General features: G+C 73.2%; 107 protein-coding genes and 1 tRNA gene (2 of these 108 running past the window's edge). 55 read left to right on the top strand and 53 right to left on the bottom strand.

Annotation, left to right across the window (positions count from 1 at the left end):
• Position 1: a 1-nt sliver of a DUF1295 domain-containing protein gene (locus F4692_RS08080; protein WP_308645216.1), read on the bottom strand. Its footprint begins 782 nt before the window's first position; a 1-nt sliver of its 783-nt coding sequence is all that appears in the window; the start codon is cut by the window's left edge — 1 of its three bases falls inside, at position 1; its stop codon lies off the left edge, out of view.
• A protein-coding gene (locus F4692_RS21550) for an SAM-dependent methyltransferase (RefSeq protein WP_179619178.1) crosses the window boundary here: on the bottom strand, positions 1-1,308 show its 5' portion. 3 nt of this gene lie to the left of the window's left edge; the window shows 1,308 of its 1,311 coding nt (coding positions 1-1,308); its start codon is at positions 1,306-1,308; its stop codon lies off the left edge, out of view. The genes F4692_RS08080 and F4692_RS21550 overlap by 4 nt, the downstream gene beginning before the upstream one ends.
• Positions 1,305-2,663 (bottom strand): SAM-dependent methyltransferase, encoded by a 1,359-nt coding sequence (locus F4692_RS08090; RefSeq protein WP_179619179.1) that lies wholly within the window; start codon positions 2,661-2,663, stop codon positions 1,305-1,307. The genes F4692_RS21550 and F4692_RS08090 overlap by 4 nt, the downstream gene beginning before the upstream one ends.
• A complete protein-coding gene (locus tag F4692_RS21765; protein WP_179619180.1) occupies positions 2,660-4,675 on the bottom strand; it encodes an FAD-dependent oxidoreductase in 2,016 nt (671 codons plus the stop codon). Before F4692_RS21765 ends, F4692_RS08090 begins: the two co-directional genes overlap by 4 nt.
• Entirely contained in the window at positions 4,672-5,415 is a 744-nt protein-coding gene (locus F4692_RS08100) for an anti-sigma factor (protein ID WP_179619181.1), read from the bottom strand. Before F4692_RS08100 ends, F4692_RS21765 begins: the two co-directional genes overlap by 4 nt.
• Positions 5,412-6,017 (bottom strand): ECF RNA polymerase sigma factor SigK, encoded by a 606-nt coding sequence (gene sigK, locus F4692_RS08105; RefSeq protein ID WP_179619182.1) that lies wholly within the window; start codon positions 6,015-6,017, stop codon positions 5,412-5,414. The genes F4692_RS08100 and sigK overlap by 4 nt, the downstream gene beginning before the upstream one ends.
• Positions 6,018-6,051: 34 nt before the next feature.
• Positions 6,052-6,726 carry a fasciclin domain-containing protein gene (locus F4692_RS08110; protein ID WP_179619183.1) on the bottom strand — a complete coding sequence of 225 codons (675 nt, stop codon included), beginning with the start codon at positions 6,724-6,726 and terminating at the stop codon, positions 6,052-6,054.
• A gap of 128 nt (positions 6,727-6,854) precedes the next feature.
• Positions 6,855-8,396 carry a molybdopterin-dependent oxidoreductase gene (locus F4692_RS08115; protein ID WP_179619184.1) on the bottom strand — a complete coding sequence of 514 codons (1,542 nt, stop codon included), beginning with the start codon at positions 8,394-8,396 and terminating at the stop codon, positions 6,855-6,857.
• 56 nt (positions 8,397-8,452) lie between these two features.
• On the opposite strand from F4692_RS08115, the gene F4692_RS08120 reads away from it, so the two are divergent.
• The 4 genes from F4692_RS08120 (at position 8,453) to F4692_RS08135 (ending at position 12,801) form a co-directional block, all read left to right on the top strand.
• Positions 8,453-9,223: an enoyl-CoA hydratase-related protein gene (locus F4692_RS08120; protein ID WP_179619185.1), complete on the top strand. Its 771-nt coding sequence runs from the start codon at positions 8,453-8,455 to the stop codon at positions 9,221-9,223.
• A 9-nt stretch (positions 9,224-9,232) separates the two neighbouring features.
• Positions 9,233-9,667 carry a hypothetical protein gene (locus F4692_RS08125; RefSeq protein WP_179619186.1) on the top strand — a complete coding sequence of 145 codons (435 nt, stop codon included), beginning with the start codon at positions 9,233-9,235 and terminating at the stop codon, positions 9,665-9,667.
• A gap of 102 nt (positions 9,668-9,769) precedes the next feature.
• The gene (locus tag F4692_RS08130) at positions 9,770-11,962 is read left to right on the top strand and encodes a HelD family protein (RefSeq protein ID WP_179619187.1); all 2,193 of its coding nucleotides are present in this window, start codon (positions 9,770-9,772) and stop codon (positions 11,960-11,962) included.
• A 14-nt stretch (positions 11,963-11,976) separates the two neighbouring features.
• The gene (locus F4692_RS08135) at positions 11,977-12,801 is read left to right on the top strand and encodes a hypothetical protein (protein ID WP_179619188.1); all 825 of its coding nucleotides are present in this window, start codon (positions 11,977-11,979) and stop codon (positions 12,799-12,801) included.
• Here F4692_RS08135 and F4692_RS08140 read toward each other — a convergent pair whose 3' ends face one another.
• Positions 12,802-13,767, bottom strand: coding sequence for a DMT family transporter (locus F4692_RS08140; RefSeq protein ID WP_179619189.1), 966 nt, complete (start codon positions 13,765-13,767; stop codon positions 12,802-12,804).
• Positions 13,768-13,841: 74 nt separating this feature from the next.
• On the opposite strand from F4692_RS08140, the gene F4692_RS08145 reads away from it, so the two are divergent.
• The 5 genes from F4692_RS08145 to F4692_RS08165 all read left to right on the top strand — a co-directional run bounded on the left by F4692_RS08145 (position 13,842) and on the right by F4692_RS08165 (position 20,511).
• Positions 13,842-14,921, top strand: a complete 1,080-nt coding sequence (locus F4692_RS08145; RefSeq protein WP_179619190.1) for an NAD-dependent epimerase/dehydratase family protein — start codon at positions 13,842-13,844, stop codon at positions 14,919-14,921.
• Between the two features lie 43 nt (positions 14,922-14,964).
• Entirely contained in the window at positions 14,965-16,866 is a 1,902-nt protein-coding gene (locus F4692_RS08150) for an anthranilate synthase family protein (RefSeq protein ID WP_179619191.1), read from the top strand.
• Between the two features lie 103 nt (positions 16,867-16,969).
• Positions 16,970-18,661, top strand: a complete 1,692-nt coding sequence (locus tag F4692_RS08155) for a sulfatase-like hydrolase/transferase (protein ID WP_179619192.1) — start codon at positions 16,970-16,972, stop codon at positions 18,659-18,661.
• Positions 18,662-18,697: 36 nt separating this feature from the next.
• The gene (locus tag F4692_RS08160; protein WP_179619193.1) at positions 18,698-19,258 is read left to right on the top strand and encodes an anthranilate synthase component II; all 561 of its coding nucleotides are present in this window, start codon (positions 18,698-18,700) and stop codon (positions 19,256-19,258) included.
• Positions 19,255-20,511 carry an anthranilate synthase component I family protein gene (locus F4692_RS08165; RefSeq protein ID WP_179619194.1) on the top strand — a complete coding sequence of 419 codons (1,257 nt, stop codon included), beginning with the start codon at positions 19,255-19,257 and terminating at the stop codon, positions 20,509-20,511. The genes F4692_RS08160 and F4692_RS08165 overlap by 4 nt, the downstream gene beginning before the upstream one ends.
• On the opposite strand, the gene F4692_RS08170 is transcribed toward F4692_RS08165, so the two are convergent.
• From F4692_RS08170 to F4692_RS08190, 5 genes are all read right to left on the bottom strand, one after another.
• Positions 20,494-21,885, bottom strand: coding sequence for a sensor histidine kinase (locus F4692_RS08170; RefSeq protein ID WP_179619195.1), 1,392 nt, complete (start codon positions 21,883-21,885; stop codon positions 20,494-20,496). The two genes, F4692_RS08165 and F4692_RS08170, sit on opposite strands and share 18 nt — an antisense overlap.
• Before the next feature lie 19 nt (positions 21,886-21,904).
• Positions 21,905-22,600, bottom strand: coding sequence for a response regulator transcription factor (locus tag F4692_RS08175; RefSeq protein ID WP_179619196.1), 696 nt, complete (start codon positions 22,598-22,600; stop codon positions 21,905-21,907).
• Between the two features lie 77 nt (positions 22,601-22,677).
• Positions 22,678-23,541 carry a fructosamine kinase family protein gene (locus F4692_RS08180; protein ID WP_179619197.1) on the bottom strand — a complete coding sequence of 288 codons (864 nt, stop codon included), beginning with the start codon at positions 23,539-23,541 and terminating at the stop codon, positions 22,678-22,680.
• Positions 23,541-24,053 (bottom strand): low molecular weight protein-tyrosine-phosphatase, encoded by a 513-nt coding sequence (locus tag F4692_RS08185; RefSeq protein WP_179619198.1) that lies wholly within the window; start codon positions 24,051-24,053, stop codon positions 23,541-23,543. Before F4692_RS08185 ends, F4692_RS08180 begins: the two co-directional genes overlap by 1 nt.
• Positions 24,053-24,442 (bottom strand): phage holin family protein, encoded by a 390-nt coding sequence (locus F4692_RS08190; protein WP_179619199.1) that lies wholly within the window; start codon positions 24,440-24,442, stop codon positions 24,053-24,055. The genes F4692_RS08185 and F4692_RS08190 overlap by 1 nt, the downstream gene beginning before the upstream one ends.
• A gap of 135 nt (positions 24,443-24,577) precedes the next feature.
• Here F4692_RS08190 and F4692_RS08195 point away from each other — a divergent pair, with 135 nt between their 5' ends.
• Both F4692_RS08195 and hisC read left to right on the top strand, forming a co-directional pair.
• Positions 24,578-25,144: a VanZ family protein gene (locus F4692_RS08195; RefSeq protein WP_179619200.1), complete on the top strand. Its 567-nt coding sequence runs from the start codon at positions 24,578-24,580 to the stop codon at positions 25,142-25,144.
• Complete coding sequence (hisC, locus tag F4692_RS08200) at positions 25,141-26,214, top strand: histidinol-phosphate transaminase (protein ID WP_179619201.1); 1,074 nt, start codon at positions 25,141-25,143, stop codon at positions 26,212-26,214. The genes F4692_RS08195 and hisC overlap by 4 nt, the downstream gene beginning before the upstream one ends.
• Before the next feature lie 32 nt (positions 26,215-26,246).
• Here the strand turns inward: hisC and F4692_RS08205 are convergent, their stop codons facing one another.
• From F4692_RS08205 to F4692_RS08215, 3 genes are all read right to left on the bottom strand, one after another.
• Entirely contained in the window at positions 26,247-27,554 is a 1,308-nt protein-coding gene (locus tag F4692_RS08205) for an MFS transporter (protein WP_218858365.1), read from the bottom strand.
• Entirely contained in the window at positions 27,551-28,108 is a 558-nt protein-coding gene (locus F4692_RS08210; RefSeq protein WP_179619202.1) for a winged helix-turn-helix domain-containing protein, read from the bottom strand. The genes F4692_RS08205 and F4692_RS08210 overlap by 4 nt, the downstream gene beginning before the upstream one ends.
• Positions 28,109-28,228: 120 nt before the next feature.
• A complete protein-coding gene (locus F4692_RS08215) occupies positions 28,229-29,014 on the bottom strand; it encodes a metallophosphoesterase (RefSeq protein WP_308645217.1) in 786 nt (261 codons plus the stop codon).
• 43 nt (positions 29,015-29,057) lie between these two features.
• On the opposite strand from F4692_RS08215, the gene F4692_RS08220 reads away from it, so the two are divergent.
• From F4692_RS08220 to F4692_RS08235, 4 genes are all read left to right on the top strand, one after another.
• Positions 29,058-30,047 (top strand): glutathione S-transferase family protein, encoded by a 990-nt coding sequence (locus F4692_RS08220; protein WP_179619204.1) that lies wholly within the window; start codon positions 29,058-29,060, stop codon positions 30,045-30,047.
• Between the two features lie 228 nt (positions 30,048-30,275).
• The gene (pdhA, locus tag F4692_RS08225; protein ID WP_257029785.1) at positions 30,276-31,403 is read left to right on the top strand and encodes a pyruvate dehydrogenase (acetyl-transferring) E1 component subunit alpha; all 1,128 of its coding nucleotides are present in this window, start codon (positions 30,276-30,278) and stop codon (positions 31,401-31,403) included.
• Positions 31,403-32,389 (top strand): alpha-ketoacid dehydrogenase subunit beta, encoded by a 987-nt coding sequence (locus tag F4692_RS08230; protein ID WP_179619206.1) that lies wholly within the window; start codon positions 31,403-31,405, stop codon positions 32,387-32,389. Before pdhA ends, F4692_RS08230 begins: the two co-directional genes overlap by 1 nt.
• A gap of 11 nt (positions 32,390-32,400) precedes the next feature.
• On the top strand, positions 32,401-33,978 hold the full coding sequence (locus F4692_RS08235) for a dihydrolipoamide acetyltransferase family protein (protein WP_179619207.1): 1,578 nt from the start codon (positions 32,401-32,403) through the stop codon (positions 33,976-33,978).
• 102 nt (positions 33,979-34,080) lie between these two features.
• On the opposite strand, the gene F4692_RS08240 is transcribed toward F4692_RS08235, so the two are convergent.
• On the bottom strand, positions 34,081-35,031 hold the full coding sequence (locus F4692_RS08240) for an NAD-dependent epimerase/dehydratase family protein (protein ID WP_179619208.1): 951 nt from the start codon (positions 35,029-35,031) through the stop codon (positions 34,081-34,083).
• Positions 35,032-35,170: 139 nt separating this feature from the next.
• Between F4692_RS08240 and F4692_RS08245 the strand changes: the two genes are divergently transcribed.
• Positions 35,171-36,607: a hypothetical protein gene (locus F4692_RS08245; RefSeq protein WP_179619209.1), complete on the top strand. Its 1,437-nt coding sequence runs from the start codon at positions 35,171-35,173 to the stop codon at positions 36,605-36,607.
• On the top strand, positions 36,600-37,652 hold the full coding sequence (locus F4692_RS08250; protein ID WP_179619210.1) for a hypothetical protein: 1,053 nt from the start codon (positions 36,600-36,602) through the stop codon (positions 37,650-37,652). The genes F4692_RS08245 and F4692_RS08250 overlap by 8 nt, the downstream gene beginning before the upstream one ends.
• A gap of 60 nt (positions 37,653-37,712) precedes the next feature.
• On the opposite strand, the gene F4692_RS08255 is transcribed toward F4692_RS08250, so the two are convergent.
• Both F4692_RS08255 and F4692_RS08260 read right to left on the bottom strand, forming a co-directional pair.
• Entirely contained in the window at positions 37,713-39,224 is a 1,512-nt protein-coding gene (locus tag F4692_RS08255; RefSeq protein ID WP_179619211.1) for a M1 family metallopeptidase, read from the bottom strand.
• Positions 39,221-39,796 carry an RNA polymerase sigma factor gene (locus F4692_RS08260; RefSeq protein ID WP_308645218.1) on the bottom strand — a complete coding sequence of 192 codons (576 nt, stop codon included), beginning with the start codon at positions 39,794-39,796 and terminating at the stop codon, positions 39,221-39,223. Before F4692_RS08260 ends, F4692_RS08255 begins: the two co-directional genes overlap by 4 nt.
• Before the next feature lie 20 nt (positions 39,797-39,816).
• On the opposite strand from F4692_RS08260, the gene F4692_RS08265 reads away from it, so the two are divergent.
• Positions 39,817-41,277: a serine/threonine-protein kinase gene (locus tag F4692_RS08265; RefSeq protein WP_179619212.1), complete on the top strand. Its 1,461-nt coding sequence runs from the start codon at positions 39,817-39,819 to the stop codon at positions 41,275-41,277.
• Between the two features lie 19 nt (positions 41,278-41,296).
• Here F4692_RS08265 and F4692_RS08270 read toward each other — a convergent pair whose 3' ends face one another.
• Both F4692_RS08270 and F4692_RS08275 read right to left on the bottom strand, forming a co-directional pair.
• Positions 41,297-41,929 (bottom strand): hypothetical protein, encoded by a 633-nt coding sequence (locus tag F4692_RS08270; protein WP_179619213.1) that lies wholly within the window; start codon positions 41,927-41,929, stop codon positions 41,297-41,299.
• A 5-nt stretch (positions 41,930-41,934) separates the two neighbouring features.
• Positions 41,935-42,612, bottom strand: coding sequence for a hypothetical protein (locus F4692_RS08275; protein ID WP_179619214.1), 678 nt, complete (start codon positions 42,610-42,612; stop codon positions 41,935-41,937).
• A gap of 101 nt (positions 42,613-42,713) precedes the next feature.
• On the opposite strand from F4692_RS08275, the gene F4692_RS08280 reads away from it, so the two are divergent.
• The gene (locus F4692_RS08280; RefSeq protein ID WP_179619215.1) at positions 42,714-44,237 is read left to right on the top strand and encodes an amidohydrolase; all 1,524 of its coding nucleotides are present in this window, start codon (positions 42,714-42,716) and stop codon (positions 44,235-44,237) included.
• Positions 44,238-44,378: 141 nt separating this feature from the next.
• The gene (locus F4692_RS08285) at positions 44,379-44,684 is read left to right on the top strand and encodes a GNAT family N-acetyltransferase (protein WP_179619216.1); all 306 of its coding nucleotides are present in this window, start codon (positions 44,379-44,381) and stop codon (positions 44,682-44,684) included.
• On the opposite strand, the gene F4692_RS08290 is transcribed toward F4692_RS08285, so the two are convergent.
• On the bottom strand, positions 44,624-45,808 hold the full coding sequence (locus tag F4692_RS08290) for an RsbRD N-terminal domain-containing protein (RefSeq protein ID WP_179619217.1): 1,185 nt from the start codon (positions 45,806-45,808) through the stop codon (positions 44,624-44,626). The genes F4692_RS08285 and F4692_RS08290 overlap by 61 nt on opposite strands.
• Positions 45,809-45,911: 103 nt before the next feature.
• Between F4692_RS08290 and F4692_RS08295 the strand changes: the two genes are divergently transcribed.
• From F4692_RS08295 to F4692_RS08320, 6 genes are all read left to right on the top strand, one after another.
• Positions 45,912-47,030 carry a ferredoxin reductase gene (locus F4692_RS08295; protein WP_179619218.1) on the top strand — a complete coding sequence of 373 codons (1,119 nt, stop codon included), beginning with the start codon at positions 45,912-45,914 and terminating at the stop codon, positions 47,028-47,030.
• Positions 47,031-47,064: 34 nt separating this feature from the next.
• Positions 47,065-48,300 (top strand): fatty acid desaturase family protein, encoded by a 1,236-nt coding sequence (locus tag F4692_RS08300; protein WP_179619219.1) that lies wholly within the window; start codon positions 47,065-47,067, stop codon positions 48,298-48,300.
• A 130-nt stretch (positions 48,301-48,430) separates the two neighbouring features.
• A complete protein-coding gene (locus F4692_RS08305) occupies positions 48,431-50,476 on the top strand; it encodes an MSCRAMM family protein (protein ID WP_179619220.1) in 2,046 nt (681 codons plus the stop codon).
• A gap of 474 nt (positions 50,477-50,950) precedes the next feature.
• Complete coding sequence (locus F4692_RS08310) at positions 50,951-53,323, top strand: MSCRAMM family protein (RefSeq protein WP_179619221.1); 2,373 nt, start codon at positions 50,951-50,953, stop codon at positions 53,321-53,323.
• Between the two features lie 137 nt (positions 53,324-53,460).
• Positions 53,461-53,703 carry a hypothetical protein gene (locus F4692_RS08315; protein ID WP_179619222.1) on the top strand — a complete coding sequence of 81 codons (243 nt, stop codon included), beginning with the start codon at positions 53,461-53,463 and terminating at the stop codon, positions 53,701-53,703.
• 88 nt (positions 53,704-53,791) lie between these two features.
• Positions 53,792-55,291 (top strand): hypothetical protein, encoded by a 1,500-nt coding sequence (locus F4692_RS08320; RefSeq protein WP_179619223.1) that lies wholly within the window; start codon positions 53,792-53,794, stop codon positions 55,289-55,291.
• A 14-nt stretch (positions 55,292-55,305) separates the two neighbouring features.
• On the opposite strand, the gene F4692_RS08325 is transcribed toward F4692_RS08320, so the two are convergent.
• Positions 55,306-56,235 (bottom strand): oxidoreductase, encoded by a 930-nt coding sequence (locus F4692_RS08325; protein ID WP_179619224.1) that lies wholly within the window; start codon positions 56,233-56,235, stop codon positions 55,306-55,308.
• The gene (locus F4692_RS08330; protein WP_179619225.1) at positions 56,232-57,062 is read right to left on the bottom strand and encodes a maleylpyruvate isomerase family mycothiol-dependent enzyme; all 831 of its coding nucleotides are present in this window, start codon (positions 57,060-57,062) and stop codon (positions 56,232-56,234) included. Before F4692_RS08330 ends, F4692_RS08325 begins: the two co-directional genes overlap by 4 nt.
• Before the next feature lie 157 nt (positions 57,063-57,219).
• Between F4692_RS08330 and F4692_RS08335 the strand changes: the two genes are divergently transcribed.
• The 3 genes from F4692_RS08335 (at position 57,220) to F4692_RS08345 (ending at position 60,637) form a co-directional block, all read left to right on the top strand.
• The gene (locus F4692_RS08335) at positions 57,220-58,932 is read left to right on the top strand and encodes a hypothetical protein (protein ID WP_179619226.1); all 1,713 of its coding nucleotides are present in this window, start codon (positions 57,220-57,222) and stop codon (positions 58,930-58,932) included.
• A gap of 120 nt (positions 58,933-59,052) precedes the next feature.
• Positions 59,053-59,265, top strand: coding sequence for a DUF6458 family protein (locus F4692_RS08340; RefSeq protein ID WP_179619227.1), 213 nt, complete (start codon positions 59,053-59,055; stop codon positions 59,263-59,265).
• Between the two features lie 85 nt (positions 59,266-59,350).
• The gene (locus F4692_RS08345; RefSeq protein ID WP_179619228.1) at positions 59,351-60,637 is read left to right on the top strand and encodes a FlgD immunoglobulin-like domain containing protein; all 1,287 of its coding nucleotides are present in this window, start codon (positions 59,351-59,353) and stop codon (positions 60,635-60,637) included.
• Positions 60,638-60,647: 10 nt separating this feature from the next.
• Here the strand turns inward: F4692_RS08345 and F4692_RS08350 are convergent, their stop codons facing one another.
• The 5 genes from F4692_RS08350 to F4692_RS08370 form a co-directional block, all read right to left on the bottom strand.
• Positions 60,648-61,253, bottom strand: coding sequence for a response regulator transcription factor (locus tag F4692_RS08350; RefSeq protein ID WP_179619229.1), 606 nt, complete (start codon positions 61,251-61,253; stop codon positions 60,648-60,650).
• Entirely contained in the window at positions 61,250-62,296 is a 1,047-nt protein-coding gene (locus F4692_RS21105) for a sensor histidine kinase (protein ID WP_179619230.1), read from the bottom strand. The genes F4692_RS08350 and F4692_RS21105 overlap by 4 nt, the downstream gene beginning before the upstream one ends.
• Positions 62,293-63,093: an ABC transporter permease gene (locus tag F4692_RS08360; protein WP_257029735.1), complete on the bottom strand. Its 801-nt coding sequence runs from the start codon at positions 63,091-63,093 to the stop codon at positions 62,293-62,295. Before F4692_RS08360 ends, F4692_RS21105 begins: the two co-directional genes overlap by 4 nt.
• Positions 63,090-63,998, bottom strand: coding sequence for an ABC transporter ATP-binding protein (locus tag F4692_RS08365; protein WP_179619231.1), 909 nt, complete (start codon positions 63,996-63,998; stop codon positions 63,090-63,092). The genes F4692_RS08360 and F4692_RS08365 overlap by 4 nt, the downstream gene beginning before the upstream one ends.
• A gap of 187 nt (positions 63,999-64,185) precedes the next feature.
• Entirely contained in the window at positions 64,186-66,060 is a 1,875-nt protein-coding gene (locus F4692_RS08370; RefSeq protein ID WP_179619232.1) for an acyl-CoA dehydrogenase, read from the bottom strand.
• Positions 66,061-66,338: 278 nt separating this feature from the next.
• Here F4692_RS08370 and F4692_RS08375 point away from each other — a divergent pair, with 278 nt between their 5' ends.
• Entirely contained in the window at positions 66,339-67,241 is a 903-nt protein-coding gene (locus F4692_RS08375) for a sulfite exporter TauE/SafE family protein (RefSeq protein ID WP_179619233.1), read from the top strand.
• 120 nt (positions 67,242-67,361) lie between these two features.
• Positions 67,362-67,820, top strand: a complete 459-nt coding sequence (locus F4692_RS08380) for an RrF2 family transcriptional regulator (protein WP_179619234.1) — start codon at positions 67,362-67,364, stop codon at positions 67,818-67,820.
• Positions 67,821-67,919: 99 nt separating this feature from the next.
• Here F4692_RS08380 and F4692_RS08385 read toward each other — a convergent pair whose 3' ends face one another.
• The 6 genes from F4692_RS08385 to F4692_RS08410 all read right to left on the bottom strand — a co-directional run bounded on the left by F4692_RS08385 (position 67,920) and on the right by F4692_RS08410 (position 72,611).
• The gene (locus F4692_RS08385; protein ID WP_179619235.1) at positions 67,920-68,456 is read right to left on the bottom strand and encodes a hypothetical protein; all 537 of its coding nucleotides are present in this window, start codon (positions 68,454-68,456) and stop codon (positions 67,920-67,922) included.
• Between the two features lie 70 nt (positions 68,457-68,526).
• The gene (locus F4692_RS08390; protein ID WP_179619236.1) at positions 68,527-69,159 is read right to left on the bottom strand and encodes a DUF2461 domain-containing protein; all 633 of its coding nucleotides are present in this window, start codon (positions 69,157-69,159) and stop codon (positions 68,527-68,529) included.
• Positions 69,156-70,241, bottom strand: a complete 1,086-nt coding sequence (locus F4692_RS08395; protein ID WP_179619237.1) for a hypothetical protein — start codon at positions 70,239-70,241, stop codon at positions 69,156-69,158. Before F4692_RS08395 ends, F4692_RS08390 begins: the two co-directional genes overlap by 4 nt.
• A 1-nt stretch (position 70,242) precedes the next feature.
• Entirely contained in the window at positions 70,243-71,481 is a 1,239-nt protein-coding gene (locus F4692_RS08400; RefSeq protein ID WP_179619238.1) for a cysteine peptidase family C39 domain-containing protein, read from the bottom strand.
• A gap of 241 nt (positions 71,482-71,722) precedes the next feature.
• A tRNA-Gly gene (locus tag F4692_RS08405) sits at positions 71,723-71,795 on the bottom strand.
• A 42-nt stretch (positions 71,796-71,837) separates the two neighbouring features.
• Positions 71,838-72,611, bottom strand: a complete 774-nt coding sequence (locus F4692_RS08410) for an SGNH/GDSL hydrolase family protein (protein WP_179619239.1) — start codon at positions 72,609-72,611, stop codon at positions 71,838-71,840.
• A gap of 56 nt (positions 72,612-72,667) precedes the next feature.
• Here F4692_RS08410 and dcd point away from each other — a divergent pair, with 56 nt between their 5' ends.
• The 6 genes from dcd to F4692_RS08440 all read left to right on the top strand — a co-directional run bounded on the left by dcd (position 72,668) and on the right by F4692_RS08440 (position 78,314).
• Positions 72,668-73,243: a dCTP deaminase gene (gene dcd / locus F4692_RS08415; protein ID WP_179619240.1), complete on the top strand. Its 576-nt coding sequence runs from the start codon at positions 72,668-72,670 to the stop codon at positions 73,241-73,243.
• A 128-nt stretch (positions 73,244-73,371) separates the two neighbouring features.
• On the top strand, positions 73,372-74,433 hold the full coding sequence (locus F4692_RS08420) for an iron-siderophore ABC transporter substrate-binding protein (protein WP_179619241.1): 1,062 nt from the start codon (positions 73,372-73,374) through the stop codon (positions 74,431-74,433).
• Positions 74,434-74,448: 15 nt separating this feature from the next.
• Positions 74,449-75,465, top strand: coding sequence for a FecCD family ABC transporter permease (locus F4692_RS08425; protein WP_179619242.1), 1,017 nt, complete (start codon positions 74,449-74,451; stop codon positions 75,463-75,465).
• Position 75,466: 1 nt separating this feature from the next.
• Positions 75,467-76,528, top strand: a complete 1,062-nt coding sequence (locus F4692_RS08430; RefSeq protein WP_179619243.1) for a FecCD family ABC transporter permease — start codon at positions 75,467-75,469, stop codon at positions 76,526-76,528.
• On the top strand, positions 76,525-77,379 hold the full coding sequence (locus F4692_RS08435; RefSeq protein WP_179619244.1) for an ABC transporter ATP-binding protein: 855 nt from the start codon (positions 76,525-76,527) through the stop codon (positions 77,377-77,379). Before F4692_RS08430 ends, F4692_RS08435 begins: the two co-directional genes overlap by 4 nt.
• Complete coding sequence (locus tag F4692_RS08440) at positions 77,376-78,314, top strand: siderophore-interacting protein (RefSeq protein ID WP_257029736.1); 939 nt, start codon at positions 77,376-77,378, stop codon at positions 78,312-78,314. The genes F4692_RS08435 and F4692_RS08440 overlap by 4 nt, the downstream gene beginning before the upstream one ends.
• 159 nt (positions 78,315-78,473) lie before the next feature.
• Here the strand turns inward: F4692_RS08440 and F4692_RS08445 are convergent, their stop codons facing one another.
• The 5 genes from F4692_RS08445 to F4692_RS08465 form a co-directional block, all read right to left on the bottom strand.
• A complete protein-coding gene (locus F4692_RS08445) occupies positions 78,474-79,325 on the bottom strand; it encodes a DUF4097 family beta strand repeat-containing protein (RefSeq protein ID WP_179619245.1) in 852 nt (283 codons plus the stop codon).
• 103 nt (positions 79,326-79,428) lie between these two features.
• Positions 79,429-79,971 (bottom strand): toxin-antitoxin system HicB family antitoxin, encoded by a 543-nt coding sequence (locus F4692_RS08450; protein WP_179619246.1) that lies wholly within the window; start codon positions 79,969-79,971, stop codon positions 79,429-79,431.
• A 221-nt stretch (positions 79,972-80,192) separates the two neighbouring features.
• Complete coding sequence (locus F4692_RS08455) at positions 80,193-83,801, bottom strand: heterodisulfide reductase-related iron-sulfur binding cluster (RefSeq protein ID WP_179619247.1); 3,609 nt, start codon at positions 83,799-83,801, stop codon at positions 80,193-80,195.
• A 127-nt stretch (positions 83,802-83,928) separates the two neighbouring features.
• The gene (locus tag F4692_RS08460; protein WP_179619248.1) at positions 83,929-84,228 is read right to left on the bottom strand and encodes a WXG100 family type VII secretion target; all 300 of its coding nucleotides are present in this window, start codon (positions 84,226-84,228) and stop codon (positions 83,929-83,931) included.
• Entirely contained in the window at positions 84,225-84,545 is a 321-nt protein-coding gene (locus F4692_RS08465; protein ID WP_179619249.1) for a WXG100 family type VII secretion target, read from the bottom strand. The genes F4692_RS08460 and F4692_RS08465 overlap by 4 nt, the downstream gene beginning before the upstream one ends.
• A 138-nt stretch (positions 84,546-84,683) precedes the next feature.
• Between F4692_RS08465 and F4692_RS08470 the strand changes: the two genes are divergently transcribed.
• Genes F4692_RS08470 through F4692_RS08485 form a run of 4 tightly spaced genes read left to right on the top strand, consistent with a single transcriptional unit; the run spans position 84,684 to position 87,969 of the window.
• The gene (locus F4692_RS08470) at positions 84,684-85,007 is read left to right on the top strand and encodes a hypothetical protein (protein ID WP_179619250.1); all 324 of its coding nucleotides are present in this window, start codon (positions 84,684-84,686) and stop codon (positions 85,005-85,007) included.
• 1 nt (position 85,008) lies between these two features.
• Positions 85,009-86,739, top strand: a complete 1,731-nt coding sequence (locus F4692_RS08475) for a putative T7SS-secreted protein (protein ID WP_179619251.1) — start codon at positions 85,009-85,011, stop codon at positions 86,737-86,739.
• Complete coding sequence (locus tag F4692_RS08480; protein WP_179619252.1) at positions 86,739-87,137, top strand: hypothetical protein; 399 nt, start codon at positions 86,739-86,741, stop codon at positions 87,135-87,137. The genes F4692_RS08475 and F4692_RS08480 overlap by 1 nt, the downstream gene beginning before the upstream one ends.
• Positions 87,130-87,969, top strand: a complete 840-nt coding sequence (locus F4692_RS08485) for a hypothetical protein (protein WP_179619253.1) — start codon at positions 87,130-87,132, stop codon at positions 87,967-87,969. The genes F4692_RS08480 and F4692_RS08485 overlap by 8 nt, the downstream gene beginning before the upstream one ends.
• Positions 87,970-88,053: 84 nt before the next feature.
• On the opposite strand, the gene F4692_RS08490 is transcribed toward F4692_RS08485, so the two are convergent.
• The 3 genes from F4692_RS08490 to F4692_RS08500 form a co-directional block, all read right to left on the bottom strand.
• Positions 88,054-88,794 (bottom strand): IclR family transcriptional regulator, encoded by a 741-nt coding sequence (locus tag F4692_RS08490; protein ID WP_374757295.1) that lies wholly within the window; start codon positions 88,792-88,794, stop codon positions 88,054-88,056.
• 32 nt (positions 88,795-88,826) lie between these two features.
• Entirely contained in the window at positions 88,827-89,444 is a 618-nt protein-coding gene (locus F4692_RS08495) for a hypothetical protein (RefSeq protein WP_179619254.1), read from the bottom strand.
• Between the two features lie 73 nt (positions 89,445-89,517).
• On the bottom strand, positions 89,518-89,946 hold the full coding sequence (locus tag F4692_RS08500) for a hypothetical protein (protein WP_179619255.1): 429 nt from the start codon (positions 89,944-89,946) through the stop codon (positions 89,518-89,520).
• Between the two features lie 171 nt (positions 89,947-90,117).
• Between F4692_RS08500 and hutH the strand changes: the two genes are divergently transcribed.
• From hutH to hutU, 3 genes are all read left to right on the top strand, one after another.
• Positions 90,118-91,677 carry a histidine ammonia-lyase gene (gene hutH, locus F4692_RS08505; RefSeq protein ID WP_179619256.1) on the top strand — a complete coding sequence of 520 codons (1,560 nt, stop codon included), beginning with the start codon at positions 90,118-90,120 and terminating at the stop codon, positions 91,675-91,677.
• A gap of 45 nt (positions 91,678-91,722) precedes the next feature.
• A complete protein-coding gene (locus F4692_RS08510; RefSeq protein WP_179619257.1) occupies positions 91,723-92,025 on the top strand; it encodes a hypothetical protein in 303 nt (100 codons plus the stop codon).
• Positions 92,026-92,146: 121 nt separating this feature from the next.
• On the top strand, positions 92,147-93,859 hold the full coding sequence (hutU, locus tag F4692_RS08515) for a urocanate hydratase (protein ID WP_179619258.1): 1,713 nt from the start codon (positions 92,147-92,149) through the stop codon (positions 93,857-93,859).
• Between the two features lie 14 nt (positions 93,860-93,873).
• Here the strand turns inward: hutU and F4692_RS08520 are convergent, their stop codons facing one another.
• Positions 93,874-95,133: a phosphotransferase family protein gene (locus tag F4692_RS08520; protein ID WP_179619259.1), complete on the bottom strand. Its 1,260-nt coding sequence runs from the start codon at positions 95,131-95,133 to the stop codon at positions 93,874-93,876.
• 70 nt (positions 95,134-95,203) lie between these two features.
• Here F4692_RS08520 and F4692_RS08525 point away from each other — a divergent pair, with 70 nt between their 5' ends.
• Positions 95,204-96,229, top strand: coding sequence for a M48 family metallopeptidase (locus tag F4692_RS08525; RefSeq protein WP_179619260.1), 1,026 nt, complete (start codon positions 95,204-95,206; stop codon positions 96,227-96,229).
• Between the two features lie 21 nt (positions 96,230-96,250).
• Here F4692_RS08525 and F4692_RS08530 read toward each other — a convergent pair whose 3' ends face one another.
• The 4 genes from F4692_RS08530 to F4692_RS08545 all read right to left on the bottom strand — a co-directional run bounded on the left by F4692_RS08530 (position 96,251) and on the right by F4692_RS08545 (position 99,930).
• Positions 96,251-97,564 carry an MFS transporter gene (locus F4692_RS08530; RefSeq protein ID WP_218858367.1) on the bottom strand — a complete coding sequence of 438 codons (1,314 nt, stop codon included), beginning with the start codon at positions 97,562-97,564 and terminating at the stop codon, positions 96,251-96,253.
• A gap of 131 nt (positions 97,565-97,695) precedes the next feature.
• Complete coding sequence (locus tag F4692_RS08535; RefSeq protein WP_179619262.1) at positions 97,696-97,839, bottom strand: hypothetical protein; 144 nt, start codon at positions 97,837-97,839, stop codon at positions 97,696-97,698.
• A gap of 142 nt (positions 97,840-97,981) precedes the next feature.
• Positions 97,982-98,851: an HpcH/HpaI aldolase/citrate lyase family protein gene (locus tag F4692_RS08540; RefSeq protein WP_179619263.1), complete on the bottom strand. Its 870-nt coding sequence runs from the start codon at positions 98,849-98,851 to the stop codon at positions 97,982-97,984.
• The gene (locus F4692_RS08545) at positions 98,848-99,930 is read right to left on the bottom strand and encodes an HpcH/HpaI aldolase/citrate lyase family protein (protein WP_179619264.1); all 1,083 of its coding nucleotides are present in this window, start codon (positions 99,928-99,930) and stop codon (positions 98,848-98,850) included. The genes F4692_RS08540 and F4692_RS08545 overlap by 4 nt, the downstream gene beginning before the upstream one ends.
• A gap of 135 nt (positions 99,931-100,065) precedes the next feature.
• On the opposite strand from F4692_RS08545, the gene F4692_RS08550 reads away from it, so the two are divergent.
• Entirely contained in the window at positions 100,066-100,428 is a 363-nt protein-coding gene (locus F4692_RS08550) for an NADH-quinone oxidoreductase subunit A (protein WP_179619265.1), read from the top strand.
• Between the two features lie 19 nt (positions 100,429-100,447).
• Here F4692_RS08550 and F4692_RS08555 read toward each other — a convergent pair whose 3' ends face one another.
• Positions 100,448-101,017, bottom strand: a complete 570-nt coding sequence (locus F4692_RS08555; protein ID WP_179619266.1) for a DnaJ family domain-containing protein — start codon at positions 101,015-101,017, stop codon at positions 100,448-100,450.
• 161 nt (positions 101,018-101,178) lie between these two features.
• Here F4692_RS08555 and F4692_RS08560 point away from each other — a divergent pair, with 161 nt between their 5' ends.
• The 8 genes from F4692_RS08560 to F4692_RS08595 all read left to right on the top strand — a co-directional run bounded on the left by F4692_RS08560 (position 101,179) and on the right by F4692_RS08595 (position 108,522).
• Complete coding sequence (locus F4692_RS08560; protein WP_179619267.1) at positions 101,179-101,808, top strand: M15 family metallopeptidase; 630 nt, start codon at positions 101,179-101,181, stop codon at positions 101,806-101,808.
• Positions 101,805-102,983, top strand: a complete 1,179-nt coding sequence (gene alr, locus F4692_RS08565; RefSeq protein WP_308645219.1) for an alanine racemase — start codon at positions 101,805-101,807, stop codon at positions 102,981-102,983. The genes F4692_RS08560 and alr overlap by 4 nt, the downstream gene beginning before the upstream one ends.
• Positions 102,980-103,930 (top strand): D-alanine--D-alanine ligase family protein, encoded by a 951-nt coding sequence (locus F4692_RS08570; protein ID WP_308645220.1) that lies wholly within the window; start codon positions 102,980-102,982, stop codon positions 103,928-103,930. Before alr ends, F4692_RS08570 begins: the two co-directional genes overlap by 4 nt.
• Positions 103,927-104,958: an acyltransferase family protein gene (locus F4692_RS08575; protein ID WP_218858368.1), complete on the top strand. Its 1,032-nt coding sequence runs from the start codon at positions 103,927-103,929 to the stop codon at positions 104,956-104,958. Before F4692_RS08570 ends, F4692_RS08575 begins: the two co-directional genes overlap by 4 nt.
• Positions 104,955-106,229 carry a sensor histidine kinase gene (locus F4692_RS08580; protein ID WP_179619269.1) on the top strand — a complete coding sequence of 425 codons (1,275 nt, stop codon included), beginning with the start codon at positions 104,955-104,957 and terminating at the stop codon, positions 106,227-106,229. Before F4692_RS08575 ends, F4692_RS08580 begins: the two co-directional genes overlap by 4 nt.
• The gene (locus F4692_RS08585) at positions 106,226-106,888 is read left to right on the top strand and encodes a response regulator (protein WP_179619270.1); all 663 of its coding nucleotides are present in this window, start codon (positions 106,226-106,228) and stop codon (positions 106,886-106,888) included. The genes F4692_RS08580 and F4692_RS08585 overlap by 4 nt, the downstream gene beginning before the upstream one ends.
• A gap of 57 nt (positions 106,889-106,945) precedes the next feature.
• Complete coding sequence (locus F4692_RS08590; protein WP_179619271.1) at positions 106,946-108,178, top strand: 4-alpha-glucanotransferase; 1,233 nt, start codon at positions 106,946-106,948, stop codon at positions 108,176-108,178.
• An 89-nt stretch (positions 108,179-108,267) separates the two neighbouring features.
• On the top strand, positions 108,268-108,522 hold the full coding sequence (locus tag F4692_RS08595; RefSeq protein ID WP_179619272.1) for a PspC domain-containing protein: 255 nt from the start codon (positions 108,268-108,270) through the stop codon (positions 108,520-108,522).
• Between the two features lie 4 nt (positions 108,523-108,526).
• Here F4692_RS08595 and F4692_RS08600 read toward each other — a convergent pair whose 3' ends face one another.
• Positions 108,527-109,462: a hypothetical protein gene (locus F4692_RS08600; protein WP_179619273.1), complete on the bottom strand. Its 936-nt coding sequence runs from the start codon at positions 109,460-109,462 to the stop codon at positions 108,527-108,529.
• A gap of 124 nt (positions 109,463-109,586) precedes the next feature.
• On the opposite strand from F4692_RS08600, the gene F4692_RS08605 reads away from it, so the two are divergent.
• Positions 109,587-110,216: a maleylpyruvate isomerase family mycothiol-dependent enzyme gene (locus F4692_RS08605; RefSeq protein WP_179619274.1), complete on the top strand. Its 630-nt coding sequence runs from the start codon at positions 109,587-109,589 to the stop codon at positions 110,214-110,216.
• Positions 110,217-110,287: 71 nt separating this feature from the next.
• Here the strand turns inward: F4692_RS08605 and F4692_RS08610 are convergent, their stop codons facing one another.
• On the bottom strand, positions 110,288-111,757 hold the full coding sequence (locus F4692_RS08610; RefSeq protein WP_179619275.1) for an MFS transporter: 1,470 nt from the start codon (positions 111,755-111,757) through the stop codon (positions 110,288-110,290).
• Positions 111,754-113,100, bottom strand: coding sequence for a M20/M25/M40 family metallo-hydrolase (locus F4692_RS08615; RefSeq protein ID WP_179619276.1), 1,347 nt, complete (start codon positions 113,098-113,100; stop codon positions 111,754-111,756). The genes F4692_RS08610 and F4692_RS08615 overlap by 4 nt, the downstream gene beginning before the upstream one ends.
• Positions 113,101-113,146 lie beyond the last annotated feature (46 nt).

The following is a 113,146-nucleotide window of genomic DNA, read 5'->3' on the forward strand; positions in this document are numbered from 1 at the left end:
CCACGTACGCACCGCCGGCAGGGTGTGCGCGGCACCCGGGCGTACGGCCAGGATCTGGTCGACCCCCATCCGGCCGTCGCGGAAGGCGAGCGCACCGCCGACGAGGTAGAGCCGCCACACCCGCACGACCTCCTCGCCGACGAGGTCGCGGATGCGGTCGAGGTTGGCCTCGAAGTTCTCCATCCAGCCCGCGACCGTGAGGACGTAGTGCTCGCGCAGGGCGTGGACGTCGCGGACCTCGAGGCCACCGGACTCGATGAGGTCGACGGTCTCGCCGACGGGACGCATCGTCATGTCGGGGGCGATGAACGACTCGATGAACGGCCCACCGCCGGGGTGCTTGCCGCCGCCCGCGCCCTGCCGCGACATCTGCTGGACGAGCACCCGGCCGCCCGGCTTCACCGCGCGGCGGAGGACCTCGACGTAGGTCGCGTAGTTCTTCGCGCCGACGTGCTCGCCCATCTCGAGGGAGCCGACGGCGTCGAAGTGGTCGCGCTCGGGGACCTCGCGGTAGTCCTGGAGCCGGATCTCGACCCGGTCCGCCAGCCCCCGCTCGGCGATCCGGGCGTCGATGAACGCCTTCTGCTCGCGCGAGATCGTCACGCCCGTGACCTGCGCCCCGAAGTGCTCGGCGGCGTGGAGGGACAGCGAGCCCCAGCCGCACCCGACGTCGAGCATCCGCATGCCGGGCTCGAGCCCGAGCTTGGTGCAGACCAGGTCGAGCTTGGCGCGCTGCGCCTCCTCGAGCGGCACGTCGGGCGTGGCGTGGTAGCCGCAGCTGTAGGCCATCTGCGGCTCGAGGACCAGGGAGTAGAACTCGTTGGAGAGGTCGTAGTGGTGGCTGATCGAGGAGCGGTCGCGGGCGAGGCTGTGCAGCCGTCCCGTGACCTGCGCCTGCGACGCGGGCGGGGCCGGGGGTCGACCCAGCGCGCCGAGCCCGGCGGCGGTGCGGATCGCGTCGACCACCGCGCGCGGCGAGAGGCGTACGCCCGACAGCCCGCGCTCGCGGCCGACCTCGAAGGCGTACGTCAGCGCGGACCCGAGGTCCCAGCCGTCCTGCTCGGGGACGTCGAGCTCGCCCGTGACGTAGGCCTGGGCGGCACCGAGCTCGCCCGGGTGCCAGAGGAGCCGTCGCAGCGCGTCGGGGGAGCGGAGCACCACCAGCGGGGCGTCGTCGGGCCCGGCGACCGAGCCGTCCCAGGCCTCGAGCCGGACGGGCAGGTCACCGCCGATGAACGGCCGGACCGCCTCGGCGAGGCGGGTGGCGACGCCGGTCGCGGTGGTCCTCCGCTGGGCGGTGCTGGTCACTGGTCCTCCCGGGTGAACGTGAGCTGTGAGACGTTGATGTAGCCGCTCGCGAACCCGGCCTGCGAGTAGGCGAGGTAGAAGTGCCAGACGCGCAGGAAGACGTCGTCGAAGCCGAGCGCCAGCACGGCGTCGCGCTGGGCGAGGAAGCGGCGGTCCCAGCGGCGCAGCGTCTCCGCGTAGTGGCTGCCCATCTCGAGCTGCCCGGTGAGCCGGAGACCGGTCTCGTCGCGGGTGATCTGGTCGATCACCTCGACGCTCGGCAGGAACCCGCCGGGGAAGATGTACTTGTTGATCCAGGTCTCGCCGTCGCGGGTGGCGAGCATCCGGTCGTGCGGCATGGTGATGGCCTGGATGGCGACCCTGCCGCCGGGCGCGAGCACCTGGTCGATCGTGCGGAAGTAGGTGCCCCAGAACTCGGCGCCCACCGCCTCGATCATCTCGACGGACAGCACCGCGTCGTACGTCCGCCCGTCGGCGCCGAGCGCGCGGTAGTCCATCAGCTCGACGTCGCACCGGTCGGCGAAGCCGGCGGCGGCGATGCGCTGCTCGGCCAGCTCGAGCTGCTCGACCGAGAGCGTGATCGAGCGCACGCGGGCGCCGCGGCGGGCCGCGCGGATGGCGAGCTCGCCCCAGCCGGTGCCGATCTCCAGGACGCTCGTGCCGTCGGTGACGCCGGCCTCGTCGAGGAGTCGCTCGATCTTGCGGCCCTGGGCCTCGGCGAGGTCCGGACCGTGGAGCCGGGGGTCGGGGTCGTCGGCGGGCTCGGGCGGGGTCGCGACCAGGTGGTCGCCGACCGAGCCGGGCCCTGCGCCGACCGGCACCTGCGAGGTGTCGAACAGCGCGGAGGAGTAGCTCAGGGTCTCGTCGAGGAAGAGCTGGAACAGGTCGTTGGACAGGTCGTAGTGGTGCGAGATGTTGGCCTGGCTGTTGGCCTCCGTGCTCCGGTGGTGGCCGGGCAGGCGGGGCGTCACGAAGGCGCGCAGCCGCTGCAGCGGCTCGGGGATGAGCGTGGCCATCCGGGCGGCCGGCACGGTGAGGAAGCCTGCGAGGTCGTCGGCCTCCCACGCCCCCGTCATGTAGGACTCGCCGAAGCCGATCAGTCCGTCGCGGCCCAGGCGGGCGTAGAACTCCTCGGGCCGGTGGAGCGTCATGCTCGGGCCGCCCTGGCCCAGCGTGCGGCCGCCACGGCTCCCGGACGGGCCCTCGTGGACCGTGACCGCGAGCCGGTTGACCGCGGCGTGGAAGAGCCGTCGGGCCACGGCGGCGGACACCGCCGTGCGCGGTCCCCTGCGGACCGGCTCGAGCTCGGGGACGCCCTGGCTCTGCTGGGGCGTCGGGTTCTTCTCGAGAGTCACTGGACACCCTCCTGGGAGTGGGTGGGTCGCGGTCGGACCGGCAGCCGCCGGGCCCACAGCCAGGTGCCGTGGGCGCGGATGAGGGCGCTGCCGCGCAGCGCCGCGCCGAGGGTGCGTCGCAGGGGCACGTCGCTGCGGACGCCGGTCAGGCTGGCGCTGAACGGAGCGGCGGCGCCGTCCTCGTGGCCGCGGAGGGTCACCGCGACGTGGAGGCGGTCGGTCGGGATCGGGACCGCGATGTCGTAGGTCCCGTCGACGCCGTGGAAGGGCGAGACGTACATCGCCTTGTCGGTGCGGGCGCGGCCCTGGGCGTCGGGGTGCACGAGGTAGGCGTGCCGGTCGCCGTAGGTGTTGTGCACCTCGACCACGACGCCCGCATGACGGGCGTCGTCGTCGAAGCACCAGAAGACGCTGATCGGGTTGAAGGCGTAGCCGAGCGACCGGGGCTGGGCGGCCATCAGGATCGTCCCGCCGCCGGCACCGAGGTGCACGTCGTGCTGGGCGAGGAAGTCCTCGACGTTCTCGCGCAGGCTGAGCCCGGGCGAGCCGAGGTGGTCGCGCGACTCGAAGCGGGCGAGTCGGCCGTGGTCGGGGAGGTCGTCGACGTCGACGAGCCACAGGGTCGACGCGTGCTCGAACGTCCGGGAGAACGGGGAGCGCCGCGTGTGCCGGATGCGCGTCTCGAAGCGGCCCGGGCGGGGCAGCTCGCGGGTCGTCCGCGTCCACGGGAGGCCGAGGTGGGTCGCCGCGGCGAGCCCGGAGCGCGCACCGTCCTCGTGGAAGCCCCAGCCGTGGTACGCCCCGGCGAAGGCGATCCGGGCGGTGTTGATCTCCGGCAGGCGGCGCGAGGCGGCGACGGACCCCGGCGTGTAGAGCGGGTGCTCGTACTCCATCCGGTCGATCACCGTCGCGGGGTCGACGAGGTCGTCGCCGCCGAGGGTGACGAGGTAGTGGGTGTCGGTGGGCAGCCGCTGCAGGCGGGTGAGGTCGTACGTCACGGTGACCGCGCCGTTGTCCTCGGCAGGGCGGTGGAAGTTCCACGACGCCCGCGCGTCGACCGCCGTCGGCAGCAGCGAGGCGTCGGTGTGCAGCAGCGCGGGGTTGCTGCTGTAGGGAAGCGCCGAGAGGACCTCGCGCTGCAGGTCGGACGGCTGCTCGAGCATCGCCAGCGCCTGCGCGGGGTGGGTGGCGACCACCACGGAGTCGTACGCCGACGTGGCCCCGCTCCCGTCGGTGACCTCGACGCGGTCGGCGAGCTCGCGGACGGAGGTGACCTTGGTGTCGAGGCGTAGGTCCTGCAGCCCCGCGGCGACCTTGGCGACGTAGGTGCCCGAGCCGCCCGTGACCGTGCGCCACTGCGGGGAGCCGAACACCCCGAGCATCCCGTGGTGCTCGAGGAACGTGAAGAGGTAGCGGGCGGGGTAGTCGAGGGAGGTCGCCGGGTCGCACGACCAGACGGCCGCGACCAGGGGCTCCATGAAGTGGCGGACGAAGCCGGGTGTGAAGCCGCCGTCGCGGAGGAAGTCGCGCAGGGTCTGGTCGTCGGCCTGGGCGGTGGGCTGCTCGACGGTCTGGTCGTCCCCGCCGGCCAGCAGGGCGCGGGCGCGGCGGTGGAAGCGGGGGATCTCCAGCAGCATCCGCCAGTGCCCGCGCGAGGTGAGCGAGGAGCGCTGGGCGAAGAGGCCGCGCGGGCCCAGCGCGCCGGCGTACTCCACGCCCGTGCCCGCGTCGCTCACCGACAGCGACATCTCGGAGGGCTGCGTCGCGACGCCGAGCTCGGCGAACAGGCGCAGGAGCGTGGGGTAGGTCCGCCGGTTGTGGACGATGAAGCCGGTGTCGATCGCCAGCTCGCCGTCGGGCGTGTCCACGCGGTGCGTGTCGGCGTGGCCGCCGAGGCGGGCGTCGGCCTCGTAGAGCGTCACCTGCGCCGTGCGCGAGGCGATCCAGGCAGCCGTCAACCCCGCAACGCCCGAGCCGATGACGGCGACCGTGCGTTGCGGGGTCTGGGTCACGCCGCCTCCGTGAGGTCGAACAACGCGATCGGGTCCGAGGTGGGCTGCTTCGAACCGCCGTCGGGCTCGACCGTGATGCCGACCGCGGCGGCGTCGGCCGCGGAGCCGTCGAGGACCAGGGTCTGGTCGGCCTCGTCGGGCATCAGCCCGGCCGAGGTGAAGGCGCCGTCGGGGGACATGAGCCACAGCTCGTAGTCCTTGCCGTCGGGTGCCGCGACCATGTCCTCGGTGCTGATGACGGCGCGGTCGTGCGACTTCGAGCGGGTGACCGTGGCACGGCCGGCCTCGCCGAGGTCGAGGAAGACCTCCTGGGCGTCGTCGGCCTGCAGCACCTGCTCCGCGGCGGTGAGCCGCTTGACGTCGTCCTCACCGGCCCAGGGCTGGACGATCAGCGCGCCGATCCCGACGAGGACCGCGAGTGCCGCCGCGACCAGAAAGGGCATCCAGGCCCGCCGGCCCGCCCGGTGCTCGTGGGTGGCACGGGGCGCGGGTGCACGGACCTCGGGAGGCAGGGGGCGCACCTGGGAGATGCCGGCGAGGACGGACTCGCGCAGGGCGGCGGGCGGCGCGACGGCGGTGTCCTCGGCCAGCAGGGCTGCGGTCTCGCGCAGCTCGGCGACCTCGGCACGGCAGTCCTCGCACTCGGCCAGGTGCTGCTCGAAACGGGCTCGCTCCAGCTCGTCCACCGCGTCGACGGCGTAGGCGCCAGTGAGCTTGTGCACGTCGCTCGTGTCGCTCATGACGCAACTCCCATCAGGTCTCGCAGGCGGATCAAGCCGTCGCGTATTCGTGTCTTCGCCGTGCCCAACGGGACATCGAGCAGGGTGGCGACCTCGGTGTGCGTGTAGCCACCGAAGTAGGTGAGCTCGACGGCCTGTCGCTGGACGTCGGTCAGGGTGGAGACCGCGTTGCGCACGCGTTGGGCGTCCAGGGAGGCGTGGGCCTCCTCGGAGGTCTGGTCGTGCTCCGTCGGCGCCGACTCGCGGTTCCAGGTCTGGTCGCGGGTGGTCGCCGCCTCGACCGAGCGGACCCGGTCGACGGCCTTGCGGTGGACGATGGTGAGGAGCCACCCGGCCGCGCTGCCGCGCTCGGGGTCGTACCGGGTGCTCGAGCGCCAGGCGTCGAGGTAGGCCTCCTGGGTGACCTCCTCGGCGTGCGCCGGGTTGCGCACGACGCGCAGCGCCAGGCCGTACGCCCGGGCCGAGGTCGCGTCGTAGAAGGCCGCGAAGGCGGCCTCGTCACCCAGGCCGGCCCGGTGGAGCAGGGCCGCCAGGTCAGGGGCATCGCCCGCGGACGGGGCGCCCTGGGGCGCCCCGTCCGGTACGGGCCTCACGTGGTCCACGTCAGCATCTTCTCAGTGAGTCGCCGGGGGCGGATCACATCTGGGGCATCATGACCTGGTCGATGAGGTAGACCGTGGCGTTGGCGGTCTGCACGTTGCCGCACACCACCGTGGCGCCCTCGGCCGTGAAGTCCTCGCCCGAGCCCTCGACGGTGATCATGTCGCCGGCCAGGGTCTCGTGCTCACCCGCGACGGCGTCCGGGCCGAGACGACCCTCGACCACGTGGTGCGTCAGCACGGTGGTGAGCGCCTCCTTGTCCTTCAGCAGGGCGTTGAGGTCCTTCTTCGGGATGGCGGCGAAGGCGTCGTTGATCGGCGCGAAGACGGTGATCTCCGGGGCGGAGTTCAGGGTGTCCACGAGGCCGGCCTCGCCGACCGCGGTCACCAGGGTGGAGAGCAGCGGGTTGTTCGACGCGGCGGTGGCGACCGGGTCGTCGGCCATGCCCTCGACGGAGCCCTCACCGGAGGTGGGGACCTGCGAGCACGCGGCACCGAACGGCGCGTCGGCCGCGGGGGAGGCGTCGTCGGAGGGCGACTCGGACTCCATCGGCGACTCGGACTCCATGGGGGCCTCGGAGGTCTCGGAGGTGGTGGCGTCCGAGGCGGTGCTGTCCGTGTCGCTCTCGCTGCCACAGGCAGCCAGGCTCATGGAGGCGGTCAGCGCCAGGGCGGCGATGCCGAGGGAGCGGGTGCGGAGCTTGGTGTTCATGTCGGTGCCTTTCGACTTGGTGGCCATTGAGTGGGCCCCGGAGGGCCCGCTGTCAGGAGGTGTTCGGAGCCCCTCGGGGGCTGGATGGGTGATTCCGGAAAAAACTTTGGACAAACCTCGGACACGCCTCAGCCGACGTTGACGGAGATCTCCTGGACGCCGCTGGAGCCCTCGGGGAACGGGGTCATCCGGACGTCGGTCTGGACGTCGCCGTCCTTGTTGGTCGCGCGGCAGGCGATGAAGTGCTGGCCGGGCTCGGCGTCCCACTCGAAGTACCACTGGCGCCAGTAGTCGTCGGTGACCTGCGGGCCGAGCTCGGCCGGCTTCCAGGCCTCGCCGTCGATGCGGACCTCGACCTTCTCGATGCCGACGCCCTGCGCCCAGGCGATGCCTCCGACGACGACCGTGCCGGCGTCGCTGTCGGACAGCGGCTTGGGGGTGTCGATCCGGCTGGAGATCTTGATGGGGGCGTCGGTGGCCCAGTCCCGCTCGGTCCAGTACGCCTGCTCGGCGTCGTAGGTCGTCAGGGTCATCCGGGTGATCCACTTGCACGCGCTGACGAACCCGTAGAGCCCGGGCACGACCATGCGCGCCGGGAAGCCGTTCTCGCGCGGCAGCGGACCGCCGTTCATCCCGATGGCGATCATCGCGTCGCGGCCGTCCAGTGCCACGCCGAGCGGCGTGGAGATGGTCATGCCGTCGACGTCGGTCGACAGGATCTGGTCGGCCTTCGTCGAGTCGATCCCGGCCCTGGCGAGCACGTCCGCCAGCGGCACGCCGAGCCAGCGGGCGCCGCCGACGTAGGGGCCGCCCACCTCGTTGGACACGCAGGTCAGCGTGATGTCTCGCTCGACCGTGGTCATCGCGGAGAGGTCGTCGAAGGTGAGGGTGACCTCCTGGTCGACGTCACCGTCGATGGTGAGCGTCCAGGAGTCGACGTCGACGGCGGGCACGGTCAGGCGCGTGTCCACCCGGTAGAACTCGCCGGTGGGGGTGCGCAGCGGCGTGATGCCCGGGAACCGCTCCTCCAGGCCGGTCGGGAAGGACGACGCGGGGTCGGTGGCGACCGGGAGGGCGACGTCGGTCCCGCCGAGGCGGTACGACGTCACCCACCGGCCCAGACCGCCCATGGCCACGGCGGCGGCAGCGAGCCCGCCGGAGGCGACCAGCACGCCCCGGCGGGAGGGGCCGTCGCTCCCCTGCGACGACGGCCCCGGGCTGCCCCCGTCGACACGGTGCAGCCACCAGAGGGAGGCTGTGGCCACGACCGCGGCGACGAGGGCAGGTACGAGGTCCAGCGGCCCGGAGCCGGGACGCAGGACGGCGAGGACGCCCGCCACGCCGGCGAGGCCGACGAGGACGAGCAGGCCGACGGTCTCGAGGCGCGCGGCGACGATGCCGGCGACGGCTGCGAGGAGCAGGACGACCAGGGTGACCGACCCGACGAGGATGATCTTGTCGGCCGTCCCGAACTGCCGGATCGCCCACTCCTTCAGCGGCGTCGGCGTGAGGTCGATGACGGTCGAGCCGACGGCGAGCACCGGGGAGGCGGCCGGGACGGTCAGCGCTGCCACGAGGTGCGCGGCCGCGAGGCCGACGACGGTGGCGAGCACGCCGTACGCCGCGTGGCGCAGGGTGCGCGGGCGCGAGGACTGCTCCGGGGTCTGCATGGCGGGTGTTCGGAGCGGCACCCGGGGGCGGATGGGGGTGCGGCAGGATGACCGCCATGACCGACGCCACAGCCGGCACCGCTCCGGAGCTCGTCCACTACGCCGTGTCCGACGCCGTCGCGACGATCACCCTCGACAGCCCGGCCAACCGCAACGCCCTCAGCAGGCAGCTCGTGACCGAGCTGGTCGCCCACCTCGAGCGCGCCGGCGACGACGGCGCCGCGCGCGTGGTGCTGGTGCAGAGCTCGAGCAAGGTCTTCTGCTCGGGGGCGGACCTCGCCGAGGCGTCCACCGAGGGCATGGAGGTCGGTGCGCGCCGCATCGTCGACCTGCAGCGGCTGATCGCCACGCTCGACAAGCCGGTCGTCACCAAGAACCTCGGCGCCGTCCGTGCCGGCGGGATCGGCATCGTCGCGGCGGCCGACATCGCCGTCAGTGCCGAGGACGCCACGTTCGCCCTCACCGAGGTCAAGCTCGGGCTGGCGGCCGCGATCATCAGCCTGACGGTCCACCACCGGATGAGCCCGCGCGCCGCCGCCCTCACCACGCTCGGGGGCGAGGTGTTCACGGGTGCCGAGGCGGCGGCGTACGGCCTCGTCACCACGGCGGTGCCCGCCGAGGACCTCGACGACGAGGTGGCCACGATCTGCGCGAGCCTGGCCACCGGTGCCGCCCAGGGCCTGAGGGAGTCCAAGCGCATCCTCAACCGCGACCTCGTCGCCCGCATCGACGCGCTCGGCGAGGAGATGGCCACGACCAGCGCCCGGCTCTTCGCCTCCGACGAGGCGCGCGAGGCGATGACCGCCTTCCTGTCGCGGCGGAAGTAGGGCGCGAGCGTGGGCACGGGCCTCGGCCACCCGGAGCCGTGGCTGCTCGCGATCGCGGGCGCGCACCTCGGCTTCCAGCTCACCGTGCGCCTCGTGGTCTACCCGGCGCTGGCCGAGGTCGGGCCGGACGGGTGGCACGACGCCCACGCGCGGCACTCGCGGCGCATCGCGCCCCTCGTCGCCGTGCTCTACCCGTGCCTGCTCGCGGCGCTGGTGTGGGCGCTGGCGGCCCGGCCGGAGACAGTGGGGGCGTGGGTGGCGGCCGTCGGCGGCGGGGTGGCGATGGCGGCGACGGCGGCGTCCGCGGCACCCACGCACGGCCGGCTCGGCCGCGCCGCGGCGTCCGAGCGCGGCGCCCTGCTGCACGCGCTCGCGCGCGCCGACCGGGTGCGTACGGCCGGCGCGGCGCTCTGCCTGGCCGGTGCGGTGCTGCTCGCAGCGTGAGCGGATCGCCGGTAACTCGGCGGTCGTCGGTGCCCGCGGCTACGCTTGACGGTCTGCCCGGACGGGTGGGCAGGTGGTGACCGGGGGGACGAGGAGCAGGGTTTGAGCGAGGAGCTCGAGGCGCGCGAGATCGCGGCGGAGCAGGCCTACGTCGACGAGGTCTACGTGCAGCTGGAGGCGTCCACACGCAGCGCCCGGGCGCTCGCCGCCGAGGGGCGCAACCGGGGCAAGCTGGAGCACGAGGGTGGGCTCGTCGAGCGCGACGCGATGGTCTTCCAGGCCGCCAAGCGCATCGCGCAGCTCGACGCCGCCCACGAGGGCCTCGTCTTCGGCCGTCTCGACCTGGACCCGGCGATCGACGCCCAGCCCCGCTACATCGGTCGCATCGGCGTGCGCAACGAGGACCGCGACGTCCTCCTCATCGACTGGCGCGCCCCGGCGGCCGGCGTGTTCTACCAGGCCACGGCCGCCACGCCCTCGGGCGTCGTGCGCCGGCGCGTGCTGCGCTCGCTGCACCGCACCGTCGTCGGCGTCGAGGACGAGCTGCTCGACGACCAGGTCGAGACCGACCTGCCGATCGTCGGCGAGGGGGCGCTCATGGCGCAGCTGTCCCGGGCCCGCGACCGCTCCATGCACTCGATCGTCGCCACCATCCAGGCCGAGCAGGACCAGGCGATCCGCGCGCCCGGCAAGGGCGTCGTGTCGATCTCCGGCGGGCCGGGCACCGGCAAGACCGTCGTCGCGCTCCACCGTGCGGCCTTCCTGCTCTACTCCGACCGCAGGCGCTACGAGGGTGGCGGCGTGCTGGTCGTCGGACCCAGCGGCGTCTTCATGCGCTACATCGAGCGCGTGCTCCCCAGCCTCGGCGAGACCGCCGTCGCGCTCCGCTCGCTCGGCGAGGTGGTCGGCGGCGTCCGGGCCACGCGCCACGACGAGCCCGCCGTGGCCGACGTCAAGGGCGCGACGAGGATGGCCGAGCTGCTGCGCCGCACCGCTCGGCAGCACGCGCCCGGGGCACCGACGAGCTTCCGGATCTACTGGCGTGACGAGACCATCGTGCTCGACCCCGGCCTGCTCGGCCGGCTGCGCCGCCAGCTGATGTCGCAGGGCCGCCGCAACCGCCAGCTCCCCCGCGTCGCCAAGACCCTGCTCGACGCGATGTGGCGCCAGGTCACCGGCGAGCGCGGCAGAGAGCGCGGCCGGGAGGCCTTCGACGACGACATGCTCGGCCACGAGGGCTTCGTCGAGTTCGCCTCCGCCTGGTGGCCGCCGCTCGATGCCCAGACCGTGTTCGGCTGGCTGCGCGACCCCGAGCTCCTCGCCCGCGTCGGCGAGGGCGTCCTCACCCGCGAGGAGCAGCTGCTGCTCACGAAGTCGTGGGCGGCCACCTCGGGTCCGGGCGAGCTGTCGATCGAGGACGTCCCGCTGCTCGACGAGCTGCGCTACGCCCTCGGCGACGTCCCGCAGCGCAGCGACGACGAGCGCGACCTCGACGAGACGGGACTGCTCGAGGGCGGCGCCGTCGACCTGCAGGAGCTCACCACGATCTCCGAGCGCGACTACGCCCCCGGCGGCCTGCGGTGGTCGCCGCCGACGCACCGCATCGAGGACGACGGCTACGCCCACGTCCTCATCGACGAGGCCCAGGACCTCACCCCGATGCAGTGGCGCATGGTCGGCCGCCGCGGGCGCACCGCGAGCTGGACGATCGTCGGCGACCCCGCGCAGTCGTCGTGGCCCGACGCCCCCGAGGCCGCGGCCGCCCGCGCCGAGGCGCTGGAGGGCAAGGAGCTCCACGAGTTCCACCTGTCCACCAACTACCGCAACTCCGCGGAGATCTACGCCTTCGCCGCCGACTACGCCCGCCGCGTCGGGCTCGACGCCGACCTGCCCGACGCCGTACGCCGCACCGGCGAGGTGCCGGTCGTCGTGGGTCCCGTCGACGACCTGGAGGCCGCGGTCCGCGAGGCGGTCACGACCGTCGCGGGCCGGGTCGAGGGCACCGTCGGCATCGTCGTGCCGGTCGCGCGCCGCTCCGAGGTCAACGCCTGGCTGGCGTCGTGGCCCGAGCACGCGACCGACGCCGCCGGCGCCCGCGCCGCGGTCGACTCGTCCGTGACGCCGAGCGGGGAGGACCGCATCGTCGTGCTCACCGGCCTCGACACCAAGGGCCTCGAGTTCGACGGCATCGTCGTGGTCTCGCCGCAGGAGATCGAGGACGAGTCGGCCACCGGCCGGGCGACCCTCTACGTCGTGCTCACCCGCGCCACCCAGCTGCTGACGACGGTCGGCTGACGGGCGGCGGCCACGTGCTCTCCTCGCTCACGCGCGCCCTGACGGCGCTCGTCCCGGTCGTCCTCGCCGCGACGCTGCTCGCCCCCGCGGCCCACGCCACCCTCCCGCGCGGCGACACGGTCGACTCCGACCCCGCCCCGTCGTGGGGGTGGGAGCGGGTGTTCGCCGACGACTTCAGCGGCCTCGCCGGTGCCTGGCCGGAGCAGTGGCACGTCATGCCCGGCTTCAACGCCTCCGTCCAGGACGGCGCCGGCCTGCTGTCGGTCGGCCAGCTCTCGCAGGTCCGGACCAACCAGTCCTGGGCGCTGCCGGTCGGCACCCAGGTGCGGATGACCGCGCGCCTGCTGATGCCCGACACCGGCACCAACTACGCCGCGTTCTGGGCCCAGCAGCCCGACGGGATCGACCCGCGCGAGCTCGACGTCATCGAGAGCTACGGCCCGCTCAAGACCACGGGCGCCCAGCTCGGCTCCCACCTCTGCTACGACGAGAACCTCGGCACCACGAGGACCGCCTGCGAGGACGCCGGGCTCCCCGCCGAGCTGTGGTCGGTCGGCCACCACTTCCCGGCCGGCGCGAAGCCGTGGGAGACCTACTGGATCTACAGCGCGAAGTTCACCGTCGGCGCCGACAGCGTGCAGTTCGCCGCGGCCGACGGCGCCGGGAACCCGGCGTACGCCCTCGACCTGCACCCGGACCTGCGCCGGGTGCCCAACGGCGCGCTGCCCTTCCACCTCCGGCTCTCCAACAAGGACGTCCTGCCCGAGCACGCGGTCGCCGGTGGCACGCGCCAGCCGATGTTCGTCGACTGGGTCGCGATGGACGTGAAGTACCCCTAGTCAGCGCCCCGGGTCCGGCAGCACCGGGCCGGCTGCGGCACTCGGGCGACCCAGCCCCGCCACGGCGAGGAGCACCAGCACGATCCCCGCCACCGCGGCGGGCCCGAGCGACTCCGACAGCACGACCGCCGCGACCACGGCCGCGGTGACCGGCTCGACCAGGCTCGCCGTCACCGCCGTGCTCGGTGCGACCACGCGCAGCCCGCTGTAGAGCAGGACGTAGGCCAGGGCCATCGTCAGGACGCCGAGGTAGGCCAGCCACGCCAGCGCGACGGGGTCGGCGCTCACCCGCGGGCCGTCGACGACCGCGAGGAGCGGCAGCAGCACGGCCGCGCCGACGAGGGTCATCCCGCTGGTCAGCACCAGCGGCGAGGTCTCCCTGCTGATCGAGCCGCCGGCCAGGGCGGTGAGGGCGTACGTCGTCCCGGACGCGACGGCGAGCACGACCCCCAGCACCGGGTCGGGGCCGGTGGACGACGCGTGGCCGGCGACGCTGACGAGCACCAGCCCGAGGAGCGCCGTCGCGAGGACCGCCAGCCGACCGGGCGTCGGGGCACGCCGCTGGCGTACGGACTCCACCACCGTCAGCAGCACGGGCGCGAGGCCGAGGCTGACGACCGTGGAGACCGCCACCCCGACCTGGGTGACCGAGACGAAGTAGAAGCCCTGGTAGGCCGCGGTGCCGACCCCCACGACGAGCAGCTGGCGGGGGCGCGTACGGGCGAGGTGCACCAGCTCGGGGCCCCTGCGCAGTGCGAGGAGGGCGAGCAGCAGGACGACCGCCGCCGTCGCCATCCGCCAGGCGCTGATCGTGATCGGCGACATCGGCTCGTGCTCGCGGATGAGCTGGAGCGCCAGGCCCCCGGTGCCCCACAGGACGCTGGCCCCGGCGACCTCGACGAGGCCGCGCAGGTGGGACTGCTCGTGGTGGCGCGGCGCAGCCACTGCCTGCGCCTGCCCGACCATGGCGGCGAGTCTGCCAGCCGCGGCGGTCCGGGACACGTGGGTCTCACCCGCCCGCTGCGCCTAGGGTGACGGTCATGGCTTCCTCCCAGCAGGCAGGCGGTCGGGTCCTCGTCACGGGCGGCGCCGGCTTCATCGGTACGACCCTCGCGCGCGAGCTCGCGGAGCAGGCCGAGCAGTGGGTGGTCCTCGACAACCTCCACCCGCAGGTGCACCCCGGCTCGCAGCCCCCGGCCGACCTGCCCGAGGCGGTCGACCTCAGGATCGGCGACGTCACCGACGCAGGTGACCTCGACGCCGTCGTCGCCGACCTGCGGCCCGACACCGTCGTCCACCTCGCCGCGGAGACCGGCACGGCGCAGTCGCTCTCGGAGAGCACGCGCCACGGCATGGTCAACGTCGTCGGCACGACCCAGTTGCTCGACGCCCTCACCCGCGCCGGCCACGTGCCGGCGCACGTCGTGCTCACGAGCTCGCGCGCGGTCTACGGCGAGGGGGTGTGGCGCAATCCCGACGGGTCGACCTTCCAGCCGGGGCTGCGCACGCACGCCCAGCTCGAGGCCGGGAGGTGGGACCACGGCGACGGTGCGGCCCACGTGCCCAACACCGTCGCGGGCACCCACCCCCACCCGATCAACGTCTACGGGGCGACCAAGCTCGCGCAGGAGCAGATCCTCTCGGCCTGGACCGGCTCGCACGACACCCGCCTCTCGGTCCTCCGGCTCCAGAACGTCTACGGCCCGCGCCAGTCGCTGTCGAACCCCTACACCGGCATCGTGTCCCTCTTCTCGCGGATCGCCCGCGAGGGAGGGTCGATCCCGCTCTACGAGGACGGCGACATCACCCGCGACTTCGTCCACATCGACGACGTGGTGAGCGCGCTCGTCGCGGCCATCGCGCACAAGCCCGCCGACCACCTGCGCACCGTCGACGTGGGCAGCGGGGTGCGCACGACGATCGGCGACCTCGCCCGCGAGATCGCGGCCTACCACTCCGCGCCCGAGCCGCACGTCACCGGTCAGTACCGCGACGGCGACGTGCGGCACGCCTCCTGCGACGTCGAGATGACGCTCCGCGCGCTCGACTGGCAGCCCCGGGTCAGCCTGCGCGACGGCGTCGCCGGCCTGCAGGAGTGGATCGCGACGCAGCTGGACTGAGACGCCCGTCGCGCCCGCGCACGCCGCCCGTAGGGTGCTCCGCATGACCGACACCCCCACCGTCCGAGACCTCCTGGAGCAGGTCCAGGGGCACGGTGCGTGGGCGGCCATCCGGCGCAAGGCCTCCCCGACGGCCGGGCTGGTCGGGGGTACGCCCCACGAGGTCGCGTCGCTGCTCGACATCCCGCTCGAGACCGGTGCGCCCGAGCCGGGCCGCAGTGCCGACCGGCTGGTCGCGGTGCCGTTCCGTCAGGTGCGCGAGCGCGGGTTCGCCGCCATCGACGACGGCACCCCGCTGACCGTGGTGGACATCGAGGCCGAGCACGAGGTGCCGGTCGAGGACCTGCTCGCCGCCCTGCCGGACGTGCCGGTCGAGTTCGCCGACCGCGGCGGCTTCACGACGAGCGACGACGACTACGCCACCGTCGTCGACGCGATCATCCGCGACGAGATCGGGCAGGGCGAGGGCGCCAACCTGGTCATCGGCCGGCACTACCGCGCGGTCGTCGCCGACTGGGACGCGACGAAGGCGCTCACCGTCCTGCGCCGCCTGCTGGAGCGCGAGCGCGGGGCGTACTGGACGTTCTGCTTCTACACCGGAGAGCGCTTCCTCATCGGCGCCAGCCCCGAGCGGCACGTGTCCGTCCGCTCCGGCGACGTCCGGATGAACCCGATCTCCGGCACCTTCCGCGTCGGGGGTCACGGCGACGGGCTGAAGGACCGGCTGCTGGAGTTCCTCGCCGACGAGAAGGAGGTCTTCGAGCTCTTCATGGTCGTGGACGAGGAGCTCAAGATGATGTGCGACATCTGCCACGAGGGCGGACAGGTGCTCGGGCCGTTCCTCAAGCCGATGACGCACCTGATCCACACCGAGTACCTCCTGGCCGGCCGCTCCGACCGCGACCACCGCGAGATCCTGCGCGACACCATGTTCGCCGCGACCGTGACGGGCGCGCCGGTCGAGAACGCCTGCCGGCTGATCGCCGACTACGAGCCCGAGGGGCGCGGCTACTACGGCGCCGCCCTCGCGCTGTTCGGCCGCTCGCCCGACGGCACGCCCACGATGGACAGCCCGATCCTGATCCGTACGGCCGACGTCTCGCCGGGCGGCGAGCTCAAGGTCACCGCGGGTGCCACCCTGGTGCGCGACTCCGACGCGACCTACGAGGTCGCCGAGACGCGCGCCAAGGCCGGAGGCATCCTCAGCGCCTTCGGCCTGGCGCCCGCCGCGACGTCCGACGGTGCGGACATCGCCGACCTCGCCCGCGACGAGGACGTCGTCCTCGCGCTCGGCAGCCGCAACCAGCGCCTGTCCCGCTTCTGGCTGACCGACCAGGCCGGCGAGCCCGCCGACCCGGGCCTGGCGGGCAAGCAGGTCGCGATCCTGCACGGCGAGGACGACTTCGTGAACATGCTCGTCCACGTCCTCGGCGTCTTCGGGATGACGTCGCGGGTGGTGCGCCACGAGGACTACGTCCCGGGCGCCTTCGACGGGGCCGACCTCGTCATCGTCGGTCCCGGGCCGGGGGACCCCCGCGAGGGCGAGCACCCCAAGATCGCCTCCTTCCGGCGTGCGGTCGACGACCTGCTGGCGTCGGGGCAGCCGTTCCTCGCCGTGTGCCTCGGCCACCAGACGCTGTGCGACCGGCTCGGCCTCGAGCTCGGCTACAAGGACGTGGTCTTCCAAGGCACGCAGTCGCCGGTGCGCATCGACGGACGCACCGAGCGGGTCGGCTTCTACAACACCTTCGTGGGCCGCGTCCCGTCCGGCGCGGCGCTGCCCGAGGGCGTACGCGTCGAGGCGGACGAGGCGAGCGGCGACATCCACGCGATCGTCGGGCCGCACTACCGCGGCATCCAGTTCCACGCCGAGTCGATCCTCACCGAGCACGGCTACGACCTGCTGCACACCGCGGTGCGCGACCTGCTGACGTCGACCGGCTAAAGTCGAGTCAAAGAGTCGACAATCAATCCTGCGTGGCAGGCAACCGATCGGCGGCGCAGGACGTCACCTCTGGTGAGCCGGCTCGGGACACGACGGGGGAGCAGTGCGGTACTTCAAGGGAGCCTGGGCAGGCGTGTGCCTCCTGGCGTTGATGGCGTGCGGGACGACGAGCGGGTCGCTCCCGCGCGAGGACGTGTCGCCGACGCCGCCGCGCACGAGCGCGGCCGCGATGGCCGAGCTCGAGCCGGCCGCCGCGCAGGCGAAGCGGCCCAACATCGTGGTCGTCATGCTCGACGACTTCTCGATGGACCTCGTGCAGACGATGCGGTCGGTGCAGACGATGCGCAAGGCGGGCGCGAGCTATCCCTACACCTACGTCACCGACTCGCTGTGCTGCGTGTCGCGCTCGAGCTTCTTCACCGGCCAGTACCCGCACCAGACCGGCGTGCGCACCAACACCTCCAACAGGGGCACGTCGACGCTCGGGGGCTGGCCCGCGTACGACACCAACGGCAACCCGGAGCGCGCGTTCAACGTGCGGCTGCAGCAGGCCGGCTACCACACCGGCTTCATCGGCAAGTTCCTCAACGAGTACGAGTGGGCGCCCGGCCGGTCGCTGCCGCCGGTGGTGCCGGGGTGGACGACGTTCAACACCGTCTTCGGCTCGGCCTACGACGGCTGGGACTTCGCCAGCACCCGCCTCGTCGACCAGCGGCTCCAGCTGGTGCAGCACCCGGCACCGCCCGCCGGCGCGAGCGACGCGGCCAAGGACAAGGCGTACGCGGGCACGGTGATCGGCAACCAGGCGATGGACTTCATCGCGGCCGGCGAGTCCTCGGACGCGCCCTACTTCCTCGAGGTCGCGCTCTACGCCCCGCACAACCGGGTGAACCCCGAGCCGCACTACGCCGGCGACCCGCTCTTCCCGCCGATGTTCCGCGACCGCTCCGGCGCGCGCAGCTGCGGCCGGGTGGCGTGCCGCAAGCTCACCACCGACGACCTGCCCGGCTTCGGCGACGCCCGCAGGGACAACCGGCCCCGCCGGGCCGACGGCACCCGCGCGCGGGCGTGGAACACCGTGCGTACGCTCCCCGCACCGCTCGCGGTCCGCGACCTGCGCGACCGGGCGCGGATGTCACAGTCGGCCGACCGGCTGGTGAAGCGGATCCTGCGGGCGGTCGGGCCGAACACCTACGTCGTGCTGACCTCCGACAACGGCTTCCACCTCGGCCAGAACGGGCTCGGCCGCGGCAAGGGCACGCCCTACGACACCGACGTCCGGGTGCCGCTGCTCGTCACCGGCCCCGGCGTCGTGCCCGGCGCGCGCAAGGAGGTCACCAGCAACATCGACCTCGCGCCGACCTTCGAGGAGCTCGCCGGGCTGGCGCCGGCGCCCTACCGCAGCGGGCTCTCGTTGGTGCCGACGCTCACCCAGCCCACGCTGGCGCGGCAGTCGTACGCCTTCCTCGAGCACACCCAGCAGACGCTGACGGGCAACGACCCCGACGCCGCGTTCACCGGGCCGGAGCTCGACCGGATCCCGTCCTACACGGCCGTGCGCAGCCGCACCGCGCTGCTCGCGCGCTTCGACCTCGACCCGCGCCCCGGGAAGGTGCAGTGGGGCTACGAGTTCTACCGCTACCGGCGCAACGGGTTCGAGCTGAAGAACCAGTTCGCCAGCACGAAGCGCCAGGACGAGGTCGCGACGCTCATGGCGAAGCTCGCCGCCTTCGACTCGTGCACGGAGTCCGGCGACCAGCCCGTGTCGGACGCCTGCCGCGCCGTGCGGCAGTAGGGTCTCGCCGGCCGCGGCAACCACTACTGTCGCTGCGTGCGACCGGACGTGATCGTGGTGGACCACCACGACTCCTACACGTGGAACCTGGTGCACCTCGTCGCGTCCGTGACCGGCGTGCTGCCGCGGGTCGTGCAGCACGACGAGGTCGAGCCGGCCGACGTGCTGCGGCACTCGCACGTCGTGCTGTCGCCCGGTCCCGGCCACCCGGCGTCACCTGCCGACTTCTCCGTGGGCAACGCCGTGCTCCTCGCGGGCGAGCGGCCGGTGCTGGGCGTGTGCCTCGGGATGCAGGGCCTGGTCACGGCGTACGGCGGCACGGTCGACCGCCTCCCTCCCGCGCACGGCGAGGTGGCGGCCATCAGCCACGACGGGCTCGGCGTGTACGCCGGGGTGCCGCAGGGGTTCGCCGCGGTCCGCTACCACTCCCTCGGGGCGGTCTCTCTTCCTCCGTCCCTCGAGGCGACGGCCTGGTCGGAGGACGGCGTCGTGATGGGCGTGCGGCACGCCGACCTGCCCCTGGAGGGCGTGCAGTTCCACCCGGAGTCGGTGCTCTCCGAGCACGGCGCCGACCTGATCGGGAACTTCCTCGCGTGACGGACCCGGTGTCGTTCTTCCGGTCCGTGGCCGCCGACCACCGGCGCTGCTTCTGGCTCGACGGTGGCGGCGCGCGCGAGTGGTCCGGTCGCCGCTCGATCATCGGGTGGCTCGGGGACGACGACGTGTCCCTGTCGTGGTCGGCCGCCCGGCGCGAGGTGACCCTCCACTCCGGCGGCACCGCGACCGTCGTCGGCGACGACGTCTTCGCCGTCCTCGAGGAGCGCATCGGTGCGGGCGAGCAGTGGTTCGGCTACCTCGGGTACGCCGCGCGTACCGACCTGCCCGCCGCGCCCGACCCCGTCCTCCCGGACGCGGTGTGGATGCGGCCGCGGGGGGTGCGGGTCTTCGAGCACGGGGTGGACGATCAGCGATCCCCGGCTGACCGGGGATCACTGACGTTGTCGGCCTCTGCAACGCCTGACAACGTCAGCGAGAGGCCGACAACCCCCTACGCCGAGGCCTTCGCGCGCGTCCAGGAGCACCTCCACGCCGGCAACTCCTACGAGGTCAACCTGACCCACCGGCTGACCCGCACCTCCGACCTCGACCCCGTCGCGGCGTACCTCCGGCTGCGCGAGCTCAACCCCGCGCCCTACAGCGGCTTCCTCCAGCACGACGTGGACGGCGCCCGCGCGTGGCTGCTGTCGAGCTCGCCGGAGAGGTACGCCCTCGTGACGGCCGACCGGCACCTCGAGACCAAGCCGATCAAGGGGACCACGCCGCGCGGGGCGAGCGCCGAGGAGGACGAGGCGCACCGGCTGCGGCTGGCGAGCGACCCCAAGACGCGTGCGGAGAACCTCATGATCGTCGACCTGCTCCGCAACGACCTGTCGCTCGTCTGCGAGGTCGGGTCGGTCGAGGTGCCGGCGCTGATGGAGGTCGAGTCCTACGCGTCGGTGCACCAGCTCGTCTCGACCGTCCGCGGGCGGCTGCGCGACGACGTCTCGACGGTGGCGGCGCTGCGCGCGCTCTTCCCGGCGGGGTCGATGACCGGCGCTCCCAAGCTGCGGACGATGGAGGTCGTCGAGGAGGTCGAGTCGACGCCGCGGGGTGCGTACGCCGGGGCGTTCGGCTGGATCAGCGGTGACGGGCCCGCGGACCTCGGCGTGGTGATCCGCTCCCTGACGACCGACGGCGGCGGGACCTGGACGCTCGGGACCGGCGGCGGGATCACGGTGAGGTCGGACGTCGCCGAGGAGTGGGCCGAGGCGGGCTGGAAGGCCGAGCGGCTGCTACGCGTCTTCGACTGAGGGCGCGATCCCGGGGATCCACAGGGCGAAGCGCGCACCGCCGCCGGGCGCCCGGGACACCTCGATCCGGCCCCCGTGCCGGTCCACGACCTGGCGCACGATGGCGAGCCCGAGCCCGGACCCGGGCATCGCCCGCGACTCCTCGGCGCGGTAGAACCGCTCGAACACGTGCGGCCGGTCGGCCTCGGCGACACCGTCGCCCTCGTCGTCGACGGTGAGGACGCCCTCGCCGAGGCGTACGGTCACGGTGCCGTCCGACGGGCTCCACTTCGCGGCGTTGTCCAGCAGGTTCGTCACCGCGCGCTCGAGACTGCTCGCGTCGCCCACGACGGGCCACGGGTCGAGCGCCACGTCGAAGGCGACGCCGTGGGCGCGTCGGCGCACGCGGGTCACCGCGCGCCCGACCACGTCGGCGAGGTCGACCTCGGCCACGGTGCGGGTGGTCGGCTCGTCGCGGGCGAGCTCGACCAGGTCCCCGACGAGGGCGCTGAGCTCCCCGATCTGGCCGCGCACGTCGTCGAGCAGCTCGAGGCGGGCCTCGGCCGGGAGCGCACTGTTGCCCTCCGCCTGGCGCAGCAGGTCGAGGTTGGTGCGCAGCGAGGTGAGGGGCGTACGCAGCTCGTGGCTGGCGTCGGCGACCAGGCGGCGCTGGCGGTCGCGTGAGGCGCCGAGGGCGAGCAGCATCTGGTTGAAGGCGGTCGCGAGCCGGGCCACCTCGTCGTCGCCCTCGACCCGGAGGGGCGTGAGGTCCTCGGTGACCGCGATCCGCTCGACCGCGGCGGTGAGGCGGCGTACGGGTCGCAGGCCGTTGCGCGCCACCAGCCACCCGGCCATCAGGGCCGCCAGCAGGCCCAGCGCCCCGAAGACGAACAGGACGCCGCTGAGCTTCTCCAGCGTCCGGTCGTTGGGGCCGAGCGGCTGCGCCAGGATCAGCGCCTGGCCGCTGCCCGCCTCCACGGTGGCGACCCGGAAGCGCTCGCCCTCCTTGGTGACGAGGGTCCGTACGACCGACTCGCGCCGACCGGTCACCACGTCGTACTCGGGCTGCCCGAGCTTGAACGCGGGGATGTCGGTGCCCGACACGCTCTCGGTCGTCACGAAGATGACGCGGATGTCGGCCGCGCCGAGCATCCAGGGCGGGAACCCCTGCACGGTGAGCTCGGACAGCGCCGAGACGTTGGTCGCCTTGTGGGCGCGGTTGAGCAGCGACTGGTCGAGCGAGCTCATCAGCTGCTGGCGCATCACGACGTAGGCGGTGAACGCCATGATCGCGATGGTCAGGCCCAGCGCGAAGGTGGTGAGGACCGCGACCCGCGACGCCAGGGACCGGCGGTAGTGCCAGCGCCCGTCGGGCCAGGCGGTCGCCTGCCTCATGCGCGGGCCTGCGGGCTGGTCATGATTCCTTCAGGACGTAGCCGACGCCACGCACGGTCTGGATCAGGCGCGGCTCCCCCTCGGCCTCGGTCTTGCGGCGCAGGTAGCCGACGTAGACCTCCAGCGAGTTCGCGCTGGTGGGGAAGTCGTAGCCCCAGACCTCCTCCAGGATGAAGGAGCGGTCGAGCACCCGGCGCGGGCGCCGCAGGAACATCTCGAGCAGCGTGAACTCGGTACGGGTCAGCTCGATCGAGCGGCCGCCGCGCGACACGTCGCGGCTGGCGACGTCCATCGAGAGGTCGGCGAAGGAGAGGACCTCGCTCTCGCCCTCGGCCTCGGGCACGACGCGGCGCAGCAGCGCGCGCAGCCGGGCCAGCAGCTCCTCGAGGGCGAACGGCTTGGTGAGGTAGTCGTCGGCCCCCGCGTCCAGGCCCTCGACCCGGTCGCCGACGGCGTCGCGGGCGGTGAGCACGAGGATGGGCACGTCGTTGCCGGCAGCCCGCAGCGCCCGGGTCGTCTCGATCCCGTCGAGGCGCGGCATCATCACGTCGATCACGACGACGTCGGGGTGCTGCGCGCCCACGGCGACCAGGCCCTCGGCGCCGTCGGCCGCGAGCAGGACCTCGTAGCCGTTGAACTCCAGCGACCGGCGCAGCGAGTCGCGCACGGCCCGGTCGTCGTCCACGACGAGGACGCGCGGCTTGGACTCACTCACGGGGGACAGGATGCCACCGACGCCTGAGGCGGTCCTGAGAAGCGCGGAGGCGGCCGGACCGGACGGGGCAGGGACGGTCAGGCGTAGCGCGCGGCGACGGCGCCGGCGCGCGCGCCGTACCCGCCGCCGAACATGCACGCGTGCACGAGCAGCGGGAAGAGCTGGTGGATGCCGAGGCGGTCCTCCCACCCGTCCGCGAGCGGGTACGCCTCGTCGTACGCCGCCATCACGCGGGGCAGGTGGGTGAGGCCGAAGAGGTGGAGCATCGCCAGGTCCACCTCTCGGTGCCCGCCGTGGGCGGCCGGGTCGATGACGTGGACGGCGAGGTCCTGCCCCCAGAGGCAGTTGCCGTTCCACAGGTCGCCGTGGAGGCGGGCCGGCTCCTCCTCCGGCAGCAGCGAGGTGAGCCGTCCGACGACCGACTCGACCGCCGCCGCGTCGGACTCGCCGATGGCGCCGCGGTCGCGGGCGAGCTTGAGGTAGGGCAGCACGCGGCGGACCGCGTAGAACTCCGGCCAGGAGTCGGCGGTCCGGTTGGGGAGCGGGAGCCGACCGATGAAGCCGTCGTGGTCGAGGCCCCAGCCGTCGGCGCCGGCCCGGTGGGTGGTGGCGAGCTGGTGGCCGAACGCCAGCGCGGCCTCGACCGGGGTCTTGGCGCTCTGCTCGACCCACTCCAGGACGACGCAGTCGCTGGCGGCGGCCAGCACCTCGGGGAGCGGCACCCCGCCCTCGACCTCGGCGAGCCAGCGCAGCCCGGCGGCCTCGGCCTCGAAGAACCCCTCCGGCGCGTGCGGGAGGGTCTTCATCAGCGCCGTCTGGCCGCTGGAGAGCCGCAGCCGGGTGGCCGTGGCGATGTCGCCGCCGGCGACGGGCGAGGTCGCGACGACGGGCGTGCCGAGCAGCTCCTCGGCGCGGCGGGCGACGATCGGCTGACGGGCCATCAGTCCCGGCTTCCCGCGGCCGCGTCGAGTGCGCGGGGGAGGGCCGCCACGATCGCATCGCTCGTGCGCTCGACCATCGCCAGCACCTCCTCGAACCCGTCGGCACCACCGTAGTACGGGTCCGGCACCTCGGACCCGGGGTCGACCGGGTCGAAGTCGCGGAACAGCCCGACCCGCTCCGTGCGCCCGCCCACGTCGGCGAGGTTGGCCCCGTCCATCACGAGGACGAGGTCGTACGCCCCGGGCCAGGTCGCGTCGTACTGCCGCGCCCGGTGCCGGGTCGGGTCGTAGCCGGCGCTGGTGAGGGTGGCGGCGGCGCGGGGGTCCATCGGGTTGCCGACGTGCCAGCCGCCGGTCCCGGAGGAGGCGACCTCGACGCGGTCGTCGAGCCCGGCCTCGGCGAGCCGGCTCTCCAGGACGACGTGCGCCGTGGGGGAGCGGCAGATGTTGCCGAGGCAGACCAGCGCGATCCGGTAGCTGCCGGGGGCGCGTGCCTCGGGGAGCTCCGCCATCACTCGTCCGACGGGAGCGCCGTCCGGACGCCCCAGCCGACGACGGTGATGATGAGCGAGCCGACGAGCGCGTTCCAGAACCCGTCGACGTGGAAGCCGAGGTCGAACGCGTCGGCCAGGCGTGCGGTGAGCAGGAGCATCAGCGCGTTGATCACCAGCAGCAGGAAGCCCAGCGTCAGGATGATGAACGGCAGCGACAGGACCTTGATCACCGGCTCGATGAAGGTCGAGACGAGGCCGAGGATGAGGGCCACGACCAGCAGCGGGACGATCTTGTCCTGCACCTCCGCCTGGCCGTTCTTCGCCCCCTCGAACCAGATCCCGTCCAGCAGCCAGGCGGCCACGGCCAGCCCGGCGGCGTACGTCAGCAACCATGTCACGAAGCGCATGTCACGACACTAGCCGGGAGCGACGAGGTCGTGCCGAGCGTGAGGCGGGAGGTCGAGTGGCCCCGCGACCGAGCCTGCGAGGTCGCGACGGGGCGCACCGAGACCCGCGTCCCTGGCCTCGCTACGGTGGCCCGCGTGGTGACGATCGGCGGCACGGGCGTGATGGTGCTCGGCGCCCTCGCCGCCGCGGTCCTCGCCGCCCTCCTCGCGCTGGCGCTGCGTGGCCGGTTCGGCACGGTCACGACGGTGTCGGTCGCCGGGCTGTCCTGGTCGCTCGTCGCGATCGCGCTCGTCACCCTGGTGCCGACCCGGCCGGACGTCGGGATCGTCTCGGCGGAGACCCGGAGCGAGACCTGCTCGTGGGACTACGGCGGGCCGTCCGGTGCCGCGTTCGAGGTCCTCGGCCTCGACCAGCGCACCCTCAACGTGCTGCTCTTCGTGCCGGCGGGGGTGTTCCTCGTGCTGGTGGCCGGGCGCTGGTGGTCGGGGCTGGTGCTCGCCCCGCTCGGCCTCGGCCTGCTCGCGGCGTACAGCCTCGCCATCGAGCTCACCCAGCTCCAGCTCGCCCGGCTCGACCGCGCCTGCGACGTCACCGACATGGTCGACAACGTCCTCGGCGCCGGGGTGGGCTTCGTGGTAGGGGTGCTGCTGCTCCCGGTGGTGAGGCCGTGGCGCGACCGCGTCACTAGGGTCGGGACATGACCTCGCCCCAGCCCCGGCCCAACGTGCTCGCCATCCCTGCGTACGTCGCCGGCAAGCCTCCCGTCGCCCGACCCGGGCTGACGTCGTACAAGCTGTCGTCCAACGAGAACCCCTACCCGCCGCTCCCGGGCGTGCTGGAGGCGGCGACCGAGGCGGCGGCGCAGATGAACCGCTACCCCGACATGGGGAGCACCGCGCTCTACGCCGCGCTCGGCGAGGCGATGGGCGTCCCGGTCGAGGACCTCGCGGCCGCCACGGGCTCGGTCGGCCTCATCTACCAGCTCGTCAACGCGTTCTGCGAGGCCGGCGACGAGGTCGTCTACGCGTGGCGATCCTTCGAGGCCTACCCCATCGCCGTCACGGCCGGCGGCGCCCGCAGCGTCCAGGTGCCGGTGACCGCGGACGGCCGCCACGACCTCGACGCCATGGCGGCCGCGGTCACCGACCGCACGAAGGTCGTCATCGTCTGCACGCCCAACAACCCGACCGGTCCGGCCGTCACGCAGGCCGAGCTCGACGCCTTCATCGCGAAGGTCCCCTCCCACGTGGTCGTCGTGGTCGACGAGGCCTACCTCGAGTTCGTCCGGATGGACGACGCGATCGACGGCGTCGCGACCTACCAGCGCCACGACAACGTCGTCCTCACCCGCACCTTCTCCAAGGCCTACGGCCTGGCCGGCTTCCGCGTCGGGTACGCCGTCGCCCCCGCCCCGCTCGCCGCCGCGCTGCGTGCTGTCTCGCTGCCGTTCGGCGTTAGCCACGTCGCCCAGGCAGCCGCCATCGCCTCGCTCGAGGCGCGCGAGGAGCTCTCCGCCCGCGTCGAGGACCTCGTCGGGCGCCGAGCCGACCTGGTGGCCCGGCTGCGGGAGGTCGGCTGGGAGCTGCCGGACGCGCAGGGCAACTTCGTGTGGTTCCCCCTCGGCGACCGGGCGCTCGACTTCGCCGCCGCGTGCGGCGAGGCCGGCATCTCGGTGCGGCCCTTCGCCGGCGACGGGGTCCGGGTGAGCATCGGGGAGGCCGAGGCGTTCGACCGGGTGGTCGAGGTGGCGGCCCGGTTCGCGCCGGCGTAGCTGCACGGGGGTGATCCCCGGCTGACCGGGGATCACTGACGTTGTCGGCCTCTGCAACGCCTGACAACGTCAGCGAGAGCCTGACAACCCCGCTCGGCGACCTCTGTCCGAGCGTCCACGGCAGGCGCCCGGTCCATCCGCCGGAAGCTCGGCACCCGGGTGGGCGCCATCGTGGTGACGAGGTACGCCGCGCCCGCCACGAGGAGGGCGGGGGAGATCCCCAGACCTGAGACGGCGAGCCCGCCGAGGATCCCGCCGAGCGGCATCAGCGACCAGCAGATCGCGGTGTTCATCGAGGTCACCCGGCCCATCAGGTGGGGCGGGATGCGTTCGAGGATCACCGCGCCCAGGATCGGGTTGAGGAAGCCGGACGCCACCCCAGCGACGGCGGTCACGGCGAGGACCGCCCACACCGGCGACTCGAGCGCCAACACGACGAAGCGGGGCGCGCCCGCGACGAGGAACGCGAGGACGTACGTCCGGAAGCGCGGTAGCGTCTCGCCCCACCGGGCCGCCGCGAGCGCGCCGAGCACCGACGCCCCGCTCATCACCGCGAAGAGCGTGCCGAGCACGGCGACCCCGGCACCGGACTCCTTCGCCCACACCGGCGCGAGCACCGCGGCGTACGCCTGGTCGACGAGGTTGGTCACCGCGACCATCGCGCAGATCGCGACGAGCACCGGCTCGGTGCGCAGGAAGTCCCAGCCCTGGCGCAGCTCCTGGCCGTACGACGTCTGCGCGGCGGTCGGCTCCGGTGGCACGGGGGCGCCGAGACCCGTGGTCGTGATCGCGAAGACGGCGCAGGACACCAGGAAGGACGCGGCGTCGACGTAGAGCGCGTCGGCCGCGCCGATCGTCGCGACCAGCACGCCGGCCACCGCCGCGCCCGCCATCGTCGAGGTGCGCTCGATGGCCGACGCCAGACCGGACACCCGCTCGAGCGAGTACCCGGCGGTCCGCGCGATCTCCGGGCTCATCGCCGCCTTGCCCGCGTCGCCCGGCCCGCGCAGCGCGCCGGCCACCGCGACGAGGACGAGCAGCGTCGGGAAGCCGAGCAGGCCGAGCTGGTGGAGCAGCGGGATCGTCGCGACGACGAACGCGGACAGGAGGTCGCACGCGAGCGTGACGCGGCGCGGTCCGATGCGGTCGAGGAGCGGGCCGCCGAGCGCCTTGAACACCACCAGCGGCGTGATCTCCGCCGCCGCCACGAGCCCGGTCTGCGTCGCGGACCCCGTCGTCGACAGGACGAACCACGGGATCGCGATCATCGACACCCGGGTGCCGACGAGCGAGATGCCCTCGGCGACGAGTGCGCCGACGAGCGGGGTGCGCGAGGTCACCGCTCGCCCCACGGCAGGCCCGGGCGCACGAAGGCGTTGAGGTTGACCGCGAACGGCGCGGCCTCGGGGTCATCCGACGACGTGGTCTCCTCGATGATCGCCTCGAGCCGCTGCACCAGGGCCTCGGCCTGCGCCGGGGTGAGCCGCAGCTCCCAGTCGCTCAGCGAGCCGACGTCCGCCCACTCCTCCGGCAGGAACGACATCTCCGCGACGGCCGCGCGCAGCCGGTCGGCGTACAGCTGGGCCACCGTCGCGAGGTACGCCTCCATGTGCTCGCCGTCGATGCCCTGGCCACGCGCGTCGGTGCGGGTCTCGCTGTGCGCGGCCCGCCACCAGCGGTCGCGCGCGTTGCCGCGGTCGGTGTCCTCGACGATGAAGCCGTGCTGGGCGAGCTGGCGCAGGTGGTACGACGTCGCGCCGGTGTTGAGGTCGAGGCGGGCCGCGAGGGTGGTGGCCGTCGCCGGCCCCTCGGTGCGGAGCAGGCCGAGCATCCGCAGGCGGACGGGGTGGCTCAGCGCGCGGAGCCCGGCGATGTCGGGGGTGATGGCGGCCATGACGGCACGCTACGACTGCGAAGAGTCATTTGCAAACGTCTCTTTGCAGTCGCGTCGCCGGGGGTAGTCCAGTGAGCAGTGGTCGTCCCCGGGCCCGGATGGCGACCGTCCGCGACTGGACTACCCCGAGAGGCGGGCGACCAGGCACGGCCCGCCCTCGTAGATCCCCCCGTCGATGTCGAGCGCCAGCCCCTCGGCGTACAGCCGGGGCTCGTCGTAGGAGTCGACCGGCTCGTCGAAGAGGTCGCCGATGATGCTGTGCCCGTGGACGATGCGCGTGCCGCCCAGCGTGCGCAGCAGCCGCCGCGCGGCGAGCGGACCCGCGCTGCCGGCGTACTCGTGGCGCTGCCCGAGCCGGACGAGGACGTCGAACCACGCGACCGGGTCGTCGTCAGCGAGGGTCGCGCGCACGGCCTCGTTGACCTCCTCGACCGAGTCGCCCCAGTCGAGGTACGCCGTGGTGTCGGAGTGCATCATCAGGTGCTCGCCGTCGCGGGCGACCGCCGGCAGCGCGGCCATCCACGCGACCAGGTCCTCGTCCATCCCCGCCTGGTCGGTCTCGAGGCCGCCGTTGCGCGACCAGATCGCGCCGAAGCTGCGCACCATCCCGCGGTGCACCACCTCCTCGTCGCCGAAGCGCCTCTTGCCGAGGGCGATCACCTCGTGGTTGCCGAGCAGGGGGTGCACGCCGCCGCCGGCCGCGGCCGCCTCGTCCGCCAGCCGACGCACGAGCGCGATCACGCCCAGGCCGTCGGGACCGCGGTCGAGCAGGTCGCCGAGAACCCACAGCCGCGCCTCGCCACCCGACCAGCGGCCGTCGTCACCGACCAGTCCCGCGGCGCGCAGGGCAGCGGTGAGCTCCGACAGGTGGCCGTGGGGATCGCTGGTCGCGAACGTCGCACTCACGCTCCGACCGTATGCCGTCACCCGCCGTGGGTATCGTTGAAGCATGAACGACACGGCCAGCTACACGACCAAGGGCAAGCCCTTCGAGCGCGACATGACCTACCTCCCCGACCGCATCCTGGCCGGGGACCGTTCCGCGGACCCGCTCGACGACGCCCACCCGAGCGGCTCCAAGGACAGCCCGCGCGACGTGCCCGTGTGGGACGTCGCCCCCGGTCGCTACCGCCTCGTCGCCGCCCGCGCCTGCCCGTGGGCCCACCGCTCGATCATCGTCCGCTCGCTCCTCGGCCTCGAGGACGCCATCTCGTGGGGCGCCCCCGGCCCGACCCACGACCAGCGCAGCTGGACCTTCGACCTCGACCCCGGCGGCGTCGACCCCGTCCTCGGCATCGAGCGCCTCCAGCAGGCCTACCTCGCCCGCCAGCCCGACTACTCCCGCGGGATCACCGTGCCCGCGATCGTCGAGGTCGAGTCCGGCAAGGTCGTCACCAACGACTTCCCGCAGATCACCCACGACCTCTTCTTCGAGTGGCGCGACCACCAGCGCGACGACGTGCCCGACCTCTGGCCGGCCGACGTCCGCGAGGAGATGGAGTCCGTGATGAAGCGGGTCTTCACCGAGGTCAACAACGGCGTCTACCGCTGCGGGTTCGCCGGCTCGCAGGAGGCGTACGACGACGCGTACGACCGCCTGTTCACCGCGCTCGACTGGCTCGAGGAGCGTCTCGCCGACCGCCGCTTCCTCATGGGCGAGGCGATCACCGAGGCCGACGTGCGGCTGTTCACGACCCTCGTCCGCTTCGACGCGGTCTACCACGGCCACTTCAAGTGCAACCGCAACAAGCTCACCGAGATGCCGAACCTGTGGGGCTACGCGCGCGACCTGTTCCAGACGCCCGGCTTCGGCGACGAGGTCGACTTCGAGCAGATCAAGCGGCACTACTACGTCGTCCACACCGACATCAACCCGACGCAGATCGTGCCGGCCGGACCCGACGAGTCGGGCTGGACCACGCCGCACGGCCGCGGCTGAGACGCGCGCGAGCAGCGGCTCGCGCGCGCCCCCGGGAGACCCCTCCAGATTGGTGCTGCACGGCCTCGGCCGATACGTTGAGCACCACCATGTGGTCGGGGTCACACACGCCGACGACCACGAGATCGAGCCGTCGGCGTCCGGCGATCCCGCGACTGCCGCTAGCTGTTGAAGGAGAGTGCGTTGTCCGAGCCTGCCTCCCCCCGGAGTGACACCTTCGGCCCCGACCTGGCGGAGGTCTTCGGACCCGCCCAGTCCGACGGTGGCCCCGACCTGGTCCAGCTGCTGACGCCCGAGGGCGAGCGCGTCCACCACCCCGAGTTCGACCACGACTTCTCGGCCGAGGAGCTGCGCGGGCTCTACCGCGACATGGTCCTCACCCGCCGCATCGACGTCGAGGCGACCGCGCTGCAGCGCCACGGCGAGCTCGGCATCTGGGCCCAGCTGCTCGGCCAGGAGGCCGCGCAGATCGGCGCCGGCCGCGCCCTGCGCCCGCAGGACTACGTCTTCCCGACCTACCGCGAGCACGGCGTCGCCTACTGCAAGGGCGTCGACCCGCTGCGGCTGCTCGGTCTCTTCCGCGGCGTCGACCAGGGCGGCTGGGACCCCCACGAGAACAACTTCGGGCTCTACACGATCGTCATCGGCGCGCAGACCCTCCACGCCACCGGCTACGCGATGGGCATGCAGCGCGACGGCGTCGTCGGCACCGGCGACCCCGAGCGCGACTCGGCCGTGATCGCCCACTTCGGCGACGGCGCGTCCTCGCAGGGCGACGTCAACGAGGCGTTCATCTTCGCCGCGTCCTACAACGCCCCCGTCGTGTTCTTCTGCCAGAACAACCAGTGGGCCATCTCCGAGCCCATCGAGCGGCAGACCCGCATCCCGCTCTACCAGCGGGCGCTGGGCTTCGGCTTCCCGGGCATCCGGGTCGACGGCAACGACGTGCTGGCGACGTACGCCGTCACGCAGGCCGCGCTGCAGCGCGCGCGTGAGGGCAACGGCCCGTCCTTCGTCGAGGCCTACACCTACCGGATGGGCGCGCACACCACCACCGACGACCCGACGCGCTACCGGCTCAACGACGAGCTCGAGCACTGGAAGCTCAAGGACCCGATCGAGCGCCTCAAGGTCTACCTGCGCCGCAACGGCCTGGTCGACCAGCAGTTCTTCGACGACCTCGACGCCGAGGCCAAGGAGATGGGCCACCACCTCCGCGAGGGCTGCAAGGCCCTGCCCGACCCGAAGCCGCTCGACCAGTTCGGCTACGTCTTCAGCGAGATGACCGACGAGATCGCCGCCCAGCGCGACGAGTTCGCCGCCTACCTCGCCTCGTTCGAGGGGAGCCACTCCTGATGAGCACCAGCCAGAAGATCACCCTCGCCAAGGGCCTCAACATGGGGCTGCGCAAGGCGATGGAGGACGACGACAAGGTCCTGCTCATGGGTGAGGACGTCGGCAAGCTCGGCGGTGTCTTCCGCATCACCGACGGCCTGCAGAAGGACTTCGGCGAGGACCGCGTCATCGACAGCCCGCTCGCGGAGTCCGGCATCGTCGGCACCGCCGTCGGCATGGCGCTGCGCGGCTACCGCCCCGTCATCGAGATCCAGTTCGACGGCTTCGTCTACCCCGCCTACGACCAGATCGTGTGCCAGGTCGCGAAGTACACCTACCGCTCGCAGGGGAAGGTGAAGATGCCGATCGTCATCCGCATCCCCTTCGGCGGCGGCATCGGCGCGGTCGAGCACCACTCCGAGAGCCCGGAGGCGCAGTTCGCGCACACCCCCGGCCTCAAGGTGGTGGCCTGCTCCAACCCAGTCGACGGCTACTGGATGATCCAGCAGGCCATCGCCCACGACGACCCGGTCATCTTCCTCGAGCCCAAGCGGCAGTACCACGCCGACAAGGCCGAGCTCGACGAGTCCGCGACCCCGGAGCCGCTGTTCACCTCGCGCGTCGTCCGCGCCGGCACCGACGCGACGGTCCTGGCCTACGGCCCGACGGTGAAGACCGCGCTCAAGTGCGCCGAGGCCGCCGCGTCGGAGGGACGCAGCCTCGAGGTCATCGACCTGCGCACCCTGTCCCCGCTCGACATGGCGCCCGTGCTCGAGTCCGTACGCCGCACCGGCCGCTGCGTGGTCACCCACGAGGCGCACGTCAACCTCGGCATGGGTGCCGAGCTGGCCGCCCGGATCACCGAGGAGTGCTTCTACTCCCTCGAGGCCCCGGTCCTGCGCGTCGGCGCCTTCGACACGCCCTACCCGCCGTCGCGGATCGAGGAGGAGTACCTCCCCGACCTCGACCGGGTGCTGGACGCCGTCGACCGCACCTTCGCCTTCTGAGGAGACCACTGATGTCCGAGTTCCTTCTCCCCGACGTCGGCGAGGGCCTCACCGAGGCCGAGATCGTGGCCTGGAAGGTCAAGGTCGGCGACACCGTCGAGATCAACGACGTGATCGTCGAGATCGAGACCGCCAAGTCGCTCGTCGAGCTGCCGTCGCCCTTCGAGGGCACCGTCCTGGCCCTGCTCGTCCCCGAGGGCGAGACCATCCCGGTCGGTACGCCGATCATCTCGATCGGCGCGCCGGGCGAGGCCCCGGCCGCGCCGGCGCCCACCGAGCAGACCGAGTCCGACCCCTACCTCGGGATGGCCGAGAAGGCCGGCGCGGCCGAGGCCGCCCAGGTCGACCCGGCCGACATCGACCTGTCCAACCCGGCGGCGTCCGGCTCGATGGAGGGCGCGTCCCTCGTCGGCCGGATCAAGGCCGAGCGCGGGCCGATGCGCCGCGCCCGCCGCGGCTCGGCGTCCCCGAGCACGGAGGCCGGCGCCAACACCCAGATGCAGGTGCAGGGCGCCTTCTCGCCCGGCGGGGCCCAGTCCGACGAGGTCATGCCGGCCGACGAGTCGCCGGTGCCCGCCGTCGACCAGCGGCCCGCGCCGCAGGCGGCTCCCGCCGAGGCGCTCGTGCCCGCGGCCGCGCAGGACCCCGGCGTCGTGCGTACGCTCGCCAAGCCGCCCGTCCGCAAGCTCGCCAAGGACCTCGGCGTCGACCTGTCGACGCTGACCGGCTCCGGCCCGTCGGGCTCGATCACCCGCGACGACGTGCAGGGTGCCGCCAGCGGCGGCGGCAGTCGTACGCCCGTCCCGGCGGCGGGGGCCGACACCCCCGGCGCGTCCTATGGCGGGTCGTCGCAGCGCGGCCTGACCAGTGGCAGCCACGCCGGCGAGCGCGAGACCCGCGAGCCCATCAAGGGCGTGCGCAAGATGATGGCGACGGCGATGAGCCAGTCGGCCTTCACCAGCCCGCACGTCACCGAGTGGGTCACCGTCGACGTGACCGCCACGATGCAGCTCGTCGAGCGGCTCAAGGCGCGTCGCGAGCTCCGCGAGGTCAAGGTCGGGCCGCTGCTCGTCCTCGCCCGCGCGGTCATCCTGGCGATGAAGCGCACGCCGGAGATCAACTCCTTCTGGGACGAGGCCGCGCAGGAGGTCGTCCACAAGCACTACGTCAACCTCGGGATCGCGGCCGCCACGCCGCGCGGCCTCGTGGTGCCCAACGTCAAGGACGCCGACTCGCTCTCGCTCACCGAGCTCGCGGCGGCGCTGGCCGAGCTCACCGCCACCGCGCGCGACGGGAAGACCCAGCCGGCGGAGATGGCCGGCGGCACCTTCACGATCACCAACGTGGGCGTCTTCGGCGTCGACGCCGGCACGCCGATCATCAACCCCGGAGAGTCCGCGATCCTGTGCTTCGGCGCGATCAACAAGCGGCCGTGGGTGGACGAGGCCACCGGCGAGATCGTCGTGCGCGACGTCACCACGCTGGCACTGTCGTTCGACCACCGCCACATCGACGGCGAGAAGGGCTCGCGCTTCCTCGCCGACGTCGCCGGCATCCTCCACGACCCGGGGACGGCGCTGCTCTTCTGACCGGCTCGGTATCTAGGGACGACATGGTGGCCAGAACCCGGTCACGACGACCACGTCGTCCCTAGATACCCCACGGACGGGGCGCCCGCCCCGGTCGTCGCCTCAGCGGGCGTGCCAGGCCGCGAGGACCTCGGCCTCCCGCTCCGCCGGGAGTGCGTGGACCGGCGTGTCGAGGCAGCCGGCCGCGGTGTCGGCGATCGACCGCAGCCGCAGCCCGGCGGCCTCGGCCGGCCCGGGATCGTGCGCCAGCATGCCGTCGTGCTCGGGCCGCGGGAGCCAGAGCGGCAGCGAGCCCTCGCCGGCCCACGGCTCGACGCCCTGCTCGGCGAGGAAGTCCTGGTCGACCCACGTGAGGTGCGGGTCGTCCGCCCCGACCCCGGCCGCCACCTCGGCGAGCAGCTCGGCGAACGGCACCGGCCGGCCGACCGCGTCGTACGCACCGGTGGTCTGCGCGTCGGCGAGGTCGAGCAGCCACGCCGCGAGGTCGCGTACGTCGATCACCTGCACCACGTCCTCCGGCCTGCCCGGAGCGAGCACCTCGCCGCCGCGCGCCAGCCGCTGCGGCCAGTAGGAGAACCGGCCCGTCGGGTCGCCCGGTCCCACGACGAGGCCCGGCCGGGCGACGACCGACGACGTCGCGCCGGCAGCGACGATCCGTTCGCAGGCGACCTTCATCCCGCCGTACGCCTCCGGGTCGACGGAGAGGTCGACGTCCTCGTCGATCGGCTCCGCGAGCGGCTCCGTCGCCGGGGACGAGCTGTCGGCGTAGACGCTGATCGTCGACACGAACACCCAGTGCGCATCCGGCAGCGCCGCGACGGCGCTGCGGGCCTGTGAGGGGAGCCGGGTCACGTCGACGACCGCGTCCCAGGCGCCGTCGGCGACCTCGGGAGGTACGCCGTCCGCGCGGTCCCAGTGCAGGTGGCGGGCCCCGTCGGGCACCGTCCCCGACAGGCCGCGGCACGCACAGGTGACGTCCCACCCGCGGGCGACGGCCTGCGCGGCGGTCTCGCGGGAGAGGAAGCGGGTACCGCCCAGCACGAGGAGCCTCATGGTCGCCACTCCAGCGCACGCCACCCGGTCCGGCAAGGGGGTTCCGCTGTCGGCAGAACCGGTGGACCCACCCCTTTGTGGGTACGCCGGTGCGCTGCGACAATGAGCGCTCCACGACGTGTGAGAGGAGTGGGCGGGCATGTCCTCAGGTGAGCCCACCACCGCCGCCCTGCTCGCGAGGGCCCAGCAGGTCGCCGACCAGCTGGTCGGCGAGGCCCGGCAGGAGGCCGAGCGCCTGACGGCCGACCTCGCGTCGCTGCGTGAGGAGACGCGGCTGCTCAAGGCCGAGGCCGAGCGCGACCGCGCCGAGGCCGGCCGGGCGCGCAGGCAGGCCGAGGAGGTGCTCGCCGGGGCGTCCGAGGAGGCCTCGACCATCGTCGTCGACGCCAACGAGCAGGCCGCCCTCCTGATGTCCTCGGCCGGCGCCGCCCGCGACGAGCAGGTCGAGGCGGCCCGCACCGAGGGCGAGAAGCTGCGTGCCCAGGCCGCCGACGACGTCGCCGCGATGCTCGCCGAGTCGCAGGCGCTCCGCGACACCGCCGCCAGCGAGAAGGACGAGCTGCTCGCCGGGGCGCGGGCCGAGGCGGAGTCCGCCGTCGCCGTCGCCCAGGACGCCGCCGCCCGCCTCGTCGAGGAGGCGCGCACCTCCGCCCGGCAGCACCTCGAGACCGCGACCGCCGAGTCCGAGTCGCTCCGCGCCAGTGCCTCCACCGAGTCGGCCCGGATGCGCGACGAGGCGGCGCTCCACGTCGAGGAGCTGCGGCGTACGACCGGCGCCGAGGTCGACCGCATGCGCCGGGCGGCGGAGGAGACGCTCGCCAGCGCCCGGGCCGAGTCCGAGGAGCAGCTGCGCCACGCGGCTGAGCAGACCGAGTGGGCCACCCGGACCGTCGAGTCGGTGCTCGCCGGCGCGGCGACGGAGGCCGCCTCGATCCGCAAGGCCGCGCACGACGACGCCGGCGCGCACGCCCGACTCGTCCGCGAGCGCGTCCAGGGCGTCATCGCCACCGTCAACGCCCGGATGGCGCTCGAGCTCGCCGAGGCCAAGCAGCGTGCCGAGGAGGTCACCCAGGCCGCCGAGCACGCCGCCGGCGAGCTGCGGTCCGAGGCGAGGCTGGCCCTCGAGCAGGCGCGCACGGAGGCCGAGCGCATCGTCGCCGACGCCACCGACGAGTCCGAACGCGCCGTCGAGCGGCTCGAGCGCCGGCGCAGCGAGGCCGAGTCCGGAGCGGCGAGCCTGCGCGCGCTGGTCGCCGAGGAGGTCACCCGCAGCCGTGCCGACGCCGCCGAGGAGCGGCGCCGCGCCCGCGAGGAGTCCAACGCGCTCGTGGCCGAGGGACGCGCCGAGGCCGACCAGCTGCGCGAGAGCGCCCGTCGCGCGCTCGAGCGGGCCCGGACGGAGATCGCGCAGCTGCAGGAGCAGCGCGACGGCATCGCCGCGGAGCTCGGCCAGCTCTCCGGGGTGATCGCGGCGCTCTCGGTCCCCGAGCAGGCGCACCCCACGGGCCCCGCCCCCACTGCCACCCCCACCCCACCCGAGTCCTCGTCACCCCACCAGGAGACCCCCGATGCCTGAAGAGATGTTCACGACCGTGCGCCGTGGCTACGACCCGGCCGAGGTCGAGCGTGCCGTCGCCCAGGCCCAGCGCGAGACCGCGGAGCTGCGCCAGCGCCTCGAGGCCGCCGAGCAGGCCGCCGAGCAGGCGCGCGGCGAGGCCGCCGCGTCTCGCGACGCGCTCGTCTCCCGGGAGGCCCAGGAGCCGGAGCAGCCGACGTTCGCCCACCTCGGTGACCGGGTCGGGCAGATCCTGTCGCTCGCCGAGGCCGAGGCCGCCGAGATCCGCGACCGCGTGCTCGGTGAGGTCGAGACCCTCCGCAAGGAGGCCGAGCAGGAGGCGGGGGCCGTGCGCGCCGACGCCGACCGCTACGCCGAGGAGACCCGTCGCGACGCCGAGGCCGAGGGTGTCCGCGTGCTCGCCGACGCCCGCAAGGCCGCCGACGGCGAGCGCGACGCCGCCGAGCGCGACGCCTCCGCCCGCCGCGCCGAGGCCGAGGCCATCTACGAGGACCAGCGCGCGAAGGCCGCCCAGGCCGCCGCCGACTTCGAGACCACGCTCGCCGAGCGCCGGCAGAAGGCGACCGCCGAGTTCCAGGCGCAGCAGGCTGCGACCCAGGCCGAGCTCGACGCGATGGCCGCGCGCAACAAGGACACCGAGGCGACCCTCGAGCGCAACCGCGTCGAGGCCGAGCAGCGCATCGCCCGGATGCTCGCCGAGGCCGAGGAGCGCTCCACCACGATGGTGAGCGAGGCGCGGGCCTCCGCCGACCGCGTACGCGCCGAGTCCGACCGCGAGCTCGCCGCCGCCGCGCAGCGTCGTGACAGCATCAACGCCCAGCTGTCCAACGTCCGCCAGATGCTCGCCACCCTCACCGGCACCGTCCCCGGGATCGCATTCCCGGGCGAGCCGGAGCCGGCTCCTGTCGCAGCCCCGTCCGCCGCCGGCGACGCGCCGGAGGGCGAGCCGGAGGCCGTCACCGAGGCCGAGGTCGTCGAGGCCCAGGACGAGGCCGCCGCCGAGGCTGCGGAGCTCGCGGACGGGGAGACCTCCGAGGAGCGGTGAGTGAGGCACGTCCTGAGGGCGCGGAAGGTGTCTCACGCACCGCTGGGGTCGGCGACGCGCTCAGGCCTTCGGCACACCCGGGTCGGGCGTACGGTCCCCGGTGATCCACCCGTCGAAGAACGCGCTCAGCTCGCGGCCGGTCTCGGCCTCCCAGTGGTCGTAGACCTGCTCGCGGGAGGCGGAGGTGTTGTCGTTCTCGGCCAGCCATGACCGGGCGATCCGGTAGAACTCGTCGTCACCGAGGTCGGTGCGCAGCTCGTTCCACATGAGCGCCGGCGTGTAGTAGATGTTGGAGCCGCCGAACTGCTGCGGGTCGTACGCCCCGGGCGGGCCGTACTGGTCGCGCAGCTGCTGGTCGACGGCGCGCGCCGACCCGAGGTTCTGCTTGAGCGGGCGGATGTCGTGCTCGTCCTCGTAGATCCACTGCAGGAGCATCGTCATGCCCTCGTTGAGCCACACGTCGCGCCAGTCCGACGGGGAGACCTGGTCGCCGTACCACTGGTGGACGATCTCGTGCGCGACCACCTGCGGGGAGAAGACGTAGTCGTTGGTGCCGAGGGTGACCATCGTCTGGGTCTCCATGGCGCTCATCGAGTCGGTGACGACGAGGCCGAGGGAGCTGAAGGGGTAGTCGCCCAGCTTCGTCTCGATCCAGTCGACGGTGGCCGCCGCGGTCTGGATCGAGTCCAGCGGCCGGGTCAGGCCGCGAGGGGTCCAGTAGTCGACGCGCAGCCCGCCGGCGGAGGTGTTGCTGCTGTGGGTGTAGTCGCCGATGGCGACCGTGACGAGGTAGGACGACGCGGGCTCGATGAGCTGCCAGGAGGTCGTCGTGCCGCCCTCGTCCGAGGTGAGCTCGGTGAGCACGCCGTTGGCGATGCCGGTCCACTGCCGTGGCGCGTGGACGGTGATGTCGTAGAGCGCCTTGTCGGACGGCTGGTCGTTGACGGGGTACCACGTGAAGGCGCCGTAGGGCTCCTGCATCGTCCAGACCTCGCCGGTGTCCGTGATCGTGAAGCCGGTCTGGGAGAAGTCGCCGCGCGTGGTGGGTGCGGGCGTGGGGGCGGGGGTGCCGACGTAGTCGACGGTGAGCTCGTACTGCCGGTCCTGCTCGACCGGCGCCCGCAGCACGAGGTCCTTGCCGCGCCGGGCGACGTCGACGGGCTCGCCGTCCAGGGTCGCCCGGAGCACCCGCAGCGGACGGCCCAGGTCGAGCTGGAACCGCGGCGCCGTGCGCGTGGCGCGGAAGGTGATGACCGCGGTGCCGGTGAGCCGCTCCGGCCCCGGCTCCCACGTGAGGTCGAGGTCGTAGTGGAGGGCGTCGACGCGCGGGTCGCCGACCGCGGGGTAGACGCTGTCCTCGACCGGCGTCGAGCGGGCGAGGTCGAGGTCGGGCTCGACCCGGTCGCCGACCACGGGCGCCGAGGCGGGGGCGACGGACTCGTCGTCGCCGGGCGCCGCGCTCGCCGTCGGCGTCTCCAGGCGGGTGGGGCCGCCGGCCTCGCTCGAGCACCCGGCGGCCGCGGTGAGGACCAGGGCCAGCGCGACGCCCGCGCGCGCCGGCCGCCGGGTCACCGCTCGCCCCGCAGCAGCGGTCGCGCGAGCTTGCGGCCGTGGTGGATCTGCGCCTTCACGGTGCCGAGCGGCGCGTCGACCAGCTCGGCGATCTCGTCGTACGGCAGCCCGTAGACGTCGCGCAGCAGCAGCGGCTCGACGTACTGCGGGTGCTCGCGCTCGATCGTGTCCATCGCCTCGAGCAGGTCGAGACGGGTGCCGGCGATGACGCTCGTCGTGCGCGGGTCGGGCCGGTCGTGCGCGCCGTCCTCGAAGTCGGTCGGCGTCGCGAGGTTCTTGAGGCGACGGTACGTCGTGCGCGCGCTGTTGACCGCGACGATGTGCAGCCACGTGGTGAACCGCCCGCGCCCGCCCCAGGTGCCGATCTTGGTCGCGACGTTGAGCATCGCCTCCTGGCACGCGTCCTCCGCGTCGCCGGAGTAGGGCAGGACCCCGCGGCAGATGTTGAGCACGCGGGTGCGCACCGCGGCGAGCAGCATCTCGAGCGCGTCACGGTCCCCGTCACGCGCACGACGTGCCAGGTCGTCGATATCGTCGGGCGCCAAGGCGTCCCGGTCCCCCGGATAGTCCACGCCTGCACGATAATGCCCGGGTGTCCGCTCCCTCTCGCCTCGGTCGGTACCCGGTGCGTCGCCGCATCGGGTCCGGGGCCTTCGCGACGGTCTGGCTCGCCTACGACGAGCACCTCGACTCCGCGGTCGCGATCAAGGTCCTCGCGGACAACTGGACCACCGACCTGCACATCCGGCAGCGCTTCCTCGAGGAGGGGCGCTTCCTGCGCAAGGTCGAGTCGCCGCACGTCGTGACCGTGTACGACGCCGGGGAGCTCGCCGACGACCGGCCCTACCTCGTCATGGCGTACGCCGACCAGGGCACGCTCGCGGACCGCCTCGAGCTCAGCCCGCTGGAGCCGTCGCAGGCCCTCACCGTCCTGTCCCAGGTCGGCAAGGGCCTCAGCGCGCTGCACGACCGGGGCGTCCTGCACCGTGACGTGAAGCCGGCGAACGTGCTCTTCCGCACGGTCGAGACCTCCCGCGGCGCCCAGGTGATCGCGATGCTGGGCGACCTCGGGCTCGGTAAGGCGATGGACATGTCGTCGCGGCTCACCATGGTGGGCGGCACGCCGACCTACGTCGCCCCCGAGCAGGCGCTCGGCGAGGGGCTCGACGCGCGCGCCGACCAGTACTCCCTCGCCGCGCTCACCTACTACCTGCTCGCGGGACGCCAGGCGTACGACCACGCGTCCCTGTCGGCCGCCGCGAACCCGTCGCCGCCGCCACCGATGGGGATCGACAACCCCGAGGCCGAGGAGGTCGTCCGGCGCGGCCTGGCCAAGGACCGCGAGGACCGGTTCCCCGACGTGGAGTCGTTCGTCACGGCGCTCGTGGAGGCCATGGGCGGCCAGGCCGACGACGCGCCGCAGGCGTGGATCCCCGCCGACCCCGACCTCACCCAGGCCGCGGCGCGACCCGAGCTGACCGGGCTGGCCAGCGACCTACCGGCGACCACGACGCCCGACCGTCGCCGGCGCCGGTGGCCGTGGATCGCCGCGGCCGTCCTCGCGCTCGCCGCCGGCACCGGTGCCGGCTGGGCGGCCGAGCGGGCCTCGACCTCGGAGCGCACCATCGAGGACGACCTCGGGTTCTTGATGGTCACGGTGCCGAAGGACTGGACCGCGCAGGTCGACCCCGAGCCGTGGACACCGGTCGAGGGCCAGCGCGAGCAGCCGGGCATCGCCGCCGGCAGCGCGCCCGGCTGGAACACCGCCGCGTCGCCCGCGCCGGGCGTCTTCCTGGGCCTGCTCCGCGGCGACAAGCTGCCGACCCGCGTGCCCCAGCACCCCGAGTGCGAGGGCAACCGCGACCCGGTCCTCGACGAGGACGACGGGGACCGGTCCATGACCGTCCAGTTCTTCGGCTGCCCCGGCGCGGACTACGTCTTCGAGCGGGTGGTCCAGGTCAACCAGAGCCAGCTGCTGTGGATCCAGATCCGCAGCGACAGCACCGGCACGGCCAACCGGGTCCTCGACTCCGTCGAGGCGTTCGGGGTCTGAGCCGGGCCTGACCGACCCGTCAGCCCAGCCGGATCCCCGCGCCCACGCGCGCGATCAGCTCGGCCATCCCGGCGTCGTCCACCTCGCGCCCGGTGACCGCGATCTCGACCTGCGCGTTGTCGGAGCCGGTGAGGTCCTTCCACCGCAGGTAGCCGTGCCGCAGGTGGTTGGCGGTGACGTACGAGAAGTGCAGGCTGTCGGCCGTCTGGCCCAGGACCTCGACGTTGCTCTCGTCCTCGCGGAGCTCGTCGATGCGCCGGTCGAGGGTCCAGTCGATCGACCGGCGGTTGCTCAGCACCTGCTCGACGCGCAGGACGTAGCCGAAGTCGGGCTGGTCCGGCGGGCGCCACTGCCACTCGTTGAGCGAGTTCTCGAAGAAGTCCCAGCCCTTCGGCACCGGCAGCGTCATCCGGAAGGCGCCACTGCCCACCGACTGGTCCACGAGCGGCAGCCCCTCGGCCAGGGCGGGTGTCGTCGGGTCGGGCAGGATCTCGGGGACGGGGTCGACCGGGAGGCTCGGGGACGTGGCCGCGACGGGTGCCGCCGCACCCGCTCCCGACGGGTTCGCCGCGGCCAGCCACGACGCGCCGAACCCCGCCGCGACGCCGACGAGGGCGAGCAGCGCCAGGAGTGCCGCCCCCCGCCAGCTCACGGCCGTCAACCCAGCCCCGACGGGGTGGGTGTGGTCAGCGGCCTGCCGCCCGCGCCCTGCATGCCGTCGGCGACCCGGCGGATCAGGTCCTTGGTGCCAGGGACGTCCATCTCGCGGCCGTGCACGACGATCTCCACGTCGGCCTGCCCGCTCGCGTCGAGGTCGAGCCAGCGCATGAAGCTGTGCCGCGCGTTGCCCTCGTTGCTGCGGTAGGTGTACTCCAGCGAGTCGGCCCCGCGGTCCTCGATCACCACGTCGTCCTGCTCGGCGCGCAGCCGCTCGATGCGGATGTCGATGGCGTCCTCGATGGTGATGTCCTGGCTCTGGATCTGCTCGATCCGCATGACGTAGCTGTTGTTGGACGTGCCGGGCTCCTTCCACTTCCACTCGTTGGTGGCGTTGGCGTTGGTGCTCCAGCCGGCCGGCACGGGGAAAGTGATCTCGAACTTCCCGGACCCGCGCGTGGTGGTGGTCATCTCGAGGTCCGGCTGCAGCGGCGGGTCGTCCGGGTCCGGGGCGAACGGCCGCGGCGCCTCGACGGGCATCTCCGGGCGCTCGGCCGGCAGGGGCGCGGGCACGCCCGACCCGATCGTGGTGTCGCGGCTCTGCGCGGACGCGGCATAGCCGCCCCCGGCGCCGATCGCCAGGAGCGCGACCAGCACCACGGGGCCCCTCCACTCCACGGGCCCATCATGTCAGCCGGTGCGGTGGTCTGGTCCACGGCCGCGACTGCGTGTGGCGGGGCCGGCGAGCGGCCGGGACGCGGACCTCCTAGCGTGGCCCCATGCTGATCCGGAACGCCCGCCTCGTCGCGGTCACCGAGCACGTGGCGGACCCCGTCGACGTACGCGTCCACGACGGCGTCGTGACCGAGGTGGGACCGTCGCTGGCGGCCGGGCCGGACGAGGTGGACGGGGCGGCCGGGCCGGACGGGGTGGACGAGGTCCACGACGCCGCGGGGCGCTGGCTGATGCCCGGCCTGTGGGACCAGCACGTCCACCTCGGGCAGTGGACGCTCGCCTCGGCCCGGCTCGACCTCGCCCCGGCGCGGTCCAGCGCGGAGGCGGTCGCGCTGGTCCGCGAGCGGCTGGAGGAGTGGCCTGACCTGTCCGTGATCGGGTGGGGCCACCGCCCCACCGCCTGGCCGGACAACCCGGCGGTCTCCGACCTCGACGCGATCGGCACCGACCAGCCGATCGTCCTGATCGCCGGCGACGGCCACCACGGCTGGCTGAACACCACCGCACTCCACATGCTCGCCCTGTCGTCGCGCGACAGCGTCGTCAGCGAGGCCGAGTGGTTCATGGCGTACGGCCGGCTCGCCACGGTCCTCGGGACGGACGGGACCGGGCCCGACGCCTACCGTCGCTCGATGGAGGCAGCCGCCGCGCAGGGCGTGGTGGGGCTGGTCGACCTGGAGTTCAGCGGCGGGGTCGCCGACTGGGCGGCCCGGTGGGCCGGCGGCGCGGACCTGCTGCGGATCCGGCACGCCTGCTACGCCGACGGCCTCGACGACGTCCTGGCCCGCGGCCTCCGCTCCGGCGACCCGCTCGCCGACGACCCCCGCCTCACGATGGGGCCGCTGAAGATCATCAGCGACGGCTCGCTCAACACCCGCACCGCCTGGTGCTGCGAGCCGTACGCCGAGAAGGCGGTGCCCGGCGCCGAGGAGGGGCAGCCGAACCAGAGCCCCGCCGAGCTGCGTGCCCTGCTGGCGCGTGCGGCGGCGGGCGGCCTCGAGGTGGCCGTCCACGCCATCGGGGACCGCGCCGTCGCCGAGGCGCTGTCGGCCTTCGAGGACACCGGCGCCCGCGGCGGCATCGAGCACGTGCAGCTGACGACGCGCGACGACGTACGCCGCATGGCGCGGCTGGGCGTACGCGCGAGCGTGCAGCCCGCCCACCTGCTCGACGACCGCGAGGTGACCGAGCGGCTGTGGCCCGGTCGCGCCGAACGCTGCTTCCCGCTGCGGTGGATGCTCGACGACGGCGTCGACGTCGTCCTCGGCTCGGACGCTCCCGTCTCGCCGCTGGACCCGTGGCTCGCGATCGCCGCCGCCGTCCACCGGGCCGCGGGCGACGACGAGCCGTGGCACCCCGAGCAGGCCATCACCGCCCGCGAGGCGCTCGCCGCCTCGACCGACGGCCGGGGGACCGTCGCGGTCGGCCACCCCGGCGACCTCGTCCTCCTCGACGCCGACCCGCTCGCCGGCGCGTCCGACCGCGCCCACGCCGAGCGGCTCCGGGCCTTCGCCGACCAGGTCGCCGTGACCTGGGTGGCGGGGGTGGTGGCGTACGCCCGCGCCTGATCGGCACATGAGCGGCCATATCGACACCTGAGCGGCCATATGGACGCTCCAGTCGGGAAATGGACGCCGCCGCGAACTCACGAGCCGATGTGGCCGCTCGTCGCACGGTATGTCGCCTCATGAGCGGCCACATGTCCGCTCATGACGGGAAATGGTCGGCGCGCCGGGCGTACGCCCCAGCTGCTGCAGTTCCTGATGGCCCACGTCCTCGCCGACCCCGCCGTGCAGCGCATCGTGCTGGAGCCCGACGTCGACAACGCGAAGTCGGTCGCGCTGATGGAGCGGATGAGCGCCGAGCTCGGGCCGGTCACCGAGGTCCCCGCGCCGATGCCGGACCTGCCGGCGAAGCGGGCGCAGTTCGCCTTCGTCAGCCGTCCGGCGGGCGCTCAGGCCAGCGCGAGGGTCGCGTCCAGCACGAACGCCGGGTCCTCCAGCTGGTCGCCGTAGACCTCCCGCAGCTGCTGGACCCGGTAGCGGACGGTCTGCGCGTGGACGAAGAGCTCCTCGGCGACGGCGTCGCGCCGGCCGTGGTTGAGCAGCCAGCTGCGCAGCGTGTCGGTGAGCTTCTCGGCCGTCGACGGGCGCAGGTCGGCCAGGGGAGCCAGCACGCGGGCACGGAGGTCCTCGCGGGCGGCCGGGTCGGCGGTGAGGACGAGCGAGGCGAGGTGGTCGTCGGAGTCGACGAGGCCCTCGAGGTCGAGGGCGGCGCAGCGCAGGGCACGGCGGTACGACGTCAGCGCGGCGAGCCAGTCGACGCCCGGGCCGACCACCGCGTCCGTGCCGCGCAGCGACCGCAGCAGCGTGCGGCGCGACGTCCGCGACCCCGTGCTCGGCACGAGCAGCAGGGCGTGGCCCTCGGGCAGGCCGGCGACGTCGTCGGTGGGCTGGAGGGTGCGCTGGTCCAGCGCGGTCAGCGCGTGGGAGACCTGGGACTCGGGCAGCACCACCGCGGTGAGGGCGCCGGGCGGCTCCCAGTCGGCGCGCTCGGCCGCGGCGTTCACCGCGTCGGCGGGGGCGGCGGTGAGCAGGGCGCGCGCGAGGCGCTCGAGGTTGCGCTGCCGCACGCGCCCGCTGCTCTCGAGCTCGTCGGTGTGTCCGGCGACCGACGAGGCGGACAGCTCGTCGATGTAGGCGAAGACCAGGCCGGCGAAGCGTGCGAGCTGGTCGGCGTCGATGCCCGCCTCGACCGCGGCCGCCGCCATGTCCTGCCACGACGTGCGGGCGCCGACGCGGTAGGCCGCGAGCAGCGCCTCGACGGTCCGCCCGCTGCGCGCCTCGCCGCGCCCGAGCTGGTAGGCGCCGTCCACGGCCGGCGCCCTCGGCGGTGCCGCGCCGTCCCGACGGGTGGCGAGGGTCAGGAAGCCGCCGAGCGCGAGCTGCACGGCGTTGCGGATGACCTCGCCCATCGGTCCGCTGAACGCACCGGCATAGCTCGGCACCTCCTCGATGATGGTCAGCACCACCCGGTCGGCCACCTCGACCAGCCGTGAGCGCAGGGCCTCGGCCACGTCGGGGTCGAGGGCGACGGCCGTCTGCAATTGTGTGGCGGGACGCACAGAGTGGGTGGCCATGCGGACTCCAGATCGAGGGATTGTTCGCTGCGAACAAAAGCATACGCCCGATTCACGTGCCGTGAGCAGGAACATCGGCCGCGGAACCGGGATGGTTGGTTCCATGAGCACGACTCTCGAGCCGCCGGTGCGTGGCACGCGCATGCGCGACCAGCTGGTCCGCGTGGCCGAGGCCGCCACCACGCCCTACCTCCCGTCCGACTTCATGGACCTCTTCGCCCCGCTCCGCTCGGGTGCCGACCTCCGCGGCCGGGTCGAGTCGATCCACCCGGAGACCGCCGACGCGGCGACGATCGTGATCCGTCCGGGCGCCGACTGGGCCGGCCACGTCCCCGGCCAGTACCTCCGCATCGGCATCGACGTCGACGGCGTACGCCAGTGGCGGGCGTACTCCCTCACCCACGGCCCGCGCCGCGACGGCCGCATCTCGATCACGGTCAAGGCCGTGCCCGACGGCCTGGTCAGCAACCACCTCGTCCACCGGGCCCGGCCCGGCACGCTCGTCCACCTCGAGCAGGCCGCCGGCGAGTTCGTGCTCCCGCCCGCGGGCGGCAAGCACCTCATGGTCACCGCCGGCTCCGGGATCACGCCGGTCATCGGCATGCTGCGCAACCTCTTCCCCAGCACCGACGAGGGCGTGCTCCGCCCCGAGCGCAGCGCGGTCCACGACATCGTCGTCGTCCACGTCGCCCCGAGCCGCCCCGACTCGATCTTCATCCACGACCTCGAGGCGCTCGACGCCGCCGGCGCCATCCGCCTCGTGGCGCGCTACGACGACGAGCACGGCGTCCTCGACGTCGACCGGCTCTCCGACCTCGTCCCGGACCTGGCCGAGCGCGCCACCCTCGCGTGCGGTCCCGCGGGCCTGCTCGACGCCCTCGCCGCGCATCACGACGAGGCCGGCATCAGCCTCACCACCGAGCAGTTCCGCACCGCCCGCGTCGAGCCCGGCGAGGGCGGCACGGTGGCCTTCGCCGACGGCACGACCCTCGACCTCGACGGTGCGACGCCGATCCTCGACGCCGCCGAGGACGCCGGCAAGCTCATGCCGAGCGGCTGCCGGATGGGCATCTGCATGGGCTGCGTCATCCCCCTGCGCGAGGGCAGCGTCCGCGACCTGCGCGACGGCGCCATCACCACCGCGGTCCCCGGCGAGAGCGGCGCGATCAAGGTGCAGACCTGCATCAACGCCGCCGCCGGCCCGTGCCACTTCGACCACTGACACCCGACCTCCCCGACACCCCCAGGAGAGCGACATGACGACCATCCAGAAGAAGGCCGTGCTCGGCCAGTCCAACCCGATCGCGCACCTCACCGAGGCCGACATCGAGCAGCTCGGCATCGAGCTCGACGCCATCCGCCAGGAGGTCCTCGACACCCGCGGCGCCGGCGACGCGGCGTACATCCGCCGGGTCATCGACGTGCAGCGCAAGCTCGAGCTCGGCTCCCGCGCGGTGCTGCTCTTCAGCGCCTTCCCGCCGGCCTGGGTCCTCGGCACCCTCGGCCTGAGCGTGTCCAAGATCCTCGACAACATGGAGATCGGCCACAACATCCTCCACGGCCAGTGGGACTGGATGCGCGACCCCAAGATCCACTCCAGCACCTGGGAGTGGGACATGGCCTCGCCCGCCGAGCAGTGGAAGCACAGCCACAACGAGCTGCACCACACCTACACCAACGTGATCGGCAAGGACAACGACCTCGGCTACGGCATCATGCGCGTCGACGAGGACCAGCCCTGGACGCCGGCCTCGCTCGCGCAGCCGATCTTCTGCTTCGTCAACGCCGTCTTCTTCGAGTACGGCATCGCGGCCTACGACCTCGAGCTCGGTGCCGTCATCGCCAAGAAGCAGACCAAGGAGCCGGAGTTCCGCCGCCGCGCCAAGCAGGTCCTCACCAAGATCCGCAAGCAGGCCACCAAGGACTACGTCGTCCACCCGGCCCTGTCGATCCCGACCGGCTCGTTCCTGCCGACCCTCGCGGCGAACTTCACCGCCAACGTCGTGCGCAACCTCTGGTCCAACTCCGTCATCCTCTGCGGACACTTCCCCGAGGGCGTCGAGACCTTCGAGAAGCGCTCGATCGAGGGTGAGACCAAGGGCGAGTGGTACGTGCGCCAGATGCTCGGCAGCGCCAACATCTCCGGCTCCAAGGCCCTCCACATCATGACCGGCAACCTGTCGCACCAGATCGAGCACCACCTCTTCCCCGACCTGCCGTCGAACCGCTACGCCGAGATCGCGCCCAAGGTGCAGGCCCTCTTCGAGAAGTACGACCTCACCTACTGCGCGCGCCCGATGCCGCAGCAGGTCGCCTCGGCCTGGCACAAGGTCATCCGCCTCTCGCTGCCCAACGGCTGGCTCGCCACGACCAACCGCAAGAACGCCCCCCAGCAGCTCGCCGTCCTCTACAAGATGGCCACCGGCGACCGCCGCACCCGTCGCCTGCTCGGCCGCAAGCTCGAGAGCGAGGCGCGCGCCAAGGCTGCGTGACGCTCGCCCGTACGTCGCACGAAGGCCCCCGGACATCCGGGGGCTTTCGTCTTTCCTGCACGCCGAGGTCGCATCGGTCGTAAGGTCTCCCCTGACGCAGCCGTGGGGGCTGCCTTCGTGGGGGTTGTCGGTGCGCACGCTGGTTCGTCCTGTCCTTGCTGGAGTCGTCGGGCTCTCGGTCACCATCCCGGCGGCGCTCGTGTCCACCCAGGTGCACGCCGCCGCCACTGGCGGCATCTCGGGAACCGTGGTAGCCGACGGCGGCTCGTCCCTCGAGGGGATCCAGGTGGCCGCCTACCGCTGGACGTCGGGGGCGTGGCAGACCATCGCCGGTGACCAGACCGACGCCGATGGCCTGTACGCGATCGAGAACCTGCAGCCGGGCACCTACCGCGTCGGGTTCACCGACCACTCGCGACGTCACTTCCCGGAGTTCTTCGACAACGAGAAGTTCGTGGACGTCGCCCGGGACGTGACGGTGGCGGACGGGGAGACGACACCGGACGTCGACGCCGGGCTGGCTCCGGCGGGCCTCATCGCCGGCACCGTCACCAAGACGAGCGGCGTGCCCGCTCCCGGCATCGAGGTCCAGGCCTACGTCTGGGACACGAGCATGGGACCCGGGTGGTGGCGAAGCATGGCCATGGCCACGACGGGCCCGGACGGGACCTACGAGCTGCGCGGTCTCGACACCGACAGCTACCGCGTGGGCTTCCGTGACACGATGAACGGCAGCCTGGCCGCGGAGTACTGGGACGACGTGGCGACCCGTGAGGCAGCCACCCCGATCCAGCTGGAGCGGGGGCAGCGGTTGCTCAACCGCGACGCCCACCTCGTCGCCGCGTCGCACATCACCGGTCGCGCGCTGGACAGCTCGGGCCTGCCCGTCGAGGGGCTTGCCGTCTCCGCGTACCAGAAGGACCCGACCTACGGGTACTGGACCACGGTCGCCTCGACGCGGACGAGCTCGAACGGCACCTACGACATCGGTCGTCTGGCGGCCGGCACCTACCGCGTCGGCTTCCGGCACGAGACCAACAAGTACCTCGAGGAGTACTGGCCCAGTGGTGCAACCCCGCAGTCCGCCGCGGACGTGGTGGTGGGGCCGGAAGCGAGCGTGGGTGGCAAGGACGTCGTCGTCGTACGACCGGCCAGTGTCTCGGGCGTGGTGACCTCGTCGACCGGGGCGCCGGTCCTGGGCGCGTACGTCTCGCCCCGGAGGTGGAACGAGTCCCAGCAGACCTGGGAGTTCATCAGCCTCCAGTACTCCCAGCAGACGACCAACGCCTCCGGACAGTACTCCCTGACGGGGCTCCGCCCGGGCCGCTACCGGCTGCAGTACTCCGCCTTCAACGGGTCGAGCCCGTTCATCCCTGAGTGGTGGGACAACCAGCAGCACGAGGCCGAGTCGACCGTGGTCGAGCTGGGCGAGGCGCAGGCCCTCGTCGGGCTGGCGACGGTGATGGAGAAGGGCTCGACCATCCGGGGAACCGTGCGACGCCCGGACGCGAGCCCGGTCGAGGAGATCGAGGTCCTTCCGTACCTCTGGGTCCCGCACCTCGCCGAGTGGCGCAAGCGGGACTGGGGCGGCTGGACCGACGAGGGGGGAAGGTACGAGATCACCTACCTCATGTCGGGCACGTACCGGCTGGCGCTTCGTCACGACGGTCAGGTCATCGGCTGGCTCGGCGGTTCCTCCCTGCAGACGGCGACCGACGTCGTGGTGGGCCCTGATGCGGCGCTGACGGGCAAGGACGGCACGGTGGACGTGCCCACCCCCGACCCGACGCCGACCCCCACGCCCACCCCGGTGCCCACCCCGGTGCCCACCCCGGTGCCCGCGCCGATCCCGACTCCGACCCAGACCAGCACCCCGACCACCACCCCCGCGCCGGACCTGGCATCGCAGCTCGGCGGCGTCGCGGAGGACCTGCGGGTGAGCGGCAAGCCGGCCGTGGGCAGGACGGTCAGGGTCACGGGGCTCGTCGCGCAGCTGCGGACGAAGGTCGGCTACCGGTTCCAGTGGTACGCCGGCAGCACCGCGATCAGGAAGGCCACCAGGCCCAGCCTCAAGGTCACCAGGGCCATGCGCGGCACGGTGCTGAAGGTGAAGGTGAAGGTCACCGCGGGCGGAAGCAGCAAGGCCGTCACGCTGAAGGTCGGCAAGGTCGCCTGATCCCGTCGGACAACTGGTCTGGACCTCCGTAGAAACACGGATGTATCAGGACGGCGACCCGAGCATCCTCTTCTTCGTGAGCACTCGACACAGGGGAGCAGGGATGAGCACGAACGGCACGTCGGGGAGCACCCGATGATCCGCATCGGTTCCGTGGGGGAGCCGGGCTACGACGCACGCGCCGACGTGGCGCGTCCGTCGGTGCCGAGGCCGCGTGCGCAGGCGGACGTGGGGTCCGCCGTGGGGGCGCAGGCCTAGCAGCACGCAGGGCCGGCGACACAGGGGATCGTCGGACCGGGCAGGAGCCGGGTGTCGGTGTGGGATCGGGGGATCCGCACCGGGGCCCGGCTCTCGTGCGTACCGGCGCGGTGCGGTGGGCTCACCCGTGGGGCCGTGGACGGAGCGCGCACGCAGGTGCATCCTTGGCCGATCTCCCCGGCACACCTCGGACGGGGCGAGGCACACGGGGGCACCATGGCTGGGATCCGGAACCTCATCGTTCGCGCGAGCGTCGCGTCCGTCGCGCTCGCCCTGGCGCTGGCGGGCGTCACCGCGGTCGTGCTGCCGTCCTCGGCGGCAGCGGGGGGTGGCTCGATCTCGGGCACGGTCCGCGCCGCCGGCGTCGGGCTGCCCAACCCCTACGTCTACCTCTACCAGCAGGACGGCCCGTCCTGGCGGGCCGTGCGGATCGGCGGCCACGTGCCGTTCGGGACCGCCGACTACGTCTTCGACGACCTGGGCCCCGGCACCTACCGCGTGATGGTGAGCAACCCGGGCGAGCCGTGGGTCGAGACCTTCCACCCCTCGGCCGACCTGCTCGAGAACGCGGCCGACATCGTCCTCGCCGAGGGCCAGGACGTCACCGGGAAGGACGTCGACCTCCTCCGCGAGGGGCGGGTGCGGGGCACCGTCTCGGACGCGGACGGCCGGCCGCTCGCCGGCGTCGAGGTCACCGTGACCGACACCGACCAGGCGACCCGCTACGTCGAGACCGAGACGGATGCCGAGGGACGCTACGAGGTCGGTCGGCTGACCACCGACGACTACGTCGTCCTCTTCGACGGCCATCAGGTCGGCATGGGCGCCGAGTACTGGCCGGACGCGCCGACGCGCACGCTGGCCCGACCCGTCGCGGTGGTGTCGGGCGAGGACGACGCCGGCATCGACTCCGTCCTGGAGCAGCCGGGCATCCTGCGCGGCACGGTGACCGACGCCCTGACCGGCGACCCCGTGGCGTACGCCGCGATCACCCTCTACGAGCTGCGGGACGGTGACTGGCAGGGCACCCGCTCCACGACGGGTACGGACGCCCGCGGCCGCTACGAGCTGAAGGGTGTCTGGGGCACCTACCGGGTGCTCGCGGTCGGCCCGGGCTACGACACGCACGGGTACGCCTTCCACCCGGACGTCCCGGACGTGGACGCCGCCGCCTCGGTGACGGTCCCGGAGGGAGGGTCCGCCGGCGGCGTCGACATCGCCCTCGCCAGGCAGCCCGGCACCTCGACGATCAGCGGCCGCGTCGTCGCGTCCGGCACCGCTGCGGCCGGGATGGTCGTCACCGCGGAGCTGCGGGTGGGCGACGACGGGTGGTGGAGGGCAGCGTCCGTGACGACAGCCGCGGACGGCTCCTACCGGGCCTACGTCGGCTATCCCGGCACCTACCGGATCAGCTTCACCGACCCGTCGGGCGACCTCGACGACCGGTGGTGGCGGGACCGGGTCTCAGCGGCGACCGCCACGCCCCTGGAGATCCCCCGGGGTGGGTCGACGGTGACCGGCATCGACGCCGAGATGGCCCCGGTGCCGGGCGGCGCGCTCGGCGGCGCCGTCACCGGGTGGGCCGACGAGCCCCTCGCCGACGTCGACGTCACGCTCTTCGAGCGGAGCACCATCACGTCCGCGTGGACCGAGGTGGTCACGGTCGGCACCGACGCCTCGGGCCGGTGGGGGGTGCCCGACCTCCCCGCAGGCACCTACCGCGTCGGCTACGTCGACGACTCCGACCGCCACGTCCCCGAGTTCCACCTCGACAGTCCCGACGTGGCGTCCGCCGAGGACGTCGAGGTGCGTGCCGGAGGCACGACGACGCTCAGCGCCACGCTCGCACCGGCCGACGGGTCCATCGCCGGCAGGGTCACGGGCGAGGACGACCTCGTCCCGATCGACGGCATCCGGGTCACGGTCTACGGCCCGGCCGACGGAGGATGGACCGCGCTCGACGAGACCGGCGTCGACGAGGACGGCGACTACGTCCTCGACGGCCTCGCCCCCGGTGACTACCGCGTCGGGTTCGAGGACGAGGCGGGACTGCTGGTGGGGGAGTTCTGGTACGACGCCCCCGCCCTCACCGCGGCGTGGGACGTGGAGGTCCTGCCCGGCGGGGAGACCGGCCTCTACTGGGCGGACCTGGCGTCGAAGGACGTGACGCCCACTCCCGAGCCCACGCCGTCCCCGTCGCCGTCTCCCTCGACGTCTCCCTCGCCGACGACCGGACCCGTGGCCTCGCCCAGCACCCCCACTCCGACGACGACGTCCACCGTCGCGCCCGCCCAGCCGGCCCCTGCGATCAGCAACACCGCGAGGCCGCGCATCGCCGGTACGCCCGTGGTGGGCCGCGTGCTCCGCGCCCGTCCCGGGGGTTGGTCGCCGTCCGCGGTCGTGCTGACGTACGAGTGGCGCGCCGACGGCAGGCGCATCCGGCGCGCCGACGGTCCGCGCCTGTTCGTGACGCGCACCCTCCTCGGCGCGCGGGTGTCCGTACGCGTCCGGGCCACGCTGGACGGTGCCGCCGACGTCGTCGCGCGGTCCCGGCCGGCGGCGAAGGTCACGCCGCGGGCCCGGATGTGACACGAGGACCTGGTCTGGACCGTCCCCCGAAGACTTGCCGCAGGCTTCCATTAGTAAAGGACGTCGGCCCGAGCCGTCTCCTAGCCTCGGCCGTGCGGTCCGTGGGGGACCGCGAGGGGGACGGAAGGGGTCCGGAGATGAAGCGCGAACGGGACAGTCACACGGTCGATCTCACCGGGCGCATCCAGTCGCTGGAGCAGTTCACGGGGTCGCTGGTCGCCCGCCCGCAGGTGGGGGGCGGCGACCGCGACGCCATCCCGATCAACGCCGCCCCGGTCTCGCTGGTGCCGCGGCCGCGACGCTCGCGCGTCTTCCTGCGCGGTGGCGAAGGGCACGGCGTCTTCGCCGACCTCACGCTCACCGCGCCGGTGCCCGACTGAGCAGCTGACCGAGACGTGTGACGCACGCATCGGGTGCGCCCCGATGTGCCTCCGACGAGGCGGGCGAGGGCTCACCTAGAGTCGCCCGGTGGTCTGGCTGCTCGGTGCGCTCGTGCTGGCCTGGGTTGCCTGGGGGCCGGTCGTCCTGCTCGTCGCGGCGGGCCTCCTCTGCGTCCCCCGCGTGCGCTGGTGGGTCCAGGACCGGGTCCACGTCAGTCGCCGCGTCGCGGCCTGGGCGGCGGGAGCCGTCGCCGTCCTGGCCGCCGCCGTGCTGGTGGTGCCCGACGGCTGGCTCCCGATCCCGCCGGCACCGGGCGTGTGGGCCGGACCCGCGTACGTCGGTCGCCCGGCGAACCCGCACGAGCTCGCGGCGAGCACGCTGCCGCAGAACCCCCACCGCGCGGTCGGCGACCCGGTCGACCGCCCCGGACCACTCGGGCGCCAGCCCGAGGTCGACACCGGCTGGTTCGGCCTGCAGCACTGCGGCCGGCTCGCGCTGGCCTCGTCGGGCTCCCTCGTCGCGCTGTGCACCTCGCGGTCCGGGCAGGTCGTGCGACTGGTCGACCCGGACTCGCTGCGCCCGACCGCGACGCAGGAGCTCCCCGAGCGACCCGACGGGTCGGCCTGCACCGGCGACAGCTACCTCGACGCAGCCGACCGCCTGGTCGTGGCCGCCGGCGACCGGGTGGTCCTCGCCGTCGGCACGGTCGAGGACGGGAAGCAGTCCCTCGGCGTCGACGCCACGTGGGACCTCAGGCCGTACGTCCCCTACGGCGACTGCGTCGTCGCCCTCGCGCCCGACTTCTCGGGACGCATCTGGTGGGCCTCGGCCGCCGGGCTGACCGGCACGCTCGACCCCGCCACCGAGCAGGTGGGGGTGATCGACCTCGGCGAGGAGGTCCGGCGCGGCATCGCCACCGACGAGGGCGGAGCGTACGTCGTCACCGACACCGCCCTGCACCGCCTGGCCGTCGGCGTCGACGGCACCCCGCAGCCCGTGTGGCGCAGCGAGTACGCCGGCGCCAGCGGGTCCGCCCCGGTCCTGCTGCCGGGTGGCGCGGTCGCGATCACCGACGAGGTCGAGGACCGGCTCGGCGTGGCCTTCCTCGCCCGCGACGACGGTCGCGTGCTGTGCCGGCAGTCCGTCTTCGATAAGGGCGACGGCGCCACCGCCAGCGACCTCGCCGTCGTCGGGTCCGGCGTGGTGGTCACCAACAACAAGGGGTACGCCTCGCCGCGCAGCGCGCTCCTCGGGTTCACCACGCAGGCCGGCATCGCGCGCGTCGACCTCGTCGACGGCGGGTGTGTCGTGAGCTGGACCAGCGACGCGGTGTCGCCGAGCGGCGGGGTCGTCGCGAGCCGGCCCAACGGCCTGGTCTACGCGTGGACCAAGCGGCCGTCCCTGACCGGGGTGAGCGCGTGGTACCTCACCGCCATCGACGCGACGACGGGCCGGAGCAGGTGGAGCGTACGCACGGGCACCGGGCTGCTGGCCGGGAACGACGGCTCGCAGGTGCTGATCGGCGCCGGCGGCACGGCCTGGGCCGGCACCCTCGCCGGCCTGGTCCGGGTGCGTGACCGCGGCTGACGACCGGGGCGGGCCTAGGGCCAGCGGAGGCCGACGGTCGCCTCGCTCAGCTCCCACAGGCGCCGCTGGGCGACCTCGTCGCGGGCGAGCGGGGTCGTGTCGACGATGCGCGGCGGGCCGCTCGCCTGGCCCGGACCGCCCGGGCCGACGTACGTGCCGCCCGGCAGGTCGGCGGTCGCCGCCATCAGCGTGGGCCAGGCCCCGGCCTCGGCCGACTGCGACACCGCGCGGACGGCCGCGTCCAGGATCGAGGAGATCCGCCCCTGGGTGGTGCCGAGCTGGCCGTTCACCACGAGGTGGGTGCCGGCGAAGCCGGGGTGCGCCGCCAGCGCCGTCACCGGCAGCCCGGCACGTCGGAGCCGCCGGTCGAGCTCGAAGGTGAAGAGCAGGTTGGCGAGCTTGGACTGCCCGTAGACCCGCCACCGGCTGTAGCGCCGACGCGCGCGCGGGTCGCCCAGCGGTGCCGAGTGCGCCAGGCGGTGGGCCAGGGAGGAGAGGTTCACGATGCGGCCGTCCCCGGACGCGACGACCTGGTCGAGGAGCAGGCCGGTGAGCAGGAACGGGCCGAAGTGGTTGGTCGCCATCTGCGACTCCAGCCCGTCGGCCGTGCGCCGGTGGGGGCTCGCCATGATCCCCGCGTTGTTGACCAGCAGGTCGATCGGCCCGAGCCGGGCGGCGTCGTCGGCGGCGGCTCGCACGGACGCCAGGTCGGCGAGGTCCACGACGACGTGCTCGAGCAGGGCGCCGGGCACCTCGTCCGTGATGGCCCCGGCTGCGGCGTCGAGCTTGGCGGAGGTACGCCCGGCCAGGGCGACGCGGGCACCGTGGCGGGCCAGCTCGAGCGCGGTGTGGAAGCCGAGGCCGCCGACCGTCGGTCCGGTGACGAGCGCGGTCCGGCCGGTCAGGTCGGGGATGTCGGCCGTCGTCCAGGTGGCCCCGCTCATGGGGTGACGCCCATCGACGAGACGACGCGTTCGCCGAGGGCGGCGTCGCCGCTCACCCGGACCTCGCCCGCCGCTGCGGGTGCGCGCCGGCCGCCGGCGAGCAGGACGAAGGTCTCGCGACGCATCGCGAGGGTCACGGTGGGATCGCCGTCCCCGGCGGTCCCGCGCCGGCCGCGGCCGTCGTCGCCGACCACCGCGGTGACCGGTGCGTGGCCGGCGACCTCGAGCCGGACGACGCTGCCGACGGGGGCCTGGGCGCGTTTGCCCACGATGAAGGGCAGGCTCTCCATCAGGTAGTCGGCCGTGTGGATCGCGGGTGCCGAGTCGAGGTTGCCCGGCGTGCCCAGCGCACGGCGTACGTCCTGCTCGTGCATCCAGACGTCCAGCGGCCGGTTGCGCAGGAGCAGACCGGTGGTCCAGCCGATCGCGCCGAAGGCACCGGGCGCGGGCGCGTCCGGGTCGGTCGGCGGGTCCGCGAGCAGCTGGGTGTGCCGGGCGGTCGTGGACTCGCGGATCTCGGTGATCAGGTCGTCCGGCGGCGCCTCCCGTCGTGCGACCACGCCCTGCTCGGTGAACTGGCCCATCGCCCCGCGGGCGTGCGGCACGACGCCGACCTCCACGTCGTCGTGGGGGCGTCCGGCCAGCAGCGCCTCGAGGTGCGCGGTGTGGGCGGCCACGGCACGCACGTCCCACCCGGGCAGGTCGGTGGGCGTCGACCACTGGTCGGGTCCGACGTGCTCGAGGACGCGGGTGAAGGAGTCGACCGCCTCCCACCAGATCGCGACGAGGGCTGAAAGGCGTGCGGCGTCGTTCTGCTCCTCCGGCATGGTGTGCAGCCTAGGGCTCACCCTCAGGGCGGGGCGCAGGGGCAAGGCCCGGTCAAGGTTCAGCCGTTCGACCACGCCGACGAGGCGAACGGCCTAGCGTCCGGGGCACCGACCGGGCCGACCAGCGGCACCGTGTCTCTCGAAGTGGGGATCCTCCATGCACGCACGTCTGCGTCGGCCTGCCGTCGCGCTCCTCGCCACCACGCTGGCCGCCGGCGTCCTCGGTGCCGCGCCAGCCGCGGAGGCCGCGGCCGTCGGCTCGATCGAAGGGGCCGTCACCGGCCCCGGGGGCGCTGCGATCCCCTTCGCCCAGGTCACCTTCTACGTCCTCGACCCCGCCACCCGTGAGTTCACCTGGTTCCAGGACGGATGGGCGCGGGCCGACGGCGAGGGAAGGTACTCCAAGGACCTCCCTGCGGGCGACTACCTCGTGCAGTTCAGCGACTTCCAGAGCGGCGACCACCTGACCGAGTACTGGGACGACGCCTACGACCGGGACGACGCGGACGTCGTGACCGTGGGCGCCGGCGACGAGAAGGTCGCCGACGCGGAGCTGGCCCCCGCTGCCCACGTCACCGGACGCCTGACCGGGCCGGGAGGGGCTCCCGTCGGCTTCACGACCGTGTACGCCTTCCGCCACATGACGACCGAGAGCGGCTTCGAGTACCACCAGCAGATCGGCGGTGCCCAGACCGACGCGAACGGCGCCTACGACATCGGCACGCTCGCCCCGGGCATCTACCGCATCCAGTTCGGCGACTCCTACTCCATGGGCGGCCAGCAGACCGACCACGCCACCGAGTGGTGGGCCGACAGGGCCAGCCTGGAGTCCGGCACCGACCTGGTCGTGCCGGCCGCGGGCCGAGAGGGGATCGACGCCGAGCTCGGGCTCGACTCCGAGGTGTCCGGCCGCGTCGTCGGCGCCGACGACACCGGCCTCGAGGGCGTCGTCGTCGGCGCTGCCCGCAAGATCGGCACGCAGTGGCACGTCGTGGCGACCACGCGGACGTCCGAGGACGGGACCTACCTCCTCGACGGTCTCCAGACCGGCACCTACCGGTTCGTCTTCAACGACTTCAGCAACGGCGAGCCGATCGTGGAGTGGTGGGACGACACCGCCTTCCGCGGCAAGGCGACCGCCGTGGAGGTGGGTCCGAACACCGAGGTCGAGGGCATCGACGCCGCGCTGGTCGCGGGCGAGCACGACGACGAGGTCGGTCTGACGGTGACCAACACCATCCAGCCCACGATCTCGGGCTCGCCGGTGGTGGGCTCGACGCTGACCGCGTCGACCGGCACCTGGAACCCGCAGCCGACGCAGTACTTCTTCGAGTGGTTCATCGACGGGGTCCCGCTCATGGGGCACTACGAGTCCACCTACGTCCCGACGGCGGCCGACGTCGGCAAGTCGATCTCGGTCCTGGTGACCGCGGGAGGCGTGGAGGACCACGCGTACGGGAACGCGATGTCCGCCTCGACCGCACCCGTTGCGGGCGCGCCGGTGATCGCCCCGCCGGCTACCTCGACGACCCCCGCGACGGGCCTGCCGACGACACCTCCGGCGACGACCGCGCCCACCGTCGACGTCCCCGCCGGCCTCGCCGCGGTCCTGCGGGGCGTGGACACCTCGGGCAAGCCCCGGGTGGGCAGGACGGTCAAGGTGACGGGTCTCGACACGCTGTTCCGCTCCACCACCGCGGTCTCCTACACGTTCCAGTGGTTCGCCGGGAGCACGAAGGTCAAGAAGGCCACGAGGTCGAAGCTCAAGGTCGTCCCGTCGATGAAGGGCACGAAGCTCGCGGTGAGGGTGACCGCGACCGCCGCATCGACCTCGAGGTCGGTGAAGCTCAAGGTCGGCCGGGTGTCCTGACACCCTCGCTGGACCTCGACCGGGACGGCGCAACCCACCCCTGCGGGGGTCGGGTTGCGCCGTCCGCGCGTCGGACGGCCCTACGCTGCCCCGAACGGACCACCTCACGAAGGAGACGTCATGGGTATCGGCATCGGCATCCTGCTGCTCGTCATCGGCCTGATCCTGCTGTTCGCCATCAAGGAGTTCCCCGCGTCCGTCCAGGAGGTCGTCGACCCCGGCACGGTCGGCTGGATCCTCGTGATCGCGGGCGTGCTGGCCCTCGTGCTGAGCCTCGTGATGAACAACCAGCGCTCCCGCACGACGCACGTCGAGGAGCGGCGCGACCTCTGAGGTCCGGCGTGGCAACCTTTCGGACCCGGCGCGCGTCTCCGTGTCCAGCGGGGCCGTCGGTGCCGCACGCCCGACAGGAGCAGCAGTGGTACGTCGTCTCGCCCAGGTGGTGCTCGCGCTCGCCGTGGCAGCCATCCCCGTCGTCGTCACGACGAGCCCCTCCGAGGCCCGGCCGAGCTACGGCCTGAGCGTGCCCTCGGTGTTCTCGCCCAACGGTGACGGCGTGCAGGACAGCGTGCGGGTGCGCTACACCGTGCCCGAGCCGACGAGGGTCCGCCTCGAGGTCTCCCGCGCCGGCCGCGGCAAGGGCCGGGTGGTGCGGAAGGTCGACCTCGGCTGGAAGGTCAAGGGCACCTACAGGTGGACGTGGGACGGCCGCAACGAGCAGGGCAACCGCATCGGCGAAGGCCTCTACCGCGTGACCCTGGCGCTCCCCGACGGCTCCGGGGTTGCGGGGGACCGCGTCAAGGCGGACACGTCCTTCACAGCGGAGCTGTCCTCACCCGTCCATGGCGAGCGAGGGGCGCGGGCCCGGGTCTTCCCCCGGTCGACCGAGGTCGCCGACGCCGTCGAGCTGACCGCGTACAGCGGGGAGAAGCGCCTCGAGTCCCTCCGCCTGGTCATCAGCAACGCCGTCGGCAAGGTCGTGCGCGACGCCGACGTCGACGAGCTGCTGCTCACCGGCGGCGGCTACCGGTACGGCTACGGCAGGACCGTGGCCTGGGCGGCGAAGCGTGGAGGAAGGCCGCTCCCCAGGGGCAGCTACACCGCCGTGGTCACCGGCCGCGACAAGGCCGGCAACACCGGCATGTCCGCGCCCCTGGAGGTGTGGGTGTCCGGTGACCAGCTGGTCTGGAAGGAGACCACGACCACGGTGACCCCGAGCGAGTCCCGGGTCGGCGTGTGCGCCTACACGACCGCCAACGGGTGCGGCGAGGACCACCCGTGCGGACAGGTCGTGCCGAGCGCGCTGTTCGAGGGCGGCCTGAGCTACCGGCCCGCCGCATGCGTGCCGGCCGACCCCGACCGCTCCGACGCGGCGACCTCCCGGCACATGCTGGAGGTGCCCGAGGCGGCGGGCGTCCGCGGCCTCGGCGCGGTCCGGGTGTCGTTCGTCGGCGCACCGACGACGGCGGGTGGGCCCGACACCGGCACGCTCTCGGTCCCCGGCACGACCACCTCGACCGTGCACGGCACGTCGGGTGAGTCGGCGTGGGTCGAGGGCCCCGCGTGGGGAGAGGGGCTGGTGGCCGCCTACAACGTGCCCCACCGCGCCCCGGCGGCCGTCTGGGACTTCGGGACGAGCGGCACCGACTCGGTCGACGTCGCGTCGTTCACCGTCGACGTACGCTACCTCGTGGTCGCCGACTGAGCCGCTGCGCTCAGAGCCAGCCGCGCTCATGGGCGATCCGCGCCGCCTCGCTGCGGGTCGTCGCGCCGGTCTTGCCGATGGCCGCCGACAGGTGGTTGCGGACCGTGCCCTCCGAGAGGTGCACGCGCGCCGCGATCGACGCGACCGGCGAGCCGTCGAGGGCGTACGTCAGCAGCTCGCGCTCGCGCCCGGTGAGCGGGCTCGGGCCGTCGATCAGCGACTCGGCCGCGAGGTCGGGGTCGATCACCCGCAGGCCGGAGTGGACCCGGCGCACGGCGTCGGCGAGCTGCCTGGCCGGCGTGTCCTTCACGACGAAGCCGGAGGCGCCCGCCTCGATGGCGCGGCGGACGTAGCCGGGTCGACCGAAGGTCGTGACGATCAGGGAGCGCACCCCCGGCAGCTCGCGCCGCAGTGCCTCCGCGGCGTCGATCCCGGTGAGGCCGGGCATCTCGATGTCGAGCAGGCAGACCTCGGCGTCCGAGGCGCGCGCCGCCTCCACGACCTCGTCCCCACGACCGACCTGGGCGACGACCTCGAGGTCGGTTTCCAGGTCGAGCAGCGCCGCGAGCGCGCCGCGCACGAGGGCCTGGTCGTCGGCGAGCAGCAGCCGGATCACGGAAGCCCCACCTCCACCCGGGTGCCCGGAGCGTCCGCGCGGACCGTGATCGTGCCGCCGGCACCCGACACGCGCTCGCGCATGCCGCGCAGCCCGTTGCCCTCGGCCCCGGAGCACCCCGTGCCGTCGTCGCTGACGGTGATGCCGTGCGGCCCGAGCTCGATGGTCACGGCCCGCGCCCCGGCGTGCCGCACCACGTTGGTGACGGACTCGCGCAGCACCCAGGCCAGGAGCGCGCGGTGGCGCGGGTCGGTGTCGGCGAGGTCGCCGACCACCGTCGTCGAGATGCCTGCGTCGGCGAGCACCCGCGGCGCGGCGGCCAGCTCGGCCTCGAGGTTGCCGGCGCGCAGGCCGCCGACGGTGGAGCGCACCTCTGCGAGCGCCTGTCGTGCGGTCGCCTGGATGGAGGCGAGCTCCTCCTTGGCCCGCTCGGGGTCGATGTCGATGAGCCGCGCGGCGAGCTCGGCCTTGACCGACAGCGCGGTCAGCGAGTGGCCCAGCACGTCGTGCACGTCGCGGGCCACCCGCTCGCGCTCCGACACGAGGGCGAACTCGCTGCGCGCGGCGTACGCCACCTGCTCGCGCTCGCCGAAGAGGCGCAGCATCACCCCGCCGAGGACGACGGGCCAGAGCATGAGGAAGAAGTAGGTGGGGTAGCCGTCGATGTCGAGCAGCGACAGCGTCGGCACGGCCGCCCACAGGCCGGCCGCCCACTTCCAGGCCGGGGCGGGCAGCTCGAGCGCCGAGAGGATCGCGAGGTAGGGCGTGAAGGAGATGACGCCGATGCCGATCACCGGCATGGTCGCGAGGGCGAGCGCGATCATGGCGGCCAGGCTCACCCAGGTGCTGTGGCGGTGGGAGTAGCCGAGCACGTTGGCGACCGCGAAGCCGGCGATGCACACCAGCGTCCCCACCTTGGCCGCCACCGGCGCGTCGGCGTCGACGGTGGCGGAGATGGGGAACGCCAGGAAGAAGAGCCAGATGGACGCGAACGCCCACCCCCACCTCTCCCAGGGGTTGGCGGGCAGCGCCGGGTCGCTCACGTCCGCGCCCGGCTGCGGCGTACGCCCCACATCGCCAGCAGGGAGAAGATCACGGTCCACGCGAGCACGTTAGCGACCGGGAGCCACAGCGGGTCCTGCTCGCCGGTCGGGAGGTAGCCCGACGTGAGCGGGAAGTGGGCGAGCGAGGCGTAGCCGTAGAGCGGGGTGAACCGGCCGATGTCGAGCATGATGCCGCTCATCGGCGTGAACAGCCCGCCGAGGAAGGCCATGATCACGATGAACCCCGAGGCGATGCCGGCCGCGTTCGCGCCACGGAAGACGAGGCTCACCGCGAGGCCGTAGATGGCGAACAGCGCCGACCCGAGCCACACGATGCCCGCGCCCAGCGCCCAGTCGGTCCATGCACCGCGCGCCCCTGTGGCCGCGCCGATCGCGAAGATCAGGCTCACCGGCATGGCGGCGACCACCATCGCCAGGCCCGCCTTGGCCACCACGAACGCCAGCGGTCGCATCGGGGTGAGGCCGAGCTGGCGACCCCACCCCATCACCTGCTCGGTGGCCGCGCTGCCGGCGATGCCCGTGGTCGCCGTCACCGCGCCGTAGCAGGCCATCGAGATCATGATGTACATCGCGACGTTGCCGCTGCCGACCCGGTCGTCGGACCCGAGGCCGAACACGAGGTACATGAAGGTCGGCAGGCCGACGATGAAGAACATGGCCATCCGGTCGCGCAGCTGGCGGCGCAGGTCGAGCCGGGCGTAGGTCAGCATGTCCGGCCTCGGCGCCGTGCGGGCCGCCGCGGCGGTGGTGTCGAGGGGGAGGGAGGCGGCGGTCATCGTGCTGCTCCGATCAGGTCGACGGTGCCCGGCTTGTCCGGGTTCTCCGGGATCTCCGGGTTCTCCGCGGTGAGCGCGAGGAACGCGGCCTCCAGGCTGGCGGCCGAGACCTCGACGTCGGTGACGCCCAGGGGCTCGAGCGCGCGGCGCACCTGCGCGAGCCAGGCGGGGTCGATGCCGTCGGCGCCCTCGGCGGAGGCGGGCGGGCGGAAGGTGACGGTGCGACCGCCGTACGCCGCGCGCACGTCGGTGGTCGCGGCGTCGTGGACGATCCGGCCGTGGTTCATCAGGACGGTCCGCTCGGCGAACTCGTCGGCCTCGGCGAGGTAGTGCGTCGCGAACACGATCGTCCGGCCGTGGGCCGCGTCGTCGCGCATCGTCTGCCAGAACTCCTGGCGCGCGCCGACGTCCATGCCGGTGGTCGGCTCGTCGAGGATGACGAGGTCGGGATCGGGGACGAGCGCGAGGGCGAACTTCAGCCGCTGCTGCTCTCCGCCCGAGCACGCCTCCACCCGGCGTCCGGCGATGTCGCCGAGGCGGGCGCGGTCGAGCACCGTGCGCACCCGGTCCGTACGCCCGTGCAGCGCGGCGATCGCGCGCACCGTCTCCTCGACCGTGAAGTCGTTGAGCAGGCCGCCGGTCTGCATCACCGCGGACACGCGGCCCAGGCGTACGGCCTCGGCGGGGGAGGTGCCGTAGACCTCGATCGTGCCGGTGTCCGGGCTGGTGAGCCCGAGCAGCATGTCGACGGTGGTGGTCTTGCCCGCGCCGTTGGGGCCGAGGAACGCGACGATCTCGCCCGGCGCGATGGTGAGGTCGACGTCGTCGACCGCGACGACGTCGGTGCCGTCGGAGGACCGGAACGCCTTGCGCAGCCCGGTCGCGTGGATGGCTGGTGTGGTCATGCCCCCAGCGTGGCCGCCCGCGGGGGCGCGGCCCTCACCGAAGTGTCACGACCTCCCCGTGACACCTGTCATCGCGCCGCTGCTGCTCCACCATGGGATGCAGACGAATGGGCACTTCCCTCGGTCGATTGACCTGGGGAAGTGCCCACTCACCGACATCCCATGGTGGAGCGCCAAGGGCAACGCCTCAGAAGGCGCTCTCGTCGAGGTCCATCAGGTCGAGGGTGATGCCCTCGGCGATGGCGCGCTCGGAGCTGATCCTCGGGAGGTTGGTCTGGGCGAAGAACTGCGCGGCGAGGACCTTGCCCTCGTAGAACGCCTTGTCCTTGCCGGAGACCTCGCCGCCGAGCTTGCCCAGTGCCACCTCGGCCTGGCGCAGCAGCAGCCACGCGCAGACGACGTCGCCGAGCACCATCAGCAGGCGCGAGGTGTTGAGGCCGACCTTGTAGATGTTGCGCTGGTCCTCGGCCGAGGACATGAGGTCGTTGATCATGTGGCCGACGATCGCGTTGGCGTCCTCGAGCGCGGTGGCGAGCAGGGCCCGCTCGTTCTTGAGGCGACCGTTGCCGGCCTCGGAGGCGATGAAGCCCTCGATCTGCTTCGCGAGGTGGCCGAGCGCCCGACCCTGGTCCTTGACGATCTTGCGGAAGAAGAAGTCCTGGCCCTGGATCGCGGTCGTGCCCTCGTAGAGGGTGTCGATCTTGGCGTCGCGGACGTACTGCTCGATGGGGTACTCCTGCAGGAAGCCGGAGCCGCCGAAGGTCTGCAGCGACTCGGTGCCCAGCAGCACCCACGAGCGCTCGGAGCCGTAGCCCTTGACGATCGGGAGCAGCAGGTCGTTGACCGCGGCGGCGAGACGGGCCTCGTCGGAGTCGGCGGTGCCGTCGTGCTCGGACACCATGACCTGGTCCTGCCAGGTGGCGGTGTAGAGAACGAGCGCGCGCATGGCCTCGGCGAACGCCTTCTGCGTCATCAGCGAGCGGCGTACGTCGGGGTGGTGCGTGATCGTCACGCGGGGGGCGGTCTTGTCGGCGGCCTGGGTGAGGTCGGCGCCCTGGACGCGCTCCTTGGCGAACTCGAGCGCGTTGAGGTAGCCGGTCGAGAGCGTCGCGATGGCCTTGGTGCCGACCATCATGCGGGCGTTCTCGATGACCTGGAACATCTGGGCGATGCCGTCGTGGACCTCGCCGAGGAGCCAGCCCCTCGCGGGCTCGCCGCCGCCGACCTGGGGGTCGCCGAAGGTGACCTCGCAGGTGTTGGAGACCTTGATGCCCATCTTGTGCTCGACGTTGGTGACGTAGACGCCGTTGCGCTCGCCGGTCAGCTCGCCGGTCTCGTGGTCGAAGTGGTGCTCGGGCATCCAGAAGAGCGAGAGGCCCTTGGTGCCGGGGCCACCGGCGCCCTCGACGCCCTCGGGGCGCGCGAGGACGAGGTGCATGATGTTCTCGCTCATGTCGTGGGTGGCGCTGGTGATGAAGCGCTTGACGCCCGTGATGTTCCACGAGCCGTCGTCGTTGGGCGTGGCCTTGGCGCGGCCCGCGCCCACGTCGGAACCGGCGTCGGGCTCGGTCAGCACCATGGTGCAGCCCCACTGCCGGTCGACCATGTGCTGCGCGACGGTCTTGTCGCGGTCGTTGCCGTTGCGGTGCACGATGTTGGCGAAGGCGGGACCGGCGGCGTACATCCACACGGGGGCGTTGGCGCCGAGCACCATCTCGCCCAGCGCCCAGATCAGCGACGACGGGGCCGGGGTGCCGCCCATCTCCTCGAGGACCTGCAGCCGCCAGAACTCGGAGTCCATCCAAGCCTGGTAGCTCGTCTTGAACGACTCGGGGACCGGGGCGGTGTGGGTCGCGGGGTCGAAGACCGGCGGGTTGCGGTCGCTGTCCTCGTAGGACGCGGCGAGGTCCTCGCGGGAGAGCCGCTCGACCTCGCGGAGGATCTCGCGGGCGCTGTCGGCGTCGATCTCGCCGAACGGGCCGGTGCCGAGCACCTCGTCCCGGCCGAGCACCTCGAAGAGGTTGAACTCGATGTCGCGGAGGTTGGTCTTGTAGTGGCTCACAGCTTCCACCTGTTCCGTGTGCGGGGCGGTCTCGGGGGTGAGGGCTACTGAGTAGTTCTACTCACCGGTAACTAAAGGATGCCTCGCGTTCGGCGCGCACGCAACACGAACGCCGTATCTCGCGGGTCACAACCGCCCCGCGAGGTGATCGGGCACGCCGTCCAGTGTGTCGGTTTTGTCTATCACCGAAAGTATGTCTAGTCTTTCACCCGACATACCGCAGTCGCACGACATCGAGCCGTGCGGCCGTCGGACAGGAACCCGGAAGGACCCCCGCAATGCGCAAGCTCATCGTTCTCGGTGTCGTGGGCCTCATCGCCCAGCTCATCGACGGATCCCTGGGCATGGCCTATGGCGTCACGTCCTCGACCCTGTTGCTGGCCGCCGGTGTCGCGCCGGCCGCCGCCTCGGCCGCCGTCCACTTCTCCGAGCTTGGCACGTCGCTCGTCTCCGGCGCCTCGCACCACAAGTTCGGCAACGTCGACTGGCGCACCGTCTCGATCCTCGCGGTTCCCGGCTTCGTCGGCGCCTTCCTCGGCGCGACCCTGCTGTCCAACATGGACGCCGCGGTCGCCAAGCCGGTCGTCGCCGTGATCCTGCTCAGCCTCGGTTTCTACGTCGTCTACCGCTTCCTCCGCCTCGGCGGCGAGCGCCCGACCTTCAAGGGCCACCCGTCGGCCGCCTTCCTCGCTCCGATGGGCCTCGTCGCCGGCACGCTCGACGCCGTCGGTGGCGGTGGCTGGGGCCCCGTCGGCACGACCTCGCTGCTCTCGAGCGGTCGCCTCGAGCCCCGCAAGGTCGTCGGCTCGATCGACACCTCCGAGTTCGTCGTCGCCGTCGGCGCCTCGCTCGGCTTCCTCTTCGGGCTCGGCTCCGCCGGGATCAACTGGGGCTACGCCGGCGCGCTGCTGGCCGGTGGCGTGATCGCCGCCCCGATCGCGGCCTGGCTCGTCAAGCACCTCGCCGCCCGCGTCCTCGGTGTGGCCGCTGGTGGCCTGATCATCCTGACCAACTCCAAGACCCTCCTCGAGGCCGTCGGCGTCCCGGGTGTCGGCATCGCCGTCGCGGCCGCCGCGATCTTCGTGCTCTGGATCTCCGGCATCGTCTGGGCCGTCAAGCAGGAGCGCCTGTCCAAGGTGCTGCGCCGCGACGAGCCCGAGCTGGAGACGGCCACCGCCTGACCTCCACCCGCACCCCCGGCGTACGCCGTCGCTCCCACCCCGGGCGCGACGGCGTACGCGTGCGCACGGGTGGCACGCCAAGAGCAGTGTCTCTGCCGACATATCTGACAAACTGCACTCATGCGCGTCTCCGCCAAAGCCGACTACGCCCTCCGGGCCCTGATCGAGATCGCGGTGCGCGCGGACGGGGCTGCCGTCAGCGCGGAGCAGCTCGGCAAGGCCCAGGGGATCCCGCACGGTTTCCTCCAGGCCATCCTCGCCGACCTCCGCCGCGCCGACGTCGTGGTGTCCCAGCGTGGGCAGTCGGGCGGGTGGCGGTTCGCCCGCAAGCCCGAGACGGTCACCGTCGCCGACGTGATCCGGGCCGTCGACGGCCCGCTCGTCTCGGTCTACGGCCTGCGCCCCGAGGCGGTCGAGTACGACGACTCGGCCCAGGTCCTGCAGCACGTCTGGATCGCGGCGCGCAGCTCGCTGCGCGGCGTCTTCGAGCAGGTCACCATCCAGGACCTCGCCGACAGCAGGCTCCCGAAGAGCATCGCCGCCCTCACCGAGGACGACGACGCCTGGCAGCCCCACTGACGCTCGCGGAGCTCTGCACCCGAGCTACGTGCTCCGGGGTCGAGATCTCTATCTCGAAGCAGGAGAGTCACCGGACATCCGGTGACTCCAGCCGCCCCCTCAGGCGGCCAGCCGCCGCCCCACCTTCCGCCGCCGCTTCCCGACCTTGGCGAGCCGCCTGTCGAGGCGCGCCTCCTCCTCCATCAGCGCGATCCGAGCGACCTGGGCCGCGAGCTGGTCGTCGGCGAGGTGCGCGGGCAGCAGGTGGATCCGCTCGTCCTTCACCAGGGCCGTCCAAGCCACCGGTGGCGCGGCGGTGAAGCCGCTCGTCACGACGAGGACGACCGTGAAGTCGGCGAGCCCGTCCAGGGCGAGCGCCGCCTGCTCGGGCGTCGCTCCGACGAAGCCCGGCATGCTCACGAAGCAGTCCGAGCGCGCCTTCCACGCCCGGCGGCAGACCCGTGCCCACGCGCCCTCGACCTCCTTGCGCCGCAGGCCGCGGGCCTTGTGGGTGCGCAGGATCTCGACCTCCGCGTGCGCGAGGACGTCCGCGTCGACGTCGGGCACCGTGACACCCCCGAGCTCGAGGACCTCGGTCATCGCGGACAGGTCGACCGTCTCGGGACCGACGTGGAGCAGGAACAGTCGCTTGGCCATGGCGCCCAGCCTCGACCGGCGGGGCGTCGTCGGCGTGAACGCGACCCGACGCCGACGGGAACTCTGACCCTCAGTCGACGGGCACCGCTCGCAGCCACGTCACCAACGGCCTGAGCGAGCGCCAGTCCTCGCGCACCCGGTCGACGAGCCCGGCGCCGATCGCGTCGGACTCGAAGCCGTACGACCGGCCGACGAACAGCTGCTTGTGCCGCAGCAGGTGGATGCGCGGGTGGTCGGCGCCGTAGCCGCGCGGCGAGGTCTTGAGCTGCTCCCCGCCGACCTCGAAGCCCTCCTTCTCGAGTTTCCTGAGCAGCCGGTCGAGCGCCTTGCCCGTCGTGTCCGCGGCCATTGCCTCGCGGATCGCGGCGAGGCGCCTGCCGTCGGCGTCGTAGAAGCCGCTCCCGACGCGGGTGCCGCGCGGGGAGATCTCGAAGTACCACCCCGTGGCCGGGCCGGCGGCGACGAACGCGCCCTGGTGCGTCTTGTACGGCGTCTTGTCCTTCGCGAACCGCACGTCGCGGTAGGGACGGAACACCTTCGCGCTGCCGAACTCCGGCTCGAGCTCGGCCATCAACGCCTTCATCGGCGACTCGACCGACTCCTTGTAGACCTGTCGGTGGCCTTCCCAGAAGGACTTGGTGTTGTCCATCTCGAGGTCGTCGTAGAAGTCCAGCGCGGCGACGGGGAATCCGGTGAAGCTCACTCCCCGACGCTAGCCCACACCTGCTCGTCGCCCTGCTCGCCGAAGGACGAGAGCGTGAGCACGCCGGCGGCGCAGGCCGGCTCGCCGAGGAAGGCGTTGCCGACGGAGGCGGACTCGTACGCGACCTCGAGGGTGTGCCCGGCCGTCCAGCGCATGAGGCGGGCGGGCTCACCGGACGACTGGGGGTCGCGGACGAAGAACACCGAGTCACCGCAGGGCGTCAGGCTGCCGGTCGTGCCCGGGCCGAGGTCCAGGAAGCCGCCGCGGGCCGAGGCGTAGAAGTGGGCCTCCTCCTGCCGCTTCGCTTCAGGCACCTCGGACCAGACGTAGCCGTCGTACGCCGCCGCGACGTCCCATGCGAGGCACGCGGTCGGCCCCTCGACGGGCTGCGGCACCCCGCTGCCGTCGAGGAGGTTGGCCGTGCGGCAGGCCACGGGCCGGGCGTCGTCGAACGTCATGATGCCGACGCCGAGGTCGCTCGCGGAGAGGCCGGAGAACCCGCTGCGCCTCGGCGCGCACCACCCGTCCTCGCCGTTGCGGTCCGCGAGGGCGCCGGTGGCGAGGCAGTACGCCCGCCCGTCGCCGTACGTCGGGTAGTAGAGGTCGCCCCCGGTGAGGGCCCACGAGCCCCCGCTGGCCGGTGGCGGGCCGGCGAGCGTGCTCGTCTCGCCGGTCGCGAGGTCGACCACCTCCGCGATGCTCGGCTCCCTCTCCGCCTCGTCCTGCCGCACGACGACCGCCCAGTCCTCGCTCATCACGAAGGTGGAGATCGTGCGACCGGCGCCCGCGCTGATGCTGACCTCCCCGTCGTCACCGGCGAGGACGACCCTGCCCCCGCCCTGCTCCGTCATCGCCGTCCACTCCGGTCCGCGGACGTACGGCGTCCCGGCCGCGTGGCCCGTGTCGGCCCAGTCGAGCAGGGCGTCCGTCGGCTCGACGACGGTCGGGGCCTCCCGGGGGCCGCCGGACGGACCCTCGCCGGACTGCTGGCCGGACCGCTGCTCGGGAGCGGGGTCGCCGGCCCCGCCGCAGCCCGCCAGCGCGAGGACCAGCGCCAGCGCGACCGGCGTACCCGCACGCACGTCAGACCCCGACGTTGTGCTGGAAGTGGTCGAGGTTGGCGCGGTAGGACTTGTAGGCGTTGCGCCACTGGACGCGGCCGATCGCGGGCTCGCTCGGGTCGAACCTCGACTGGTCCCACGGCTCGAAGTAGCCGATCTGCCGGTTGCCCTTCGGGTTCTGGTCGTAGCCGCGGCCGACCTGGAAGTGACCGCTCGCGTCGTCGTCGAGGTAGGGGTAGTACTGCTTGAGCAGCACCGGGTGCAGGACGACGGGTGCGCGGTAGTCGTGGACGTGCCGCATCATCAGCCGGTACCACTGCTTGAAGGTGAGGTCGCTGACGTCGAGCACCACGTAGGGGCCGGCGTGGTCCTCCTCGTCGTAGTCGGTCTGGTTGTTGATCACGCGCACCATGTCGGAGATCGCCGTACCGGCGCTGGTGGTGCCGAGCCGGCGGGCCCAGTAGCGCTGGTTCTTCTTCTCCCCCCGCGAGCCCCAGCCGATGGCCTGCATCGTCGCGGGGCCGCACCACCAGGTCTCGTTCTGCGACCGGGCGACCCTGCTGGTCAGGATCTTGGAGCGCGTGGGGTACGACCCACCGAACCCGCCGCGTGCCTGCGGGTCCGGGGCCGCCACCTCCGGGTGGCGCTCGGCGAAGTCGTCCGGCAGGGGGACGCCCTGGATCTCGTGGCGCAGCAGCCAGACCTTGCCGACGGCCTGGGCGGCGGCGGTGAGCTCGGCCCGCTCGGCCTCGGCGCGCTCGGCGGGCGTACGACCCTGCGCCCGGGCGAGGATGCCGTCGGCGTCGAGGTCGCCGGTGCGCTCGCCCTGCGGGCCGGGCCGCGCGGCGAGCCGGGCGGCCAGCTCCTCGCGGGGTTGGCGGGTCCACCCGAAGCCGAGGCAGTAGCGCTGGCCCTCGAACCGCGCGCACCGCACCACCTCGCTCGCCACGGCCGTACGCCCGCGCGCGCGGTCGAGGCGCGCGGCCGCCGCCAGCACGCGCTCGATCTCGGCGCGCATCGCCGCCGTCACCCTGCCGCGCCCGGGTGCGGCCGGTGCCGACGTGGCCTCGGCCGACGGTGCGATCCCGCCGCGGTCCTCGTCGCGGTCACCGCTGTCGGGCAGGAGCGGCACGGTGCCGATCGTCAGGGCCAGGGCAGCCGCGGCGATCGTGGCCGGGTGCCGCCACAGCGGGCGCTCCCGGTCGCCGTCGGCGATCCGGTGCGCGAGGGCGCGGGTGAGGGCGCGGGGAAGTGCGGGCATGGGGAAGACCTTCGATCCGAGAAGACGGACGCCCCACTGTCCCCTCTGGTCACAGAAGGCGCAAGTCTCCCTCCGGTCACACGTCCATGCCCCCGAGCGGTGAGTGAGACACGTTTCGGCGCGCGAAAAGGTGTCTCACGCACCGCTCGGGCCGGCAGCGGCCTCGTGCGCGCGGGCGGGGGTCTCGGCACGACAGAGGGAGGCCGCGACGGCGTCGCTGCCTCCCTCTGATCCTGCTCGGAGCGGATGACGAGACTCGAACTCGCGACATCGACCTTGGGAAGGTCGCGCTCTACCAACTGAGCTACATCCGCATGCCGTACGAGGACGGCGGGCCGAACACTACCCGACCCCGGTCACCCGACCTCGCGGGAGACCCGGGAGAGGTCCGGGTGCTTGGGCGAGACGGTGTCGCCGGAGGAGCGCCCGGTGACCCGGCGGTGCACCCACGGCACGAGGAACTCGCGGGTCCACTGGGCGTTCGCGGCCCACTGCCCGCGGCGGTCGAGGGTCGGCAGCGGCTCGATGACGGGCGCCGGGACGCTGTGCGTGACGCCGAGCGCGTCGAGGACGTGCCGGGCGATGTAGGTGTGGCCGAGCGCGTTGAGGTGCATCCGGTCGGTGTCCATCGCGCCGGCGATCTCGACGTCGCGCATCCGCCACATGTCGACGAGGGTGACGCCGTGCCGGTCGGCGATCTCGCGGACCCACTCGTTGAAGATCGCCATCCGGCCGCGGACGGGGCCGTAGATGCCGCCGCTGCCCGGGTCGTAGACGGTGAACATCACCACCCGCGCGCCGGTCGCGACGAGGCGTGCGACGGCGGCGTCGTACGTCGCGGCGAGGGCGTCGATGTCGACGCGGGGTCGCAGCACGTCGTTGCCGCCGCCGTGGATGGTGATCAGGTCCGGCTCGAGGGCGATGGCGGGCTCGACCTGCTCGTCGACGATCGCGCCCAGCTTACGACCGCGGATCGCGAGGTTGGCGTAACCGAAGTCGTCGGTCTGCTCGGCGAGCACGGCGGCCACCCGGTCGGCCCAGCCGCGCAGGCCGTTGGGGCGCGCGGGGTCCGGGTCGCCGACGCCCTCGGTGAAGGAGTCGCCCAGGGCGACGTAGCGGTGGAAGGTCACCCGACCATTGTGATCAACCCTCCACGCGCCCGCGCAGCAGGGCTAGGGTCGGCCGCGTGCTGCTCTCCGATCGTGACATCACCGCTGAGATCGACGCCGGCCGGATCGGCCTCGAGCCGTGGGAGCCGGCGATGATGCAGCCCTCGAGCGTCGACGTGCGCCTCGACCGCTACTTCCGCGTCTTCGAGAATCACCGCTACCCGCACATCGACCCGGCGGCCGACCAGTCCGAGCTGACCCGCGAGGTCGAGCCGGAGGGCGACGAGCCGTTCATCCTGCACCCGGGCGAGTTCGTCCTCGGCTCGACGTACGAGGTGGTGTCGCTGCCCGACGACATCGCCGCGCGCGTCGAGGGCAAGTCGTCCCTGGGCCGCCTCGGGCTGTTGACCCACGCCACCGCCGGCTTCGTGGACCCCGGGTTCTCCGGCCACGTGACGCTCGAGCTGGCCAACGTCGCGACGCTGCCGATCAAGCTCTACCCCGGGATGAAGATCGGCCAGTTCTGCTTCTTCCGGCTCTCCTCGCCGAGCGAGCACCCGTACGGCTCGGAGAAGTACGGCTCGCGCTACCAGGGCCAGCGCGGCCCGACCCCGAGCCGGTCGTTCCAGAGCTTCCACCGCACGCGGATCTGAGCGCGTGGAGCGCGGTGCTCCAGTCCATCCGTGCGGTTTAGGTCACACCCCCGTGACCTAATTGGCACCTGTGTGGTTAGGCTCTCCTAAGTTAGCCTCACCTTGCCACCCCTGCACACGGAGCCACCATGAAGCGAAGTCTCACCGCGCCCACGTTCGTCAAGGTCGCCGCAGCCACCCTCCTGCTCGCCGCCGTCTCCGGCTGCAGCACCGGATCCACCGAGTCGAACGCGACCGACAGCGAGCCCACCGCGGCGAGCAGCGCCGACGCCGACGCCTTCCCCGTGACCATCGAGCACGCGCTGGGCGAGACGACGATCGAGGCCGAGCCGACCCGCGTCTTCGCGCTGGGCTACGCCGAGGCCGACTACCCGCTCTCGCTGGGCGTGGTGCCGGTCGGTGCCGACAAGATCGAGTACGCCGGCAACGACAACTTCTCCTCCGAGTGGTTCGACGCCGAGCTGGCCGAGCTGGGCGGCGAGCAGCCGGAGCGCTTCAGCACCGCCGACGGCGTCCCGGTCGACGAGATCGTCAAGCTCCAGCCCGACCTGGTGACCGCGACGCAGTCCGGGATCACGCAGGAGGAGTACGACAAGCTCACCGAGGCCGGCATCCCCGTCGTCGCCTACCCCGACGCGCCCTACAACACGACCTGGCAGGAGTCGCTGGAGATGGTCGGCGAGGCCCTGGGCCGCTCCGACCTGGCCGAGGAGGTCAAGGCGGAGACCGAGCAGGCGATCGCCGACACCGCGGCGAAGTACCCCCAGCTCGAGGGCAAGACGTTCACCTTCGCCGGTCCCAACGCCGACCCGTCGTCGTTCTACGTCTACACCTCGATGGACAACCGCCCCCGGCTGCTCGTCGAGCTCGGGATGGAGAACTCCCCGCTGGTCGAGGAGCGCAGCGAGCCCGGCCAGTTCCTCTTCAACATCTCCGCCGAGCGCACCGAGCAGCTCGACGCCGACGTGTTCCTCACCTACGCCAACTCCGAGGCCAACCTGAAGGAGCTCGCGGAGGACCCGCTCGTCCAGCAGATCCCCGCGGTCGCCGACAACCGCTGGTACGCCACGGTCGACGTGACCGAGGCCGTCGGCTTCTCGGCCCCGTCCCCGCTGTCCCTGCCGAGCGCCCTCGAGCGCTACGTCCCCAAGGTCGCCGCGGCGGTCGACGGCGACGGCTCCACCCCCTGATCGGCGACCGACGCGATGGCGATCACCACCACCGAGCTGCTCGACCGGCCGCGGAGCTCCTCCGCGTCCGGCCCGGCGACGGCGTACGCCGTGATGCTCGGACTCCTCGTGGTGGCCGCCCTCGCGTCGGTGCTCATCGGCTCGCGCCTCGTCCCGCCGACGGCGATCCTCGAGGCGGGGCCTGACCGGACCGTGGTCGAGGTGCGCGCCGTACGCACCGCGATGGGCGTGCTCGCGGGCGTCGCCCTCGGGCTCGCGGGCGCCTGCATGCAGGGCCTGACCCGCAACCCGCTCGCCGACCCTGGCATCCTGGGTGTGAACTCCGGGGCCGCGCTCGCGATCGTCCTCGGCATCGCCTACCTCGGCGCCGGGAGCATGACGACCTTCGTCCTCCTCGGCCTGCTCGGCGCCGCGATCGCCTCGCTGGCCGTGCACGCCATCGCCGGCATCGGACGCGACGGGGCCACCCCGGCGAAGCTCACCGTCGCCGGTGCCGCCTTCGCCGCGGCGGCCAGCAGCTGGACCATCGCGGTCCAGCTCGTCGACCAGACCGCGCTCGACATCATGCGGCGCTGGCAGGTCGGCTCCATCGGCGGCCGCCCGTGGGACGTGGTGGTCTCGCTGGCCCCTGTGTTCCTGGTCGGAGCGCTCCTCGCGATCGGCCTCAGCCGCACCCTCAACGCGCTCGCCCTCGGCGAGGACATGGCCAAGGGCCTGGGCCGTCACACCACCCGCGACCGGGTGCTCGTCGGGCTCGCGATCGTCCTGCTCGCGGGCACCGCGACCGCGGCCGCGGGCCCGATCGCGTTCGTCGGCCTGATCGTGCCCCACCTCGTCCGCACCCGCACCGGCTCCGACCACCGCCACCTCCTGCCGCTGAGCGCGGGGTACGGCGCGGTGCTGGTGCTGGCCGCCGACACCGTCGGCCGCGTGGTCCTTCCGCCGTCGGAGGTGCAGGTCGGCATCATGACCGCCGTCGTCGGCGTGCCGTTCTTCCTGCTGCTGGTCCGCCGCGGACGGATGGGGCTGTGACATGAGCGCGCCCACCCTGCCCGTCACCACCCCGGCCGAGCGGCCCGAGGTCCACCCGGACCTGCGCCTGGCGACGCGCCGCCCGCGCCGCCGACGCCGCCTGGTCCTCGGGGGCCTCGCCGCCGTGCTCTTCGCAGCCTTCGCCGTGCGGGTCCTGCTCGGCGACTACACCTTCACGATCCCCGACTTCTTCCGCATCCTGTTCGGCGAGCAGATCCCGGTCTCGACCTTCATCCTGATGGAGACCAAGCTCCCGCGGGCGGTCCTCGCCGTCCTCGTCGGCGTGGCCCTCGGTGCGGCTGGCTCGCTCTTCCAGATGCTGCTGCGCAACCCGCTGGCCAGCCCCGACATCGTCGGCGTCAGCCTCGGCGCCAGCGCGGCCGGCATCTTCGCGCTGCTCACCCTCGGGCTGCGCGACGGCGCCGTGTCGGTGTTCGCCGTCGTCGGCGCGGTCGTGATCTCGGCGGTCGTGCGCTGGGTCGCCGGCACCACCGGCGGCTACCGGCTCGTCCTCGTGGGGGTGGGCGTCGCGGCGGCGATGACCTCCGTCATCCAGTACCTCCTCGCCCGCTCCAACACGTGGGACGTGCAGCTGGCCCTGCGCTGGCTCGTGGGCAGCCTCAACAACGTGCCGTGGTCGACGATCGGCATGCTCGCGGGCGCCCTGGTCGTGCTGCTGCCGACGCTGGCGTACCTCGCCCGCTCCCTCGAGGTCCTCGAGCTCGGCGACGAGGCCGCGGCGGGGCTGGGCACCGGTCGGCACCGTACGGACGTGCTCCTGCTCGTCGGCGTGCTGCTGACCGCGGTGGCCGTCGCGGCGGCCGGCCCGGTCGCGTTCGTCGCGTTCATGTCGGGCCCGATCGCCCGCGCGCTGATGGGCGGGCGCCACAGCCTCGTGGCCGGGGCGCTCGTCGGCGCCGTGCTGATGCTGCTCGCCGACTACACCGCGGCCTACCTCATCCCCGACGTGGTGCTGCCCGTCGGGATCGTCACCGGAGCGGTCGGCGGACCGTTCCTGCTCTGGCTACTGGCGCGCGGCGCCGCGACCGGGAGGACCGGATGACCGACTCGACCAGCAGGCTGCGCACGGACGCCTTGATCCTCGGCTACGGCGACCGGACGGTCGTCGAGGAGGTCAGCGTCGCGATCCCCGACGGCAAGGTGACCGTCGTCGTCGGGCCCAACGCGTGCGGCAAGTCCACCCTGCTCAAGGGCCTGGCCCGGCTCGTACGCCCCCGCGGTGGTGCGGTGCTGCTCGACGGCCAGGAGATCCACGCGCGGCCCACCAAGGAGGTCGCGAAGGTCCTCGGGCTGCTCCCGCAGAACCCGATCGCCCCGGAGGGCGTCGTGGTCGCCGACCTCGTCGGTCGCGGACGCCACCCGCACCAGGGCGTCTTCACCCGGTGGACCGCCGAGGACCGGGTCGCGGTGGAGGAGGCGATGGTCCTCACCGACACCTACGAGCTCGCGGACCGGGCCGTCGACGAGCTCTCGGGCGGTCAGCGCCAGCGGGTGTGGATCGCGATGGCGCTCGCCCAGGGCACCGACCTCCTGCTCCTCGACGAGCCGACGACCTACCTCGACGTCGCCCACCAGGTCGAGATGCTCGACCTCCTCGTCGAGCTCAACGCGCGGCGTGGCACGACGATCGTGATGGTCCTCCACGACCTCAACCTCTCCGCGCGCTACGCCGACCACCTCGTCGCGCTGCACGCCGGGCGCATCGTCGCCGAGGGCACCCCCGCCGAGGTGGTGACCGAGGAGGTCGTCCGCTCGGTCTTCGGTCTCGACAACCGGGTCATCCAGGACCCTGTCTCGCACACCCCGATGGTGGTGCCGGTGGGCCGCCACCAGCCCCGCACCCCGTCCGTCCCCACCGCCCCGAGCACTCCCGCCGACCAGGAGAACCGATGACCGTGACCGCGTCCACCCTGCCCATGCTCTTCGCCGAGGTCGAGGTCGTCTCGGTCCAGCGGCTGTCGCCGAGCTTCGTGCGCGTCGAGCTCGGCAGCCCGGAGCTGGCGCACTTCGGCGTCGACGGCGACCGCTTCGACCAGCGGATCAAGCTGATCTTCCCCGACCCCGTGACCGGCGGGATCACCTCGACCGAGGGCGCCGACGACACGTGGTTCTCGACGTGGCTCGAGCGGCCGGCCGAGGAGCGCGGCCACATGCGGACGTACACGATCCGCGACGTGCGCGGCTCGGGCGAGCAGACCACGTTCGTCGTCGACATGGTGCTGCACCTCGAGGGCGACCTCGTCGGGCCGGGCTCCACGTGGGCCTCGACGGCCAAGGTGGGCGACACGGTCGTGCTGATGGCGCCGCGGGCCGGATTCCCCTACGGCGGCATCGAGTTCACCCCGCCCCCGGGCGCCGACCTGCTGCTGGTCGGCGACGAGACCGCGGTGCCCGCGATCTGCACGGTCCTCGAGCAGCTGCCGGCCGACGCGGTCGGCACGGCGTTCCTCGAGGTGCCCGTCGCCGGGGACGTCCAGGACGTACGCGGTCCCGAGGGCATCGAGGTCTTGTGGCTGGCCCGCGAGGGCGACGAGCTCGGCGTCGGCCTGCACGACGCGGTCGTGGCCCACCTCGGCATCCCGGGCGCGACCGTCGAGGTCGCCGCGGACGAGGTGGACCCTGACCTGTGGGAGACGCCCTTCTACTCCTCCTCCGGCGAGGAGGTCGCGGGCGACGTGAGCGGCGTGGGTGGGACGTACGCCTGGATCGCGGGCGAGTCCAAGGTGGTCACCGGACTGCGCCGGCACCTGGTCAACGAGCTCGGCTTCGACCGCAGCCAGGTGGCGTTCATGGGCTACTGGCGACGCGGCGTCGCCATGAAGTCCTGAGCGGACGGGTGCGGGCTCAGCGGCGCTTCGGCGCGCGCGGGGAGTAGCGCACGCGCTCGGCGATGCGGTGGCGGGCGATCAGCTCGAGGTCGGTCAACGAGTCGTACATGGTCGTGCTCCTCTCGGACGGTGGTTCGGTGGGTCGGGGATGACGCTGGATCAGCTGCTGGGGTGGAGGGTGACGTCGCCCGACGCGGTCGTCGCGCGCAGCTCGAGGTAGGGCTCGCCGGGGGCGGGCTCGCCGGTGCGGGGGAGGCTGGAGGACAGCCGGCCGCTCGACGTGCGGACGTCGGTCCACACCGGGGTGCCGGCGACGACCCCGATGCGGAGGTCGCCGCTCGCGGTCTTGGCCGTGATCCGGCTCGAGGCGACCTGGTGGACCACGAGGTCGCCCGAGCCGGTGGTGAACACCGCCTCCCCGCCGAGGGAGTGGACCTGCGCGTCGCCCGAGCCGGTCTTGACGGCGAGCTCGGCGCGGGCGTCCTCGACGCGGACGTCACCGCTGCCCGTCGTGACGACGAGCCGCGACTCGGCCCGGTGCACCACGATGTCGCCGGACCCGGCCTTGAGGTGGGCCTCGCCGACCAGGTGCTCGACCGACAGGTCGCCCGAGCCCGAGTGGATGACGAGGTCGCCCTCGACGACCTCGAGCGTGACGTCGCCCGAGCCCGTGTCGATGCGGGCGTCGGCGAGGCGGCCGTGGGTGGCGACGTCGCTGCTGCCGACCTTGGCGTGCAGGCCGCTGGCCACCGGGACCTCGACGACGATGTCGACCCGGGGGTCCCTCCCGAAGAAGCCGCCGGAGCGGTTGGGGGCGATGATCGCGATGCGGCGCTCGCCCCGTCCGTCGTCGAGGTCGCGCACGTCGAACTCCTCGGCGCGCTCGCCGGTGATCCGGACGGTCGTGCGCGTGGTGCCGATGGCGGTGACGTCGACGGACCCGCGGCCGGTCTCGACGTAGAGGTCGATCGGTTCGGGGGTGTCGAAGTCGAGGTCGAGCTGGTTGCTCATGGTGGTCTCCAGTCCGGGTTCGGGGTGTGTTCGTCCGACGGGCCGGCCGGTGCCGGACCGCTGCGTGCGGGATGGCCTCGCGAGACCGCTCAGGGGTGGGGTGTCAGAGCCAGCCGGACATCCGGCGGTTGCCCTGCTTGCGGCTGCCGGCGAACGGGTCGTAGCCGACGAAGGGGACGCTGCTCAGGTCGATGTCGACGTTGATCGCGTGCTCGTTGGTGGCGCTGCGGACCAGGCCGACCATCCACGTGTTGAGGCTCTGCCCGGCCGCTGCGGCCTTCTCCTCGGCGCGGGCCTTGACGGCCTCCGGGATGCGCAGGGTGATCCGGGCCAGGTCGCCGTCGTCCTCCTCCGGGGCGGCCGGGGGCGCCGGCGGCGGGGGCGGGGCGGGCATCGCGGCCGGCGGGGCGACCTCGACGACGAAGTCCAGCTCGCGACCGACCAGGCGCACGTCGACGCTGCCCTCCCGCAGCTCGGCGGTGATCTCGGCCGCCGCGTGCGAGATGGCCTCCATCAGGGCCAGGCGCGCGCTCGGGTCGAGGGCGTACGCCAGCCTCTCGGCCGCCTGCCGGAGCTCGTCGCCGCCGGCCTCGGCAGCGGCGAGCAGGTCGCGGCGCAGGTGGTCGACGTACGGGGTGATGTCCATGCGCACTATGGTGACATCAGAGTGATGTCACGTCAAGGGCGAAGTGATGTCAGGTGTGCGTCGGGGTGATGTCACGGCTCTCCAGCCCCCCATGCTGACGCTGTAACGCCGGGTTGGTCGCTGTACCCACCCCGATGCATCAAGGTGGGTACAAGCATCAACCCGGCGTTACAGCGCGCGACGACCGTGGCGGGGAGCCCGCCGAGCCCGGCCGAACCCGGTCAGAGGTCGAACAGCGAGCCGGTCCCGTCGATGTCGGCGTCCGTACGCGGGGTGTGGCCGGTGGTGTCGGCCGCCGCGGGCTTCGCGTCCGGCTGCCGCTCGACCTGCTCGTCCGTCTGCTCGGGCTCCGCGGCGGACTCGACCTCGGGCTCGGGCTCCGGTGCGGTCTCGTCGGTCGTGTGCGACGGCAGGTCGTCGGGGTCGCGGAAGCTCGCCGCCTGGCTGAGGTCGGCGCCGCTCGGGGGAGCGGCGGACGCCTCGGGCCCCGGCTCGGGCTCGGCTGCGACGTCCTGCTCCTCCGCCTCGGGCTCCTCCGCCTCGGGTGCCTCGGGTGCCGGCTCGGGAGTCGGTGCGGTCGTGGCGGACGGGGCGTCGCTCGCGGCTGGCGCCTCGGCCGGCGCCTCGATGTCGAAGAGCGAGCCGACGCTGCTGAGGTCGACGTCGGAGGCGGGCGTCGAGGTGGTGCCGCTGGCGGCGGGCGGTGCGTCCGCGACCGTCTCGTCCTCGACGGCCGGCTCGACGGCCGCGGTCTCGGCGACCGGCTCGGCGACCGGTTCGGCCGCGGGCTCGGCAGCCGGCGCCTCGATGTCGAACAGCGAACCGAAGCCCGACAGGTCCGCCGCGGGGGCGGGGGTGGCCGGCGCGGGGGTCGCAGCGCTCGTGGGCGGTGCGTCGGCGGCCTCCTCGGCCTCCTCGGCCGCCGGCTCGGCCGGTGCGGCGACCTGCTCGCCGGCGTCGGTGACCGCCGGTTCGGGCGCGGCGATGTCGAAGAGCGATCCGCCGCCCCCGAGGTCCGCGGCGGGCTGCGCTGCGGGCTTCTCGGCGGGCTTCTCGGCGGGCTTCTCGGCGGGCTTCTCGGGCTCGGTGACCGCAGCGGGTGCGGCCTCGGGCTCGGCCGGGGCCTCCGGCTCGGGCGTACCGAGGTCGAACAGCGAGCCCCCGGAGCCCAGGTCGGTCGAGGCGGCGGGCTTCTCGGCCGCGGGCTCAGCCGACTTGTCAGCCGGCTCCTGCGCCGGCTCCTCCGCGGACGGTGCGGGGACGTCGAAGAGCGAGCCGCCCGACTCCGCGGGCTTCGTCGGTGCGGCCTCGGCCGGGGGCGCGGACTCGGCCTCCGGGGCCGGGGTGTCGAAGAGCGAGCCGCCCGACTCGGCGGGGGTGTCGAAGAGCGACCCGCCCGAGTCGGCCGGGGTGTCGAAGAGGGACGACCCGCCGGAGGCCTTGGCGGCCGGCCCGACGTCGGCGGTCTCGGTGACGGTGTCCTCGGTGACGGTGACGTCGCCGGCCTCCGGCTCGTCCTTGGTGGCCACGTCCGTCTCGGCGGGAGCGGCGGCAGCGGCCGTGGCAGCAGCGGGGGCAGCCGCGGGCGCGGAGCCCGGAGCGGCCTTGGTCGCCTGCTCGCCCTTCACCGACGCGAGCAGCATCTGCGCGACGTCGAGGACCTCGACCTCCTCGCGGGCCTCGCCCTTGGCCTGCTGCGAGGTGAGCCCGTCGGACAGCATCACGCGGCAGAAGGGGCAGCCGACGGCGATCTGGTCGGCGCCGGTGCCGACGGCCTCCTTGGTGCGGTTCATGTTGATCCGCTCGCCGAGGTTCTCCTCCATCCACATGCGGGCGCCGCCGGCGCCGCAGCAGAACGAGCGCTCGGAGTTGCGCTCCATCTCGACGAACTCCGCACCCGGCAGCACCTGGAGCAGCTCGCGCGGGGGCGAGTAGACCTGGTTGTGGCGGCCCAGGTAGCAGGGGTCGTGGTAGGTGATCGAGCGCTTCGCGGCGCCCGCGCCGTCCTTGACCGGCGTCAGCTTCCCCTCGCGCACGAGGCGGTTGAGCAGCTGGGTGTGGTGCACGACCTCGAGCTCGATGCCGAAGTCCTTGTACTCGTTCTTGAGCGTGTTGAAGCAGTGGGCGCAGGTCGAGACGACCTTCTTGACCTTGTACTCCTTGAACGTCTCGACGTTCTGCTGCGCGAGGCCCTGGAAGACGAACTCGTTGCCCGCGCGGCGGGCCGGGTCGCCGGTGCAGGTCTCACCGTTGCCCAGGACGCCGAACGAGATGCCGGCCATGTCGAGCAGCTCGGCGACGGCGCGGGTGGTCTTCTTCGCGCGGTCCTCGTACGCACCCGCGCAGCCGACCCAGAACAGCCAGTCGACCGACTCGAGCGACTCCAGGTCCTCGCCGACCACCGGGACCTCGAAGTCGAGGCCCTTCGCCCAGTCCATGCGGCTGGAGGGCGACATGTTCCACGGGTTGCCCTTGTTCTCCAGGCCCTTGAACAGCTGGTTGAGCTCGGCGGGGAAGTTCGACTCGACGAGCAGCTGGTAGCGCCGCATGTCCATGATGTGGTCGACGTGCTCGATGTCGACGGGGCACTGCTGGACGCACGCTCCGCAGGAGGTGCAGCTCCACAGCACGTCCTCGTCGATGACGAAGTCGCCGTCGGCCGGGTTGTAGAAGTAGTCGAGGACGTCGGTGCCCGCGCCCGCGCTCTCGCCCTTGGAGCCGACGCCGACCAGCTGGCGCTCGCTGTGGGGGACGGCGCCGTCGGCGCCCCCGGTCCCGTCGCTGCCGGTGCCGACGACGGCGCCCGTCGCGGCGTCGTGCTTGGCGTACGCGTGGTCGCGCAGGCTGGTGATCAGCAGCTTGGGCGAGAGGGGCTTCTCGGTGTTCCACGCGGGGCACTGGGACTGGCAGCGGCCGCACTCGGTGCAGGTGGTGAAGTCGAGGATGCCCTTCCAGGAGAAGTCCTCGACCTTCCCGGCGCCGAGGACCGAGTCCTCGTCGAGGTCGTCGATGTCGTCGAGGGTGATCGCCTTGCCGCCCGACGTCAGCGGCTTCATCGCGCCGAGGGCGGTCGAGCCATCGTCCTCGCGCTTGAAGTAGATGTTGAACCACGCGGTGAACCGGTGCCACGCGATGCCCATCGTGATGTTGCGCGCGATGACCATCAGCCAGATCATCGCCAGCGCGATCTTGAAGGCCGCGATGCCGTAGATGATGTTCTCGAGGGTGTCGGCGTCGTTGGTGTAGAGCGCGTCACCGATCCACGAGGCGATCGGGTAGTGCGAGCGACCGGCGTCCTCGTCGAGCTTCCACTCAGCAGCCCGCACGAACAGGATCGCCGCGCCCTCGAGCAGCGCGAGCGCCTCGACGAAGTAGGCCTGCCAGAAGTTGGAGCCGAAGAACCGGCTCCGGCGGCCCTCCGAGCGCGGGTGGTGCTTCTGCCGGTAGACGATCAGGTAGACGATGCCGACCGTGCTCAGCAGGCCGATGAGCTCGCTGAACCACTCGTAGGGGTACCAGTGGCCGACGAGCGGCCAGGCGAAGGACGGCTCGAAGAGCTGGAAGTACGCCGCGAGGACCGCGGTGCTGAGGAAGAGGAACGCCGCGTAGACGAACCAGTGCATGACGCCGACCCAGTGCCACTGGAGCATCCGCGTGTGGAGGAACGTCTCCTTCAGCATCGTCAGGGCGCGGCCGGTGGGGTTGCCGGTGCGGCCGGTGTCGGGCTGTCCCGAGCGGATCACGCCCAGCATCCGCCGTACGGCCGGCACCAGGAAGAAGACCGCGGCGCCGGTCAGTGCGAACGAGACGGCGATCGCGAAGATCTGCATGAAGGGGTGCTCCTCGGTCGGGGCGTACTGAGCCGGAGCATATGACCGGCCGCCGGGCCGACGGCAGGGGCTGCGGCGTGAGATCGATCCTACCCGCAGGTAACTTGACGCCGGGAGGAGCCGCCCTTCAGTTCACGATCGCGACGTTCTCGACCTCGGTCTCGCGGGCGGCCTCGCGGTAGGTCGCCAGCCGCGACCGCACCTGGTCGAGGGCCTCGGCGAGCTTCTCGACGCCGTCGCGCAGCTTCTGCTGGTGCTCGAGGTGGGCGGCGTGGGAGTCGCTGGTCTCGTCCCAGCCGGGGGTGAGGGTCTCGACCTGCTCGAGCAGGTCGGTGACCTGCGTGGTGATCGAGGTCGTGGCGTCGGCCAGCGCCGTCTCCATGGTGGAGAGCGCACCCTGGTGGACCACCAGATCGCGCTCGCTCATCGCGCACCCCCGCCGAGCCGGTCGGCGAGCTGGCCGGCCCGCTCGGCCTGGGTGACGTCGTTGGTCGCATGCTCCTGGGCGACGTACGCCAGGTTCTGCGCGTAGCCGTCGAGGATCGGTCCGAGGGTGGTCGCGACGGCGAACCACTCGTTGACCGCTTCGCCGAAGCCGGCGGCGGCCTGTCCCCGGAAGCCCCTGCCCGCCTCGGTCTCGATGGTCGCGCCGAGCTCCTGCAACGTGGTCTGCAGCGGCTCGATCGCGTCGGCGACCGCCTGCGCGGCGGCCTGCATCTCGGAGTAGACAAGTCCGACGGCCACGGCCGCCCCCTCTCGCGTTCGCTCGGGTGGATCGGGTCGATCGGCTGGTTCCTACCCGTCCCGCGGAGGATTCACACGCGTCGGCCCGGTCTCGTTCCGGCCGGTTTGAACCGGCCGGCCGGTGGGAATTCCCCCGCCATGCCGTCCTACGACTACGAGGTGGACCTCGAGAGCATGGGCAAGGCCGCCCAGGGGCTCAACGAGACGCTGCAGCTCTTCAAGGACAAGGACGTCGAGGACCTCGTCCCCTCGAAGGGTGACGTCGGCAGCGACGTCGTGTGGGACGCGCTCGACGAGTTCCAGGGCCGCTGGGAGGAGGGCGTCAACAACCTCTGCCAGGACGTCGAGGAGATGGCCGGACGGCTCGGCAAGATCGCGATGAACTACTTCGAGGCCGACAAGGCCGGCTACGACTCCCTCTCCGCGCTCAAGGGCACCATCGCCGCGATCAAGGTGATGTGACGTGCCGGACTTCGAGGTCGAGGGCAGTCCCGCCAACATCCGCGCCCGGGCCCTCACGATGGAGCAGAAGGGCCAGCTGTTCTACGACACGGGCGACGCGCTGGCCAAGATCGACGTCTCCGGCTGGACCGGCCGCGCCGCCGACGAGTTCCGCGAGGCCCACGACCTGGAGCCGGATCGCTGGTTCAGGTCCGGCAACGGCTTCAAGAAGGCCGCCGCCGGGCTGACGACCTACGCCGGGGCGCTCGAGACGGCGAAGTCCCGAGCGGAGGCGGCCCGCAAGGAGTACGAGCGCGGCCAGCAGGAGTCGCGCAACGCCCGCACCCAGTACGACCGCTACATGGGCCAGATGCAGGCCTACTGGGCCCAGGGCGGCACCGAGCGGGCCGAGCCGTTCGTCGACTACGGCGACCCGATCCAGCAGCAGGCGCTCGGCGACCTCGCCGCCGCCCGCGCCGACCTCGACGCGGCCGCCCAGGTGTGCGCCGGGGAGGTCAGGGCCGGGTGCGCGGACGCGCCGGAGGAGCCCAACTGGCTCGAGTCGGGACTGAAGTTCGTCGGCGGCATCCTCGAGGGCGCCGGCGAGGCCGTCTGGGACCTGCTCACCATGGTCCCGTTCAGCCCGGTCAACCTGGTCATCGACGGCTACAAGCTGGCGACCGGCGACCTGACGCCCGAGGAGCTGGCGACGAAGTACGAGCTGTCGGTCGAGAGCGCCGTCGACATGGCCCGGGGGATCTACACCGGCCTGACCACCGACCCGATCGGCTTCGGCAAGGAGCTCGGCAAGTCGCTGCTCGACTGGGACACCTGGGCCGACGACCCTGCCCGCGCGATCGGCCACCTCGTGCCCGACGCGATCGTCGCGGTGGCGACCGCCGGGACCGGCGCCGTCGCGACCCGCGGCGGCCGCCTCGCGATGGACGGCCTCGACGCGCTGGGCGACATGGGCCGGCTGCGGCGCCTGGACGATCTGGGGGACCTGAGCGACCTCCGCCACCTCGACGGCCTCGACAACAGCCGCATCTACTCGATGATGGACGACGTCCCGCACCGCACGACGTTCTCGCCCGACCAGCTCAACACCTCGCGCGTGGACGACGTGCTGGCCAGGCACGACATCTCGCGCAGTGAGCTGAGCGACCTGGTCAACAAGCCCGCGGCCGACCTGACGGACGCCGAGCGGGCCACGCTCAACGCGGTGCGGGACGACTTCCCGGCGCCGACGAGCGACACCGTGATGCAGAAGGTGATCGACCAGCCCTACTTCGACGAGAAGACCGGCGAGCTCCGGTGGGGAGGCGCCGACAACTACATCCTCGACCAGTACGCCCCCAACGAGGTGCGCGGTGCCGTGACCGTCGCCGACGACACCTCGCACCTCGGCACGCCGCGCTCGATCAACGAGGACCTGCGCCTCGACTACGACGGCACCCACCACTCGACGGGCGACGCCTCGACGCACGTCATCCGCTTCCAGACCGACGAGCCCAACTTCGACATCCCGCGCAACAGCGACATGACCGGGTCCTCGACGCGGTTCGACGGCTGGAGCGACCCGTTCACGGGCAACGGGTTCACGAAGTCCGCCGATGACATCATCCCGGAGTACGTCACCGACGGTCCGACCGTGATCCGCGAGGGAGCCGAGATGTGGGAGGTCACCGACACCGGGACGCAACGGCTCGTGGCCGTGCTGCGTGACGGCGCGTGGATCCCGCAGGGGAACTGATGCCGCTCCCCACACCGGGCCTGTTCGCCGAGTGCGACACCGTCACCTACGAGGTCGCCGGCACCGCCGCCGACTGGCTCATGCTCCTGGTCCCCCGGGGCACGTCCGTCGAGCCGCCCCACCTCGGCGAGGGTGAGGACCGACAGGGCCGCCGGTGGGTCAAGGTCGCCAAGGCCCGCGTCGCGCGCTACTTCCGGGTCGAGGTGACGGTGGCCTGGCAGGGCGAGCGGCTCGAGCTGGGCCGGCTCGCCGGCGACACCGCGGAGGTCCACGCGAGCTCGCCGCCGGTTGCTGCGAGGCTGGGCCTCGAGGGCGACCAGTACAACGGCTTTCGGGCGATGGTCCCGGTCGACGAGCTGACCGTGGTCGACGTACGCGAGAAGGAGATCGATGTCTGAGCCCGCCGAGCAGCCGCGACCGGTGCTGCAGAAGCTGCTCACCCACGGACTGGGGAGCGCGATCGTGGACCGTGGCTACGACCACGTCGGCGGGATCGTCGTCCTCGCCGGTGACGCCGCCGTCCTCGACACCCCGGACAAGCTCCTCGGGGCGTACGGCTTCGAGGGCGGCCAGGAGTTCGTCGACGTGGTCCGCTTCGAGCTTCCGCCGCTCGCGACCCTCGCGAACCCGGTGGCTCCGGGATCGGGGCGCACACCGCTGCACCCGACCGGTTTCCTGCGCGCCGATGCGGTCGTCCCGGTCTGGGAGCTGAGCCGCACCCGCTACAGCTTCGGTGCGGAGTACTGGCGGATCCGCGCCGACGGCGAGCAGAAGGTCCTCTCGGCCTACCAGGGCGCCGCACGCGGGTGGCGGGGGGCGAAGGGGTGGAGTCCGTGGAGCCCCCTCGTCGGTCCCCGGGCCCGGTGGCGTGGCACCGAGACGTGCGCGGACCTCGTCGGTGACAGCGTCCTGCTGAGCGTGCGCGGGGACGACGGGCCGGCGGGATGGGAGCAGGTGCGCCCCCAGACCTGGGTGGCCGCCGTGCCGGCCGCCGAGTGCGAGCTGTTCGAGGTCGTCCTCCGGGCGACCTGGCGGGGCGTGCCGGTCAGGATCCTCGCGTCCGGTCCGTCGGAGGCCCGGGTGCTGCTGCTCGTCGACGACGAGGAGCAGGCGACCGCACTGGGTGCCGACGTGATCGAGCCCGGGGTGTTCGAGGCGACGGTCGCGCGGTCCGAGCTGTCGGACCTCGAGGGAGTCACCCACGAGGTCGGCCCCGGCGTACGTCCGTGAGCGTGCCGGCGCGCGACAGCTCGACGGTCGTCAGCACCCGCTCCTGCCCCGCCGGCCGGTCGCAGGTCACGTCGCCCGCGTCCGTCAGCGCGCGGCTGCGGTCCCGCCGCTCACCCGCCTCGTCAGCCGGTCCGCCGTCGACGTGACGGCCGCCGCGACCCGGGTGGCCGTCACGTCGTCGCCGGCGTCCGCGGCGGGGAACGTCACCGCGACCCCGGCGACGGGGTGCCCGTTGTGGTCGAGCACCGCCGCCGCCACGCTGCGCAGTCCCGGTGTCACCTCGCCGTCCTCCGTCGCGTGCCCGCGCTGCCTGGTCGCGGACAGGACCGTGCGCAGCGCGCTGAGCGAGGTGGGCCCGTTGCCGTGGCGGTCGACGAAGGCGTCGCGGTCGGGATAGAGCGCGCGCACCTGGCTCGCCGGGAGCGCCGCGAGGATCGCACGGCCCGAGGCCGTGAGGTGGGCGGGCAGGCGTACGCCCACGTCGGTCACCAGCGGCGGCCGGCCGGGCGCGCGCTCCTCGATGACGTAGAGGACGTCGCGCCCGTGCAGCACGGCGAGGTGCGCGCCGTGGCCGGTGCGGTCGACCAGCTCGGCGAGCGGGCGGCGGGCCAGCCGGGCGAGCGGCTCCTGGCGGGTGAACCCGCTGCCCACCTCGAACGCCGCGACGCCGAGGCCGTAGCGGTGCTCGTCGGGCAGGTGCACGACGAAGCCCTCGTCGATCATCGTGTTGAGCAGGTGGTACGCCGTGCTGCGCGGCAGGTCGCACGCGCGCATGATGCGGTCGAGGGGGACCGGGTCGGCCTGCGTGGCCAGGAAGCGCAGCACCCGGAGCGCCCGGGTGGCGGCGGGGACCTGGCTCAGGAGCTCGGGTCCTTCTTGGTGAACCAGCCGCCACCCTCGTCGGTCTTCTCGATCGGGCGGCCGGGCATGTCCTGGGCGCCGGGGGTGCGGCGGGGGAGCAGCGGCGCCTGCGCCCCGGCGGCGGGCTGAGCGGGTTCAGCGGCGGGCTCGGCGGGCTCGGCGGGCTCGGACGGCCCGGACGGCTCGGACGGCTCGGACGGCTCGGACGGCTCGGGAGCCGTGTTGACCTCGGAGGCGGGAGCCGGCTGCTGGACGGGCTCGGCCGCCGGGACCTGGGGCGCGTAGTCGTCGGCCCTGGTGTCGACGCGGGGGTCGAGGCGGTCGGCCGCCCGCAGCCGGGCCTCGTGCGCCGCCTCCTCCTGCTGCGCCGCGAGCCGGGCCTCGGCTGCCTCGGCCTCGGCCCTCTCCGCGGCGGCCCGTGCCTCGTCGGCCTCGGCCTCGGCGACGGCAGCGCGCTCCTGGGCGGGCGCGATGGTCTGGGCGTGCGCCGCCGCGTCCTGGCGGAGCTCGTCGGCTCGCTGCATGTTGGCCCGCTGGTTCTTCTGCCGGACCACGAGGCCGATGGCGACGAGCGCGACCAGGACGACGACGACTGCGATGACGGTGGCGCTCACGGGATTCCTCTTCGACGGGCGACAGGGCTGGCGCCAGTCTTGCAGCCCCCGCGCCGTCGCGGGGCGGGACGCCTCACACCGGCCGTGCGCCCCCGGTCCCGTCGGCGCGCCGGTCGTCGTCCGCGTCGAGCACGGTGTGCGGGTCGCCGCTGCCGCGGGGGGCGTAGTCGTCCGAGGAGGTGTCCACGTGCGGGTCGACCTGGTCGGCCGTCCGGAGCCGGTCCTCGTGGGCCGCCTCCTGCTGGGTGGCGGCCACCTGCGCCTCGCGAGCGCGCTGCTGGGCGCGTTCGGCCTCGAGCCGGGCGCGCTCGGCCTCGACCTCCGCCTCGTGGGCACGCGTCTGCGTCTCGGGGAGCTCGCTGGCGTGCTCGCGGGCCTCCGCCCGGAGGCTCTCCGCGTGCTCGTGCTGCTTCTTCCTGCGCTGCTGCGTGACCAGCCAGGCGGCGACCGCCGCCACGACGAGGACCACGACGACCATGACGACGATGCTGGTGGTGCTCATGACGGGACTCCCTCTCTTGCGGCCGCCGACAGGGCCGCTCGTCTCGTCACGTTTCCACAGTCGCCGGCCGTCGTGGCCCTCCGTTGGGGTGACGCCCCTGTCTCGTATGCGAGACGCCAGCCGCTCTAGCGCCTCTGGTGCCGACGTCGCGTCGCGAGTTGCATGGGCACCATGCAGACCACCGCAGCCCCCGCACGCGCCGTCGAGGTCGGCGTCGGCCCCGTCTCCTTCGACGACCTCGTCCGCGTCGCCCGCGACGACGCCCCCGTGACGCTGGGCGACGACGCCCTCAGCGCGATCGACCGGGCCCGCGACGTGGTGGACGCGCTCGCGGCGGCCGAGACCCCGACCTACGGCGTGAGCACCGGCTTCGGGGCTCTCGCCACCCGCCACATCCCGACCGAGATGCGGGCGCAGCTGCAGCGCTCGCTCGTGCGCTCGCACGCCGCCGGGTCCGGCCCCGAGGTCGAGCGCGAGGTGGTCCGCTCGCTGATGCTGCTGCGGCTCTCGACCCTCGCGACCGGGCACACGGGCGTACGCCGTGAGACCGCGCAGCTGCTGGCGGGCCTGCTGACGCACGGCATCACGCCCGTGGTGCGCGAGTACGGCTCCCTCGGCTGCTCCGGCGACCTCGCGCCGCTGTCGCACTGCGCCCTGGCGCTGATGGGCGAGGGCGAGGTGCGCGACGCCGCCGGCACGCTGCTCCCGGCCGCGGACGCGCTGGCCGCCGTGGGCCTCGCGCCCGTCGAGCTGGCGGCCAAGGAGGGCCTCGCCCTCATCAACGGCACCGACGGGATGCTCGGGATGCTCGTCATGGCGATCACCGACCTGCGGATGCTGCTGCGGACCGCCGACGTCGCGGCCGCGATGAGCGTGGAGGGGCAGCTCGGCACCGACCGGGTGTTCGCCGCCGAGCTGCACGCCATCCGTCCGCACCCGGGCCAGGCGCTCTCGGCGGCCAACCTCACCGCGCTGATGGCGGACTCGGCGATCGTGGCCTCGCACCGGACCGGGGACTGCAACCGGGTGCAGGACGCCTACTCCCTGCGGTGCTCCCCGCAGGTCCACGGTGCCGCCCGCGACACCGTGGAGCACGCCGCGTCGGTCGCCGGCCGCGAGCTCGCCAGCGCGATCGACAACCCCGTCGTGCTCGGGGACCGGGTCGAGTCCAACGGCAACTTCCACGGCGCGCCCGTGGCGTACGTCCTCGACTTCCTCGCGATCGTCGCGGCGGACGTCGCCTCGATCAGCGAGCGCCGCACCGACCGGTTCCTCGACCGCGCGCGGAGCCACGACCTGCCGCCCTTCCTGGCGTCCGACCCCGGCGTCGACAGCGGCCTGATGATCGCCCAGTACACCCAGGCGGCCATCGTCTCCGAGCTCAAGCGACTCGCGGTCCCCGCGTCCGTCGACTCGATCCCCTCCAGCGCGATGCAGGAGGACCACGTCTCGATGGGCTGGAACGCCGCCCGCAAGCTCCGCCGCGCCGTCGACGGGCTGTCGCGCGTGGTCGCCGTCGAGGTCCTCACCGCGGCCCGCGCGCTCGACCTGCGCGCCCCGCTCACCCCGTCCCCCGCCACGGGCGCGGTCGTCGCGCTGCTGCGGTCCTCGGGCATCGAGGGCCCTGGTCCCGACCGCCACCTGTCGCCCGAGATCGAGGCCGCCGTCGGCCTCGTCCAGTCCGGCGCGGTGCTCGCCGCCGCCGAGGACGTGACCGGCCCTCTCGGTTGAGCCGTTTCCCGGACGCAGGTCCCTGCGCGCACTAGCGTCCCTCCCATGAGAAGGAGCGTGTGCGGGGTCGTCCTGCTGGGAGTCCTGGCCGTGGCCGGGACCGGACCTGCCGCCCAGGCGGTGCCGGGTGCCACGAGCCCCCGTCCCGCCTCGGCGCCGTCGGCCGCCGGGACGTGGACGTGCTGGTGGTCCCCGACGATGGACGACAACTGGCACAACGACGCCCTCTGCTCCGACGGCGTGCGCAAGGTCCGGCCCCACCTGCGGCCGGCCGACAGCTTCATCACCCGCGCTGAGCTGATGAGCTCCGCGCGGGCCTGGGCGCGCGCCCGCAACAGCGGTCGCTGACCGGGCGCCCTCCCGCTCCCCGCGGCTGCTCGCGGCTGCCCGGGTCGAGCAGTCTCGGATCACAGACTGCTCTCGGCGCCGCACCCTTCCGGGCCCCTGCGCGCGGAGCTTTCATGGGTCCATGACCACCGACGCCCCCCGCAGCAACCCGCGCCTGCCCATCCACGCGGCCCACGGCACCGAGCTGACCGCGAAGTCGTGGCAGACCGAGGCGCCGCTGCGCATGCTGATGAACAACCTCGACCCCGACAACGCCGAGAACCCTGCGGACCTCGTCGTCTACGGCGGCACGGGCAGGGCCGCCCGCAGCTGGGAGGCGTACGACGCCCTCGTCCGCACGCTCCGCGACCTCGAGGACGACGAGACGCTGCTCGTGCAGTCGGGCAAGCCGGTCGGTGTGATGCGTACCCACGCCTGGGCGCCGCGCGTGCTGATCGCCAACTCCAACCTCGTCGGGGACTGGGCCGACTGGGAGGAGTTCCGCCGCCTCGAGGACCTGGGCCTGACGATGTACGGCCAGATGACCGCGGGGTCGTGGATCTACATCGGCACCCAGGGGATCCTGCAGGGCACCTTCGAGACCTTCGCCGCGATCGCGGACAAGAAGTTCGGCGGGACGCTGGCCGGCACGATCACCGTCACCGCCGGTCTCGGCGGGATGGGTGGTGCGCAGCCGCTGGCGGTCACCATGAACGACGGCGTCGCGATCTGCATCGAGGTCGACCAGCACCGCATCGACCGTCGTCTGGAGACCCGCTACCTCGACGTGCAGGCGCGCGACCTCGACCACGCGATCGAGCTCGCCCTCGAGGCCCGCGACGCGCGCCGCGGGCTCTCGATCGGACTGCTCGGCAACGCCGCCGACCTGCTGCCCGAGGTGCTCGAGCGGCACCTCGACGGCGCGGTGCGCATCGACGTGGTCACCGACCAGACCTCCGCGCACGACCCGCTGTTCTACCTGCCGTCCGGGACGGCGTACGACGACTGGGAGCGCGAACGCACCGAGGACCCCCGCGGCTTCACCAAGCGCAGCCAGGAGTCGATGGCCCGCCACGTCCGGGCGATGGTCGAGCTCCAGGACGCCGGCGCCGAGGTCTTCGACTACGGCAACTCGATCCGCGACGAGGCCCGCAAGGGCGGCTACGACCGCGCGTTCGACTTCCCGGGCTTCGTCCCGGCCTACATCCGTCCCCTCTTCTGCGAGGGCAAGGGCCCGTTCCGCTGGGCCGCGCTGTCTGGCGACCCCGCGGACATCGCCGCGACCGACCGTGCGATCAAGGAGCTCTTCCCGGCCGACGAGAGGCCGGAGTACGCCCGCCTGCACACGTGGCTCGACATGGCCGCCGAGCGGGTGCAGTTCCAGGGCCTGCCGGCGCGGATCTGCTGGCTCGGCTACGGCGACCGTGCGAAGGCGGGCGCGAGGTTCAACGAGATGGTCGCCAACGGCGAGCTGTCGGCTCCGATCGTCATCGGTCGCGACCACCTCGACTGCGGCTCCGTGGCCTCGCCCTACCGCGAGACCGAGGCGATGCTCGACGGGTCCGACGCCATCGCCGACTGGGCGATCCTCAACGCGCTCGTCAACACCGCCTCCGGCGCGACCTGGGTGTCCTTCCACCACGGCGGCGGGGTCGGCATCGGCCGCTCGCTCCACGCCGGCCAGGTGACCGTCGCCGACGGCACCCCGCTCGCGGCGGAGAAGATCGAGCGCGTGCTCACCAACGACCCCGGGATGGGCGTCATCCGCCACGTCGACGCCGGCTACGGCCGCGCGATCGAGGTGGCCGGGGAGCGGGGCGTCCGGGTGCCGGTGGAGGCGCGGCAGCGCGACTGAGCCGCCGCACGAGCTCACCCCGCGGCGAGCACCCGCCGCGTGAGGAACAGCACCACCCCGTCGAGGTCGCCCGTGCCGGGCTCGGTCGACCGGGAGAGCTGGTCGAAGGTGACGGTCTGGAAGACGAGGTCGGCGAGCGGCGCGAGCGCGACCGCCCGGTCGAGGTCGGCGTGCGGGTAGGCGTCGCGCCACGGCGCCAGAACCGTGCGTACGCGCTCCCCCGCGTCTCCGCCCACCGCCTCGGTGATCCAGTGCGCGAGGTGCGTGCCGTCGAGGAACGGGTGCGTCACGCACCCGTCGCTCCAGTCGAAGATCCGGACGTGCGCGCCGTCGTGGGCGACGTTGCCCGAGTGCAGGTCGCCGTGGCCGAGGGTGTCGGGGAAGCCGCACGCCCACAGCTCGCGCACGCGTGACTCGACCTCGGGCACCACCTCGGCGAGGCGTACGCGCTCGCCCGCCGTGAGTGCGTCGAGCTCGGCGTTGGTGGCCAGGGCCTCACGCCACGCCGCGAGGGTCGGCTCGAGCCCGCGGTCCGGGGCACCCGCCGCCCGGAGCTCGTCGAGCCAGTCCAGCGAGGCCGCCTGGGCCGATGCCCACAGCGGGGCCAGGACCTCGGCGGCCTCGGCCGGCGCGCCGTCGTCCGACACGCCGGCGAGGGGCTCGGTCAGCAGCCAGGAACGGCCCCGGTCGACGGCGACGACCTCCGGGACGAGGTCGGGCAGGTGCCGGGCGACGACCTCCACGATGCCCGCCTCGGCCGCGAAGTGCGCGCAGCTCGCCTTCGACCAGAGGGTGCCGGCGTCCGTCGGGACGGTGTGCACCGCCGAGATGCTCCACACGCGGTGCGTACGCACCGGGCCGGTGCGGGAGCGGCCGGTCGGGGCCAGCGCCGCGTCGATCCACTCCTCGAGCTCGTCGGTCCACCCGGGGCGGTACCAGTCCGGTCGCTGCGGCGGCGGTGTCCCCCAGTGCTCCCGCGCGGACCGGGCGACGTGCTCGCGGAGGTCCGCGGGCAGCGCGTCGAGGCCGGCCCAGCGTCCTCCCCGGGGCGTACCCCCGCGTGAGCCGACGACGTGCAGGCGGCGGGTCTCGTCGAGCACGACGACCGGAGCGAGGTGCACGGCGTCGGTGAGCAGGTGGCTGGCCCGGGCGGTGGCGGTGGGGCCGCCGGCCTCCGGGTCCTGGACGAAGGACGGCAGCGCACCGTCGTCCCCGGTCCACACCCGCTCGCCGTCGGTGAGGGCCACCTGGACGGTGCGCGGTGGGCGGGTCACCGGCGCATCGTGGCACGGCCGAACACCGCGAACCCATGACTTTTGCGGCGCGGTAGGTGAGGATCCGTGCATGGCATCGGGGGAGAAGAAGCCGGCGCGCTCGCGCGTCGTGCTCACGGACATCAGCTCGCGGGCGTGGGAGCACCCCGCCGACCGGGGAGCGCTCGTCGCGCTGCGCAAGCTCAAGGGCTTCGACGTGCTGCTCAAGACCATGTCGGGGGTGTTCCGCGAACGCGCCTGGCGGCTGACGCTGCTCGGCTCCGCGGTCCGTGTCGACGAGCGCCAGTTCGCGCGGCTGCACCGGCTGCTCGCGGAGGTCGGCCAGAGCCTCGACGCGACCGACCTGCCGGAGCTGTACGTCCAGGCGGACCCGACGCTGAGCGCCATGACGATCGGCATGGACAAGCCGATCATCGTGCTGTCGTCCGGTCTGGTGCACCACCTCGACGACGACGAGCTGCGCTTCGTCATCGGGCACGAGCTCGGCCACGCCGTCAGCGGCCACGCGATCTACCGCACGCTGCTGCTGCGGCTGCTGGGTCTCGGCGGCCTGCTCAACGCGATCCCCGGAGGTGCCATCGGCATCCGGATGGTGACCGTCGGCCTGCTCGAGTGGTCGCGCAAGGCCGAGCTGTCGGCCGACCGCGCCGGCCTGCTCGCCAGCCAGGACCCCACGGCGGCGCTGCGCACCCACATGAAGCTCGCCAGCGGCGGCACGCTGGAGGAGCTGGACGTCACCTCGTTCATGTCCCAGGGAGCGGAGTACGACGAGGGCGGGGACGTGCGCGAGTCGCTGATCAAGCTGTCCCTGCTGCAGCAGCAGACCCACCCGTTCGCCGTCGTGCGGGCCACCGAGCTGCGCCGCTGGATCGACACCGGCGCCTACACGGCGATCCTGGGCGGCGACTACCCGCGCCGGCAGGACGACGACACCGCCTCGGTCAGCGAGGCGGCCCAGGACGCCGCAGCGTCCTACTCCGCGGCGTTCGAGCGCACCCAGGACACGCTGGGCAGGCTCGTCCACGACCTGGCCGGCTGGATGGGCAGCGCGAGCACCTGGCTCAACGACCGCTTCCGGCGCGGCGAGAGCGCCTGACGGCCACGTCGGTCGGCCACGTCACGCGGGGGGTCCCTGCGGCGCGCGCTCGCCCGTCACGGGGTCGGCGGTCAACGGGTGCGTGTCCGGGACGCCGTTGACCGAGGCGGGGACGAGCCGCTCGACGACCAGGGCGAGCACCCCGATCAGCGCGCAGCCCGCGCCCAGCACGAAGACGTAGGCCCCGCTCCAGCCGCGGTCGAGCACGAAGCCGGCGAACAGCGGGCCACCGATCGCGCCGGCCTGGAAGGCGCCGGCGTTGACCGCGTTGTAGCGCCCGCGCAGGTGGTCGGGCGCCATGTCGTTGGTGATCGCGGGGATCGTCGGCTGCATCATCGTCTCGCCGAGCGCGAACAGGCCCATGAAGGTCAGCACCCCCACCGCGGCGACCGGCCCCGGCACGAGTCCGGTCGCGCCGAGCACGGCGTACGACAGCACCCACAGCCCGCACATCGCGAGCATCACCCGGGTGCGCCGGTGCCCCGCGATGAGCCGCAGCACGAGGAACTGCAGGAGCACGATGACGGCGGTGTTGATCGCGAAGGAGAAGCCGATCACGCCGGTCGACACCTCGCCGACGTTGCGGGCGTACGCCGGGAAGCCCGCCTCGAGCTGGCCGTAGCCGACGAACACGGCGATGAAGGTCAGGGCGGTCACCCCGATCACCGCGGGGTTGCGCAGGATCTCGAGGTAGGACCCGGCGGACGCGTCGGCGTCGTCGGGCGCCTGGTGGTGTCCGGTCACGTGCCGCAGCGGGCCGAGCAGCAGCCCGATCGGCACCAGCATGCTGGCCGCGTCGCCGAGGAAGATCACCGTGAAGGTGTGCGGCTGCGACACGTCGGCGTAGATCCCGCCGACGACGCCGCCGACGCCGATGCCGAGATTGACCAGGGCGAAGTTGATGCCGAAGTACTGCTGGCGCATCTCGCCGGTGGTGACGGCGGCGATCAGGGCGTTGAACGCGGGCCACGACATGCCGAAGTTGATGCCGAGGAAGACCATCGCCAGCGCGGCGAGGGCGGGCGTGGTCGCGAAGGCCAGGATCGTGCAGCCGACGAGCTGGCACGTCGTCGCGGCGAGCAGGACGCGGCGCGCCCCGATGCGGTCGGTCAGCACACCGCCGGGCCCGGTGACGACGAGCGCGACGACCGCGATGAACGCCATGAGCGCGCCCGCGAGGTCGAGCGAGAAGCCCCGCACCTCGTGCAGGTAGATCACCGTGAAGGGGAGCGTGAGGCCACGGCCGAGGGTCTGCACCGCGACCGTCGACAGCAGCCACCGACCCTCGGTCGACAGCTGGTCCCAGAACTGGCGCAGGGTCACCGAGGAGCTCACCGGGAGATTGTGTCCCCCGGCTCCGACAGCCGGCACGCGGGTTTCGGACGGCACCGACGACCGCGCGCGCCCGGACGCACGCGGGCCCCGGACACCAGCGGTGTCCGGGGCCCGATGTCTGGGGTGCGCTGCTAGAACACCCGGCGGCTCGAGCCGCCGATCGGCACGAAGTTGAGCACGAGCCCGACGACGATCAGGATCAGGCCGATCGTGGTGAGGATGCTCTGGGGCAGGAGCAGCCCCAGGATGAGCAGGATCAGTCCGAGGACAACCATGGTGTTCCCTCCTTCTATGCCACCCACGGTGGGCGCGGGCTCACTCTGCCCGGCCCACGCGTCGTTGCAAACCTGAGGCCCCTCCCTGAGGGTGAAAAATGTCCACGGTTTGTCCACGGTCACACCCGCGCGAGGGGGCGCGTCAGTCGGTGCCCAGCGCCCGGATCGCGTCGTGGATGGCGAGGGTCCGGCGCGCCGACTCGACGTGCAGCGCCTCGACCATCTTCCCGTCGTGGGTGACGACGCCGGCTCCCTTGCCGGCCTCGAACGCGGCGATGAGGCCCTCGGCATCGGCGACCGCCCGCTCGCTGGGTGCGAAGGCGGCGTTGGCCCCCTCGACCTGGCCCGGGTGGATCAGCGTCTTGCCGTCGAAGCCCATCTGGCGCCCCTGCTCGCACTCGGCGAGGAAGCCGTCGGTGTCCTTGACGTCGTTGTAGACGCCGTCGATGACCGCGATCCCGGCGGCTCGTCCCGCGAGCAGGGCGGTGTGCAGGCTGGGCAGGATCGGCGCACGGCCCGGCACGTGCTCGGCGTACAGCTCCTTGACGAGGTCGTTCGTGCCGATGACGAAGGCACCGAGGCGCTCGGACGAGCGCGCGATGGCGAGGGCGTCGAGGATCGCCACCGGCGTCTCGACCATCGCCCAGAGCCTCGTGTGGTCGGGCGCCCCGGCCTTCTCCATTGCAGCGACGAGGCCGCGCACCGCCTCGGCGCTGTCGACCTTGGGCACGACGATCGCGGCCGGTCCGGCCTGGCTGGCCGCGACGATGTCGTCGTCGTGCCACTCCGTGCCGATCCCGTTGACGCGGATCGTGACCGTACGCCGGCCGTACTCGCCGCTGGCGGCTGCGGCGGCCGCGGCCTCCCGCGCCGAGGCCTTGGCGTCCGGGGCCACGGCGTCCTCGAGGTCGAGGATCAGGCCGTCGCAGGCGATCGACTTCGCCTTCTCCAGCGCCCGCTCGTTGGAGCTGGGCATGTAGAGGACGGACCGCAGCGGGGTGAAGTCGCTCATGCCTGCACCTCGATCTGGTCGTACTGCGCCTTGAGGTCGGGATCGATCGCGGCCAGCTCCTCGGCGAGCGCGACCATCACCTGGCACTGCTTGACCGACGCGTCGTCCTCCATCTTGCCGTCGATCATCACCGCGCCGGTGCCGTCGCCCATCGCGGCGATGACCCGCCGGGCGTGGGCGACGTCCTCGACGCTGGGGGAGAAGACCTTGTGGGCGATGGCGATCTGGGCCGGGTGGAGGCTCCACGCGCCGACGCACCCGAGGAGGAACGCGTTGCGGAACTGGTCCTCGCACGCGACGGTGTCCTTGATGTCCCCGAACGGCCCGTAGTAGGGGTAGATCCCGTGCATCGCGCACGCGTCGACCATCCGGGCGATCGTGTAGTGCCAGAGGTCCTGCTGGTAGGTGGCGCGGGGCCCGTCGTACTGCGGGACGCCGAGGTCGTCGCGCTGCGGGTCCTGGCGCACGAGGTAGCCGGGGTGGCCGCCGCCGACGCGCGTCGTCTTCATCCGGCGGTCCGCGGCCAGGTCGGCCGGGCCGAGCGAGAGGCCCTGCATGCGGGGGCTGGCCGCGCAGATCTCCTCGATGTTGGCCACGCCGCGCGCGGTCTCGAGGATCGCGTGCACCTGCAGCGGCTTCGTCAGCCCCGCCTTCGCCTCGAGCTGGGCGAGCAGGCGGTCGACGTAGTGGATGTCCTCGGCGCCCTGCACCTTCGGCACCATGATCACGTCGAGCGTGTCGCCGATCTCGGTCACGAGGGTGGTGAGGTCGTCGAGCGCCCACGGGCTGTCGAGCGAGTTGACCCGGGTCCAGAGCTGGGTCTTGCCGAAGTCCGTGGACCTCCCGATGTCGACGAGGCCCTGCCGTGCCTTCTCCTTGTTCTCGGCCTTGACCGCGTCCTCGAGGTTGCCGAGCAGCACGTCGACGGTGCCGACCATCTGGGGCACCTTGGCGGCCATCTTCTCGTTGCCCGGGTCGAAGAAGTGGATCGCGCGGCTCGGCCGGGCCGGGATCTCGCGCAGCGGCGCCGGGGCCCCGACGGCGAGGGGTGCGAAGAAGTCCTTGGCGGAACGTGTCATGACCCGCAAACTACCGCCGCGTAGCCGGGTGTCGATATGACCCATGTCTCGCTCGTCACACCTCGGCAGCCGCTGCGGTTTGGCCCGGATTGCTACGACTGGGTGTCGTACGCAGCCGCGACCGAGGGAGTCCTGATGGAGCTCTACCTGCCCGTGGTGGTGCTCTCCGCCCTGGCCGGACTCTTCGCGGTGGGCTCGGTGATGATGAGCGCGGTCGTCGGGCCGCGTCGCTACAACCGGGTCAAGGTCGACTCCTACGAGTGCGGCGTGCAGCCCGTCGCCGACGCCGGCCGGGGCAACCGCACCATCCCGGTGCGCTACTACACGATCGCGATGTCCTTCATCATCTTCGACATCGAGATCATGTTCCTCGTGCCGTGGGCGGTGCACTTCGACCAGCTCGGCAGCTTCGGCTACGTCGCGGTCGTGCTGTTCATCCTCAACCTGTCGCTCGCGTACGCCTACGAGTGGCGCCGCGGCGGGCTGGAGTGGGACTGACCGACGTCGCCCGCCGGCGCTAGCGGCCGGGGCGGCGGCGCCACCAGGACCGCCTCGGCGCGTCCGTCGGCGCGGCGGCGGCGCGCGCCTGCCGCTGCGCCTCGATCCGGGCCGTACGCCGCGCGACCCACGCGGCGACCTCGACCTCGACGTCGCGGGTGGGGGTCACCACCGGGGGACCGCCCTGCAGCTGGCGCCGGTTCTCCACGACGCGCCGGTTGAAGTCCGCCAGCTCGCGGCGCACCTCGCTCTCCGCGGTGATGGCGTCGAGCCGGTCGTCGAGCTCGGCGTCCTCCTTGCGCAGCGCGATGGCGGGCGGGAGCAGGGCGATGTTCTCCCGCTCGACGAGCTTCTTGACCCACCAGTCCGGGTCGTGCTCGACCCCGAGGTCGCTGATGGGCTTGCCCTGGCCGGGGAGGTCGTCGAACTCGCCGCGCTCCATGGCCTGGCGCACCTGCAGGTCGACCCAGCTCGCCTGCTGCTGGATGCGCGCGGCCGCCGCCGACCGGCCGGTGCGCTCGTCCCGCAACGCCTCGCGGCGCACGGACTCGGCGTCCGCCACCTCGAACCCGTCGTCGCGATCCGGCATGCGTCCAGCGTACGTGCGCAGCCCCCGGATGGACTTCCACGCGTACGAGTGGACGTCCATCGGACGGCGCAGCGGGGGGACGACGATCTCGTCCTCGAGGACAGCCCCGCGGCACCTCAGGTGGAGGTGTCGACCCTGCCTCAGGCGCGAGCGTTGGCGTCATGCTGATCCTCCTCTCCGACCCGCGCGTCGCCGCCGTACCCGTCCGCGAGTCCGGCGAGCCGTTGGTGCGCCTCGACGCGTCGTTCGGTCCCGCGCGTGCGCTCGTACGACAGGGGCTGGCCGAGCGCCTGGCCACGGCGCAGTGCTCGCTCCCGATCGGCGTCGCGCTGCGGGTCGTCGAGGGCCACCGGTCCGTGGCCGACCAGCGCGCCATCATCGCGGCGTACTCCGCGGAGGTCCGTGCCGCGCACCCCGATGTCCCGCCCGAGGACCTGCACCGGTTGACGAGCCGCTTCGTCTCGCCGGTCGACGTCGCGCCGCACGTCGCCGGCGCGGCCGTCGACCTGACCCTGGTCGACGCGTGCGGCGACGAGCTCGACCTGGGCACGCCGATCGACGCGACGCCCGAGCAGTCGGACGGTGCCTGCTATTTCGCGGCGGACGGGATCGGCGCCGACGCCCGCGCCCACCGTGACCTGCTCGCCCGGGTGCTGGGCGGCGCGGGCCTGGTGAACTACCCGACCGAGTGGTGGCACTGGAGCTACGGCGACCGCTACTGGGCGCTGACGACGGGGGCCGGGGCGGCCCTCTACGGGCCCGCGCGGCTCGGCGCCGAGGACGCCGCGTGAGCGCCCTGGCCGCCGTGGCCACCACGCGGGACTGCGCGGGTCCCCGCCTCCAGGTCGACCTCTCCGCCGTCGCGGCGAACACACGCCTGTTCGCGGCACGCACGTCGGCCGAGCTGATGGCCGTGGTCAAGGCCGACGGCTTCGGCCACGGCGCCGCCGACGTCGCCCGCACCGCGCTGGCCCACGGCGCGACCTCGCTGGGCGTGACCAGCCTCGCCGAGGCCCTCGACCTGCGCGCCGCGGGCCTCACCGCACCGGTGCTGAGCTGGCTCAACCCGGTCGACGCGGCGTACGCCGACGCGCTCGCCGTCGAGGTCGAGCTCGCCGTCGCCTCGCGCGAGCACCTCGAGGCGGTCGTCACCGCCCAGCGCTCGGCACCGCACCAGCGGTCGGCGCGCATCCACCTGCACCTCGACACCGGCATGGCCCGCGACGGCGCCGAGCCGACGGCGTGGGCCGGTCTCTGCCGGGCCGCCCGCCGCGCCGAGCGCGCCGGCCTGGTGCGCGTCGTCGGCGTGATGGGCCACCTCGGGTGCGCCGACGACCCCGCCGACGAGTGCAACGCCCTAGGGCGCCGACGCTTCGCGTGGGGGGTCGAGACCGCCCGCGCCGCAGGCCTGCGACCCGCCCGGCGGCACCTCGCCGCGACCGCCGCGACGCTCCTCGACGTCCGCAGCCACCACACGATGGTCCGCGTCGGCGCCGGCCTCGTGGGGATCGACCCCACCAGCACGACACCGCTGCGCTCCGGCCTGACGCTCACCGCGCCCGTGGTCAGCGTGCGCCGGGTGCGGTCCGGCGCCGGGGTCGGCTACGGCCACACCTGGACCGCACCGGCCGCGACGAACCTGGCCCTGCTGCCGCTCGGCTACGCCGACGGGCTGCCGCGGCTGGCCTCCGGCCGCGCCGAGGTGCTGCTCCGCGGCAGGCGACGTCGGCTCGTCGGGCGCATCTCGATGGACCAGGTCGTCGTGGACCTCGGCGACGACCACGCCGAGCCGGGGGACACCGCCACCGTCCTCGGCCCCGGCGGCGCCGGCGAGCCCACCGTCGCCGAGTGGGCCGGATGGTCCGACACCCTCCCGCACGAGGTGGTCACGGGCATCGGCCCGCGCGTGCGGCGTATCACCGTCCCCGCCACACCCGCGATTCCCGCCCTCAGGAGCCTCTCGTGACCCGCCCGTCCCGCACCCGTGTCGCCGTCGTCGGCGGCGGCCAGAACTGCGAGCACGCCGTCTCGCTCGCCTCCGCCGCGGCGGTCGCCGACGCGCTGGACCCGACGGTCTACGACGTCGTCCGGCTGACGATCGGCGAGGACGGGACGTGGCACGACGGCGCGCGCGTGCTGCCGCTCGGCGACGCCGTGGCCGTGCTGCAGTCGTGCGCCGCCGTCCTCCCGGTCGTGCACGGCCCGCGCGGCGAGGACGGCTCGCTCGCCGCGCTCTGCGAGCTGGCCGGTGTGGCCTACGTCGGCTCGGGCGTCGGCGCCGGCGCGCTGGCGATGGACAAGTGGGCCACCAAGCTCGTCGCCGGCGCCCTCGGCATCGCCACCGCGCCGGGCCTGCTGCTCACCGCGACCTCGGCCGCGACGTACGCCTTCACGCACCCGGTCGTCGTCAAGCCGGTGGCCGCCGGCTCCAGCCACGGCGTCACCCTGGTGCGCGAGGCGGCGGAGCTGGCCGCGGCGCTCGACGCCGCGCTCGCACTCGACGACCGGGTCCTCGTCGAGGACGTCGTCGTGGGACGCGAGATCGACGTCGCCGTCCTCGGCACGGCCGACGGCGCCCGGGTCGTCTCCCCGGCGCTGGAGATCGTCGTCGACGGCTGGTTCGACTTCGACGCGAAGTACGGCGGGGGTGCGGACTTCCGCATCCCGGCCGCGCTGGACGACGTCGCCCGCACGGACCTGGAGCAGGCGGCGCTCGCGGTCTACGACGCCCTCGGGTGCGCCGGCGTCGCGCGGGTCGACTTCTTCGTGACCGAGCACGGTCCGGTGCTCAACGAGGTCAACACGATGCCCGGCTTCACCGAGCAGTCGCAGGTGCCGAAGATGTTCGCCGCCGCGGGCCTGTCGTACGCCGACCTGCTGGACCGCCTCGTCCGCGACGTGCTGCCCGCGTGACCGCGCAGTCGTCCGCACAGGCGTCCCAGCAGCGCTCCGGGCGCATCGACGGGATCGACCTGCTGCGCGGCATGGCGATCGCGCTGGTGATGCTGCGCCATGCGTGGCCGTCGGTCTTCCCGGGCGCCGGCGTCGTGGGGGTCGTCATGTTCTTCGCCCTCAGCGGCTACCTCATCACCGGGCTGCTGGTCGACGAGCTCGACCGGACCGGACGGGTGGACCTGCGCAGGTTCTACGTACGCCGCGCGCGCCGCCTCGTGCCGGCACTGCTGTTCCTGGTCGCGGGCGTCGTGGTGGTCACGCTCCTGCTCGACCCGCTCGGGGACCGCGACGAGCTCGTGAAGACCGTGCTGGTCGCGCTGACGTGGACCGGGAACCTGCCGTTCGGGCACGCCAGCGACGCGACGTTCCACCTGTGGACCCTGGCGACGGAGGAGCAGTTCTACCTGCTGTGGCCGGCGGTCCTGGTGGCAGCGGCAGCACGCGGCCGGACGCACCTCGCCCTGCTCCTCGTCGCAGGTGCCTGCGTGCTGGCCTGCGCCGCCACCCTGGTCTGGCTGCGCGAGGAGCCGGACCTGGCGTACTCCCTCCCGACCTCCTGGGCCGTCTGCTTCGTCGTCGGGGGCGCCACCCGGCTGCTCGGCCGGCGGCTCGTCGTGCCCGCGCTGGCGGTGCCCGTGGCGCTGGTCGGGCTGGCGGTCCTGAGCGTGGTTCCATTGCGGGGTCACGCCCTCACCTACCTGGCAGGAGGCCCCGCCATCGCTGCGCTGACCGCGGTCCTGCTGCTGTCGTGGCGGACCTGGGCCGACGTCTCCGGTCCGGCGCGGGCCCTGGTGGTGCTCGGCACGGTGTCCTACGGGGCGTACCTGTGGAACTACCCGCTCACGCTGTGGCTGCGCCCGTCCCTCGACGGCCTCGCGGGCCCGGTGGCGCTCGCGCTCACGCTCGTGATGGCGGCGGTCAGCTGGCGCCTGGTCGAGACGCGCGTCGCCCGACGGTCCCGTGCGCCGCAGACGGTGTCGGCATGACGCCCGACCGGCTCCGGGCGTGGGCGCCCGACCTGGGCATCGCGGCCGCGGTGCTCGTCCTCGGCCTCGTCGAGGCCTCGCGCACGAAGGCCGTGTGGGAGGACTGGTGGGACCTGGCCTACGTGGCGATCGGCACCGCCGCGGCCGTCGGGCTGAGCCGGCGCGCCCCCGGTGCGGCGGTCTGCCTCGTGTGGGTGGTGTGCCTGCTGCAGCTGGCGTCCGGCACCCAGGTCCTGCTCACCCAGGCGGCGCTCGCCATGGTCCTCTTCGGAGCCGCGCGGTGGGGCAGCCCGCTCGTGGTGGTGCTCAGCGGCCTGTCGGTCCCCCTCGGCGCGGTGGCCGTCGTCCTCTTCGGGGCCTCGGAGGTCTACGAGGCGCTGTCGGGCCTCTTCGACTACACCACCGTGATCGACTCGGCCTACCGCTTCGGGACCTCGTGGCAGGTCGCCAGCGCCCTGCTCGGGATGTTCGTGCTGGGCTCACCGTGGCTCGCCGGCCTGGTGATGCGCTTCGTCTCGCGTGCCGAGGAGTCCAGGGTCTCCCAGGTCGCGGCGGAGCAGGACGCCGCGCGGGCGATCAACGAGACCGAGCAGGCCCGCGAGATCGCCCACCTCCGCGAGGAGCAGGCGCGGCTGGCCCGCGACGTGCACGACGTCGTCGGGCACTCCCTGGCGGTGATCCTCGCCCAGGCCGAGTCCGCGCAGTACCTCAAGGACGACGATCCCGAGCAGCTCGCCGGCAGGCTCAAGGAGACGATGGCGACCATCGCGACCTCGGCGCGGACCTCGCTGCAGGACGTCCGGCAGGTGCTGACCAGCACGCAGGCCTCGACCGCCACGAGCCGCAGCGGCAGCCTCGACAGCCTCGTCGAGGGGGTGCGCTCCAGCGGTCACGAGGTCGTCTCGACCGTCGTCGGACGGCCGCAGCCGTTGCCGCCCGAGCTGGAGACCGTCGCCTACCGTGTGCTGCAGGAGATGCTGACGAACGCCATCAAGCACGGCCGCCGCGACGTGGCCGTGACCGTCGAACGCCACTGGGAGGGCGAGCTGCGCCTCGAGGTCCGCAACGCCGTCGCCGTCGCTGACGACGCCACGCAGCCGCTGCGCACCCTCGCGCCCGACGCCCCCGCACCGACGCCGGGCCAGGGTGTCGAGGGGATGCGTCGGCGACTGGAGGCGGTCGGCGGCCGGCTGGACGTACGCCGTCGCGAGGAGGCCGGCGGCCCGACGTTCACCGCCACGGCCTGGGTGCCCGTGCGGGGCGGCGCATGATCCGGGTCGTGCTGGTCGACGACCAGGAGCTGTTCCGCGAGGGCGTCCGGACGATCGTCGACGCGCAGGAGGGGATGGAGGTCGTCGGCGTCGCCGGCGACGGGTTCGAGGCGATCGCGGTGTGCGACGAGCTCCAGCCCGACGTCGTGCTGATGGACATCCGGATGCCCGAGATGGACGGCGTCGAGGCCACCCGCCAGCTCTTCGCGCCGGAGCGGGTGTCCAAGCGGCAGACCCCGTTGCGGGTCGTCGTGCTGACGACCTTCAATCTCGACGACCGGGCAGCGACCGCGATCCGCTACGGCGCGAGCGGCTTCCTGCTCAAGGACACCACCCCGCTGATGCTGCGCGACGCGATCCGCACGGTCCACACCGGCAACGCCGTCCTCGCCCCGGCCGACCTCTCGCTGCTGCTGCAGGGGCAGTTCGTCGCGCGCGCGCCCGCGCCCACGGCGTACCTCTCGCTCACGGACAAGGAGCGCGAGGTGTTCGCCGCCGTCGCCCGCGGCCTGTCCAACACCGAGATCGCCCAGCAGATCTTCGCCTCCGAGTCCACCGTGAAGACCCACGTCGGGTCGGTGCTGCGCAAGCTGTCCCTGCGCGACCGGGTGCAGATCGTGGTCTTCGCGCACGAGCACGGCCTGGTCGGAGCGGGCTGAGGTTCCCGCCCCTCGGGACCTGCGGCGCCCCACCCGCCGCGTGACAGGCTTGCGGGCATGGTCATCCGAGGCATCCCCGACCGGGCCGCCGGCGTCCAGCTCCACGTCACCTCGCTGCCGGGCGGCCGGCTCGGCGAGCCCGCGCGGGACTTCGTGCGGTGGCTCGCCGCCGCCGGGCAGACGGTCTGGCAGGTCCTGCCCCTGACCGTCCCCGACGCGCACGGCTCGCCGTACGCCTCTCCCTCCGCGTTCGCCGCGTCGCCCGGTCTCCTCGAGGACCCGCAGGCGCCCGTCGGCGCGGACGAGGTGGCGGCCTTCGCCGAGCAGCACGCCTACTGGGCCGGGTCGTGGGTCGAGCACGGCGGAGACCTCGCCGACCAGGTGCGCTTCGAGCGCGAGTGGGCGGCGCTGCGCTCCTTCGCGGCCGACCACGGCGTGCGGCTGATGGGTGACATCCCGATCTACGTCGCCGCCGGCAGCGCCGACGCGGCGGCGTGGCCCGGGCTGTTCCGCGACGACGCGGTCGCGGGCGTACCACCCGACGCCTTCACCGACAGCGGCCAGCTCTGGGGGAACCCGCTCTACGACTGGGACGCGATGGCAGCCGACGGCTACACGTGGTGGGTGGAGCGGCTGCGCCGCAGCCTGGCCCTGCACGACCTGGTCCGCATCGACCACTTCCGCGGCTTCGCGGCCTTCTGGGCCGTGCCGGCCGGGCACCCGACGGCCGAGCACGGGACGTGGGAGCCGGGCCCGGGGCGCGCCGTCTTCGACGCGGCGACCGCGCGACTCGGCCCGCTGCCCGTCGTCGCCGAGGACCTCGGCGTGATCGACGCCCCGGTCGAGGAGCTGCGCGACGCCCTGGGCTTCCCCGGCATGGCGGTCCTGCAGTTCGCGTTCGACCCCGACGGCGACGACCGGCGCCACGAGCCGGAGAACCTGCGTCGCGACCAGGTCGTCTACACCGGCACCCACGACAACGACACCGTCGTCGGCTGGTGGGGGGAGCTGGAGGACGTACGCCGACGCGAGGCGCGCCGCGCCTTCGTGGCAGCGGGTGCCGACGACCCCGATCCCGCGTGGGCGATGATCCGGCTCGCGCACGCGACGCCCTGCCGCGTCGCCATGGTGCAGGCCCAGGACGTGCTGTCGCTGGGCGCCGAGGCGCGGATGAACACCCCCGGCACCGCGGCGACCTGGTCGTGGCGGCTCGAGCCCGGGATGCTCACCGCCGACCTCGCGGCCCGGCTGCGCGCGGTCACCGAGGAGCACGGGCGCCTCGGCGGCTGACCCCGGCGCCTGACCCCTGGGCCGGTCTCGGGGTCGGACAGGGGTCGTTCCGGATGGCCCGGCCCGCCCCCGCGACGCATGCTGGAGGCATGGAAAAGATCCGCACCTCCCTCGCCCGCCAAGGCCTGGTCCGCTCGACCGACCGCGCGATCATCGGCGGCGTCTGCGCCGGGGTCGGGCGCCGTCTCGGCCTCACGCCGTGGGTGACCCGGCTGCTGTTCGTCGTGACGATGTTCGCGATCCCGGGCAGCCAGATCCTCATCTACCCGCTGCTGTGGTTCCTCATGCCGTCCGAGGACAGCGTCGAGGCCGCCGCCGCGCGCCACGCCTTCCCGGCCCGCTGACCCCCTACTGGAACGACACGAACCGCACGTCCGGCAGCGAGCGCCGGACCTGCGCCGGGCGCATCCGCGGCACGTCCTCGTCGTAGAAGAGCTTGAAGCCCATCGTGAACTTCCGCGGCACGGCGACGTCGCGGTAGGTCGCGAGCTTGTCGGCCGGGCTGCCGAAGCCGTCGACGTGCTGCACCATCGCGAGGCCGTCGCGGCGGCGTACCTTCCGGATGTCGGGCACCATCGAGTCGGTGAACTGGTGCACCACGAAGAGCTTCTCCGGCAGGCCGTTGTCACGGGTCAGCCGCGACAGCCAGCCGGCGGTGCGGTTGATCTCCCGGGCGCGCACCGAGCCGATCTGCTGACCGGGGAACTCGCCCGGCCCGACGCGCCACTCCGGGTCGAGGGCCAGGCCGACCCACGGGTCCTGCAGCGCCCACTCCCACCGCTTCGCGGCGGTCAGGAAGTCCGTACGCCCCGGCTGGAGGTCGAGCAGCAGCAGCGCGCCGTTGCGGTGCGCGGCGTCGATGTAGGCCTGGACGCGGCTGTGCAGCACGTCGTGCGCGTGGTCGCCGTCGGTGCCGGGGTAGTCGGCGCCGTCGGCCACGGTGACGATGAGCTCGTAGACCGGGAGCAGCCGCTCCGTGCGGCCCAGGAACGGCTTGCCGGCCTTCGCGATCCGCTGGAAGGCCGTGTCCGGGTCGGTCTCGCCGAGGACGCCGAGCGCCCCGGTCGCGGCGGTGCCGTAGTAGGCGGTGAGGAAGCGCTTCCTGCCGAAGACGGTCTTCCCGCCGCCGGGCAGCGACGCAGTGGCACGGGCCGCTGTCGTGGCAGCTGTCGCCGACGTCCGGGCCGGCCGGTCCCCGGCCGCTGCGGGTGGCGAGGTGAGCACTGGCAGTGCGATCAGTCCAGCGACGAGCGCAGCGAGGCGTGCCCGAGTCCCCCGAGTCATGGCGGCAACCTAGCGCGTCCACGCCGCACGTGCTGCGGACGTGGCCGCCTGGGGAGCGATCCGGGGACCATGACCGCCGCACGTGCGGCGGCGCGGTGTCACCGCCTCCTGACAGGCTGCCCCCATGACTGACGCCTGGGACCTGGTCGCCGCCGAGCGGCAGGCGCTCGTCGACGACCTCGCGACGCTGACGCCCGAGCAGTGGGAGGTTCCGTCTCTGTGCGCGGGCTGGACCGTGCACGACGTCGCTGCGCACCTCGTCGACAACGCGCGCACGACCCGGGTCGGGATCGTCGTGGCGATGGTGCGGGCACGGTTCGACTTCGACCGCCAGAACGCTGCCGGCGTCGCGCGGTGGAAGGGGTCCACCCCCGCCGAGACGCTCGAGCGGCTGCGCGCGGTGGTCGACCGGCGGACCACCCCACCCGCCCCGCTCGACAGCCGGCTCGTCGAGGAGGTCGCCCACGGCGAGGACGTCCGTCGGCCGCTGGGGCTCACCCGCGTCTACCCGGCGGAGGCGGGCGGGCGCGCGCTCGCGCACCAGGCGCGCACCTCCGTCGCGCTCGGCGGCGGCAAGCAGCACCTCGCCGGCCTGACGCTGCGCGCCACCGACGCGGACGTACGCCTGGGCGAGGGCCCCGAGGTCGTCGGCCCGCTCGTCTCGCTGCTGCTGGTGTCGTCCGGGCGGGTCGCCGGGCTCGCCGACCTCACGGGCGACGGCGTCCCGCGGCTGCGGGCCGCGCTCGCGGGCTGAACGGCGGGGTTGTCAGGCTCTCCCTGAAGTTGTCAGGCGTTGCGCAGGCCGACAACGTCAGCGATCCCCGGTCAGCCGGGGATCACTGACGGGACCCCCGGCCCATCGCTGAACGCGTGCCGCGGCGCGGCGAGGAGCGCGAGCGCGGCCAGGAAGGCCGCCCCGGCGCAGACCGCCCAGACCGTGAGGTAGCCGCTGAGCGGGGCGACCTGCTCGGAGGCCGCGTCCAGGGAGCCCGTCGCGGTCAGCGCGATCGCGAAGATCGCCGAGGCGATCGCACCGCCCACGGTCTTGGTGCCGTTGGTCATGCCGGTCGCGATACCGGTGCGCTCCGGGGGAGCGGCCGCGGCGGCGGCTGCCGGGAGCGCCGCGACGAGGGCGCCCGACCCGACGCCGGCGATGCCCATGTTGATCAGTGCCTGCCAGGTCTCGTCGTGGAACGGCAGCCACAGCAGGTAGCCGACCCCGACGAGGCAGCACGCGACGACCAGCGCCCGGCGTACGCCCCCGAGCAGGCGCGTCGTCAGCGGCAGGGTGAAGGCGCCGATCGCGAGGGTGATGACGTAGAGCCCGATGAGGGTCGAGACGAAGGCCGGCTCCGCGCCGAGGCCGTAGCCGCGCTCGACGGGGTCGGCCTGCGCGTAGGTCGACAACGGGATCTGGCCGCCGAGGACCGGGATGCCGAAGAGGAACGCCGTCACCTGCACGGGCCACTGCGCCGGGCTGGACAGCAGCCGCACGTCGACGATCGGCTCGGGGTGGCGCTGCTCGAAGCGCCAGAAGACGACGAACGCGCCGACGGACACCAGCAGGGTGAGCCACCCGAGGAGCGAGCCCGCACCGTCCACCCGGAGCAGCACGAGGCCGCCCATCAGGACGCCGAGCGCGACCGTGACGAGCCCGAGGCCGGTCCAGTCGATGCCGCCGCCGCTGTCGTCGCCGGGCGCCTGCTCGATGCCGACGAGGATCACGAAGAACACGGCCGTGACGACGACGGCGGGCAGGGCGAGGAGGAGGTTCATGTCCATCGACTCGACGAGCAGCCCGCTGGACACCGCCCCGATGATGACGGCCAGCTCGAGCGAGCCGACGAGGATCGCGGCACCGCGCCGGGTGAGCAGCTCCTGGCGCCCGGAGTCGCGGGTGCGACGGTGGATGATCGCGATCTCCAGCGGCAGCCACACGACGTACGCGCCCTGGAGCGCCCAGCCGATGAGGAAGGTCGTGAAGCCGGGGGCGAAGGCGAGCCACCACGAGCCGAGCGCGGTGACAGCCGTCGAGATGAGCAGGACCTTCTTGTGGCCGACGAGGTCGCCGAGCCGGGCGAGCAACGGGATGCAGAGCGCGCTGACGATCAGTTGCGCCGCCTCGAACCAGTTGATGTCGCCCTCGAGGATCGAGAGGTGCTCGGCGATCTGCGGGTAGATCGGCGTGTAGTAGCCCTGCAGGATCCCGCTGGCGAACTCGACCAGCACGAGGAAGCCCACGATGGTGGCGAGGCCCTTCACCGCCGTCGGGGCCGAACGCTCGGTGACGCTCATGCGGGGAGCCTCTCGATCAGGAGCCGGTACCACCGGGCGCCGTCGACCAGGTCGTCGACGCCGATGTGCTCGTCGTAGGAGTGGATGGCCTGGCGTTGCGCCTTGGTCATCCGGAAGGGGGCGAAGCGGTAGACGTGCTCGCTGATCGCGGTGAAGTGCCGCGAGTCGGTGGCCGCCATCATCACGTACGGCGTCGCGACCGCCTCGGGGAACACCGCGCCGATGCAGTCCTCGAGCAGCTCGAAGGCCTCGTCCATCGGGGAGATCGGTGACGGCTCGCCGGACTCGACGACGTCGATCCGGATCGAGTCGTCGGCGATCGCCTTCCGGACGTGCTCGACGACCCCGGCCACCGTGTCGCCGACCATCACCCGGATGTTGAGCCCGGCGCGGGCGGTCGAGGCGATGACGTTGAGGGCGGGGGACCCGCTGAGGGTGGTGGTGGCGACGGTGGTCCGGGTCATCGCCGCGGCCTCGGGGCCGGCGGCGAGCAGGGCACGCGTGACGACCGGTGCGAGCCGGTTCGCCCGGCCGAGCAGCGGACGCAGCGGGAGGGGCACGTGCGGGGCGAGGCGTCGCATCAGCTCGAGCGTGGGCGGGGGCGCGGAGGCGGGGAAGGGTGACCTCTCGATCCGCAGGATCGCCCGCGCGATTCGGGCCGTGGGGCCGTTGCGCGCCGGCGTCGAGGCGTGGCCGCCGCGGCCCTCGGCGACGAGCTCGAGCGACGTGGTGCCCTTCTCGGTGACGCCGATGACCCCGAGCGGGGCCGTCACGCCCGGGAAGGCGCCGCCGGCGATCGCGCCACCCTCGTCGAGGACCAGCCAGGGCGTCACGCCGCGCTCGCGGAGCACGCCGACCGCCTCCACCGCGGCCGTGCCGCTGACCTCCTCGTCGCAGCCGAAGGACAGCCACACGTCCTGCGCCGGCACGTGGCCGGCCTCGAGCAGCTGCTCGACGGCCTCGCAGATCCCGGCCACGCAGCCCTTGTCGTCGAGGGTGCCGCGCCCCCAGATCGCGGGTCCGACGTCGGAGTCGTGGATCGCGCCGCCGAAGGGGTCGTGCCGCCACGGCGCCTCGCCGTCGACGGGCACGACGTCGAGGTGCGCCATCAGCACGACCGGTCGCTCGGCGCTCGCGCCCGCCCAGTGGAACAGCAGGCCGTGCGGGCCGACCCGGGTCAAGTCGAGGTGCTGGTGCAGCAGCGGGAACTGCGTCTCCAGCTCGGCCAGCAGGCGGTCGAAGGCCTCGCCGTCGACCCGCGACGGGTCGCGGTCGGACACGGTCGGGATGCGTACGAGCGCCTGCAGCGCGGTGACCACTCGGGCGTTCGTGCGGTCGGTCATGGGCAGACCGTACTGCCCGCGACGCTCGATGAGGGGGCTCTCACGG

It is taken from the genome of Nocardioides cavernae, assembly GCF_013410035.1.
In the GTDB taxonomy this organism is placed as follows: domain Bacteria; phylum Actinomycetota; class Actinomycetes; order Propionibacteriales; family Nocardioidaceae; genus Nocardioides; species Nocardioides cavernae_A.

Excerpts from the sequence above, each read along its gene's own strand:
- F4692_RS08605 (WP_179619274.1), top strand. The coding sequence starts at position 109,587 with ATGACTGACGCCTGGGACCTGGTCGCCGCCGAGCGGCAGGCGCTCGTC.
- F4692_RS08460 (WP_179619248.1), bottom strand. The coding sequence starts at position 84,228 with ATGAGCGAGCGCGATCTGGTGGTCCACCAGGGTGCGCTCTCCACCATG.
- F4692_RS08360 (WP_257029735.1), bottom strand. The coding sequence starts at position 63,093 with ATGACCGCCGCCTCCCTCCCCCTCGACACCACCGCCGCGGCGGCCCGC.
- F4692_RS08540 (WP_179619263.1), bottom strand. The coding sequence starts at position 98,851 with ATGAGCGACTTCACCCCGCTGCGGTCCGTCCTCTACATGCCCAGCTCC.
- F4692_RS08545 (WP_179619264.1), bottom strand. The coding sequence starts at position 99,930 with ATGACACGTTCCGCCAAGGACTTCTTCGCACCCCTCGCCGTCGGGGCC.
- F4692_RS08480 (WP_179619252.1), top strand. The coding sequence starts at position 86,739 with ATGCCGCTCCCCACACCGGGCCTGTTCGCCGAGTGCGACACCGTCACC.
- F4692_RS08560 (WP_179619267.1), top strand. The coding sequence starts at position 101,179 with ATGCTGATCCTCCTCTCCGACCCGCGCGTCGCCGCCGTACCCGTCCGC.
- F4692_RS08280 (WP_179619215.1), top strand. The coding sequence starts at position 42,714 with ATGCTGATCCGGAACGCCCGCCTCGTCGCGGTCACCGAGCACGTGGCG.
- F4692_RS08400 (WP_179619238.1), bottom strand. The coding sequence starts at position 71,481 with ATGCCCGCACTTCCCCGCGCCCTCACCCGCGCCCTCGCGCACCGGATC.
- F4692_RS08115 (WP_179619184.1), bottom strand. The coding sequence starts at position 8,396 with ATGCAGACCCCGGAGCAGTCCTCGCGCCCGCGCACCCTGCGCCACGCG.
- F4692_RS08365 (WP_179619231.1), bottom strand. The coding sequence starts at position 63,998 with ATGACCACACCAGCCATCCACGCGACCGGGCTGCGCAAGGCGTTCCGG.
- F4692_RS08290 (WP_179619217.1), bottom strand. The coding sequence starts at position 45,808 with ATGGCCACCCACTCTGTGCGTCCCGCCACACAATTGCAGACGGCCGTC.
- F4692_RS08340 (WP_179619227.1), top strand. The coding sequence starts at position 59,053 with ATGGGTATCGGCATCGGCATCCTGCTGCTCGTCATCGGCCTGATCCTG.
- F4692_RS08535 (WP_179619262.1), bottom strand. The coding sequence starts at position 97,839 with ATGGTTGTCCTCGGACTGATCCTGCTCATCCTGGGGCTGCTCCTGCCC.
- F4692_RS08425 (WP_179619242.1), top strand. The coding sequence starts at position 74,449 with ATGGCGATCACCACCACCGAGCTGCTCGACCGGCCGCGGAGCTCCTCC.
- F4692_RS08380 (WP_179619234.1), top strand. The coding sequence starts at position 67,362 with ATGCGCGTCTCCGCCAAAGCCGACTACGCCCTCCGGGCCCTGATCGAG.
- F4692_RS08300 (WP_179619219.1), top strand. The coding sequence starts at position 47,065 with ATGACGACCATCCAGAAGAAGGCCGTGCTCGGCCAGTCCAACCCGATC.
- F4692_RS08590 (WP_179619271.1), top strand. The coding sequence starts at position 106,946 with ATGGTCATCCGAGGCATCCCCGACCGGGCCGCCGGCGTCCAGCTCCAC.
- F4692_RS08235 (WP_179619207.1), top strand. The coding sequence starts at position 32,401 with ATGTCCGAGTTCCTTCTCCCCGACGTCGGCGAGGGCCTCACCGAGGCC.
- F4692_RS08615 (WP_179619276.1), bottom strand. The coding sequence starts at position 113,100 with ATGACCGACCGCACGAACGCCCGAGTGGTCACCGCGCTGCAGGCGCTC.
- F4692_RS08220 (WP_179619204.1), top strand. The coding sequence starts at position 29,058 with ATGAACGACACGGCCAGCTACACGACCAAGGGCAAGCCCTTCGAGCGC.
- F4692_RS08525 (WP_179619260.1), top strand. The coding sequence starts at position 95,204 with ATGGCATCGGGGGAGAAGAAGCCGGCGCGCTCGCGCGTCGTGCTCACG.
- F4692_RS08595 (WP_179619272.1), top strand. The coding sequence starts at position 108,268 with ATGGAAAAGATCCGCACCTCCCTCGCCCGCCAAGGCCTGGTCCGCTCG.
- F4692_RS08610 (WP_179619275.1), bottom strand. The coding sequence starts at position 111,757 with ATGAGCGTCACCGAGCGTTCGGCCCCGACGGCGGTGAAGGGCCTCGCC.
- F4692_RS08295 (WP_179619218.1), top strand. The coding sequence starts at position 45,912 with ATGAGCACGACTCTCGAGCCGCCGGTGCGTGGCACGCGCATGCGCGAC.
- F4692_RS08110 (WP_179619183.1), bottom strand. The coding sequence starts at position 6,726 with ATGAACACCAAGCTCCGCACCCGCTCCCTCGGCATCGCCGCCCTGGCG.
- F4692_RS08210 (WP_179619202.1), bottom strand. The coding sequence starts at position 28,108 with ATGGCCGCCATCACCCCCGACATCGCCGGGCTCCGCGCGCTGAGCCAC.
- F4692_RS08245 (WP_179619209.1), top strand. The coding sequence starts at position 35,171 with ATGTCCTCAGGTGAGCCCACCACCGCCGCCCTGCTCGCGAGGGCCCAG.
- F4692_RS08330 (WP_179619225.1), bottom strand. The coding sequence starts at position 57,062 with ATGCCGGAGGAGCAGAACGACGCCGCACGCCTTTCAGCCCTCGTCGCG.
- F4692_RS08375 (WP_179619233.1), top strand. The coding sequence starts at position 66,339 with ATGCGCAAGCTCATCGTTCTCGGTGTCGTGGGCCTCATCGCCCAGCTC.
- F4692_RS08510 (WP_179619257.1), top strand. The coding sequence starts at position 91,723 with ATGAGAAGGAGCGTGTGCGGGGTCGTCCTGCTGGGAGTCCTGGCCGTG.
- F4692_RS08250 (WP_179619210.1), top strand. The coding sequence starts at position 36,600 with ATGCCTGAAGAGATGTTCACGACCGTGCGCCGTGGCTACGACCCGGCC.
- F4692_RS08585 (WP_179619270.1), top strand. The coding sequence starts at position 106,226 with ATGATCCGGGTCGTGCTGGTCGACGACCAGGAGCTGTTCCGCGAGGGC.
- F4692_RS08555 (WP_179619266.1), bottom strand. The coding sequence starts at position 101,017 with ATGCCGGATCGCGACGACGGGTTCGAGGTGGCGGACGCCGAGTCCGTG.
- F4692_RS08600 (WP_179619273.1), bottom strand. The coding sequence starts at position 109,462 with ATGACTCGGGGGACTCGGGCACGCCTCGCTGCGCTCGTCGCTGGACTG.
- F4692_RS08150 (WP_179619191.1), top strand. The coding sequence starts at position 14,965 with ATGACCGACACCCCCACCGTCCGAGACCTCCTGGAGCAGGTCCAGGGG.
- F4692_RS08450 (WP_179619246.1), bottom strand. The coding sequence starts at position 79,971 with ATGGACATCACCCCGTACGTCGACCACCTGCGCCGCGACCTGCTCGCC.
- F4692_RS08470 (WP_179619250.1), top strand. The coding sequence starts at position 84,684 with ATGCCGTCCTACGACTACGAGGTGGACCTCGAGAGCATGGGCAAGGCC.
- F4692_RS08580 (WP_179619269.1), top strand. The coding sequence starts at position 104,955 with ATGACGCCCGACCGGCTCCGGGCGTGGGCGCCCGACCTGGGCATCGCG.
- F4692_RS08325 (WP_179619224.1), bottom strand. The coding sequence starts at position 56,235 with ATGAGCGGGGCCACCTGGACGACGGCCGACATCCCCGACCTGACCGGC.
- F4692_RS08335 (WP_179619226.1), top strand. The coding sequence starts at position 57,220 with ATGCACGCACGTCTGCGTCGGCCTGCCGTCGCGCTCCTCGCCACCACG.
- F4692_RS08145 (WP_179619190.1), top strand. The coding sequence starts at position 13,842 with ATGGCTTCCTCCCAGCAGGCAGGCGGTCGGGTCCTCGTCACGGGCGGC.
- F4692_RS08430 (WP_179619243.1), top strand. The coding sequence starts at position 75,467 with ATGAGCGCGCCCACCCTGCCCGTCACCACCCCGGCCGAGCGGCCCGAG.
- F4692_RS08140 (WP_179619189.1), bottom strand. The coding sequence starts at position 13,767 with ATGGTCGGGCAGGCGCAGGCAGTGGCTGCGCCGCGCCACCACGAGCAG.
- F4692_RS08445 (WP_179619245.1), bottom strand. The coding sequence starts at position 79,325 with ATGAGCAACCAGCTCGACCTCGACTTCGACACCCCCGAACCGATCGAC.
- F4692_RS08240 (WP_179619208.1), bottom strand. The coding sequence starts at position 35,031 with ATGAGGCTCCTCGTGCTGGGCGGTACCCGCTTCCTCTCCCGCGAGACC.
- hutU (WP_179619258.1), top strand. The coding sequence starts at position 92,147 with ATGACCACCGACGCCCCCCGCAGCAACCCGCGCCTGCCCATCCACGCG.
- hutH (WP_179619256.1), top strand. The coding sequence starts at position 90,118 with ATGCAGACCACCGCAGCCCCCGCACGCGCCGTCGAGGTCGGCGTCGGC.
- F4692_RS08420 (WP_179619241.1), top strand. The coding sequence starts at position 73,372 with ATGAAGCGAAGTCTCACCGCGCCCACGTTCGTCAAGGTCGCCGCAGCC.
- F4692_RS08485 (WP_179619253.1), top strand. The coding sequence starts at position 87,130 with ATGTCTGAGCCCGCCGAGCAGCCGCGACCGGTGCTGCAGAAGCTGCTC.
- F4692_RS08100 (WP_179619181.1), bottom strand. The coding sequence starts at position 5,415 with ATGAGCGACACGAGCGACGTGCACAAGCTCACTGGCGCCTACGCCGTC.
- F4692_RS08500 (WP_179619255.1), bottom strand. The coding sequence starts at position 89,946 with ATGAGCACCACCAGCATCGTCGTCATGGTCGTCGTGGTCCTCGTCGTG.
- F4692_RS08190 (WP_179619199.1), bottom strand. The coding sequence starts at position 24,442 with ATGCGCTTCGTGACATGGTTGCTGACGTACGCCGCCGGGCTGGCCGTG.
- F4692_RS08315 (WP_179619222.1), top strand. The coding sequence starts at position 53,461 with ATGAAGCGCGAACGGGACAGTCACACGGTCGATCTCACCGGGCGCATC.
- F4692_RS08310 (WP_179619221.1), top strand. The coding sequence starts at position 50,951 with ATGGCTGGGATCCGGAACCTCATCGTTCGCGCGAGCGTCGCGTCCGTC.
- F4692_RS08440 (WP_257029736.1), top strand. The coding sequence starts at position 77,376 with ATGACCGTGACCGCGTCCACCCTGCCCATGCTCTTCGCCGAGGTCGAG.
- F4692_RS08385 (WP_179619235.1), bottom strand. The coding sequence starts at position 68,456 with ATGGCCAAGCGACTGTTCCTGCTCCACGTCGGTCCCGAGACGGTCGAC.
- F4692_RS08435 (WP_179619244.1), top strand. The coding sequence starts at position 76,525 with ATGACCGACTCGACCAGCAGGCTGCGCACGGACGCCTTGATCCTCGGC.
- F4692_RS08180 (WP_179619197.1), bottom strand. The coding sequence starts at position 23,541 with ATGGCCCGTCAGCCGATCGTCGCCCGCCGCGCCGAGGAGCTGCTCGGC.
- F4692_RS08285 (WP_179619216.1), top strand. The coding sequence starts at position 44,379 with ATGACGGGAAATGGTCGGCGCGCCGGGCGTACGCCCCAGCTGCTGCAG.
- F4692_RS08185 (WP_179619198.1), bottom strand. The coding sequence starts at position 24,053 with ATGGCGGAGCTCCCCGAGGCACGCGCCCCCGGCAGCTACCGGATCGCG.
- hisC (WP_179619201.1), top strand. The coding sequence starts at position 25,141 with ATGACCTCGCCCCAGCCCCGGCCCAACGTGCTCGCCATCCCTGCGTAC.
- F4692_RS08230 (WP_179619206.1), top strand. The coding sequence starts at position 31,403 with ATGAGCACCAGCCAGAAGATCACCCTCGCCAAGGGCCTCAACATGGGG.
- F4692_RS08455 (WP_179619247.1), bottom strand. The coding sequence starts at position 83,801 with ATGCAGATCTTCGCGATCGCCGTCTCGTTCGCACTGACCGGCGCCGCG.
- F4692_RS08170 (WP_179619195.1), bottom strand. The coding sequence starts at position 21,885 with ATGAGGCAGGCGACCGCCTGGCCCGACGGGCGCTGGCACTACCGCCGG.
- F4692_RS08550 (WP_179619265.1), top strand. The coding sequence starts at position 100,066 with ATGGAGCTCTACCTGCCCGTGGTGGTGCTCTCCGCCCTGGCCGGACTC.
- F4692_RS08120 (WP_179619185.1), top strand. The coding sequence starts at position 8,453 with ATGACCGACGCCACAGCCGGCACCGCTCCGGAGCTCGTCCACTACGCC.